We start from the raw sequence: 112,830 nt of genomic DNA on the forward strand, positions 1-112,830 counted from the left end.
AGGGTTTTTTGTCCCTCTTGATCGCTCTCTTCCAACTCCGGCCCAAGCCGGTCGCCGCTTAGGGGCCGGATTGTTCACGGTCGACACCGCAAGGACGCTCGAGGATGACATCGCCGGCCTTCGCAAGCTGCTGGCTGGTGACGGATTCGAGACTTCCCTGGTTGCCCGGATCGGTGATGTCCCAGTCGGTACGTGTTTGCTGGTCCGCCGTGAACTGGAGCTGGCGCATGAACTGACGCCATGGCTAGCCGGGCTGGCTGTCGCTCCGAAGCACCAGCACCAAGGGATCGGCACGGCACTGGTTAGGGCGACCGAAGCGCGCGCAGCATCGGCCGGCGTTGTCGAATTCTATCTTTAGGCGCGCGATTTCTATGCGGCGCTCGGCTGGATGACGGTCGAAACGTTCGAACAAGATTGCGCACCCATGTTGCTGATGTCGCGAAGGCCCAGCCTATAACCGTTGCTCGCCTCACCAGTGCGGCGGCTTGGTCACCGGCACGTCGGGCGCGGCCTGTTCCTCCAGCGCCAGGAAGCGCTCGGCCAGCGCGTCGAGCTTGCGCTGCATGCGCTCGATCACCTTCCACTGCTCGGCGATCTGGCCGGACAGTTCCTCGATGGTCTTCTCCTGCTCGGCGGCGCGGATTTCCAGCGTCGTCAGCCGGTCCTCGGGCATGGTCATTTGAAATCCTCGATCAGGCGATTGTGCAGGCTGCGGCCACGTTGGAAATTGACAAGCATGGCGGGATTTGTCGAGAGTGAACCTGCTCCGGCCAATTGCTACGGACCCAATTGGCACAGACTGGGCGTCATGCTAGGCGTTTGACCAAGCGGTAAAAAAATAACAGTGGGAACAGGCTGCATGGCGCAAGCCGCAATCGAGCTGATCGGCATCGACAAGAGCTTTGGCGCCGTGCGCGCCAACCGCGACATCAATCTGGAGATTATGCGCGGCACCATCCATGGTATCGTCGGCGAAAACGGCGCCGGCAAGTCGACGCTGATGTCGATCCTCTATGGTTTCTACCAAGCCGATTCCGGCGAGATCCGTGTCGGCGGCCAGCCGGCATCGATCAAGACACCGAATGATGCGATCGCGCTCGGCATCGGCATGGTGCATCAGCATTTCATGCTGGTCGACAATTTCTCGGTGCTGGAAAACGTCATTCTCGGCGCCGAAAGCGATGCGCTGCTGAAGAAGAGCATTGCCAAGGCGCGTTCCGAGCTGGAGCGGCTCGAGCGCGAATACGGGCTCGAAGTCGATCCCGACGCCATCATCGAGGAGTTGCCGGTCGGCCTGCAGCAACGCGTCGAAATCCTCAAGGCGCTCTATCGCGGCGCCGAGATCCTGATCCTCGATGAGCCGACAGGCGTGCTGACGCCGGCCGAGGCCGACCACCTGTTCCGCATCCTCAGGCAGCTGAAGGAGCAGGGCAAGACGATCGTGCTGATCACCCATAAGCTGCGCGAGATCATGGCGATCACCGACACGGTGTCGGTGATGCGCCAGGGCACGATGGTGGCGACACGCGAAACCAGGAAGACCACGGTCGAGGAGCTGGCCGAGCTGATGGTCGGCCGGCGCGTGCTGCTGCGCGTCGAAAAGGGCGAGGCGAAGGCCGGCGGCGTCAAGCTTGCGGTCAAGAACCTGACGGTCAAGGATTCCCGCGGCGTCACCATGGTCGACGACGTCTCCTTCGACGTCCATGCCGGCGAGATCGTCGGCATTGCCGGCGTCGCCGGCAACGGGCAGTCCGAATTGCTCGAGGCGATTTCCGGCATCAGGCATGCCGTTTCGGGCTCGGTCATGCTCGACGGCAAGCCGATCGACCTCACCGGCGCCGCCGACCCTGGCGAGCTGCGCGAGCGCGGCCTCGCCCATGTGCCGGAGGACCGCCATCATGTCGGGCTCGTGCTGGCCTTCGAGGAAAACGAGAATTCGATCCTCGGCTACCAGGACGACGCGCGCTATCTGAAGGGGCCGTTCCTTGACATCGACGCCATCCGTAACGATGCCCGGGACAAGATCGTCAAATATGACATCCGCCCGGCGGACTGCCGCCTCAAGACCGCCAATTTCTCCGGCGGCAACCAGCAGAAGATCGTGCTGGCGCGGGAAATGGAACAAGATCCCGGCGTGTTGATCGTCGGCCAGCCGACACGCGGCGTCGATGTCGGCGCCATCGAATTCATCCACAAGCGCCTCATCGCCATGCGCGACCAGGGCAAGGCGGTGCTGGTGGTTTCGGTCGAGCTCGACGAGATCCGCTCGCTGTCCGACCGCATCCTGGTGATGTTTGCCGGCCGCATCGTCGGCGAACGCGGCCCCGACGCGACCGAGGGCGAGCTCGGCCTGCTGATGGCCGGCGTCGAGCACCGGGAGGCCGCCGAGTGAGCACCCCCTATGCCAAGCTGCCGGCCTGGGCCGATTACGTGCTGATCCCGCTGATCAATCTGTTCGTCGCATTCGTCGTCGCCGGCTTCGTCGTCATATTGGTCGGCGAGAACCCGCTGCGTGCAGCCGTCATCCTGGTCGAGGGTGCCTTCGGCCGCGGCCAAGGCATCGCGTTCACGCTTTTCTATGCCACCACCTTCATCTTCAGTGGGCTTTCGGTGGCGGTTGCGGCGCATTGCGGCCTGTTCAACATCGGCGGCGAGGGCCAGGGCTATATCGCCGGTCTCGGCATCGGCATTGTTTGCCTGGCCTTCGACAGCGTGCTGCCCTGGTGGCTGACCTTCCCGATCGCCATTATCGCCGCCGCGGCGATGGGCGGGCTGTGGGCGCTGATCCCGGCCTATCTGCAGGCCAAGCGCGGCTCGCACATCGTCATCACCACCATCATGTTCAATTTCATCGCCGCCAGCGTCATGGTCTATGCGCTGGTGGGGATGCTGAAGCCGCCCGGCTCGATGGCGCCGCAGACGCGCACCTTCCTCGAAGGCGCGCAATTGCCGAAGCTCAACTGGGTCATCGAATTGTTCGGCGCCAAAATCCGTTCGGCGCCATTCAACGTCAGTTCCCTGCTGGCGCTAGCCATGGCCTTTCTGGTGTGGGTGCTGATCTGGCGCACGAAGCTCGGCTACGAGATGCGCACCTATGGCCACAGCCCGAAAGCGGCGCGTTATGCCGGCATTTCGGAGATCCGCATCATCATCATTGCGATGATGATCTCGGGCGCGCTGGCCGGCATGATGGCGCTCAACCCGACGATGGGCGACCAGCACAATGTCGCGCTCGAATTCGTTTCGGGCGCCGGTTTCGTCGGCATCGCGGTGGCACTGATGGGACGCCTGCACCCGGTCGGCATCGTGCTGGCGGCGATCCTGTTCGGCATGCTCTACCAGGGCGGCGCCGAGCTCGCCTTCGAGATGCCGGTGATCAGCCGCGACATGATCGTCATCATCCAGGGCCTCGTGATCCTGTTCGCCGGCGCGCTCGAGCATATGTTCCGGCCCTACGTCCAGGCGTTGTTCGCCTCGCTCAGCCCGAAATCGGTCGGCATGGAAGCGGTCAAGGGGAAGGGCGCCTGAGATGGATTTCTTCAACGCCATCGTACAGGTCCTGGACTCGACCATCCGCCTGTCTGTGCCCTTGCTGCTCGCCTGTCTCGCCGGCCTCTATTCGGAGCGGGCCGGCGTCTTCGACATCGGGCTCGAGGGCAAGATGCTTGTCGGCGCCTTCGCCGGTGCGGCCGCCGCCTCGGTCTTCCACTCGGCCTTAATCGGCCTCGGCATGGCCATCCTGATCTCGGTCGCCTTCGCGCTGATCCACGGCTTTGCCTCGATCACCCATCGCGGCAACCAGATCGTTTCCGGTGTCGCGATCAATTTCATTGCCGCCGGATCGACGATCATGCTCGGCCAGGCCTGGTTCCAGCAAGGCGGGCGCACGCCGGCGCTGGCCGCCGGCGAGCGGTTCGAGGCAATCACCTGGCCGGGCGCGGAGGCGCTCAGGAGCGTGCCGATCCTCGGGCCGATCTATTCGGAACTCATCTCCGGCCACTCCGTGCTGGTCTATCTCGCCTTCCTGGCCGTGCCGTTCACCTGGTGGGTGCTGTTCCGCACTCGCTTCGGCTTGCGCCTGCGCGCCGTCGGCGAGAACCCGGCCGCGGTCGACACCGCCGGCATATCAGTCGCCTGGCTGCGCTACCGGGCGCTGATCTGCACCGGCGTGCTCACCGGCATTGCCGGCGCCTATCTGTCGATGGTGCAGAATGGCGGCTTCGTGAAGGACATGACCGCCGGCAAGGGCTATATCGCGCTGGCCGCGCTGATCTTCGCCAAATGGAAACCGGTCAACGCCATGTTCGCCTGCCTGCTGTTCGGCTTCCTCGACGCCGCCTCGATCCGCCTGCAAGGCACGCCGCTGCCGCTGATCGGCAAGGTGCCGGTGCAATTCATGCAGGCGCTGCCCTATGTGCTGACCGTCATCCTGCTCGCCGGCTTCATCGGCAAGGCAATCCCGCCGCGCGCCGGCGGCGTGCCTTATGTCAAGGAACGCTGATCTATCATGGCTCATGATCTGTTCGAAGCGGCGAAAGCCGCCATGGCCAAGGCCTATGCGCCCTATTCGAAATTTCCGGTCGGCGCGGCGTTGCGCACCGAGGACGGCCGTGTCTTCACCGGCGCCAATGTCGAGATCGCGTCCTATCCGGAGGGCTGGTGCGCCGAAACCACCGCGCTCGGCCACTACGTCATGGGCGGCGGCGGCAAAATCACGGAAATCGCCGTGATCGCCGAACGCGTGGCAAAATGCTCGCCCTGCGGCGGCTGCCGGCAGCGGCTGGCGGAATTCTGCCGGCCGGAGACGAAGTTCTATCTCTGCGATGATAGCGGCGTGGTTGAGACCGTGACCATGGGCGAGTTGCTGCCATACGGGTTTGAAGGCGATGTGCTGAAATGAAGGAAGCGCTCGATCACCTCGTCGAAAGGCTGGACGGGCTGGCGCCGACCACCGCCTTGGTGCTGGGGTCAGGGCTTGGCGGGCTTGTCGACCAGGTCGAGGATGCGGTGCGCATCTCCTACGCCGACTTGCCGGGGTTTCCCCGAAGCGGCGTCAGCGGCCATGCCGGCGAGGTGGTGGCCGGGCTCTTTGCCGGCACGCCGGTGCTGATGCTGTCCGGCCGGGCGCATTATTACGAGCACGGCAACGCGGCGGCGATGCGGCCGGCACTCGAGGTGCTCGCCGGCCTCGGCATCTCCAGGCTGATCCTCACCAACGCCGCCGGTTCGGTCGATCCCGGGATGGGCCCGGGCTCGGTGATGCTGATCACCGATCACATCAATTTCTCGGGCTCCAACCCGCTGATCGGCGAACCGAGCGACCGCCGTTTCGTCGGCCTGACCGAAGCCTACGACGCCGGTCTCCGCTCCGCCATCGAGCAGGCGGCGAAGGCTACCGGTACCACGCTGCACAAGGGCGTCTATATGTGGTTCTCCGGCCCATGCTTCGAGACGCCCGCCGAGATCCGCATGGCGCGCGTCATGGGCGCCAACGCCGTCGGCATGTCGACGGTGCCGGAGGTCATTCTCGCCCGCTTCCTCGGGCTGCGCGTCGCCGCGTGTTCGGTCGTGACCAACCTTGCCGCCGGCATGACCGGAGCCGAGCTGTCGCACCAGGAGACCAAGGACATGGCACCGGTCGGCGGCGCGCGGCTGGCGACCATTCTGCAGCGTGTTTTTCAGGACGGGCTTCCGGAGCACAGGGTCGACGCCTGATGCTTCCCCAGGAAATCATCCGCCGCAAGCGCGACGGCCAGAAGCTCTCGGCTGAGGAGACAGCGTTCTTCATCGAGGGTCTGACCGCCGGCACAGTCACCGACGCGCAGGTCGGCGCCTTTGCCATGGCGGTGTTCTTCAACGGCATGAGCCGCGACGAGGCGGTGGCGCTGACTATGGCGATGCGCGATTCCGGCGATGTGCTCGACTGGTCGGATCTGCCCGGCCCGGTCACCGACAAGCATTCGACCGGCGGCGTCGGCGACAATGTCTCCTTGATGCTGGCGCCGATCGTCGCTGCCTGCGGCGCCTATGTGCCGATGATTTCCGGCAGGGGTCTGGGCCATACCGGCGGCACGCTTGACAAGATGGATGCCATCCCCGGCTATATCAGCCAGCCGGATGTTGCGCGCTTCCGCAAGACGGTGCTCGAAACCGGCTGCGCCATCATCGGCCAGACCGCCGATCTCGCACCCGCCGACGCCAGGCTCTACGCCATCCGCGATGTGACGGGAACGGTCGAATCGGTGCCGCTGATCACTGCTTCGATCCTGTCGAAGAAGCTGGCCGCCGGCCTCAATTCGCTGGTGCTTGACGTCAAGGTCGGCAACGGGGCCTTCATGGAGAAATCGCGCGACGCAACCGCACTGGCCAACAGCCTGGTCGACGTCGCCAATGGCGCCGGCCTTAAGGCCTCGGCGCTGGTCACCGGCATGAACGAGCCCCTGGCGTCCGCCGCCGGCAATGCGGTCGAGGTGCGCAACGCCGTCGATTTTCTCACCGGCCGCTTTCGCGACCGGCGGCTGGAGGACGTGACGCTGGCGCTGGCCGCCGAGATGCTGCAATCGGCAGGCCTGGTGTCGTCCAACCAGGACGGCCTGCGCCGCGCCGCCGAGACGCTGGCCGGCGGCCGCGCCGCTTCCATCTTCGCGCGCATGGTGGCGGCACTGGGCGGTCCCGTCGACTTTGTCGACAATCCGGAAAAATATCTGCCGAAAGCGGCAACGGAATTCGCGGTCAAGGCGAGCGCGAACGGCTTTGTCACCGGCATCGCGACCCGCGAGATCGGGCTTGCCGTGGTCGGGCTTGGCGGCGGGCGGACGCGGCCCGACGACAGGATCGATCACGCCGTTGGCATCACCAGGCTGTTGCCGGTCGGCGCTGAAGTGCGGGCCGGCGAAGCGCTGGCGCTGGTCCATGCCCGCAATACCGGGGATGCCGAAGCGGCCGCGGCCGCCGTGCTTTCGGCGTATACCATCGGCACTTCCAAACCGGCCACGGAGAAAACCGTCATCCGGCGGATCCTGCCCCGCGGGTAGAGCCATTCCGACGGTATCGGATGGGTTCTATCTTTCTTTGGACCACGATCTTGTCCGAAGACTGGTCCCCAACTTTTCGCAGGCGCGGACCTGCGGTTCGGGATCACGTTCTACTGAACCAGCAGCAGCTTGCCGCCTTCGACCTGGTATTTTTCGAGCCGCTGCAGAAAGCTCATGCCGATCAGGTTGGTGTGCAGCGCCCTGTCGTCGAGCACGACGGCCTCGACGCCCTCGACGGTGATCTTGCCGATCTGCAGGCGATCAATCGTCACCACGGCGGCCTTGATCGCACCATTGGCGGTGTTGACCTGATGGCTGAAGTCCGTCGAATTGAGCGAGATGCCGATCCTGCGCGCGGTCGAGGTGTTGATGGCGACGAGCGTCGCACCGGTGTCGATCATGCCGTCGACCTGGCGACCGTTCAACTTGAAGAGCGACATGAAATGCCCGCGCGCGTCCGCGGTGACGACGACCTTGCGGCCGAGCGGCTGCGGCGTTGCCGGCCTGTCCGGGACGGCGGCGAGATTCAGGTCGGTTTGTGTGTCGGCCGGCCTGGCTCCGATGGCTGATTTCAACAGCCGCTCGATTACCTGTGAATTGGACTGATACACGATCGGCAGCGATGCCGACGTTCCGGCAAACACGCCAAGGATGAGAAGCTTGCGCAGCATGGACCGGCCTTTGTGGTTGCCGATCCTTAGTCCGACATGGTGTCTGCCGCTTTAACGAATGCGGAAACCAGCCGTTTGCGTAAACAATCGGTAAACGGATCTATTTGGTGCCGTACATGCGGTCGCCGGCATCGCCGAGACCCGGCATGATGTAGCCCTTCTCATTGAGTTGGCGGTCGATCGAAGCGGTGAAGACCGGAACATCGGGATGCGCCTGGGTAAACCGCTCGAGGCCCTCTGGTGCCGCCAGCAGGCAGAGGAAGCGGATGTTTGTGGCACCGCGGCCTTTCAGCTTGTCGATCGCCGCGATCGCCGAATTGGCGGTCGCCAGCATCGGGTCGACGACGATCACCAGCCGGTCGGCGAGGTCGCCCGGCGCCTTGAAGAAATACTCGACCGCTTCCAGCGTCTCATGGTCGCGATAGAGGCCGATATGGGCGACACGCGCCGCCGGCACCAGATCGAGCAGGCCTTCGAGCAAGCCGTTGCCGGCGCGCAGCACCGAGGCGAAGACCAGTTTCTTGCCCTCCAGCGTCGGCGCCTCCATCGTTTCGATCGGCGTCTCGATGGTCGTCGTCGTCAGTTCCAGGTTGCGGGTGACCTCGTAGCCGAGCAGCAGCGAGATCTCGCGCAGCAGCCGCCGGAAGCCGGCCGTCGAGGTTTCCTTCTTGCGCATGATGGTCAGCTTGTGCTGGACAAGCGGATGGTCGACGACGGTGACGCCCTTCATGGTGTTCTCCAACTGCGCAAGTGAATGGTGAATGGTGAATAGTGAATAGTGAACTGGTTTGCGAGTCCTTGGTTGCGCGGAAAAACTCGCGGCTGACGAACCGAAGCGCCGGGTGAACCATTCACCATTCACCTGCCCTTGGCGCCGAGCCTGCCCAGCAGCGCCGCCCTGGTCTTCCTGTCGACGAAGGCTGCCTCGATGGCCGTCCTGGTGACCGCGGCGAGCGCCTTGTCGTCCATCGCAAAATGCTCGGCAGCGATGTCGTATTCGCGTTTCAGCGAGGTCCAGAAATAGGGCGGGTCATCGGAGTTGAGCGTCACCTTGCAGCCCGCTGCCCGCAAGGCGGGGAAGGGATGGTCGGCGAAGCTGTCGAAGATTTTCAGGGCGATGTTGGAGCCAGGGCAGCATTCGAGCACGACGCCTTCGTCGGCGATGCGCCGCACAAGCTCGGGGTTCTCGATGGCGCGCACGCCATGGCCGATGCGAGACGGGCGGATGTGGTCGAGTGCCGCCTCGACGCTCTCCCAGCCCATCAATTCGCCGGCATGGACGGTGATGCCGAGGCCGGCCTCGCGGGCGATCTCGAAGGCCCTGACATAATCTTCCAGGTCGCCTATCCGCTCGTCGCCGGCGACGCCGAAACCGGTGACCAGCGGATGCCCGCAGCGCGCGGCGAAACGCGCCGCCCGCTCGATCGATTCGACACCGAAATTGCGCACGCCGGTGACGATCATGCGGCCTTCGATGCCGGTCTTCGCCTTGGCGCGGGCCATGCCTTCGCCGAGCGCGTCGGTATAGGCCTTTGGCGACAGCCCGGCCTTGTTGGCATGGTCGGGCGAGGTGAAAACCTCGGAATAGATGGCGCCGTCGCGGGCGAGGCTGGTCAGGTAATGGTCGGCCAGCCGCGCATAGTCTTCTTCGGTGCGGAACAGGTCCGACGAGAAGTCGTAGGCCGCGAGGAAAGAGGTGAAGTCGCGCCAGACGAAGGAGCCGTCCTGGACGTAGCGCGAGGCATCCTTACCGTATTTCTCAGCCTGGCGGAGGACGAGTTCAGGCGCCGCTGCCCCTTCGATGTGGCAGTGCAGTTCTGCTTTCAAAGGCATTCAATTATCCCGTCAGGCTTTTTCTTATGACGCAAGTTCCTGTCGAAAAACCGTGTGACACTTTTCCGGAACCTGCTTCGAAGCGCGGCCGAACACCGCGCCTTAAACAATAGCGCCCGCACCATCGATCGGCTATGGTCCCGCCGATTTTATGGCGGATCAAAACGATGTCGGTTGAAAGAACCACTGCTGCGGGCGGCATGGAAACCTCCTATGGTTTCAAGCGGGTAGGGCCAGGCGACAAGCAGTCCCTGGTCAATGATGTTTTCCACAAGGTGGCGAACCGCTACGACCTGATGAACGACCTGATGTCGGCCGGCTTGCATCGGTTGTGGAAGGACGCCATGGTCGCCTGGCTCAATCCACCGAAGCGGCCGGGCTGGAGCGTTCTCGACGTTGCCGGCGGCACCGGCGATGTCGCCTTCCGCATCGTCGAGGCGAGCGGCAGGCACGCTCATGCAACGGTTCTCGATATCAACGGCTCGATGCTCGCCGTCGGCCGCGATCGGGCCGAGAAAAAAGGCCTGTCGGCAAATACCGATTTCGTCGAAGCCAATGCCGAGGAACTGCCTTTTGCCGACGCTACTTTCGACGCCTACACCATCGCTTTCGGCATCCGCAACGTGCCGCGCATCGATGTGGCGCTTGCCGAAGCCTATCGCGTTCTGAAGCCTGGCGGGCGCTTTCTCTGCCTTGAATTCTCCGAGGTCGAGATGCCGCTGCTCGACAAGGTCTATGAAGCATGGTCGTTCAACGCCATTCCGCGGATCGGCAAGGTGGTGACCGGCGATGACGAGCCCTATTCCTATCTGGTCGAATCGATCCGCAAGTTTCCCAATCAGCAGAATTTCGCGGCGATGATTTCGCGCGCAGGCTTCAAGCGCGCCTCATTCCGCAATTATTCCGGCGGCATCGCCGCGCTTCATTCGGGCTGGAAGCTTTGAGGCTGGCCCGCATTTTCCGACGTGCCTTGCGCCAGTTCAGGAAACCGGCAGGGCAAAGCCAGCCATGAGCAGCATCGGCGCTGGTTTCAGGCTCGTGCGGGCCGGCTGGGTGCTTGTGCGCGAGGGCGTCATCGCGGCTTTGCCCGGTGACGAGCTCTTCGGCTTGCCGAAATTCGGCTGGCGCATGGCCCGGCTGTTCACCCGCCGTCGGGCGCTTGCCTATGAGCGCGGCGACAGGCTGGCCAAGGCGGTCGTGCGGCTCGGCCCGTCCTACGTCAAGCTCGGCCAGTTCCTGGCGACACGGCCGGATGTCGTCGGCAACGATATCGCGCTTGATCTTGCCATGCTGCAGGACAAGATGCAGACGTTTCCCAAGGCCGAGGCTGTCGCCGCGATAGAGGCATCGCTCGGACGCAAGGTCGGTGAGCTCTATGCCAGTTTTGGCGAGGCCGTCGCCGCCGCCTCGATCGCCCAGGTCCATACCGCCGAAACGCTGCAGGACGGCGTCGTTAGGCGAGTGGCGGTGAAGGTCATCCGGCCGGGCGTGCGCCGCCGCTTCTTTCGCGATCTCGAAAGCTATTTCCTCGCCGCCCGGCTGCAGGAAAAGTACATCCCGTCGTCGCGCCGGCTGCGGCCGGTCGAGGTGACGGAGACGCTGGCCCAGACTACCAAGATCGAAATGGATTTGAGGCTGGAGGCAGCGGCTTTTTCGGAGCTCGGCGAGAATACCAAGGACGATCCCGGCTTCCGTGTGCCGTCGGTCGACTGGGAGCGCACCGGTCGTGACGTGCTGACCATGGAGTGGGTCGACGGTATCAAGATGAACGATATTGCCGGCCTGACCGCCGCCGGCCACGACCTGAAGGCGATTGCCGCCAACCTCGTTCAGTCGTTTCTGCGCCATACGCTGCGTGACGGTTTCTTCCACGCCGACATGCACCCGGGCAACCTGTTTATAGAAGCCGATGGCACCATCGTCGCCGTCGATCTCGGCATTGCCGGCCGGCTCGGCAAAAAGGAGCGCCGCTTCCTCGCCGAAATCCTCTACGGGTTCATCACGCGCGATTACCAGCGCGTCGCCGAGGTGCATTTCGAGGCCGGCTACGTGCCGCGCCAGCACAATGTCGCGGCCTTCGCCCAGGCGATCCGGGCGATCGGCGAACCGATCCACGGCCAGCCTGCCGAGACCATCTCGATGGCCAAGCTGCTGACGCTGCTGTTCGAAGTGACCGACCTCTTCGACATGGCGACGCGGTCCGAGCTGGTGCTGCTGCAGAAGACCATGGTCGTCGTCGAAGGCGTCGCCCGCACGCTCGACCCGGCCTTCAACATGTGGAAGACGTCGGAGCCGGTGGTGAGCGGCTGGATTGCCCGCAACCTCGGCCCGCGCGCCCTGCTGGCCGATGCGCGCGACGGTGCCAACGCGCTGCTGGCGCTGGCCCGCCAGGCACCGGACCTCGCCGCCCGCACCGAGCGGCTGTCGCGTGAGATCGACCTGATGGCCGAACACGGCCTGCGCTTCGACGAAAGGACCGCACGCGCGATCGGCAAGGCCGAGGCGCGCTACACCCGCTCCGGCCGGCTGGCGCTGTGGGTGATCGCATTGACGCTCGTGTATATCGCCTGGCGTATTTTCTAGCGCTTGTTGCAAAGTGATTGCATTGCTATCATTGCACTCAGCAAATCCGGGCAAGGTGCAATCAGATGGCCAGCATCACGATCCGCAACCTTGATGACGAGGTCAAGGACCTGCTGCGCCGACTGGCGGCGGAGAATGGCCGGTCGATGGAAGACCAGGCGCGGGTGATGATCCGCGCAGCGGTCGAAGGTCAGTTCGGTTCGGCCGGTCGCATCGACCAGATCGAGAAAACACTGCGCGAACTGACGAGTTCGCAGAGTCCAGCAGCGCCGGTGGTCGCCGTCTGCAGCCCGCGAGGCATCCTCTCCGGCAAGCGCATCCTGCTGATCATCGGCGGCGGCATCGCCGCCTACAAGGCACTCGACCTGATCCGCCGGCTGCGCGAGCGCGGTGCGGCAGTGCGGGTGGTGATGACCGCGGCGGCGCAGGAGTTCGTCACTACGCTGTCGGCCGGGGCGCTGTCGGCCGACCACGTCTTCACCGAATTGTTCGACCGGCAGGACGAGCACGACATCGGCCATATCAGGCTGTCGCGCGAGGCCGACCTTTTGGTCGTGGCGCCGGCCACCGCCGACCTGATGGCAAAGCTCGCCAATGGCCATGCCAACGACCTTGCCTCGACCGTGCTCATCGCCACCGACAAGCGAGTTTTGGTGGCGCCGGCGATGAACCCGAAAATGTGGGCGCATCCGGCGGTCCGCCGCAACCGTGCGACGCTGAGCAAGGACGGCGTCGCATTCGTCGGCCCGGCGAAGGGCGAGATGGCCGAGAGCAACGAGGTGGGCGAGGGCCGGATGGCCGAGCCGCTGGAGATCGTCGCCGCGATCGAGGCGCTGCTCGACAGCCGGCCAAAGCCGCTGGCGGGCAGGAAGATCATCGTCACCTCCGGGCCGACGCATGAACCGATCGACCCGGTCCGCTACATCGCCAACCGGTCGTCGGGCAAGCAGGGCCACGCCATCGCGGTGGCGCTGGCCAGGCTCGGTGCCGACGTGCGTCTCGTCTCCGGCCCGGTCGGCATTGCCGATCCGGCCGGCGTCGCCACGCTGCACGTCGAAACGGCCGTCGAGATGAAGGACGCCGTCGAGCAGCTGCTGCCGGCAGACGCGGCAGTGTTCGTCGCGGCTGTCGCCGACTGGCGCACTCAAAATTCGGCCGGGGAGAAGATCAAGAAGGTGGCGGGCGAGGGGCCACCGGCGCTGCAGATGGTGGAAAATCCCGATATTCTCGCCGGTGTCGGGCATCACAAAAAGCGGCCGATGCTGGTGGTCGGTTTCGCCGCCGAGACGCAGGACCTGGTCAGGAATGCCCAGGCCAAGCTTGCAAAAAAGGGCGCCGATCTTATCGTTGCCAATGATGTCTCCCATGAAGATGGTTCCCCGGGCGTGATGGGCGGCGACCGCAACAAGGTGCGGATCGTCTCGAAGGCCGGCGTCGAGGAATGGCCGGAGATGAGCAAGGACGAGGTGGCGACGCGGCTCGCGGCGCTGATCGCCGACCGGATGAAGACGGTCGTTGTCTAGTCAATCTCCCCCACGGAGATTGACAGCTTCGCCGGCTTCGTGTCGGTCGCCCCCGAAATCCGCAAGGCGGCAAGGCATCCCAGGATTCCGAGCGGGATAAACGCCAGGAACAGCCAGGCGGCGACACTTGCCGCGGCCTCACGGTTCAGGCCTTCGGAAAAGCCGCTGGCGTTGGCGACGATGCCGGTCAGTGCCGCACCAACGGCATAACCGATGCGCTGCATGGTCGGCACAGCGGCCGAGGCGATCGTCTGCTCGCCTTCCTTGGCCGATGCCACGATGACACGCGTGACGAACGGCCAGGCGATGCCGAAACCGCCGCCTTGCAGCAAGGCACAAAGCAGGATCAACGGGATAGAGCCGGCCGGCACCGTATAGGCGAAACCGGCGACGCCCGTGGCGATCATCAGCGCCCCGCCGACGATGATCAGCCGCTCGCGTTCCGGCGGCGCATTGGCGACGAGGATCGACAGGATCGACCAGGCGATCGATTCGGCGGCGATGATGTAGCCGGTGGTCAGGATCGGAATGCCGTGCAGGCTGGTCAGAAGCAGCGGACCGTAGACGGTAAAGGAGCAGGTCGCCACCGAGAACGCGGCGACCATGGTCATGCCCGCGCCAACCGGCGAGCGCCATGAGAACAGCCGCGACGGGAACAGGCGCGAGCGCGGCTTCAGTGCGTCGATATGGATAAACAGCGCCAGGCCGACCAGGCCGAGGGTGAGCAGCAGCGACGAGCGCAGCAGGGCGATGTCGACGCCGGCGGTGGCAATCAGCACGACGCTGACGGCGAGGCAGCCAAGTGCCGCAAAGGGAAAGGGCGGCGCCGAGCCGCCCGTCGCCTGCGGCCTTGTTGCTTCCGGTGTGTCGAGCACGATGAAGCTTGCCAGCGCCATCGCCGTGCCGCCGAGGGTGAAGACGCCGAAGGCCCAGCGCCAGGACAGCAATTCGGTCATGACCGCGCCGAGCACGGGGCCGCTGAAGGCGGCGACGCCCCAGATCGCCGACATGACGCCGAAAAGCTGCGGCCAGATCGCGCGGGCAAACAGCCGCTCGACCGAGACGAAGGCCAGCGACACCAGCGCGCCGCCACCGAGCCCCTCGATCAGGCGGCCGCAGAGGAACAGCGGCATCGAAGGCGCGGTGGCGCAGACCAGCGCGCCGGCGGCATAGAGCATTGCGGCGACCATCATGTTGGTACGCAGCGCGACATAGCTCACCAGCCGTCCGGCGGCCGCACCGGCAACGATGGCGCCGAGCTCGTAGATCGCCAGCGACCAGCCGACCAGTTGCACGCCGGCGAGTTCGCCGACCATGGCCGGCATGACCGTTGCCACCATGGTTTCGTTGGTGGCGTGCAGCAGGATGCCGAGGCTGATGAAGCAGAAGCGCGCCAGGTCGCCGCTCGCCCACAGCGCGCGCCAGTCGACCCTGTTTGTGCTTGTCTTGGTCATCCGGTCCCCCAGGCTTTGCTGGTCTGAAGTATTGGAGCGTTCTTCACGTCCAAATGAGTACATGCCGCAGTATGGGAGGACTTCTAGAACCTCAACCGTAGTTGAGATCAAGCGGTCTTGATCGCCGTTGACGTGGCGGATTTCAAAATTGTGCGATGGGGGACGATCACGAGGCGTTGAGATTCTGGTCAGACCGAAGACAAGCAATATTGGATCGCCGCAATCTTCGGTCACGGTAACGGCATGAACACAGTTGCCATGCCGTGATCTTCGAGCGCCGCAACTTTGAACATCAGGGCGGCCCGTCCTCTGCGGAGTGGGCCTGCCGGAATCTATGAGCCTTCGGCAGCCATTCGCAGGCCGACACCTACGCTCCCCGCCGCTCGGGAGCCATGCTGCGCCGTTATTTGAACGAGTGGATCAGGTCGAGCGAGGTGACGGCGACCGCCAGGTTGACGCCGGTCTGTGCCTGGACACTGAGCGGCTGCAGCGAAAAGGCGCTGTCGAGGCCGCCGACCAGGAGATTGGCGCCGCCACCGGTGACCACGCTGGCCTCGGCGTTCACGCCATAGTAGCTGCCGGCAAGGTCGCCTTCATCGTGGTTGCGGGTCGCCGCCAGAACCGCCCATACCAGCTGGCCCTGATGCGTCCGGCCGACATCGACGCCGAGCTTGGAAATCACCCCGGTATAGACTTCAGAGGGGCCGCCACGATGCGGACGAAAGACACAGGAGACACCCTTGTTGGAGGTGACGAGATAGGCCGTGCCGCCGTCGATGGTGCAGTCGAGCACGCCGAGCTGGAGCTTGCTGGGGCTGGCGGGAGCGGCAACGACGGTCGTGGCGAGAGCAGCGGCACAAGCGAGTTTCTTGATCATGGCAGGGTCCTTTCGAAATTGCCTTGTACAAACGGCTGAGCACGCCGAGCGTTCCGCCGAAAACTTGGCGCCAGCAAGGCGAAGCTAAACGCAGGGTTGTCGGAGTGCGGAAACGGAGGCCCGATTAACCGGCCGCTCAGCCGGCACTGGTACGGGCCAGGCCGTCCTTGGCCGGCTGGTAGGTCGGATTGAGGTGCACGGCCTCGCGGTAGGATTTCGCGGCCCTGACCTTGTCGCCGCGCCGCTCGTAGATCAACGCCTGGTTGGACCAGGCCTCAGCATTCTTGCCGTCGAGCTTGATGGCCATGTTGAAGTCGGCGAAGGCATTGTCCTCGTCGTTCATGGCAAGGTAGGAGAGGCCGCGCCCGTTGTAAGGCTCGGAGGCGTCCGGCGCCAACGAAATGGCGGTCGAGAAATCCTCGATGGCAAAGGCGTGCTGGCCCTGACTCTGGTAGATCAGGCCGCGATTGTGATAGGCGCGCGCATCGGTCGTGTCGAGCTGGATGGCTTTCTGGAAATCGTTGAAGGCTTCCTGGACCCGGCCCGCCCTGCGGTAGAGATTGCCGCGGCCGATATAGGCGGCGTCATAGTTGGAATTGATCTGGATCGAGCGATTGTAGTCGGCGAGCGCGCTCGCCTGATCGCCGAGGAAGCGCTGGATGAGCGCACGGTTCGAATAGGCCTGGTAAAAATTCGGATTGAGCTGGATGGCGGTGTTGAAGTCCTTCAGCGCCGCCTGGTACTGGCCGCCGCGGCCATAGGCCGAGCCGCGCACATTGTAGGCTTCCGGATCCTGGGGGTTGCGCTGGATCACCGCCGACAGCGAGGAGATGTTCTCGCTCGAGCCTTGCGCCTTGTCGATGTTGTTGAACTCGCCGGTCGGAACGCTCTGGCAGCTGGCAAGCGCCATCCCGGAAAGCAGGGCTGCCGTCAGGGCGAGGCCGCGCCACGCGGTTCTGCGCTCTACGGTGATTGCGTCCATGTCTGCCCTGTCCTTACTGCGCCGTCTGGTCCGTTCCCCCTCCGAACCGGCATCTCTCCCAACCGGTCCTCTCGGACCGGGTCGAACTCACAACAAAAAGGTGGCGGCGATTCCGCATCGCGCCACCTTGGATATCCTTGGAAAAGGACGAAAAATTGACGTCAGAACCGCGGCGGACGCGGAGCACCGGCACCGGCAGCACCGGCCGCGACCGGACGCGGCGTCATCGGCAGCAGGCCTTCGCGCTGGGCGCGCTTGCGGGCCAGCTTGCGGGCACGGCGCACGGCTTCCGCCTTTTCACGGGCGCGCTTCTCGGAGGGCTTTTCGTAATGTCCGCGCATCTTCATTTCGCGGAAGATGCCTTCGCGCTGCATCTTTTTCTTGAGCGCGCGAAGCGCCTGATCAACATTGTTGTCGCGGACGAGTACCTGCACGTGCAATCCTGTCTTTCGGGTTTGAAATCAACAGGCAAGCGGCCATAGCCGCAAGCCTCCGCGGCGCGTTACACCACGAATTGGGGCGGCTGATAGCAGAATCAAGGGGCTCTGTCCACAGCCGATTGAGAGGCGGTGCCGTCCGGGCGGGCACGACAGTCCCACATGGCGGCTTGATTTTTTCAATCTGTGAACTATAGTTCACGAGTGACCATCGTTGAGCAAACCGCCGAGTTCCGGGACTGGCTCAAGGGTCTAAACGATATGCGGGCGGCCGAGCGGATTGCGATCCGCGTGGCACGTATCCAGTCCGGACTGATGGGAGACGTGAAGTTCTTCGATGGCATCGGCGAGCTTCGGATAGACTACGGTCCCGGTTACCGACTGTACTTCGTCAAGCGCGGCAGCGCGCTCGTTATCCTGCTCTGCGGCGGCGACAAGTCCTCGCAGAAGCGCGATATCAGGAAGGCCATTGAAATGGCCAAGGAGATCTGAAATGCCCCACGAGACCTTGCCTTTTGATCCTGCCGAACATCTCGGCCGCGCGGAGGCCCAGGCCGAACTTCTTGCCGACGCCTTTGCCACGGGCGATACCGGCTATATCGCGAATGCTCTCGGCATAGTTGCCCGCGCGCGTGGCATGTCCAAGGTGGCGAAAGATGCCGGCGTCACCCGGGAGGCCCTGTACAAGGCACTGAGCCCCGATGGCGACCCGCGCCTGTCGACATTGCTTGGCGTGGTGAAGGCCTTAGGGGTGAAACTCACCGCCGAAAAGACCGAAGCCTGAGGCCGCCGAATCCCGAAACGAAAAAACCCGCCTCGGCGGCGGGTCGCTGGTGTGAATCACACCGTAGAGAAATTAATAGCATAGCTGCCGGCACAAAGCAAGAACAAAATTCGCCTTGGGCCAGATAGGCGCCGCTACGCCGTGGCCAGGTGGAGCTGCTCGAAACCCTCGAAGAACTCGCCGTAGTCGCAGGTTATTTCCTCGCCGGCGGCGATGTCGCGGGTCGCGGTGGCCCCGCCATATTGCGAAAAGTTGGTGTTCGGCTTGTCGGCGTGGTTCATGAAGCGGCCATTGTCGACCTCATAGACCATGAAGCCCGGCCGGTCCGGACTGGGATAGGCATATCTGTCGAGCAATTCCTTGAGGTGCGGCGGCGCCGTCTCGTATCTTTCCATCGGGATCAGCCGGTCGAAGTCCGGATCGAGCCGCCAGATCTGCGCCCCTTTCCGGATCGGCTCGGCGGCGAACACGCCGACGCCTTCGATTGCGCTTGCAGCGATATACGTCCTGATCAGCAGCATGTTTCCAACCCGTTTTCGAGGAGAAGACGGAATCGTCAAATCGCCGGGAAAAGCAAGACCGCTTTTTCCGGCATTGCGGCTGGCGGGCTGACATTGCGGCTGGCGGGCCGACGCCAACCGCGAAACGCTTCACGTGCGGGTGATCGAGACACCGCCGTCGGCGAACAGTGCCGTGCCGGTGGTGAAGCTCGATGCATCGGAAGCCAGGTAAAGCGCCGAGCGGGCGATCTCCTCTGGCTCGGCGACGCGCTTCAAGGCATGCAGGTTTTCGACGAACGCCCGCGATTCAGGTGTGTTGAATGTCGCCGAAGGCGTGTCGGTGCCGCCCGGCAGCAGCGCGTTGACCCGGACGCCCTTGGCGCCAAATTCGGCGGCCAGCACCTGCGTCAATCCGATCAGTCCGGCCTTGCTCGCGGCATAGCTGGTCATGCCGGGCATGCCGAGCGTGTGGCCGACGAAGGTCGAGGTGAAGATCAACGACCCGCCGCCGCGTTCGACCATCGCCGGCACCTGGTATTTCGCGCCGAGAAAGGCGCTGGTCAGATTGGTATCGAGCGTCTCGCGCCAGCCCTTCAGCGACAGCTCAGAAACCGGCCCCATCCTGCCGACCGAGCCGGCATTGTTGAAGGCGATGTCGAGCCCGCCGAATTTCTCGACCGCCAGGTCGACCAGGACTTTCGCGTAGGCTTCGTCGCGGACGTCGCCGGCAAGAGCGATAGCCGTGCCGTCGGCGTCTTCGATTTCGGCAACCAGCGCATCGAGTTCCGCCTGGCGGCGGGCGGCGACGACGAGCCTGGCGCCTTGCTCGGCAAAGAGCTTTGCCGTGGCGCGGCCGATGCCGGAACTGGCGCCGGTGACGATGGCGACCTTGTTGGTGAGTGCGAACATTTTCTGCATCCTTCTTTCGCGCCGGATTTTGCCGGCAATCGGGATGCTTGGTCGCAAATCGGGCCGGCGCGAGCCACCCGATACCTGCGCTGCCCTCGACAGCCCTTCTTGACGTCCGCTTGCCACCAGGCTACGGATCGTCATCCAAAACTCGCGGGTGGACGCGCCACCCATTCCAATGACCCCCCAAGACATAATGAGCAAGTTGTTGGCCCCCGGCTTCGAGGGCGACAGCGAGTTGACGTCCGCTCTTCAATCGGCATTTGGCAAAGGCTTCCCGTTAGAAAACCTCCGGCCGCTGCTGACGTCCGGCAACCTTCATACGCAGGCCGCCGCCGCGTACTTGGTGGCCGAAGCCAATTCCAAAATGAGTTACAAGATGAATTGCGTCGTCGCGGAGATCGCCGATCTGCTCGACAGTGAATCTTCGGGTATCCGGTTCGACGCGATCGAGGCGCTTCTGGGATGCACGACGCCGGCCGATGGAGCCGTTCTCGGTCGCCTCATGCTGCGGCTGGATGACGAACATGCCGGTGTGCGGTGGGGGGTCATCCAGTTCATCTGCCTTGCGGAGCGCTGGCAGCTAAGGCTTGCGGTGGAAAATGCCGCTACCCTGCGTCCGGACTCGGCTTTCAAGACACTGGTCAATGCTTATGGTCAATATAACATGCCGAGCACCAAGGACCTGCCACGGTTGCTCGCGCATCCGGATGCCGTGTTGAGGCGCTTTGCTGCGGCAGTGGCTATCAGGCCGCGCCAGGTGATCATCGAGCGCTTCGTGGCCATGGTGGAGCAGTCAGACGATGCGGAAATTCGTAAAATCGCCGCCGATTGCCGTGAGGGTTATTTGCGGCCGATCTATGCAATCGGGCCGTGCATCCTGAAGCGTGCTCCGGCTGACCCGTCAAAAGGCGAAGCTCAGAACAGCGATCAGTGAAAGCACGGCGCAAAACGGCAAGCGCCGTCGCAAACGGTGCAAGGCGACTATTGCCTGAGCAGCCAGCCGAGCCGATCGAGCGAAAATGCGTAGCTGACGGCGATCAGAAGGGCGACGGCAATGCCGGCTGTCGTGTAACCGGCCAGGTGGAATCCGGCAGCGCCGCCGAACAGGACGGCGAGTTCGAGCACCAGCCGCAAACCGCCCGGCACCGGAACCGGCGCCCGCCCCGAGCGGCTCGGATCGTTCGGCACCGCGAAGACTCCCCAGAGCGCGGCGGCAACGAACGGCAATGCCACGGCAAGGATCCAACTCCACATGCCCGCTGAGAGGCTCCAGCCCGCCATGCCGAGGCCGAGCAAAGCGGCGAGCTCCAGCAAGAAGCGCAATGTCAGGTTCCACCAGACGTTAGCCACCGCCATAATCCTCCGATCGTCAGGCGACGGATAGCGGTGGAAGGCAATTGCATCAACCTGCCCGGATGCGGCTTTTTCACCACGGCGCAAAACGGCAAGCGCCGTCGCAAACAGTGCAAGGCTGGCAGCGCCGTTTCGCTAGTGATACAGCTCGCGCGCCGGCGTTCGAGTGAATGCCCGGCCGTCATTTGCGAGGCCTGCGACGTTGAAGAAATACTCGGTATTCGCCATCGCCCGCGAGGCCATGCGCGGTCACAAGGGCTGGGAGGAACAATGGTCCTCACCGGAGCCGAAGAAGGAGTACGACGTCATCATCGTCGGCGCCGGCGGCCACGGCCTGGCCACCGCCTATTATCTCGCCACCGTGCACGGCATCACCAACGTCGCGGTATTGGAAAAAGGCTGGCTGGGCGGCGGCAATACCGGCCGCAACACCACCATCATCCGTTCCAATTATCTCTATGACGAAAGCGCCGGCATCTACGACCATGCGCTGAAGCTGTGGGACGGGCTCAGCCAGGAGCTCAACTACAACGTCATGTATTCGCCGCGCGGCGTCATGATGCTCGCCCATAACATCCATGACATCCAGGTCCTGAAGCGGCACGTCCATGCCAACCGGCTGAACGGCATCGACAATGAATGGCTGACGCCGGAGCAGGCCAAGGAATTCTGCCCGCCGCTCAACATTTCGCGCAATGCGCGCTATCCGGTGATGGGCGCCTCCCTGCAGCGCCGCGGCGGCACGGCGCGGCACGATGCCGTCGCCTGGGGCTATGCGCGCGGCGCCTCGGCGCGCGGCGTCCACATCATCCAGAATTGCGAGGTCACCGGCGTCAAACGGGCGCCGAACGGCGCGGTCACCGGTGTCGAGACGACGCGCGGCTTCATCGGTGCCAGGAAGGTCGGCGTGGTTGCCGCCGGGCACTCATCGGTGATCATGAACATGGCCGGCGTGCGCATGCCGCTGGAAAGCTATCCGCTGCAGGCGCTGGTGTCGGAGCCGGTCAAGCCGGTGGTGCCCTGCGTTGTCATGTCGAACACCGTGCATGCCTATATCTCGCAGTCCGACAAGGGCGAACTGGTCATCGGCGCCGGCACCGACCAATATGTCTCCTATTCGCAGACCGGCGGGCTGCACATTTTGCAGCATACGCTGGACGCCATCTGCGAGATGTTCCCGATCTTCACGCGCATGAAGATGCTGCGCTCATGGGGCGGCATCGTCGATGTGACGCCGGACCGTTCGCCGATCCTGGCCAAGACGCCGGTGCCCGGCCTCTATGTCAATTGCGGCTGGGGCACAGGCGGCTTCAAGGCGACGCCGGGTTCGGGCCATGTCTTTGCCCATACGATCGCCAGAGACGATCCGCACCCGATCAACGCGCCCTTCACCATCGAGCGCTTCCGCACCGGCCGCCTCATCGACGAGGCGGCGGCGGCAGCGGTGGCGCACTGAAGCCGAAATGACGCGCAAGACTCACACCATGCTTTTCGGCTTGGCCCTCGTGGGCGTCACGGTGCTCTTCATGCTGTTGGTGGTCAGGGAGATTTTGGTTCGAATAGTCGGGTATGAGGCTAACGGGGTCGATCCCGTCATGTTGGCCATGTTTGTAGTTGTGGGCGTACTTACTTTTTTCTGCGTGTGGGCGTTTGCCATACCGAAAATACTCAAAAACGCGTTTCTGAATATCGGTTCCCCAAGAACCTTCTCTGGACCACGAACGCAAGCTGATGTCGATCGAGCCAAAGTGAATTTGCGCGCGGTAGGATTGCTCGTCGAAGACCGCCCTGCCGAAGAAAATGTTGTGACCAATCGTGGCAGACATGACGGCTCTGCACATGATGGGTCGACCAAATCCAAGAAAGTCGATTGATGCTTCTCATCCGCTGCCCCTATTGCGAGGAAGAGCGTCCGGAGCTCGAATTCCGCAACGCCGGCGAGGCGCATATCGCGCGTTCCCCAAACATCGCCAGCGAGAGCGACGACGATTTTGAAAAGTTCTTTTTCATCCGTTCCAATCCCAAGGGGATCATCTATGAGCGCTGGCGGCACATGCATGGCTGCGCGCGGTTCTTCAATGCCGTGCGCGACACCGTCAGCGACAGGTTCCTGATGACCTACAAGGCGGGCGAACCGAAGCCCGTAAAGCTGCCGGGAGCCGCCAAATGAGCGCCACGTTCCGCATTGCCGGCGCCGGGCGGCTCAAACAGGCAAAGATAGCTGGCTTCAGCTTCGACGGCCGCCCCTATACCGGCATCGAGGGCGATACGTTGGCCTCGGCGCTGCTTGCAAACGGCGTCCATCTCGTCGGCCGCTCGTTCAAGTACCACCGGCCGCGCGGTTTTCTGTCGGCCGGCGCCGAAGAGCCGAACGCGCTGGTCGAGATCAAGCGCGACGCGGCACGCAAGACGCCGAACGTGCGTGCCACGGTGCAGGAGCTCTATGACGGATTGACCGCACAATCGCAGAACCGCTGGCCGTCGCTCGCTTTCGACATTGGTGCAGTCAGCAGCATTGCCTCGCCGATGCTTTCGGCCGGCTTCTACTACAAGACCTTCATGTGGCCGAAGGCTGCGTGGAAAAACCTCTACGAACCCAAGATCCGCGCCGCCGCCGGTCTTGGCGTCGCTCCTGACCAGCCGGATCCCGACCACTATTCGGCGCGCTTCGCCCATTGCGAGGTGCTGGTGCTTGGCGGCGGTGCCGCGGGCATCGCCGCGGCATTGGCCGCGGCCGAGACCGGCGCGCGCGTCATCCTTGCCGACGAGCAGGCGGAATTCGGCGGCAGCCTGCGCTTCGAGAGCGGCGCGAAGATCGAAGGCCAGGACGGTTTTTCCTGGGCGCAATCGGCTCTCGCCAAGTTGAGCGCGATGGACAATGTCCGCGTGCTGCCGCGTACCACGGCCTTCGGCTATTACGCGCAGAATTTCGTCGGGCTGGTCGAGCGCGTCAGCGACCATCTGCAGAACCCCGGCCGCGACCTGCCGCGCGAGCGGCTGTGGCAGGTTCGCGCTAAACGCGTGGTACTGGCGACCGGCGCCATCGAGCGCCACATGGTGTTTGCCGACAACGACCGGCCGGGCATCATGCTGGCGTCGGCGGCGCGCACCTATCTCAACCATTACGGCGTCGCCGTCGGCAGGAATATCGGCGTCTATACGGCGAACGATTCCGCCTATGCGGCGGCGATCGACCTGAAAAAGGCCGGCATCAACATAGCGGCGATCGTCGACCTGCGCGACAACCCGACCGGGCCGGCGATCGACGAGGCGAGGGCGCTCGGCATCGAGGTCAATTTCGGCCGCGCGGTGATCCGCGCCGGCGGCAAATTGCGGGTGTCGTCGATGACCGTGCAGCCGAAGAATGGCGGCGGCGAGCGCACCATCCCGGTTGACGCGATTCTGATGTCGGCCGGCTGGACGCCATCGGTGCATCTGTTCTCGCAATCGCGCGGCAAGGTCGCCTTCAATGACGAGACCAAGCGCTTCGTGCCCGGAATTTATGCGCAGGACTGCGTCTCGGTCGGCGCCTGCAACGGTACCGACGGGCTGTCGGCGACGATCGACGAGGCCTATGCAGCGGGCGCCAAGGCGGCCAAGGACGCCGGCAGCAGGCCGGCCAAGGGCTCCAAGCCGAAGGTCGACGCCGGCGAGAGCTGGTCGCGCGGCATGCTGGGTGCAGCACCCGGTGCCGGATCGGATACGACGGTCAAGGCCTTTGTCGACTTCCAGAACGACGTCACCGCCAAGGACATCCGCCAGGCAGTGCACGAGGGCATGCGCTCGATCGAGCACGTCAAGCGCTTCACCACCAATGGCATGGCGACCGACCAGGGCAAGACCTCCAACATGCACGGCCTGGCGATTGCCGCCGAGACGTTGGGCAAGCCGATCCCGCAGGTCGGGCTGACGACGTTCCGCGCGCCCTATACGCCGGTGACATTCGGCTCGATCGTCGGCCACGCGCGGGGTCCCCTGTTCGACCCGACCCGCAAGACGGCGATCCATCCCTGGACCGAGCGCCAGGGCGCTGTATTCGAGGATGTCGGCCAGTGGAAGCGCGCCTGGTATTTCCCGAAGCCGGGCGAGGACATACATGCCGCCGTCGACCGCGAATGCGTGACGGTGCGCAAGACGGCCGGCCTGTTTGACGCCTCGACGCTGGGCAAGATCGAGGTGGTCGGGCCGGATGCGGCCAAATTCATGGAACTGCTCTACACCAATCCATGGGAGAAGCTCGAGCCCGGCCGCTGCCGGTACGGCATCATGCTGCGCGAGGACGGCTTCATCTATGACGACGGTGTCGTCGGCAGGCTTGCACCCGACCGTTTCCATGTGACGACGACGACGGGCGGCGCGCCGCGGGTCATGAACCATATGGAAGACTATCTCCAGACCGAGTTCCCGCATCTCAACGTCTGGCTGACCTCGATCACCGAGCAGTGGGCGGTGATTGCCGTGCAGGGACCGAAGTCTCGCGACATCATTGCGCCGCTGGTCGAGGGCATCGACATGTCGGATGAGGCGCTGCCGCATATGTCGGTGCGCGAAGGCAGGATCTGCGGCGTGCCGACAAGGCTGTTTCGCATGTCGTTCAGCGGTGAGCGCGGCTTCGAGGTCAACGTGCCGGCCGATTATGGCGAGGCGGTCTGGGAAGCGCTATGGGCCGAGGGCCAGAAGCACGGAGCCTGTGCCTACGGCACCGAGTCGATGCATGTGCTGCGCGCCGAAAAGGGCTACATCATCGTCGGCCAGGATACCGACGGGACGGTGACGCCGAACGATGCCGGGCTCGACTGGGCCGTCGGCAAGAAGAAGACCGATTTCGTCGGCATTCGCGGCATGGCGCGGCCGGACCTGGTCGCCAAGGGCCGCAAGCAGCTTGTCGGCCTGAAGACCAGGGATCCCAAGGTGGTGCTGGAGGAGGGCGCGCAGATCGTCGCGGACCCGAAGCAGGCAATCCCGATGAAGATGATTGGCCATGTCACCTCGAGCTATTGGTCGCAAAATTGCGGCCGCTCGATCGCGCTGGGGCTGGTCGCTGGCGGCCGCGATCGCACGGGCGAGACGCTCTATGTGCCGATGCCGGACGGGATGATCGAGGTGGAGGTCACCGGCATGGTGTTCTTCGACGAGAAGGGGGAGCGCCTCAATGGCTAAAGCCGCTTTGAAAACCGACGCCGCCGGACCCTCAGTCGAACGCCGTCCAGCTCTCGCCGGCCAGTCGCTTTCCGCCGCCGGCGTTACACTTGCCGTGCTGCCGCCGGCCGAGCGCATATCGCTGCGCGCGCCGGAAGCCTCGATTGCGGCACTTTCGAAAGCGCTCGGCGTCGTCCTGCCGCAAAGGCCGAAAACCTCGGCGGCAAAGGCCGGACGCACGGCCTTGTGGCTCGGGCCGGACGAATGGCTGGTCATCGACGAGAGCGGAAAAGATCCGCTCGCCGACTGCGCCAGCATTTCCGTACTGCATTCGGCGGTCGGCATCTCGCACCGCAACGTCGCCATATCGGTTACCGGTCCGGCTGCCGCGGCGACGATCAATGCCGGCTGCCCGCAGGATCTGTCGCTCGACGTCTTTCCGGTCGGGGCGGCGTCGCGTACCATTCTCGGCAAGGTCGAAATCGTGCTGTTGCGCACGGCGGCCGACGCGTTCCGCGTCGAATGCTGGCGTTCCTTTTCCGATTATGTCTTTACTTTTCTGTCGGAGGCGGCGCGCGACGCGGCAGCATAGGCATGTTCGCCGCGCCCGCCCGTTCTGCGACAGCGAGCCGAGGGAGAACGCAAATGCCGCCGAACTCCGCGCCGAAGTCGCCGGTCAAGACGCCGGCCGTGCGCTCTTTCGAAGACGAGCAGCGCACTGGGACGGATATCGAAGAGGAACTCGAGGAAGGCCTCGAGGATACATTCCCGGCCAGCGATCCGGTGTCGATCACCGGAACGGCCATTCCCGGCGCACCGGCAAGACCCGGCAAGCCCAAAAGCGTGGTGGGACAGAAGCGCAAGAAGTGATCTGCGCGGGGTGACAAAAAGCAGGGCTGAGGCAGCACGATGGGCGGCCGGTAATTGCTGCCGCCCTTTCGGTTCATCACCGCGTGTTGTCGCCCGATCGGCTCAGAAGCTGCTTGGCACGATCCACGGGTCGATGCCGATGCCGAGCCTCGGGCCCTTGCTGCCGGCCTTGTGGGCCGCGGCGTCCGTCTTTTCAAGCGATCCGGTCGGCGCGCAATCAAGCTTCGCACCGGTCTTGGTATCGATGCAGGTCACTTCTTGCTTGCCTGACTGATTGCTGCCGGCAAATGCGGCGCCAGAGAGCGCCAGCAGGGCGGCGAGCGTAAGGATTGCCTTCTTCATCGTCGGTCTCCGGTTTCCAGTTATTGGATTCGTACATGTACGGCATTGCGTACAGATACGCCCAAGACTTATGGAGTTCAAGCAAAATCGTACATGTACGGAGAAATTGAGCGCAGGGATTGCAGAACGCTCGGCGCCGCAGCGCGGATCGTTCGGAGAAGATCCTGCAGATCGGGAGGAGCGCCGCTCTTCAGCAGTTGACCGGCGGCGTGAGCGGCGCAATCTCGTGCGCGGCGATGGCTTCGAGCATGATGTCGCCGATCCGTGTGATGAACGTCGTCTGGTCGCCGAACGGGTAGAACGGGAAGGTGATCAGCAGCGAGATGGCGCCGTGGCCGACCGCCCACAGCATGGTGGCGATGGCGCGTGGATCGCCTTTGAGCCTGCCGGCGGCAACGCAGGCTTCGACCCTCTCGATCAGCACTTTCATCGCCGGGTTGCCGCCTTCCATCTCGGCAAAGGTCTTGCCGGTCGGCGGCTTGACTTTTTCGGTCATGAAGACGGTGCGGTACTCGTTGGGATTTTCCAGCCCGAAGGCGGCGTATTCGACAAGCACCGCCTTGAGCGCCTCGATCGGGTCGTCGGCCGTATGATTTGCGATGCGCCTGGCCAGGGTCTCGAAGGCGTCCTCGGCCAGCGCGAACAGGATGTCCTGCTTGTCGGCGAAATAGGAATAGACCGACATCGGCGCATAGCCGACGCGCTTGGCGAGCTTGCGGATGGTGAGGCCGTCATAGCCTTCTTCCTGGACAAGCTTGTGCGCGGCGTCGACAAGTTCGGAACGCAGTTCGGCCTTTTGTTTTTCGCGGCGCTCCTGGACGCTTAGCTGCAACTTTCTACTGCCTTATGACTGATGCTGGATGCAGCATATATACGCTGTACGGCGTCGGGCAAGGGCGGTGTGAAGCAGAGGCTTGACCTCACAAAACGATGTAACCAGGCAATAAAGCCGGCAACATCGGACTGTTACAGACGAAGACTAATTCGCGGCTCTGCAAAAATTTCGTTTCGGGAGGCCGTTATGACCGGAACTGAGCTTTCGTCCGGCGTGCCGGACGTGGACCCGCTTTCTCATCGCGCCAGGATGGCGCTCAGGCGCGTCGTCATGGTCGCATGGCTGGCGATCGCGCTCGGCTTCGCCATGGAAGCTCTCATTCTGACCGTCAGATTTGCGGCAGGTGCCTACCCGGCGACGACGCAGGTTCTGATCGAACTGGCGCAAGGCGTGACCTGGTCGTTCTTCGTCTGCGCCGGCGTCAGCCTCGGCACGGCGCTCACCAAGGTGCGAGCCTCGCTCGGTGGCCTGATCGGTGCGATTTCGGCGCCACTGGCGATGGGCATCGCCAAAGGGACGCAAAAGGTTATGGTCAGCGCGCTGGACGCGGCGGCAAAGCCGGCCATCCTGTCGCTCACGACGCTCGGTGTGCTGCGGGCGATCGAATACGGGCTGCTCGGCTGGGCACTGGCGTCGCTGGCATCGAAGGAAGAACCGCGTCCGCTCCATTTCGCGCTGGCAGGCGCCCTGATAGGCGCGGTATTCGGCGGCGGCATCACGGTGCTGACCATCGAGACGGCCGCGACGAACGACGCTGCTCTCGCAATGCCGCAGGCGATCGCAACCGGCCTCAACGAGATCGTGTTCCCAATCGGTTGTTCACTGGTCGTCTACATTGCGCTGCAGGTCAGCCGTCACATGAAGTACGTCGCGGCCGAAGCCAAATAGATTTGGCACAGATAGATTTGGGCTTCTCCGCCCGACGAGAGTCAGACCGCTTCCGGCTGGCGTTCGATCAGCGTCAGCGTCAGCCAGCGCGCGGTCAGCGCCGGTTTTTTCGAGCCCTCGATCTCGATCGTCACGTCGTGCGCCGTCTGCACCCACCCCGACGGCCTGACCTTGACGTCGGCCAGCACGAAACGGGTGCGGATGCGCGAGCCGGTCTTCACCGGCGCCAGGAAGCGCAGCGAATCGAAGCCGTGATTGACGCCCATTTTGCTGTTTTCCAGCGGCGGCATGGTTTCGAAGGTCATCGCCGACAACAGCGAAAGCGACAGGAAGCCATGCGCGATGGTGCCGCCGAACGGCGTTTCGCGGCTGGCACGTTCCGGATCGCAATGGATGAACTGATGGTCGTCGGTGGCATCGGCGAACTGGTCGATCATGCGCTGGGTGACGACCCGCCATGGCGACACGCCGACTTCCTTGCCGACGTTGGCCAGAAGCACATCGAGACTGATCGGTTCCACGCTGATGTCCTCCATCTTCACCCCCGGCATTTCACTCGCCGGATGGCGTGCGTCTCATTCCTTGAACAATGTCAGCCCGTGTTGCACCGACTGCCCGCCATCGATCGGCAGGATGGCGCCGGTGACATAGCTGCCGGCCCGGCTGCACAAATAGAGCGTTGCGCCGGCAATGTCATCCGGTGCGCCGATGCGGCCGATCGGAACGTGGTTGCCGATATGTCTTGCTTGGTCCTCGGTGCCGGTGGCGAAGGCCGTCATCCGGCTCCGGAAAGGGCCAGGCGCAAAGGCGTTGACGGTGATGCGGCGGGCGGCGAACTCGATCGCCAGGATGCGCGTCAGGTGGTGAACCGCGGCCTTCGAGGCCGAGTAGGAGTAAGCGTCTTCGGCCAAAGGCTGCGTGCCCATCACCGATCCAAGATTGATCACCCGGGCCGGGTCGGCGTCGCTGGCGGCGGCTTCGAGCAGAGGCAGCAATTCGCGCGTCAGGTGGAAAACCGCGGTGACGTTGACGCCGAACACCTTGGCCCAGGCATGGTAGGGAAAGCTTTCCAGCGGCGCGCCCCAGGAGATGCCGGCATTGTTGACCAGGATATGCAGCCGCTCGGTCCGCGCCCTGACCTCGGCCACAAGCGCCGCAATGCCGGCCTCGCTGGAGACGTCGCCGGCAAAACCTTCCGCCCGGCCGGATGCGCCAAGTCCGTTCAACTCGCCGGCAACCTTGGCGCAGTCCTCGCCCTTGCGCGAGGCAATCATCACCGAGGCGCCGGCCATGACCAGAGCGGTCGCCGCCATGCGGCCGATGCCGGTCGCGGCGCCGGTGACCAGCGCCGTCTTGCCGGCGACTGAGAACAGCTCGTCCAGATAGCTCATCGAATTCCTCCGCGCAGTTCACCGCGCTTTGGTTCAAGGAAGCGGCTTCACGTCGACAAGGTTAGCCGAACTTCGATCATGCTTGCCATGGGTAAAGTAGCTGGAGTGGGGCACGCTTAGCGGCTGAATGGTTAAGCCCGAAATGCAAGGTGGTCATTCGGCCGTGACATGGGTCGGATGAATGATGCGGCCGTGCCCGTTAGCGAGCACCTTGGTAAGCGGTTCATTTCGCACGTGAACCAGTCGTCATTACTCCTCCGCCCAAGCCGCAGGCGGGTCTTGAGGAGTTGGGAGGTGGCCGAGCAGTGGGGCGGGACTGATATTCGCAGTCGTGGACGGGGACTATGCTGTCGGGGGGGAAAGCCATGGGTAAGAAACAACGCACCGTCCTGCTGGCAGCGGTGGTTGCGACTGTCTTTGGCGTCCTTTTGCTGATCCTGATCCTGCAGATGATCAGTTTTCTAGTGGACTAGACCGAAGCGAAAGGCGTGCCTTTCCGGAGGAGCTCTACCGCAGGCTTTCCAGTTCGCGGATGCGTTTGGCGCCGTCGGCTTCGAGCTGCCTTGTGACCGCGCCGATCAGGGCTTCGGCAACGACGAAAAGCGCGGCGGATGAGTCCCAGGCCGAAGGCACGGCGGTGCGCCCGGCGATGACATGGCGGGCGAAGCGGGCGATCGGCGACAGCCACTGGTCGGTAAACAGCACGATCTGCACGCCGCGCTGGTTGGCCGTCTCGGCGAAACGGACCAAGCTGTCCTGGTAGCGCCTGATGTCGAAGATCACCAGCACGTCGCGCTTGCCCATGTCGATCAGTCGGTCGCGCCAGACGCTTTCCTGCCCGCCGAGGTGAAAAACGTTGGGCTGGATGATGGCGAGGTGGGCGGCCATGTAGCGCGCCAGCGGGTCGGTGAAGCGGCCGCCGATCAGGAATGTCTTGCCGCGCCGGTCGGCTAGCTTGGCGACGATGTCGGCAAGCTGTTTGTCCGAGAGATGCCGGAATGTCTCGCGCATGTTGTCGAGGGTCGCCTCCAGCATCGGCGACACGGCGCTGCCGCCCTGCGATGGCGGATTGAGCGTGCGCGAGGCCGGCGACTGCAATTGCGCCGCCAGCTCGTCTTGCAGCGCCGACTGGAATTCCGGATAGTTCTGGAAGCCGAGCCGGGCGACGAAACGCAGGATCGTCGGCGATGATACGCCGGCCGTAGCCGAGAATTCGGCGACTGTCTTCAGCCCGATCAGCGGATAGCTGGCGATCAGCGCTTGCGCTGCGCGCCGCTCGCCGGCCGGCATGGTGCCGATACGGTCGGAGATCAGTTCGGCAATGCTCGAAACCATGCTTTTTCCCCACCCTGGCCGTGCCGTTAGCGCATTATCGAAATCGCGTTTGACAAAGCCGGCCAAACTGTATGAAATCATCCGCAGGGACGCAATGAGGCAAAATACGTAACATACGATACAGCGCTCCCCGGGGACAGCAGACAATGGAGACAGCACGGCCCGCCAGCCTTGCATCGCCTGAAACCGTAAGGGTGACGAACCCCGGCGGATCAAGCCCTTTCGTGCTGACCTGCGACCACGCCTCCAATTTCCTTCCACCGGAATTCGGAACGCTCGGCCTTGCCGCCGAGGAACTTTCCCGCCACATCGCCTGGGATCCCGGCGCCTTGCCGGTGGCGCGCCGCATGGCCGAGGCGCTCGATGCGACGCTGGTCGAGACCTGCATCTCGCGGCTCATCATCGACTGCAACCGCCCGCTCGACGCGCCGGACCTGATAGTGACGGTCAGCGCCAGCGAAAAAACCGTGGTCCCGGCCAACCAGGGACTTTCCGCCGACCAGCGGGAGGCGCGCATCGCGCTGGCGTGGCGACCGTTTCACGAGCGGATCGCAACGGTCATCGACGAGCGCCTGGCGGCCGGGCGGGAGACCAGGCTGGTCTCGATCCATTCCTTCACGCCGCTCTACAAAGGCAAAAGCCGGCCCTGGCACATCGGCATCATCCACGACGAGGATCGCCGGCTGGCGGCGCCGCTGATCGCGACACTGAAGCGGCTTGCCGGCGTCAGCGTCGGCGTCAACGAACCCTATTCGCCGGCCGACCGGGTCTATTTCACGCTGGAACGCCATGCGCGCTCGCGCGGGCTGCCCTGCGCAATGATTGAAATCCGCAACGACGAGATCGCCGGCGCGGCCGGGCAGCGGAAATGGGCGGATCTGCTCACCGGTATTTTTCTCAATCTGGAGCCCGAAGCGGCCAAGGCCTCCAGACCAAGCGCCGTCGGAAAGTAAGTTCAATCGGCCAGCTAAGAAACCAAAAGGGGACTTTAAAATGGTAGCACCGGGTTACAGCGAAGTTGACAAGAAGGAGGACCTGAAAGTTCTCCACGGAATGGGCTATGCTCAGGAACTGTCGCGAAGCATGAGCCGCTTCTCGAATTTCGCGATCTCGTTCTCGATCATCTGCATCCTCTCAGGCGGCATCAATTCCTTCGCGCAAGCGACGTCGTCCATCGGTGGCGCCGGCGCTGGCATCGGCTGGATCGTCGGGTGCATGGTTTCGGGATTTTTCGCGCTCGCCATGGCCCAGATCGCCTCTGCATTTCCGACCGCCGGCGGCCTCTATCACTGGGCATCCATCCTGGGGAACCGTTTCACTGGCTGGCTCACCGCATGGCTCAATCTGCTCGGCCTGATCACCGTGCTCGGCGCCATCAACATCGGTACTGCTTTCTTCTTCGTCGGAACGTTCGGGAGCTGGTTCGGCATTACCGGTACTCCGGGCGAGATTGTCGGATTTGTTGCCGTCATCACCGCGATCCAGGCGCTCTGTAATCACTTCGGCATCAAGCTGACCGCCATGCTGACTGACGCTTCCGGCTTCCTGATCCTTGGCGCAACAGCTGTGCTGATCATTGCCTGCCTGGTGTTTGCGCCCGCAATCGACATCACGCGGCTGTGGACCTTCACCAACTATTCGGGTGATGCCGGCGGCGGTGTCTTCCCACAGTCGGATTCCATGAGCTACCTGTTCCTGCTCTGCCTGCTGCTGCCGGTCTACACCATCACCGGATATGATGCGTCGGCGCATACTTCGGAAGAAACGCTGAAGGCAGCGCATTCCGTTCCGCGGGCGATCATTTCGTCCGTGCTCTGGTCGTCGCTTATCGGCTGGGCGATGGTCTGCGCGATCGTTCTGGCAATTCCGGACTTGGCGGCAGGCGCCAAGCAGGGCTGGAGCGTATTCTTCTCGACAATGGATGCAATCCTACCGGGCTGGCTGAAAGAACTGCTCTATCTGGCAATCCTGATCTCGCAGTTCCTCTGCGGCCTCGCCACGGTGACCTCGGCCTCGCGCATGCTGTTTGCGTTCTCTCGCGACGGCGGCATGCCGGTCGGTTCGGCCGGGCTCGCCAAAGTCAGCCCAACCTGGCGCACGCCGGTCAATGCCATCTGGACCGCTGCGATCCTCGAGATCATCTATGTCTTTCTTGCCCAGTTCATTTCGATCGGCGGCACCAACATCTACACCATCGTTGTCAATTCGACGCTGGTGTTCCTGTTCCTGTCCTTCACCATTCCGATCGCGCTCGGCATGACGGCTTTCGGAACGGCGAAATGGCCGAATCCCGGCCCATGGAATCTCGGCGCCGGCCTGTTCAAGCTGTTTTGCATCCTGTCGATCATCGGCATGGCGATCATCTTCTACATCGCCATCCAGCCGCCGAACGACAAGGTGCTCTATATCACCCTGGGCTTCATCGTGCTGACCGCGGTGCTTTGGTTCGGTTTCGAGAACCGCCGCTTCCAGGGTCCGCCCATCGGCGACCAGATCGCGAAGCGCCAGGCGGCGATCAAGGCAGCCGAGCTAGCCATAGGCGAAGCCGGCGCCTGACCCCCTCTCATGACCATGGCCGGCATCGTGCCGGCCATGGGTTTCCGTTTCCTTTTCAAAGTGACAAGCCCGAAACGACAAGCGCTGGAGTGCCAAAGGAATGGCCGGAAATTTCTCGTTCGATCAGTTGAAGCAGGCGGTCTCCGGCGGCGAGGTCGACACGGTGCTGGCCTGCATCGTCGACATGCAGGGGCGGCTCGCGGGAAAGCGGTTCCTGGCCCGCTATTTCGTCGATTCCGCGCATGACGAGACGCATGGCTGCAACTATCTCTTGGCCGCAGACATCGATATGGAACCGGTGCCCGGCTACAAGGCGGCGAGCTGGTCGAAGGGTTATGGCGATTTCGTCATGAAGCCGGACCTTGCGACGCTGCGGCGCGTTCCGTGGCTGGAGAAGACGGCGCTGGTGATCTGCGACGTGCTCGACCACCATACCCATGACGACCTGGCGCATTCGCCGCGCGCCATGCTGAAGAAGCAGGTCAAGCGGCTGCAGGATCGCGGCTATATCGGCTATTTCGCTTCCGAGCTCGAATTCTATCTGTTCAGCGAAACCTACGATTCCGCCCGCAAGAAGCACTGGCAGGGCCTCGAGACGGCATCGCCCTACATCGGCGACTACCAGATCGGCATCACCACCAAGGAAGAAGGCGTCATGCGCCGGCTGCGCAACGAGATGGAGGCGGCCGGCATCCCGATCGAGAATTCGAAGGGCGAGTGGGGGCCAGGCCAGGAGGAGATCAATGTCCGCTACGCCGAGGCGCTCGACATGGCCGACCGCCACGTCATCCTGAAGAACGGCGCCAAGGAAATCGCCGAGTCCGAAGGCAAGGCGATCTCGTTCATGGCCAAGTACAATTACGGGCTCGCCGGCAATTCCAGCCACATCCATAATTCGCTGTGGAGCGCCGACGGCAAGACGCCGTTGTTCTACGACAAAAATGCCGAGTGGACGCTGTCGACACTCGGCCAGCAATGGGCGGCCGGCCAGCTCAAATATGCCAAGGAATTCACCTGGTTCCTGGCGCCATACATCAATTCCTACAAGCGCTTCCAGGCCGGCACGTTTGCGCCGACCAAGATCATGTGGAGCGAGGACAACCGCACCGCCGGCTTCCGTCTTTGCGGCGAGGGCACCAAGGGCATCCGCATGGAATGCCGCATCGGCGGCGCCGATTTGAACCCCTATCTGGCTTTCGCCGCGCTGATCGCGGCCGGGCTCGCCGGCATCGATGAAAAGCTTGAGCTGCAGAAGCCCTTCGTCGGCGATGCCTACCAGGCCTCGCAGCTGCCTGAAATTCCACAGACATTGCGCGACGCCACCGCGACGCTGGCGGAATCGAAAATGCTGAGGCAAGCGCTCGGCGACGATGTGCTGGAACATTACGTCCACACGGCACACTGGGAACAGTTCGAGTACGACCGCCGGATTACGGACTGGGAACTGCACAGGGGGTTCGAGCGGTATTGAATAATCTGGCAACGTTGGCGCCGCTCCTCACCCTCAGCCTCTCCCGTGAAGAACGGGGGAGAGGGGGCCCGGCGCTGAGCTTGTCCCTTCTCCCCGTCAGTATACGGGAAAAGGTGCCGGCAGGCGGATGAGGGGCGGCGCTAACCAACGACATTATTGTAGAATGCGAGGACCCAAGGCATGACCGAAACGGTCAAGATAAAATCCCCCGTCGACGGTTCGATCTATGCCGAACGGCCTCTTGCCACCGACCAGGCGATCGGTGCCGCGGTCGAACGTGCCAAGGCGGCGCAGGAGAAGTGGGCTGAGACGCCGGTCATCGAGCGCGGCAAATACATGCTTGCCATGCTGGAAGCGCTGGTCGCCATGACCGACGAGATCGTGCCGGAGATCGCCTGGCAGATGGGCCGGCCGGTGCGCTATGGCGGCGAGTTCGGCGGCGTCAGGGAACGCGTCAGCTACATGGTCGAGATCGCCGAGGCGGCCCTGAAGCCGGTCATGGCCTCCAATCCGAAGGACGGCTTTCGCCGCTATGTGAAGAAGGTGCCACTCGGCGTGGTCATGGTGATCGCGCCGTGGAACTATCCCTATCTCACCGCCGTCAACACCATCGTGCCGGCGCTGATGGCGGGCAGCGCTGTCATCCTCAAGCATGCGGCACAGACATTGTTGGTCGGCGAGCGGTTTCAGCAGGCGTTTGATAAGGCCGGCCTGCCCAAGGGCCTGTTCCAGAACCTCGTCCTGAACCACGCGCAGACCGAAAGGCTGCTCGGCTCCGGCAAGATCGACCATGTCAACTTCACCGGCTCGGTCGCCGGCGGCCGCGCCATCGAGAAGGCGGCGGCGGGCACCTTCATGACGCTCGGCCTCGAACTCGGCGGCAAGGATCCGGCCTATGTGCTGCCGGACGCAAAGATGGACCATGCCGTTGCCAATCTGGTCGACGGCGCTTTCTACAATTCCGGCCAGTGCTGCTGCGGCATCGAGCGCGTCTATGTGCATGAGACGGTCTACGATGAATTCGTCGAGGGCTTCATTGCCGAGACCAGGAACTACGTCGTCGGCAATCCGCTCGACCAGGCGACCACCATGGGGCCGATGGCGCAGGCGCGCTTCGCCGACCTGATCCGCGAGCAGAAGGCCGAGGCGTTGCGCAAGGGCGCCAGGGCGCACATCGATATGAAGGTGGCCAACGACAGGCAAGGTTCGCCCTATCTGGCGCCGGAAGTGCTGACCCAGGTCGACCACCAGATGAGCGTCATGCGCGAGGAAAGCTTTGGCCCGATCGTCGGCATCATGAAGGTGCGCAACGACGAGGAGGCGATCGCGCTGATGAACGACAGCCCCTATGGGCTGACGGCCTCGATCTGGACGCGCGACATTGAGCATGCGGCGGCGATCGGCGATCGTGTCGAGACCGGCACCGTGTTCATGAACCGCTGCGACTATCTCGACCCGGCGCTGGTCTGGACCGGCGTCAAGGACACCGGCAAGGGCGCGGCACTGTCGGCCATCGGCTACGACAATCTGACCAGGCCGAAATCATACCATCTGCGCGAGGTGATCTAAGGTGGCGATCGACAGGCATGCGATCGCTGTTGAGGGGGAGTAATGGCGGATACACAACAATCGGCGCTGCCAGATGGTGAGCGTCCCGAGGGTATCGGCGGATGGCTTGTCCTGCCGATGCTCGGGTTGATGCTCACGCCGATACTGGGGTTGGTACAACTGCACAATACCGACTATCTCGGCTTCGACTGGCAGGCCTTCAGTTTTTCTCAAGGTGCGCTGCTCGTTGCCGAACTGGTGACAGCAGGCGTTCTAAGCCTTACAGCCCCGGTCCTGTTATTGTTCTTCATGTTCAAGCGCTGGGAGATATTCCCGGGCTGGTACATGATTTGGGCAGTCGCGATGCCCGTATATGCCATCCTCGACCCATGGGCTGCGCATCTGGTTTTTCGCGAGAGCTTTCCAACCTTGGCTGATGCGTTCGACAGCGAAACGATGCACGGAATTTACCGTTCCGTCTGGGCCGCAGCCATCTGGATTCCGTACATGATGCGGTCAGACCGTGTGGCCAATACCTTTGTGAATTGACGACATCCGAGAGCACGAAAGCAGTCAAGAAGGTCGAAATGACAAAACTCGTTTCCAAATGGAATTACCCGACGACCGTCCGCTTCGGCGCCGGACGCATCAAGGAGCTGCCGGAGGTGCTGGCGGCGACCGGCATCAAGCGGCCGCTGTTCGTCACCGATCCGGGACTGGCCAGGCTGCCGGTGGTGGCCTCGACGCTGAAGATCCTCGACGACGCCAAGGTGCCCTATGGCGTATTTTCCGAGGTCAAGCCGAACCCGGTGGATTCCAACCTGACCGCCGGCATTGCCGTGTTCAAGAAGGGCAAGCATGACGGCGTCATTGCCTTTGGCGGCGGCTCGGCGCTCGACCTCGGCAAGCTGATCGCCTTCCAGGCCGGGCAGACACGGCCGGTCTGGGATTTCGAGGACGTCGGCGACTGGTGGACACGCGCCGATGCCGATGCGATCGCGCCGATCATCGCCGTGCCGACCACCGCCGGCACCGGCTCGGAAGTCGGCCGCGCCGGCGTCATCACCAATGAAGCGACCCATACCAAGAAGGTCATCTTCCATCCAAAGCTCTTGCCGGCGATCGTCATTGCCGATCCGGAGCTGTCGGTCGGGATGCCGGGCTTCATCACCGCCGGCACCGGCATGGATGCGCTCGCTCACTGTCTCGAAGCCTATTGCGCGCCGGGCTATCACCCGATGGCCGACGGCATCGCCGTGGAAGGCATAAGGCTGGTCTTCGAAAACCTGCCGAAAGCCTATGCCAACGGCAAGGATCTGGTCGCCCGCGCCAACATGATGAGCGCCGCTGCCATGGGAGCGGCCGCCTTCCAGAAAGGGCTTGGAGCGATTCATTCGCTGTCGCATCCGATCGGCGCGCTCTACGATAGCCACCACGGCATGACCAACGCCGTGTTCATGCCCTACGTGCTGGCCTTCAACCGCGAGGCGATCGAGCCGCGCATCGCCCGGCTTGCCGCCTATTGCGGCATCAAGGGCGGCTTCGACGGTTTTGCCAAGGCGATCATCAAGCTGCGCAAGGAGCTCAAGGTGCCGCATGCGCTGCCCGGCCTGATCAAGGGGCTCGACATGGACAAGAAGCGCAAGGGCCTGATTGCCGACATGGCGGTGGTCGATCCGACCGCCGGCGGCAACCCGGTCAAGCTGACCAAGAAGGCGGCGCTGACGCTGCTCGAAAACGCCATCGCCGGCACCGTCTGAGACAATTTTCGCATCGGAAATCGACTTGGGAAAAGAGGCAAAGGAAAGGGGGAAAGATGAAAGGCAAGATCGAAACTAGTTAGCCGGAAAAAGAATCGCGGAGCGATTGCTACAGCCGGTTAAAAAGAGTTTACTTTTTCATACTGCGGGGCATCGCTTTCACAAAGCTTTCATCTGGCTGTCACACGAAAACGATACCGCATCGCAGGCGTCCAACGGCGTCAGTTCAACGGAGAGAACACATGTTCAAATTCACGGGAAAACTGCTTTCCCTTTCGGCCGTCGCCCTGATGGCGACCTCTGCCATCTCGTCGGCCCAGTCCATGGATGAACTGGTCGCCGCAGCCAAGGCTGAAGGCCAGCTCACCACCATCGCGCTGCCGCATGACTGGTGCGGCTACGGCGCGGTCATCGACGGCTTCAAGGCAAAATATCCGGGGATCACCGTCAACGAGCTCAACCCCGATGCCGGCTCCGGCGACGAGGTCGAGGCGATCAAGGCCAACAAGGACAACAAGGGCCCGCAAGCGCCCGACGTCATCGACGTCGGCCTGAGCTTCGGCCCGACCGCCAAGAAGGATGGCCTGATCCAGGCTTATAAAGTATCAACCTGGGACTCGATCCCGGACAGCGCCAAGGATGCCGAAGGCTTTTGGACCGGCGACTACTACGGCGTGCTTTCGTTTCTGGTGAACAAGGACCTGGTCAAGGAAGCGCCGGCCGACTGGGCCGATCTGCTGAAGCCGGAATTCGCCAATACCGTGGCGCTCGCCGGCGACCCGCGTGCTTCGAACCAGGCCATCCAGGCAGTCTATGCCGCCGGCCTTTCCGGCGGTGCGGCTGCCGGCGAAGCCGCCGGCACGGCTGGTCTCGACTTCTTCAAGAAGCTCAACGCCGCCGGCAATTTCGTGCCGGTCATCGGCAAGCCCGCGACGCTTGCTCAAGGCCAGACGCCAATCCTGGTGACCTGGGATTATAACGCGCTTGCCGGCCGTGATACGCTGAAGGGCAATCCGCCGGTCGACGTCGTCGTGCCGAAGACCGGTGTCGTCGCCGGCGTCTATGTTCAGGCGATCAGCGCCTATGCGCCGCACCCGAATGCTGCCAAGCTGTGGCTGGAATATCTCTATTCCGACGAAGGCCAGATCGGCTGGCTGAAGGGCTATTGTCACCCGATCCGCTTCAACGACCTCGCCAAGAATGGCAAGCTCCCGGCTGACGTGATGGCCAAGCTGCCGCCGGCCGAGTCCTATGCAGCCGCGGTGTTCCCGACGCTCGACGAGCAGGGCAAGGCCAAGGAAGCCATCACCAAGAACTGGGATGCCGTCGTCGGCGCCAACGTCAAGTAAGACTTGAGATCAGCCGGGCGGCTTAGATCGCCGCCCGGCATACCTCCAGGACGGTAGCCGGCGCATGACCGATATCTCGTTGTCCGATCACGCTGTTGCCGGGAAGACCGCGCCTCCTGCCGACGCCCGCAGCATGCGGCTGCCGACGCAATGGCTTGGCGTTGCGCCTTTCTTCATCTTCGCCATCATGTTCTTGATCCTGCCGACGCTCTATCTGATGCTGGGCGCATTCCGGAACGATGCCGGCGAATTCACTTTCGAAAACATAGCGGCCTTGGCGCAGCCGTCGATCGTTGCCGCCTACTGGATCTCAATCAAGGTCAGCCTCGCCTCGTCGCTGATCGGTGCTTTCGCGGGACTTGCCATTGCCATCGCCATCGTGCGCGGCGGGCTGCCGGAGTGGATACGCTCGGCGACACTGACCTTTTCCGGCGTGGCCTCCAATTTTGCCGGCGTGCCGCTGGCCTTCGCCTTTCTCGCGACGCTCGGTCGGCTCGGGCTCGCCACGGTGCTGCTCAACGTCTTGGTCGGCTTCAACATTTATGCCCATGGTTTCAACATCCTGTCGTTCTGGGGCCTGACGCTGACCTATGTCTATTTCCAGATCCCGCTGATGGTGGTGATCATCGTGCCGGCGATCGATGGGCTGAAGAAGGAATGGGGCGAAGCGGCGGCAACGCTTGGCGCGACCCAGGCGCAGTTCTGGCGCATGGTCGTCATTCCGGTGATCTGGCCAAGTTTCCTCGGCACCGTCATCCTCTTGTTCGCCAACGCCTTCGGTGCCATCGCCACCGCTTACGCTCTGACCGGCTCCTCGCTTAACATCGTCCCTATCCTGCTCTACGCGCAGATCCGCGGTGACGTGCTGCACAATGCCCATCTCGGCTACGCCATCGCCTTCGGCATGATCGTCATCACTGGGCTGGCCAATGTCTTCTACATCTGGTTCCGGACGCGCTCTGAGAGGTGGCTCAAATGAAGTCCGGCAGATTCTGGGCCTGGATCGTCTTCGCGCTGGGCGCGGCCTATTTCTTCATTCCGCTGATCGCGACCGTGGAATTCTCCATGCGCATGCGGCGCGGCGCGTATTCCTTCGATGCCTATCAGGTCGTGCTCGGCGATCCCCGCTTCCAGGCGACCTTCATCTATTCGGTGGTCGCAGCCATCTTCACCATCGTCCTTGGCGTGCTGGTGGTGGTGCCGGCGGCGTACTGGATTCGTCTGCGGCTGCCGCAGATCAGGCCCGTCGTCGAGTTCATCACGCTGCTGCCGCTGGTCATTCCGGCCATCGTTATCGTCTTCGGCTACATCAGAATGTACGGGTCGAACTCACCGCTGCCGTTCCTGGCCAGCGAGACAGGAGCCAATGCCTTGCTGGTCATCGGTTATGCGACACTGGCGCTGCCCTATATGTATCGTGCCGTCGACACCGGGCTTCGCACAATCGACGTGCGGACACTGACCGAGGCGGCGCAGATCCTCGGCGCCGGCTGGGGCACGATCATCACCCGGGTCATCCTGCCCAACGTGCTGATCGCAGTGCTGTCGGGCGCCTTCCTGACCTTCGCCATCGTCATCGGCGAATTCACCATGGCCAGCCTGCTCAACCGGCCTGCTTTCGGACCCTATCTGCAGAACGTCGGCGCCAATCGCGCCTATGAGCCGGCGGCGCTTGCCATCATCGCCTTTGCCATTACCTGGGGCTGCATGTCGCTGATCCAGATCCTGTCGCGCTTCGCGCCGCGATCGGCGAACCGTCCGAACTGACCCGAAGGAAAAAGCTATGGCCGAGCCATTCCTCTCAATCCAGCATGTGCAGAAATCCTTCGGCGCCGCCATTGTGGTGCAGGATTTCAACCTCGACGTCGAGCCGGGCGAATTCGTCTCCTTTCTCGGACCGTCGGGCTGCGGCAAGACGACGGTGCTGCGCATGGTCGCCGGTTTCGAAGAGCCATCCGCCGGCAAGATCGTCGTGGCCGGCAAGGACGTCACCCGGCTCAAGCCCAACCAGCGCAACATCGGCATGGTGTTCCAGGCCTATGCGCTGTTTCCGAACCTCACCGTGGCGCAGAATATCGGCTTCGGGCTGAAGGTCGCCGGTATGCCGAAGGCCGATGCCGACAGGCGCGTTGCCGAGATGCTCGACATCATCAAGCTGCCGCAGATGGGCGACCGCTATCCCTATCAGCTCTCCGGCGGTCAGCAGCAGCGCATCGCGCTGGCGCGGGCGATTGCGCCCAAGCCGAAGCTGCTGCTGCTCGACGAGCCGCTGTCGGCGCTCGATGCCAAGGTGCGCGTGTCGCTGCGCGAGGAAATCCGCTCGATCCAGAAGAAGCTCGGCATCACCACCATCTTCGTCACCCACGACCAGGAAGAGGCGCTGTCGATCTCCGACCGCATCGCCGTCATGTATGGCGGCAAGGCCGAGCAGGTCGGCACGCCGTTCGAGATCTACAACCGGCCGGCAACCAAATTCGTCGCCAATTTCGTCGGCACGCTGAACGTGCTCGAAGGCACGGTCACCGACGCCGCTTCGGGCAAGGTGCGCGTCAACTCGCAAGAGGTCTCGCTCAAGGGCAAGCTCAACGGCTCGAAATCCGGCGACACGCTGTCGCTGGCGTTGCGGCCCGAGGCGATCTCGCTCGGCCGACACCCCGGTCGCGATTCCAGCCTTTGGGGCGAAATCGCCGAGGTGCATTTCCTCGGCTCGGTCATCCGGGTTCGCGTCGGCATCGGCGGCAGCACGGTCTCGCTCGACACGTTCAACAATCCGGCCACACCGCCGCCGGCCGTCGGCGAAAAGGCCGAGATTTCGTTCTCGTCGGGCGACATGCTGGTGCTGCATTAGGAGAAGAGTGAATAGTGAACAGTGAATAGTAAGAATGCGCTTTACGCGCCGAAATTCCTCTGCACGCAGCCATTCACCATTCACCATTCACCATTCACCATTCACCATTCACCAGCAGCCAAAGCCGTCGTCGTTTTTGCAGTGCCAATCGCCCGGCTTCACCGCTACGATAAGGCATGGCGCTTTTTGAACTCACCCTTGTCCTGCTTCTCATCGCGGTCGCCCTGACCGCGTTGTCGCGGCGTCTGCAGATTCCCTATCCGTCATTGCTGGCGCTGGCCGGCGCCGGCATCGCCTTCCTGCCGTTTGCCCCGACCATCGAGATCGACCCGGGGCTGGCGCTCGCTCTGTTCATCGCGCCGGTTCTGCTCGACGCGGCCTATGACACGTCGCTGCGCGATCTCAACCGCTACAAGGTTTCGCTCATCCTGCTGGCGCTTGGCGCCGTCATCTTCACCACCGTGACGGTCGCGCTGGTCGGCTGGACGATGGCAGGCTTGCCCATCGCCGCCGCCATAGCGCTCGGCGCGATCGTAGCGCCGCCCGATGCGGTGGCGGCGGCGGCCGTGCTCGGACAGTTCAAGGTGCCGCACCGCATCACCGCCATCCTGGAAGGCGAGAGCCTTCTCAACGACGCCACGGCGCTGCTGATCTACAGGATGTCGGTTTCCGCAGCCGCCGGCACCATCCTGTTGAGCAGTGCCGTTCCAATGATCCTGCTGTCGACGGTCGGCAGCCTTGCCGCAGGCTATGTGCTCGGCCGGTTGTCTCTCGCCATACTCGGCCGCATCGACGACCCGGCGAGCGGCACCGTGGTGCAATTCGCCTCAACCTTCGGCGTCTGGATCCTGGCCGACAGGATAGGGCTTTCCGCCATCATCACGATCGTCGTCTACGCCATGACGATCGCACGTACATCGCCGCGCCGCATGCCGGCAAGGAATCGTGTCAGTTCCTACTCAGTCTGGGAGACGGCGGTGTTCGTGCTCAACGTGCTGGCCTTCGTTCTGATGGGCCTGCAAGCGCGGTCCATCGTCGGCCGACTTGCCGAGCAAGGACAAAGCGAGGCGTTCGTCTTTGCCCTGGCTGTGCTGGCCGTCGTCATCGTATCGCGGCTCGTCTGGGTTCTGGGCTGCGGCGCGATCCTCAGAGCGCTGGCACGTCTGGGCGACGAGGACAGGCGGAAGGACGCACCGACATTCCGCGGCGGCGTGCTCATCGGCTGGTGCGGCATGCGCGGCCTGGTGACGCTTGCGGCAGCCTTCGCCTTGCCGGCCGACTTTCCGGGCCGTGATCCGATCGTGCTCGCCGCTTTCACGGTCGTGCTCGGCACATTGGTGCTGCAAGGCGTCAGCCTGAAACCGTTGCTGCTTCTGCTCAATCTCGACCTCGACCGGACGGTCGACCGGGAGGTGGCGCAGGCGCGCGTCGCCATCATGCAGGCGGCGCTGGACGTGCTCAGCGGCAAGACATCGAGCGCGGCCGGGGCGGTGCGAGAGCAATATGCCGCCCAGCGCGCCATCGCCGAAAACCCCGAGGATGCCCAGGCGGCGACCGAGTATGACAGATTGCGTCTCTACGCCATCAAGAGCCAGCGCGATGCGCTGGAGCGTTTGCGCATCGACGGAACGATCGGCGACGAAGCCTACCACCGCCTTGAGGAAGAAATCGACTGGTCGGAACTGGCAGCATCCCCGCCCGGTCGGTTCCAGCCGCTGACCACTTAGCATCTGGCCCAAGCTCCCTCCGCCCGGCTGCACATTGCAAGGCTGTCAGCGAACGGCTACTGCCAGCAGGAAACTGAGCCGGATAAGCAATGAAGCTGGTCAGCTATAACATCCAGTACGGCTTCGGCAGCGATGGCCGCTACGACCTGGCGCGTTGTGCCAAGGTCGTGGCCGGCGCCGACATCATCGCCTTGCAGGAGGTGGAACGGCACTGGTTGCGCAGCAACGAGGACGACCAGCCGGAACTTCTTTCGCAATTTCTGCCCGACTACCATTGGGTCTACGGGCCGGCCTTCGACATGGATGCCAGCCACCGGCGTGAAGGCCGCATCGTCAACCGGCGGCGGCAATTCGGCACCATGGTTCTGTCGAAGCTTCCGATCGTCTGGTCGCGGCTGCATACGCTGCCGCTCAGGCGCACGCTGCGGCCGCTCAACACCCGCAATGCCGCACTCGAATGCATGATCCGCACCCCTGCCGGTCCGGTGCGGGTGCTGTCGTTGCATCTGGCGCATATCGCGGCCGAGGAGCGGCTGGAGCAGATCGACTATTTGCTCGCCGAGCATCGCCGTGCGCCGTCCGAGGGCGGCCCATGGAGCGGCGCCGACGACGAGCCGGCGCGCAACTGGAGCAATGGCGAACAGGAGCCAGAAAACCCCGTAGCGGCGATCTGGTTGGGCGACTTCAACATGGAGCCGGATAGCGCCGAGTACCGGCGCATTGTCGGCAGCGCGCCCTATCATCGCGGTGCCGCCTATCTCGACGGTTTTGTCGATGTCGCCGCCGTCGCAATGGAACCGACAGCGGATTTCCACACCCATGTGAAGACTATCGATGGCAGGCTGGCAAAGCGCCGGCTCGACCATTGCTTCGTCGGCGGCATGTTTGCCGGGCGCGTGCGCTCGGTCAGCGCCGATATCGGCCAAATCGCTTCCGACCATTTTCCGCTCTGGGTCGATATCGACCTAGAGACGCCGATCGTCATCGGGACGGGCGGCGGATGAACCGCCGATGAGCCTGTTTGTCTTTTTCGCGGTGCTCGCCGCCGCTTCCATGCATGCGATCTGGAACGCGCTGGTCAAGGTCCATCTCGACCGTTTCCTGTCGATCACACTGATGACGCTCGGCATGGGTGCCGCTGCGCTGGTGACGTTGCCTTTCGTCGAGGTGCCGAAGCCGGAAGTGTGGCCATACATCCTCGCCTCGGTTGTCTTCCACATGGGCTACAGGACGTTCCTGATCGGCGCCTACAAGGCCGGCGATTTCGCCCAGACCTATCCGCTGGCGCGCGGCACCGCGCCATTGCTGGCCGCTTTGGGGGGCGTTGTGGTGGTTGCCGAGATGCCGGCGCCGCTCGCCATTCTCGGCATCCTCTTGTTGTCGGCGGGCACGCTGGTGCTGTCGTTTCGCGGCGGCGCGCATCTGGAGAAATTGAACCTGCGCGCCGTCGGTTTCGCGTTGGGCACATCGATCTTCATCGCCAGCTACACGCTGTCGGACGGCAGCGGCGCGCGGCTGGCCGCCACCGCGTCGAGTTATGCCGCCTGGCTGTTCGTCTGCGATGCGCTGTGGGCGCTGGTGCTATGCGTCGTCTCTCGCGGCCCACAGGCGCTGCCGGTGCTGGCGCGCGACTGGAAGGCCGGAATCTATACCGGCGTGCTCAGCGGCGGCGCCTACTGGATCGTGATGTGGGCGATGACCAAGGCGCCGATCGCCTCGGTGGCGTCGCTGCGCGAAACATCGATCCTGTTCGCCATGATGATCTCGGTCTTCGCGCTCGGCGAGAAGATGACGGCATGGCGAGGTGCCGCGGTGCTTAGCATCGTTGCCGGCGTCGTTGCGCTGAGAATGGGATAGTCACGCGATCTCCAGATCAAACACCATCAGCCCGTCGGTGCCGCCTTCGAGCGCCGCGACCAGTTTTGCGCCGGCTCGCTGATGCGCTTCATGCTCCAGATAGGCATCGCGTGCCGCAGCGTCGCGAAAGTCGATGGTGAAGCCGTGCGTGAAGCCGCGGGCGAAGGGTTCCGGGCTGGTATTAGCGCTGAATTCGACCTTGCCCATGCCGTCGATCACGGCCCGCAACGCTTCGAGATCGGCATGGATTGCCGCGCGCTCGGCGTCGGCGGCATCGTTGCGAAATCTGACGAAGACACAGTGCCTGATCATTCTTTGTCCCTCATGCCGCTCGGTTGGTGGAAAACACCGCCGGCGGCAGCGGCTCGCGGCCAAGGATCAGATCGGCGCCTTTTTCGCCAACCATGATCGTCGGGGCATTGGTGTTGGAGGAGGGGATGCGCGGCATCACCGAGGCGTCACAGACGCGCAGGCCCTCGATACCGCGCAGCCTGAGATCTGGCGTTACCACGCTCATCGCATCGTGGCCCATGCGGCAGGTGCCGACCGGGTGGTGGTCGGTCTTGGAACTGCGGCAAGCGTAGTCGAACAGCTCGTCGCCGCTCTGCAGGTCGGGTCCCGGCAGTACCTCGCGCAGCACAAAGGGGGCCAGCGCCTTCTGCCGCATGATCTCGCGCGCCAGCCTCAACCCTTTGATCGACATGTCGCGGTCATAGGAATCGGACCAATAATTCGGATCGATCAGCGGGCGGTCGGCCGGATCGGCACTGTTCAGCCGCACGGTGCCGCGCGAGCGCGGGCGCAGGAACGCCGAGTTCAGTGTCACGCCCGGATTGTTCAGCTTCTCGACGCCGGCCTCGATGCCGGAGCCGAGGCCGAGATGCAGCTGGATATCGGGAGAGGCGGCGGTCGGATCGGCGTACCAGAAGCCGCCGGTCTCGAACAGGCTGGAGGCTACCGGGCCTTTCTTCAGGAGCAGATACTGCAGCCCGGCCCACGCCGTCCAGTGCAGCTTGGCGTAATTGTCGTAGGTGTGATCGCCGGTGCATTCGGCGATGACGAACAGGTCGAGATGATCCTGCAGGTTGGAGCCGACGCCGGGCAGATCGTGCACCGGTGTCACGCCGACCGCCTTCAGATGGTCGGCCGGGCCGATGCCCGACTGCAGCAAAAGCTTCGGCGAGCCGATGGCGCCGGACGAGACGATCACCTCGCGCTCGGCGCGCAGGATCGTTGGCTGGCCGCCCGGCCTGTCGACGATCTCGACGCCGACGGCGCGGCCCTTGTCGACGACGATGCGCGTCACCAGAACGCCGGTCCTGACGGTGAGATTCTTTCGCTCGCGGATCGGCCGGAGATAGGCGACAGAGGCGGAGGAGCGCTTCGCGTCCTTCTGCGTCAGCTGATAATAACCGACGCCCTCCTGGGCTACCCCGTTGAAGTCGGGATTGAAGGGGATGCCCATCTCCTGTCCGGCACGGAAATAGGCCTCGCAGATCGGCAGCGGCGCGATCGGGTTCGATACGCCGAGCGGGCCTTGGTCGCCGTGGAAATCGTTGGCATAACGCTGGTTGTTCTCCGCGCGCTTGAAATAGGGCAGCACGTCGCGATAGCCCCAGCCGGCAAGGCCTTCTTCCTTCTCCCAGGCGTCGTAGTCGCGGGCGTTGCCGCGCGTGTAGATCTGGGCGTTGATCGAAGAGCCGCCACCGATCACCTTGGCCTGCGTGTATCGGAAGACACGGTCCTGCATGTGCTTTTGCGGCACCGTCGACCAGCCCCAGGCGGCGATGCCCTTGGTCATCTTGGCGAAACCGGCCGGCATGTGGATCAACGGATGCCAGTCCTTGCCGCCGGCTTCGAGCAGCAGCACCTGATGCGACGGATCTTCGCTCAGCCGGTTGGCGAGTACGCACCCGGCCGGGCCGGCGCCGGCGATTATGTAGTCGGTCATGGCATCACCTGTTCATAGCCTCGGCACCGACAGCGCGCCGTCGATATTGATGACCGAGCCGGTCGAAAAGCCGAACTTGCCGCCGGCGAGCGCCGCCACGGCGGCACCGATATCTTCGCTCTCGCCCCAGCGCATCGCCGGCACCAGCCCGCCGTCGATCAGCCCGTCATATTTGGCGGTCACACCGGCGGTCATGTCGGTGCGGATGATGCCCGGGCGCACCTCGAACACGGCGATATTTTCGGCGGCGAGCCGCAGTGCCAGGTTCTTCACCCACATCGAAAGCCCAGCCTTGGAAATGCAGTAATCGGAACGTTCCGGCGAGGCCATGGCGGCGCTGACCGAAGTGATGGTGATGATCGATCTCGCACCATCGCTTGGCAGGCCGAGCATCGCTTTGGCGACGGCCTGGCTGAGGAATACGGTGCCGCGCAGATTGATGCCGAGCACCCGGTCGAAATTTTCCGGCTTGAGCTCGAGCAGATCGCCGCGCAGGACAGTGCCGATGCCGGCATTGTTGACCAGGCAGTCGATGCGGCCGAAGGCGCTTGTCGCGGCATCAATCAGCGCTGCGTGGCCGTCGAGGTCGGCGATGTCGCAGCTGACATAGGCGAATTTCGCGCCGCGCCCGGTGATGTCGGCGGCGAGCCCGTCTGCGGCTTCGTCAGCAAGGTCGGCGACCAGAATATCGAAGCCGGCGCTGGCCAGCGCCTCGGCACAGGCAAGGCCGATGCCGCGCGCGCCGCCGGTGACGATCGCTGCCGGGCGGCTCATGTTGCGAGCTCCGTCTTGCGGATATGGTCGGCGACGCGCAGCGCCTGTGCGGCGATCGACAGCGCCGGATTGACGGCGGCCGAATTCGGCAGGAAGCCGGCATCGACGACGAATAAATTGCTGTGGTCGAAGGAGCGGCAGAACGGATCGAGCGGCGAGGTCGCTGGATCGTTGCCCATCTTCACAGTGCCGCATTGGTGCGAGGGCGTGCGCTTGTCAAACGGACGCGACAGGACGATCGGATAGCCGCAGGCGCGGAAATTCTCGCGCATCACCTTGGTCAGTCCGTCGAGCGACTGCATGTTGGAGCGCCGCCACTGCATGACGATGTCCTTGCCGTCGATCATGATGCGGCTGTCGGGATCGGGCAGGTCCTCGCACATCAGATACCAGTCGACGGCGTGGCCGGCCATGAAATCGAGCGCGAATTTGGGCGCGCGCCTGACATTGGCCTTGAGGATGTTGCCGTCGATCTTGCCGAGGAGCTGGACATTGCCGAGCGGCTTGCCGCCCTTGCCGTCGGACAGATAATAATCGTTCAGCATCAGCGTCTTCTGGTAGACGGATTTGTTCCGGCGGCGTGGATCGATCGCCAGCATGGCGCTCGAATTGTGGTTCATGAAGTTGCGGCCGACCTGGTCGGAGCGGTTGGCCAGGCCTTTGCCGCCGCCTCTGCCCTGAGGGGTGGGCGAGCGCAGCAGGATGGCGGCGGAATTGACTGCGCCGGCCGATAGGATGACCAGCTTCGGCGCGACTTTCTTCAGCGCACCGTTCTGGCGGTAATGGACGGTCTCGATCGTCCTGGCGTCCGGCGATGCCTCGAGATATTCGACATGGGCGCCGGTCTCAAGCCGGATATTCTGATCGGCAAGGGCTGCTGCCAACGGCCCGGATTGCGCGTCGATCTTGCCGGTCCCGGTGTTGGGAAACGCGTCCCACGGCGTGCTGCCATCTCTCAGCCAGGCTTCGATGTCGACGCCGAGCGGCAGCGATGCCGGATGCAGGCCTAGGCTCTTCAACTCGGCGCGCGCACGCGCGATCGGCGGCTCGTCTGGTACCGGCCCGAAAGGGTAGGGCGTAGAGTGGAACGGCTCGGTCGGGTCTTCGCCGAGTGCACCGCGCACGCGAAAAAGCTGCTCGGCCCTGGAATACCAGGGTTCGAATTCCTCATAGGAAAACGGCCAGGCCGGCGAGATGCCGCCATAGTGCTCCATCTCCGAAAAGTCTTCCCTGCGGTAGCGGATCAGCACAGCGCCGTAGAATTTCGAATTGCCGCCGACATAGTAGTAATTGCCCGGGTTGAAAGGCGCTCCGCCGGCCTCGAGCCACATCTCCTTCGGCCGATAATGACCATCGACGAAGATCGCGCGGGTGTCGCGTGTGTGCGGCGTTGCCGGCAGGGCTTCGCCGCGCTCCAGCATCAGGATCGAGGCGCCACTGCCGGCAAGGCCGGAGGCGATCGTGGCGCCGCCTATGCCGGAGCCGATGATGACGATGTCGGGATTTGTCATGGCCGTTAGACGATGCGTTTCTCGGTCGCCGGATCGAAGAACACCGCCTTGGTCAGGTTGAAGGCGAGCGGCGTGACCGTGCCGGGCTGGATTTTGGCATCGGCGCGCAGCCGCGCCACCACCGCCTTGCCGCCGAGATTGGTGACCGCGAACGTATCCGAGCCGGCCGGCTCGATGACCTCGATGTGACAGTCGGCGCGGGCGATGTTCGAGGCGTTGCGTTCGGCACCCTCGGGATCGGTCAGTGCTTCCGGGCGGACGCCGAAAATGATCGGTTTTCCCTGGAATGCCGACAGGCCGGCCGGCGCATTGCCCAGCGGCAGCGAGATCGGCTGGCGCGCCTCGCGCTCCATGACGACGGAGAAGCCGCTGCCGTTGCTGCCGATCGTCGCCGGGATCAGGTTCATCGCCGGCGAGCCCATGAAGTCGGCAACAAACAGGTTGACCGGATTGTTATAGATTTCGGCTGGCGTGCCGAACTGCTGCACCTCGCCGTCGCGCATCACCGCGATCTTGGTGGCCAGCGTCATCGCCTCGATCTGGTCGTGGGTGACGTAGACGATGGTGGTGCCGGTGGTGGCGTGCAGGCGCTTGATCTCGATGCGCATGTCGACACGCAGCTTGGCGTCGAGATTGGACAAAGGCTCGTCGAACAGGAACAGCTTTGGATCGCGCACCAGCGCCCGGCCCATGGCGACGCGCTGGCGCTGGCCGCCGGAGAGCTGGCTTGGCTTGCGCTTCAGCAAATGGCCGATCTGCAGGACCTTCGCCACCTTGTCGATCGCCTTCTGGCGCTCGCCGGCCGGCACGCCGCGCATCTCCATGCCGAAGGCGATATTGCCGGCAACCGTCATGTTCGGATAGAGCGCGTAGCTCTGGAAGACCATGGCGATGTCGCGCTTGGAGGGGTGGAGATCGTTGATCGTGCGTCCGTCGACGCGGATTTCCCCTTCGGTGATGGTTTCCAGGCCGGCAATAGTGTTGAGCAGCGTGGACTTGCCGCAACCGGAAGGCCCGACCAGCACGAGGAAGCCGCCCTTTTCCAGGTCGAGGTCGATGCCTTTCAGGATCTCGACCGCTCCGAAACGCTTCTTCAGCCCGTCAATTTCCAGAAAAGCCATGCGATTATCCTTTGACGGCGCCGGCCATCAGGCCGCGCACGAAATAGCGGCCGGCGAGCACGTAGACGAGGAGCGTCGGCAGCGCGGCGATCATCGCCGCCGCCATGTTGACGTTGTATTCGACGACGCCGGTCGAGGTGTTGACGACATTGTTCAGCGCCACCGTCATCGGCATCACGTCGCCTGAGCCGGCATAGGCGGAAGCGAAGAGGAAGTCGTTCCAGATGTTGGTGAACTGGTAGATCACCGTCACCACGATGATCGGCAGCGAGTTGGGCAGCATTATGCGCCGGAAGATCTGGAAGAAGCTGGCGCCGTCGATCTGCGCCGCCTTCACCAGCTCGTTCGGAAACGCTTCGTAATAATTGCGGAAGAACAGGGTGGTGAAGCCGATGCCGTAGACGACGTGAACGAACACCAGGTTCACGGTCGGATTGCCGAAGCCGAAGGTGAGGCCGGTCGCGTTCTGCAGCTTGACGCCGAACCGGCCGAGGCTGCCGAGGATCGTTGCCATCGGCAAGAGGACGGACTGGAACGGAATGAAGCAGGCAAACAGCATCAGCCCGAACACCAGCGTCGCCCCGCGAAAGCGCCACTTCGTCAGCACATAGCCGTTGAGCGCGCCGAGCAGGGTCGAGATGATGACGGCCGGAACCACCATCTTGATCGAGTTCCAGAAATAACCCTTCATGCCGACGCAGGTGAGACCCGAGCAAACCTCGCTCCACGCCCTTATCCAAGGTGCGAAGGTCGGCTCCTGCGGCAGCGCCAGCATGTTGCCGTTCTGGATTTCGTCCATGGTCTTGAACGAGGTCACAAGCATGACGAACAGCGGCATCAGATAGAACAGCGCGAACAGCGCCAGCAGCCCGTAGATGACAATACGGTTGACCGTCCTGGCGCTGATACCGCCAGTGCTCTGGCGAGCAGGAGTGGCCACGGCGCTCATCGCGGCTTCTCCCGAAGCTCGGAATAGAGATAGGGAACGATGATCGCGGTGATGGTCATCAGCATGATCACGGCGCTGGCCGAGCCGACGGCCATCTCGTTGCGCTTGAAGGTGTACTCATACATGAAGTTGGACGGCAGCCAGGCCGAACCGCCCGGCCCGCCGCTGGTCAGCGCGACCACCAGATCGTAGGATTTGATGGCGAGATGCGCGAGGACGATCAAGGCGGACAGGAAGATCGGCCGCAGCAGCGGGATGACGATGCGACGGTAGAGCTGGAAGGTGGTGGCGCCGTCGATCTGCGCCGCCTTCAGGATCTCGCCGTCGATGCCGCGCAGGCCGGCCAGGAACATCGCCATGATGAAGCCCGACGCCTGCCAGACGCCGGCGATGACCACCGTGTAGATGACGAAATCCTTGTTCTTGATCCAGTCGAAATGGAAGCTCGTCCAGCCCCATTGGTGCAGTGTCTGCTCGAGGCCGAGGCCGGGGTCCAGAAACCATTTCCAGGCAACGCCGGTGACGATGAACGACAGTGCCATCGGGTAGAGGTAGATCGGCCGCAGCACACCTTCGCCGCGGATCTTCTGGTCGAGCAGGATCGCCAGGAACAGGCCGAGCGCCAGGCAGATGGAAATGTAGAGGAAGCCGAAAATCCCCATATTGGTGATCGACGTGTACCAGGAGGACGGCGGATCGCTTTCGAAAGTCCAGCGCCATAGCCGCTGATAGGCGCGTGGCCCGGTGATCGCATAGGAGGGAAAGGTCTTGGAATTGGTGAAGGACAGATAGATCGTCCACAGGATGAAGCCGTAGACGAAGACGATTGTGGCGGCGAAGCTCGGCGCCAGCACGAGCTTCGGCAGCGCATTCTGAAGGCGCGAGCGCACCGTGGCGCCCGGACGGGCATCGTGCTCCGGCGTCAGCGTGATACTGGTTTCAGCAACTGTGCTCATCTGTCCATTCCGTATGGCGGGTCCGGAATTCTGCTGTCTCGGGCTCTGCGGCACGAAAGCGTGCCGGTCGGCGCAACCGCAAAACCTCGCCGCAGGGGATCTCCCCGGCTTGCGCCGGGGAGATCATTCACATGGGCGGGTGCCTTACTTGGCGTCTTCGATCGCGCTGACCAGTTGGGTCACGGCCTCGTCCGAGGTCTTGATCTGGCCGTGCACGAATTTCGAGACGACATCCTTGTAGGCGTTGGCAACCGCGGGAGGCGCGCCATAGCCCTGCGCCAGCGAACCGAACAGCGTGCCGCCTTCATTGGCGGCCTTCAGGTCGGCCATGCCCTTCTTGCCGCAAGCGTCGAAGTCGGTGTCCGGCACGTCGGTGCGGGCCGGGACAGAGCCCTTGACGACGTTGAAGGCCGACTGGAAGCTCTTCGACAGCGTGGCGGTGGCCAGGGCGATCTGGGCGGCCTTGCGGTCCTCCGGAACGTTGAACATGCCGAACATGTCGGAGTTGTAGACGACGCTGCCGTCGGTGCCCGGGAAGCGGTAGCACAGGAAGTCGGTGCCCGGGACCTTCTTGGCGGCGTTGAATTCGCCCTTGGCCCAGTCACCCATCACCTGCACCAGCGCATCGCCCTTGATGACCATGGCGGTGGCGAGGTTCCAGTCCCGGCCCGAGAAGTTCGGGTCGACATAGGTGACGAGCTTGGCGAGATTGTCGAACGACTTCTTCATCGTGTCGGACTTCAGCGACTCCTCGTCGAGGTCGTTGAAGGCCTTCTTGTAGAACTCAGGCCCGCCGGTCGACAGCACGACTGAGTCGAACATTGTCGCTTCCTGCCAGTTCTGGCCGCCCAGCGCGAGCGGGATGACGCCCGCCGCCTTGGCTTTGTCCAGCAACGCAATGAAGTCGTCGAAGGTCTTGGGCTCGGTGCCGCCGATCTTGTCCATCACCGCCTTGTTGATCCATAGCCAGTTGACCGAGTGGACATTGACCGGAGCCGCGACCCACTTGCCGTCATAGACGGAGAATTTCTGCAGGGCCGCGGGAACGGACTTGTCCCAGCCTTCCTTTATCGCCGTCTCGGTCAGGTCGCCCATAACGCCGGCTGCGGCGTAATCGAGCACGGTATAGCCAAGCATCTGCGAGGCGGTCGGGTAGTTGCCCGCTGCCACCATCGCCTTCAGCGCGGTCATGGCAGCGTCGCCGCCGCCGCCGGCCACCGGCACGTCCTTCCAGGCAAAGCCTTCCTTGGCCAGATCCTGCTTGAGCACGTTCAGAGCGGCAGCTTCGCCGCCCGACGTCCACCAATGCAGCATCTGGACTTCCTTGACGTCCTCGGCATGGGCCGCGAACGCAACGCCCGATGCGAGAGCCGTCCCGATAAGCAGTTTGCGCAACATGTACTTCCTCCCTTGTTGAACTTACACGACCGGCGGATGCCCGCCGGGTTCTTCCCAACTCAGCCGACCCACCATCCGGTGCGCTGGCCGCGATGAAACTGGATTGTCTTTTCCTCGGTATAATCCTCGACGGCGCGCTTGCCGAGTTCGCGTCCGAGACCGGACTGCTTGTAGCCGCCGAAAGGCAGCTCGGGGTAACCCTCCATGAACGTGTTCACCCAAACGGTTCCCGAACGCACATTCCGCGCCACCGACATGCAGGTATCGATGCTGGCGCTCCACACGCCCGCCGACAGACCATAGGGCGTGTTGTTGGCGATGTGCAACGCCCTTTCAATCGATTCAAAAGTCAGCACCGAGAGCACCGGACCGAACACTTCCTCGCGTGCAATGGCCATGTCTTCGGTGACATCGCGAACGATGGTCGGATCAAGATACTGGCCGGCGCTCGAAGCAAGCTGATTGCCGCCGCTACAGATCCGGCCGCCGCCGTTTTCCGCTGCCGTCACGTAGCCGGTGACCTTGGCCATATGGTCGGCGGAGATCATCGCGCCGACCTTGGTGCGGTCGTCGAGCGGGTCGCCGACAACCACCTTGGCGGTGAGGGCATTGACGGCGCCGAGGAACTCGTCGGCGATCGCCTCATGGACGATCAGCCGGCTGCCGGCATTGCAGCATTCGCCGGCATTGAAAAAGCCGCCGAACACCGCTGCGTCGGCGGCGGCCTCGAGGTCGGCATCGGGAAAGACGATCTGGCCGTTCTTGCCGCCGAGCTCCATCGCGACTTTCTTCAGCGAGTTGGCGGCAGACGCCATGGTCATCTTGCCGACGCGGGTGGAGCCGGTGAACGACACCATCTCGACCAGCGGATGGCTGACCATCGGTGCGCCGACATCGGCGCCCAACCCGGCAAGGATGTTGACGACGCCATCCGGCAGGCCGGCCTGCATCAGGATCTCGCCGAGCACAAAGGTCGAGGCCGAGGTCATCTCGCTCGGCTTGACCACCGCCGTGCAGCCGGCGGCGAGCGCGAAGGGCAGCTTCTGGCTGACGATAAGGAACGGGAAATTCCACGGCGTGATGATGGAGACGACGCCGATCGGTTCGCGCAACACGACGCCGAGCATGGCATCGCCGAGATTGGCGTAGCTTTCGCCGTGAAGCGTGCGGGCAAGTGCCGCGGCATAACGCCAGATATCGACGGCGCCGCCGATCTCGCCGCGCGCCTGCGCAATCGGCTTGCCGGATTCCAGTGCGTCGAGCCGGGCAATCTCGTCCAGCCGCGCCTCGATCAGGTCAGCAGCCTTGAGCAGGATCGCGGCGCGCTCGGCGGCCTTCATGCGCGGCCACGGGCCGGTCTCGAAGGCCCTGTGCGCGGCCTGTACCGCAGCCTCCACGTCCGCCGCGCCGGCTTGTGCATAGCGCGAGACGGTGAAGCCGTGGCCAGGGCTGCTGCGCTCCAGCGTGCGGCCGTCCTGGGCGTCGACGAACCTGCCGCCGATCAGCAGCCGGTAGCTTTTCGGCGCTGCGGCTGCCTCGGCGGGCATGGCGATGTTGAGAGGTGCGTTCATGTGCGTTTCAGGTCCTAAGATCTTGAGAACGCCGGTTTCTGCTTGGCGTTGAAAGCATCGACGCCGGTCCTGAGATCGCTTGTCAGCGCGATGAAGCCGCTGGCCAGCGCTTCGGTCGCGGCAGCACTCTCTTCGCCCTCCGCGATGGCAATCATCAGCTTGGCGGCTTCGGTCGCGAGCGGGCCGCGCTCGGCGATCTTGCCGGCCCAGGCCTTGGCTTCAGCGAACGCCTTACCGGTCTCGACCACCCGGTCGACAATCCCCAGAGCAAGAGCCTCGGTAGCCAGAAACACTTCGCCGCCGAGCGCCATCCGCCGCACTGCCTGCGCGCCGAAGCGGCGCACGGCGCGCTGGGTGCCGGACCAGCCGGGAACGACGCCGATCGAGGTTTCGGGGAACCCCAGCTTCACCTGTGTTTCCGCCACGCGGAAGTCTGCAGCGGCCGCCAGTTCCAGCCCGCCGCCCAGCGCATGGCCGGCAAGCACGGCGATGGTCGGCTGCCGCAGCCGCGCCAGCCGGTCGAAGACGCGATGGCCGTAGCGCACCCATTGCACCTGGAAATCGGCGGCGCTCATTTCCGCCCAAGCCTCGACATCGCCGCCGGCGCAAAAGCCCTTGCCTTCGCCGCAGATCAGCACGACGCGGACGCCGGTTGCTGTCTCGGCCTCGTCGAGTGCCGCTTCCAGCGCCCGCAGCATCGGAATATCGAGCGCGTTGAATTTCTCCGGCCGGCGCAGTGTGACAATGCCGATGGGGCCGTCGGTTTCAAAGATTACCAGACGCTCAGCCATGTGCGCCTCCAAGCGATGCGCCGCCATTGAGCGACAGGCCGATCGGCCGGTCCCGGTAGAGCGCATCCGGCGTCACTTTCAGGTCGTTGGCGACGGCGAGCGGGATCTCGGCCTGCGCCAGCACATCGCGCTCGAGGTCGATGCCCGGCGCCAACTCGGTCACCATCAGCCCCGCAGGCGTCAGCTTCATCACGCAGCGCTCGGTGACATAGGTGATATCCTGTCCCTGCGCGACGGCACGCTTGCCCGAGAAGGAGATATGCTCGACCTCGCCGACGACCTTCTTGACCTTGCCCTCCTGGTCGATGCGGATGCCGCCACCGGCAAGCGACAACTTGGCGCCGGCATTGAAGAAACCGGAAAAGACGATCTTCTTCGCCCGCGCGGTGATGTCGACGAAGCCGCCGGCGCCGGCGGTGACATGGGGCCGCGCCGAAAGCTTCGAGACATTGACCGAGCCGTGCCGGTCGATCTGCAGGAAGGACAGCAGCGAGGCGTCGAAGCCGCCGGCCTGGAAATAGATGAACTGGTGCGGCGAAGGCATGAAGGCATCGGCGTTCGACGAGCAGCCGAACTTGAAATCGAGCAGCGGCACGCCGCCGACCGCGCCCTGTTCGATGACCCAGGTGACCTTGCCGTGCTGGCCTTCCTCGAGCAGGATGCGCGGCACATTGGCCGAGATGCCGAAGCCGATATTGACCGCCATGCCGTCGGCAAGCTCCATGGCGACGCGGCGCGCAATGACCTTCTGGACGTTCATCTCGGCGTTGCGAAAGCTCGACAGCGGCCGGAAGATCTCGCCGGAGATGGCAGGATCATAGGGCGTCAGCGTCGTCTGCAACTGGTCGGGCGCCACCACGATATGGTCGACCAGCACGCCGGGCACGCGCACATCGTGCGGCTTCAGCGTGCCGTTCTCGACGATGCGCTTGACCTGCGCGATGACGATGCCGCCATTGTTGCGGGCGGCCAGCGCCTGTTCGAGGCCGCCGAGATAGGCACCCTCATGCTCATAGGTAAGGTTGCCGCGCTCGTCGGCCGTGGTGGCGCGAATGATCGCGACCTGAGGTACGATCGAGCGGAAATAGAGCCACTCCTCGCCATCGAACTGCTGCACCGAAACGATCGGCTCGCTGGCGGCCGCGTTCATGGCGCAACCCTGATGGCGCGGGTCGGCAAAGGTATCGAGCCCGATCTTGGTCAGCACGCCGGGACGCTTGGCGGCGGCTTCGCGGTGCATGTCGAACAGGATGCCGGACGGCACGTTGTAGGCGGCGACCATATTGTCGCCGATCATCTTCCAGATCTGCGGCGGTTCGGAAGATGACGGCCCGGATGGATAGGAGCCGCACAACGTGCGCTTCAACAGGCCGGGCTTGGCTAGATGGTCGATGCCCTTGATGCCGTACATGTCACCGGCGGCGATCGGGTGCAGCGTCGTGATGTCCCTAGGATGGCCTTCGGCGTCGAAGCGCTCGCCGATCGCGGCAAGCACCGCATCCGGGCAGCCGAGGCCGCTCGACGACGACACGGAAACGACCACGCCATCTTTGATCAGGCCGGCAGCCTCAGCCGCGGAAACGAGTTTGCTCACGCTGCGCTCCCGAGCTTCGGGTCGATGGCAACGGCCTTGCCGGACCTGGCCGACTGCAATGCCGCTTCGGCTGATGTCAGCGACCAGACGCCGTCCTCGCCGGTGGCGGAAGGCTGGCCCTCGCCGCGGATCGCCGCGTGGTATTGGCGCAGCGAACGGGCATAGAGGTCTTCGCGGTCGAAGCTCAATTCCTCTTCGTCTTGTGCCGTGCGAAGCAACACAGAGCCGAGCGGCTTCTGCGTCATCACGTCCTTGGCGATCAGCGAGCCTTCGCTGCCATGCACCTCGAAGCCGGTGCCGGCGAATTTGGTGGTGAAGCCCTCATGCGATTGGGCAATGATCCCCGATCCGAAGCGCCAGAGGCACATGGCGCCGTCTTCCAGCCCGCCGGCGGCCATGCCGGCCGACTGCGTGAATGCCGAGATCTCGACGGGATCGTCGCCGAGCACGAAGCGCAGCGTGTCGGCATCGTGGACGGTGATGTCGAGCACCACGCCGCCGCCGGCGTCCGGCCTGGTGATGCGCCAGCCCTGCAGGTTTTCCGGCAGATAGACGGAGTGGAACACGCGCGCGGCGATCGGCCTGCCGATGCGGCCGGCAGCGATCGCTTCGCGCATCGCCCGATGCGAGCCGGCATTGCGCAGGTGGTGATTGGTGCCGAGCACGACGCCGGCGGCCCTGGCCGCCGCGACCATCTTGCGCGCGTCGGCGCTGGTCAGCGCCAGTGGTTTTTCGCAAAGCACATGCTTTCCCGCCTCGATGGCGGCGAGTGCCTGTTCGAGATGCAATTCGTTGGTGGTCGAGATGTAGACGGCGTCGATGTCGGAGCCGAGCAATTCATCAATCGTCGCGACCGCCGCCGGAATGCGGTTTTCCAGAGCATAGGCGGTAGCCCGCTCCGGGCTGGAGCTCATCACCGCGGCGATCTCGCCGTCCGGCTGCGCGCGGATGGCGCCGATCATGAACTGTCTTGCGATCGTGCTGGCGCCGATCAGCCCCCAACTGACGGTCATGCCGCGTCTCCCATTCCTGCGCAGCCATGCTCCTTGCGATCGGGGCCGCAGCTTTCCCTGACCACGAGGTTGACGGCGCCGATATGATCCTCGGCGCGCGTGGTGCGCGATTGGATCATCTTCAGCACGACATGGGCGGCGCGCTCGCCGAGGCCGGCGGTGTTCACCGCGACGCTGGTCAGCGCCGGCATATAGTGCTCGGCCTCGGCGACGTCGTCGAAGCCGACGACGGCAAAGTCCGCGCCGGGTTCCAGGCCGCGCTTGCGCAGCGCCAGCAAGACGCCGAAGGCGACCGCATCGTTGAAGCAAAGGGCCGCGGTCGGCGGCGCGGCCATGGCAAGTGCGGTTTCCAGGCAGGCAATACCGCCCTTGCGGCTGGTTTCGCCCTCGAAGACCAGCCTGTCGGCCGGTTCGATGCCGAGCGCTTCACAGGCCGCGCGAAAGCCGCCCAGGCGCTCGTGATAGACGACAAGGTCGGACGAGCCGCCGAAGAAGGCCAGCCGGCGATGGCCCTTGCCGATCAGATGGGCGGTGGCAAGATAGGCGCCGCGATGATTGTCGGGCGTGATCACCGGGATACGGCTTTCGGGAAGCCGGCGCATGACGAAGACGACCGGAACGCCTGCGGTCTCAAGGCGACGGAACGCGCCAGGCGTGGTGCCGCGCGCCGGCGACACGACGAGCCCGGCGACACCCTGCTCCATCAGCGATTTCAGAACCTCTTCCTGGCGCACCGGGTTTTCAGCCGTATTGGCGATGAAAGGCACGACGCCGGCCGACTGGAAGACGCGCTCCATGCCGACCGCGAGCTCGGCGAAAAACGGATTGGTGAGATCGTTGATGACCATGCCGATGACGTTGGAATGGGCCTTGCGCAGATTGGCGGCGCCGCGGTTGTAGACATAGCCGACGTCCTCGATCGCCTTGCGCACCTTGAGCGCGGTTTCGGGCCGGATCAGCCCGCTGCCTTGCAGCACCAGCGATACCGTCGATTTGGACACGCCCGCCTCACGGGCGATGTCGAGTATCGTTGCCTTGGCCCGGCTGGCCATCCAGATCTGTCCTCCCGGTGGTTTCTTGTGCGATTTTATTGGAACGATCTAATCCATGCGGTGCATTTGAGTCAATCGCGTTTTTGCGAAGCCGGGAAAAATGCGGCTCGGTGGCGCAATCCTCTGGCAAGCAGGGCTTTTGGCTGCTGCGATGCAGCAATTTTCGCTGCACGAGGCAGGGGGCAAAATATTCTTGATTTGTTGGAACGTTCCATTTAATAGGCATTGGTAGGGGAGAGAGCCATGGACATCACCTTGCCCGGGGAAGGCGCCGGCCGTGTCCGCTACCGGCTTGTCGGCCAGCCGGTGCAGCCTGTGGCCGGCGCTCGCTTCTCGCGCATCGCCTACGCCGCCGCCCATGTCGTTGCCGATCCCCTCGCCATGACGGATCCGTGGTCGAGGCCCGCGGTCGACTGGGACAAGACGATGGCGTTTCGCCGTCACCTCTGGCGGCTTGGCTTCCGTGTCGCCGAAGCGATGGACACCTCTCAGCGCGGCATGGGTTTCGACTGGGCGAATGCCAAGGAATTGATCCGCCGCTCGATCGCCGAGGCGCGCAGCGTCGAAGGCGCCGATCTTGCGTCGGGCGCCGGCACCGACCATCTGGCGCCGGGGGGGGCCAGCAGGCTAGATGATGTCATCGCGGCCTATGAAGAACAGCTCGGCTTCATCGAAGGGCTTGGCGGCAAGGCGATCATGATGGCCAGCCGGGCGCTGGCGGCGGTCGCCAAAGGCCCCGACGACTATATCGGCGTCTACGACCGCATCCTGTCCCAGGCCTCCGGCAAGGTCATCCTGCACTGGCTGGGCGACATGTTCGACCCGGCGCTGAAAGGCTACTGGGGCAGCAGCGACTTCGAAACTGCGCTGGAGACGGTGGTCGCGATCATCGAACGCCATGCCGGCAAGGTCGAAGGCATAAAGATATCGCTGCTCGATGCCGGCAAGGAGATTGCGCTCAGGGATCGGCTGCCCGAGGGCGTGCTGATGTTCACCGGCGACGATTTCAATTACCCCGAGCTGATCGCCGGCGACGGCGACAGACATTCGCACGCGCTGCTCGGCATTTTCGATGCCATCGCGCCGGTCGCCAATGCGGCGCTGGCAAAGCTGGCCGACGGCGACCGCGCGGGCTACGACGCGCTGATGGCTCCGACAGTGCCGCTGTCGCGCAAGATCTTCGAGGCGCCGACCGAATACTACAAGGCCGGCATCGTCTTCATGGCATGGCTGAACGGCCATCAGGAGCATTTTTCGATGGTCGGCGGCATGCAATCGGCGCGCGGCATCCGTCACTATGCCGATGTCTTTCGCCTTGCCGACCAGGCAGGGTTGCTGGCCGACCCCGAGCTTGCCATTGCCAGAATGACAAGCCTCTGCACGGTAGCGGGCGTCTGATCGCGAGCGCTACAGCGTCCGATCCAAAGGTTGCTTCGGGTGGCTTTGCGATTTGCCTTGTCTGGGCAAATCTGTATGCGGTATGCGTCCGGCAACAGAGAAGCCGATCCGGCGCTCCGCCGGCCAACTGGCATAGCTGCCGTTCTGCATTGGGGTAAGCTGATGACCTTCGACCTTCAGGGCAAGCGCGTTTTCGTGGCCGGACATCGCGGCATGGTCGGCTCGGCCATCTTGCGCCGATTGGCCGACGAGGATTGCGAGGTTATGACCGCCTCGCGCGCCGAGCTCGATCTTCTCGACCAGGCCGGCGTGCGGCGCTGGATGGCCGACCGCAAGCCGGATGCAGTGGTGATGGCGGCGGCCAAGGTCGGCGGTATCCTGGCCAACAACAGGCTTCCCGTCGATTTCCTGCAGGACAATCTCGTCATGCAGAACAATGTCATCGACAGCGCCTTCCGCAACGAGGTGCAGAAGCTGCTGTTTCTCGGTTCATCCTGCATCTATCCCAAATTCGCGGCGCAGCCGATCTCCGAGGACGCCTTGCTGACCGGGCCGCTCGAACCCACCAACGAATGGTATGCGATCGCCAAGATCGCCGGGCTGAAACTGTGCCAGGCCTATCGGCGCCAGTACGGCGTCGACTACATCTCGGCGATGCCGACCAATCTCTACGGTCCGGGCGACAATTTCGACCTCAATTCCAGCCATGTCGTGCCCGCTCTGATGCGCAAGGCGCACGAGGCCAGGCGCGCCGGCCGCAAGAGCCTGGAGGTGTGGGGATCGGGCACGCCGATGCGCGAATTCCTGCATGTCGACGACGCCGCCGACGCGCTGGTCTGGTTGCTGAAGAATTATTCGGGCGACAGCCACATCAATGTCGGCTCGGGGGAAGACATCACCATTGCCGATCTTGCCCGCACCATCGTGTCGGTCGCTGGCGCCGATGCCGCAATAACATTCGATGCGACGAAGCCGGACGGCACGCCGCGCAAGCTGATGGACGTGTCGCGTCTGTTCGCCACCGGCTGGCGCCCGCGCTACTCGCTGCGCAGCGGGTTGGAACAGACCTATGCCTGGTTTCTGGAGCACGTCGAGACCGGCGATCTGCGCCTCGGTGCGGCCTGAGGCCGGTATTGGCCGGGAACCTCAGTCGACGAAAAATACCGACGGCCAATTGAGGGATTATTTGGATGGTGGGCGTGACAGGGATTGAACCTGTGACCCCTGCAATGTCAATGCAGTGCTCTCCCGCTGAGCTACACGCCCATCCGAAGCCGCGCATACACCATTTTTGGTTCGGCACGTCAATAGCGGGAAAAGGGAAAGAACGCCTGGCTTGCGGCGTCGGTCAAGACGCGACAAAAAGCGCGTCAGGCGGCCTGCAGCATCTTTTCGACCTCGTTGACGAGGTCGCGCAGGTGGAACGGCTTCGATAGCACCTTGGCGTCTTTCGGCGCCTTGGAATCAGGGTTCAGCGCGACGGCGGCGAAGCCGGTGATGAACATCACCTTGAGGTCGGGATCGATCTCCGTGGCGCGTCGGGCGAGCTCGATGCCATCCATCTCGGGCATGACGATGTCGGTCAAAAGCAGCGAAAAAGGTTCCTCGCGCAGCCGCTCATAGGCGCTGGCGCCATTGTCGAAATCGCTGACCTGATAACCGGCGCGCTCCAGCGCCTTGACGAGGAACCGGCGCATGTCGTCGTCGTCTTCCGCCAGCAGAATGCGTGCCATGTTGTCCCGTCCGAATCACCCAACCGACAATGCCGTGCGGCAAGCCCGTTAACCATGCTGTATATGAGGAGGTGACGGTAAACATCAAGTGAACGTTGGCCGCACAATCCTGATTTGGCTGGCGCTTCGGCGGCTGGACATGCGGGCGGCGAGGTGGCACTTTCCCATCATGATGCATTGGTATTCCCGGGTTCGTCCAAATTGAAAACGGCAGCCGAGGATTTTTCGGTCGTTCCACCCTTCGAAATCCGATCGGGCGCCGAACAGCGCGTTCCCTTCCTCTTCAACTCGCCGCATAGCGGCCGCTACTATCCGGACCGGTTCATGGCTATGGCCAAGCTGGACCGCAACGCCATCCGCCGCTCTGAGGACTGCTATGTCGAGGAATTGTTCGGCGGCGCCGTCGCGCTCGGGGCGCCGATGCTGGCGGCAAACTTCCCGCGCGCCTATCTCGACGTCAATCGGGAGCCGTGGGAACTCGACCCGCGCATGTTCGCCGAACCGGTGCCGTCATTCTGCAACATCCGCTCGGCGCGGGTGGCCGGCGGGCTCGGCACCGTGCCCAAGCTGGTCGGCGAGGGGCTCGACATCTATTCCGGCCGCTTGCCGCTGGCGGAAGCTGTGGCGCGCATCGAAGCGGTCTACAAGCCCTATCACGAGACGCTGAAACGGCTTTTGACCAGAACCCATGCGCGCTTCGGCTACGCCGTGCTGATTGACTGCCACTCGATGCCGGCAAGCATAAGGGTCGGCGACAGCGGATTGCGGCCGGACTTCATCGTCGGCGACCGCTTTGGCATTTCCGCCGCGGCGGCGTTGACCGAGACGGCGATCGGCCTGCTCACCGGCATGGGCTACAGCGTCGCCCACAACAAGCCTTATGCCGGAGGCTTCATTACCGAGCACTATGGCCGCCCCGTGCGCCATCTGCATGCGCTGCAGATCGAGGTCAATCGCGGGCTCTACATGAATGAGCGGACGTTCCAGAAATCGGCTGGTTTCGACGCCCTGGCCGACGATCTGGCGCGGTTTTCGGCCGAACTGATGGCGATGCCCGATCACAATTTCATGGATCTGCCGCTGGCCGCCGAATAGCCGCGGAATCGCGGTACTCGCCGCTCATGCGGCAGCGTAAAAAAAGACCGCATCGTTTGCACGACACGGTCGAAGTCTAGGGAGGAAACGCCCAAGGAGGGCATGGACAGGAACCCCTGTCCGAGAACAAACGTATTGTGCGCTGCACAAATGTCAAGGCGCGTTCCGGCTTTTTTAATTCACTGTGAAGTGGAAACTGCATTTCCATGACGGCGGCGTTGCATTCGAGCAACAGTTGGCACCATGCGAAAGGCTCCGAACGCCCTTGTTTCGGCATAAATCCGTAGGCAAACGGGTATCTCCAAACATGCTGGAGCGGGAGAATCAGTTGGACATCAACATCGAGTTCATGCGGCGCATTGCGCGTGCCGCCGCAGCCGAGACCTTGCCGCGCTTCCGCAGCCAGGGCGCGGTCACCAACAAGGAGCGCGGCAGCTTCGACCCGGTCACCGAGGCCGACCGCGAGGCCGAGCGCGCCATCCGGGCGCTGATATCAGCGCAATACCCCGATCACGGCATTCTCGGCGAGGAACATGGCAGCGAAAACATCTCCAGCCGGCATGTCTGGGTGATCGATCCGATCGATGGAACGCGCGCCTTCATTTCCGGCCTGCCGGTATGGGGCACGCTGGTCGGGCTGACGGTCGACGGCGATGCCGTCGCCGGCATGATGTCGCAGCCCTTCACCGGCGAGTTGTTCTACGCCAATGCCTCCGGCTCGCATTATGAAGGTCCCGGTGGCCCCCGAAAACTCGCTACGCGCAAGACGACGAATCTCGCCGAGGCGACGCTGTTCACCACCACGCCGGCGCTGTTCAAGGGAGACGCGCGCCTGCGCTACGACCTGTTCGAGCAACAGGTCCAGCTCGCCCGTTACGGCACCGACTGCTATGCCTTCGCGATGGTGGCGGCGGGCAGCGTCGATATCGTTGCCGATCCCGGATTGAAACCGTACGACATCGTCGCGCTGATCCCGATCATCGAGAAGGCAGGCGGCGTTGTCACCACCTTCGAAGGCGGCCCGGCGGAAAACGGCGGCGACATCCTGGCGGCGGCGACACCGGAGCTGCACGCAGCCGCGATGGCGGCGCTGCGCGGCTGAGCATCCGGTGCACCCACGCGTCTGTTTTGCGCAAATCCGACGGAACCGCGGTACGGTCCTAAAGCAAATCGCGTCGCGTTTGAGTGAACTCATGTGACGCGCTTGTTTTATGCATGTTATCGCAAAACCGCTGCGCGACATGCATTAGCTGTCGGCAGGCCAAGCGTCCGAGAGACGCAGGCCCCACAAAATGAGCACGAAAGAGATGAGGCCGGTCGGCGCGGACGAATACGCCACACCTTTGATCACAGCTTCCTGAAAGGCACTTCCGTGGAAGGCTCCGGCCGCCAACGGCATAGTCTCGTTGCCGGCCGCCCAGGCGCTGGCGATCACGTAGGCGGCCAGGATCGCCAAAGCCGAATAGATCAGCAGCCAGAAAGCAATCCGCGACGTCGCCGCGCCGAGATTGAGCCTAGACCATGTGAGGCCTAGACCCAGCAAGAGAACGCCCTCCAGGGCGCTGAGCGTGTGCGCGGACAGTCCGAGCCGCGGTGCGGCGAGATACGGTATTGCAAACCCTTCGAATGACGAAAACAGCAGCAGCGCGACGCCAATCTGCAGTAGCCGATGCCCCTGACGTGACAGCGTATTCGATGCGTTCATGGTCGTTTTTCTCCCGGCGAATGGCCTCCATTCTCTTTGGCAGCAACCTAGCGCTCGATGCCTTAACGGGAATAAGGGGGCACGCTGCGTCGGACAAGCGACCCGTGCGGGCTTTGTTGGCGGGCGCCGGCGAAGCGGTCAAACAGAGTCGCCGGTTCCGGGGATGAAGGCATCGAATGCCGCAAGCAACTGCTCGCGATAGAGGTCGGCTTCCTGGAGAATCTCATGGCGGGCGCCGTCGATCATCACTAGCGAGCCGACGCGCAGACGTCTCGCATAGGCTTCGACTGCCCTGGTCGAGACGACCTGGTCGGCGCCGGCGGCGATAATCAGCAAGGGCACCTGGATCTTGGCCATGAAATCCGGGTCGCTGACGATCAAGGATGCCTCGGTGGCCGCCTTCAGCCAGCGGATCGTCGGTCCGCCGAGCGCCAGCTGCGGATAGGTTTCGTAGATCAGCGTGTTGCGCCGATAGCGTTCCGGGTCGCTGGTCAGCTTGTTTATGGCGAAGGGCACCGATTCCTTGGGCCGCGGCCCCCATGCGGCATAGAGCCGGCCAAGGCCGAGAAGGCAGAACAGCGAACAGAGGCGGCGGACGGTTTTTACCGAAACCGGCAGGTCCGGCACGGTGAAGAACGGTGCGATCAGCACCATGCGGCGCACGCGGTTCGCCATCGAGGGCGCGGCGAGCAGCGCAATCACCGCGCCGGCCGAGTGGGCCAGTATGTAGTAGGGTCCTCGGCAATCGGGCAGCACGATCTCCTCGAAGAACTGCTCCAGATCGCCGGTGTAATCGAAGAAGCTCCGGACGAAGCCGCGCTGTCGGTCGCCGATCAGCCGGTCGGAAGCGCCCTGTCCGCGCCAGTCGAGGGTTGCCACGCCAAAGCCCCGGTCGGCAAGGTTGCGAATGGTCTCGAAATACTTCTCGATGCACTCGTTGCGGCCGGTCAGGACGACGACGGTGCCCTTCATCGGGCGGGCAACCGCGGCAAACAGCCCATAGCGGATCTTCTTGCCGTCGCGCGTGGTGAAGAAGCCGCCGGCCGCGTTTTCCGGCAGCGGATTGCCCGGAGTTTCCTGGAAGAGAGGGGGCTGGTGGAGAAGATCGGTCATGCGGTTTTTGGTTGGTGTCGGTGCCGGCGTGGGCGCAAGTCAGGCATAAACGCCCATGCGCCAAAAGCAAAGGAATTCGGGACGCCGGGGAGGTCGACCGCCAGGCAGCGAACAAGTAAGGCCGGAAGCAGCCTTGGCGTGCTTCCGGCCTCTGTCGACCGGGAGGAAGGGACGTTACACCCGGTTCGGCCTCGTCGTGTCGCCTTTTCCGGCGACCTGTTCGTGATCTCGAGAACAGTTTTAGTGCCGCCCGGCTGAACGCTCGCCGAAGCCACGGTTCATCTGCCGTTCATCGGCATCGGGACGTGGGCCGGGGACCGGTCCCGTTCGGACGCGGGAAAATCTTGAAATGCCGTCGCCGGCTTCCCAAATTTGGCATGCGGTCGCCAATGTCGGGGCCGCTGGCCCATCCGGAACGCCGTCACGGGTTTCGCACCGGCCATACGCAACCTTGTTGCTCAACAGGAGAACACACTATGCGTCACGTTGATTTTTCCCCGCTCTACCGTTCGACCGTCGGTTTTGACCGGTTGTTCACCATGCTCGATTCGCTTGCGCAGCCGGAAGGCCAGACGTATCCGCCTTACAACATCGAGCGCACGGGCGAGGATGCCTATCGCATCTCGATGGCTGTGGCCGGCTTCTCGGAAGATGAGATTTCGATCGAAGCTCACCGCAATGTGCTGACCGTCAAGGGTGAGCGCAAGGAGGAAGGCAATGGCGAAGGCTCCGAACTGCTCTATCGCGGTATCGCCAGCCGAGCCTTCGAGCGCCGCTTCCAGCTTGCCGATCACGTCGAGGTTGTCGGCGCCGCGCTGAAGAACGGCCTGCTCTTCGTCGACCTCAAGCGCAACATCCCCGAAGAGCTGAAGCCGCGCAAGATCGCGATCACCTCGGCTCCGGCCAAGGCCAAGCAGATCGAGGCCAAGACTGCCGCCTAAGCCAGGCAGCTAAACTCCGGGACGCCAACTCCCCGGGAAGAAAGGGCGGTGCAGCAATGCGCCGCTCTTTTTGCTGGTGGGCAAGGCTTGCTATCCGGCGAGCAGGTAGCCGAAACGGTCGACCTCGTCGGGCGTGGTCGCGAAGCTGGTGACAAACCGATAGAGCGCTTCGTCTTCGCCAATGTAGCCGTCGTAGCCGAGCGGCCTGTGCCAGTCGTGGAAGGCCGCCCCTGCCGCTTGCATTCTTTCGGCCTCGGCCTTTTTCATGACTGCGAAGACCTCGTTCGCCTGCGGCAGCCAGGCCAGCCGGGCCGAAGGGGAATCTTCTATCGCCGCGGCAAGCCGTGCCGCCATCGCATTGGCGTGCCGTGCTGTGTCGAGCCACAGCCCACCCCTGAAATAAGCATCGAATTGCGCGGCGATGAAGCGCGATTTCGAGAACAGCTGGGCCGCGCGCTTACGCAAAAAGGCCAATTCCTTGGCTCGCTCGAGGTCGAACAGCACGATCGCCTCGGCGCACCAACAGCCATTCTTGGTGCCGCCGAAGGAGAGGATGTCAACGCCATGCTTCCAGGTCATTTCGGCCGGCGTCGTTTCCAGCGCGACGAGCGCATTGGCAAAGCGGGCCCCATCCATGTGCAGCGGCAGTCCATGCTGCTTTGCGATCGCCGAAATCCTGGCGATTTCGTTCAGTGTGTAGACGGTGCCGACTTCGGTCGACTGGGTGATCGAAACGGCAACCGGCCGCCCGGAATGGACGTTTTCGGGTGCGAAACGGTCCACCGCCCGTTCCAGATTGCCGGCATCGATCCTGCCGAGTGCGCCTTCGACTGTACAAAGCCGCGAACCGCCGGTGAAATATTCCGGTGCACCGCATTCGTCCTCGATGATGTGCGATTCGCGATGGCAGAAGGAAATGCCGCCTGGCTTGTTATAGGTAGTCAGCGACAGCGAATTGGCAGCGGTGCCGGTGGCGACGAAAAACACCGCGACTTCGCATTCGAAGATCTCATTGAAGCGCCGGTAAACTGCCTTGTCGAGGACGCCGTCGCCATAGGCGGTGGAGAAGCCGTCGGCATGGGCCGACAGGCCGGCAGCGATACGGGGATGGGCGCCTGCCCAATTGTCGGAAGCGAAAATCATGCGTCTGCCTATGCTGGGGAAATCGGTGCGAGCTTGGCCGCTTTCGCATGCCGGCCGCAAGTGGCAGATACCGAAAATCCGCTAAAGCCAGCGAAACGCATGAGCGTAGATGCAGCGACTGAAGGTTACGCTGACACTGCGTTCCGCGCAATTTTCTGTCGCGAAAGCTTCAAGAATTTTTTGAATCGGTCTTGTGTGCATCCAAAATTTCTGTCATAAAAATTTAGGACAGTAGTGCTGTCTTATTTTGTCGCACAAAACTGGCCGCATTGGCATATGATTGCGCCTCTGCGGCCATTGCCGCGAGCGACAGCTAGACAGTCTGGCTCCGGCCTGTACGAATACCATATGCGAACCATGCGGAAAGCCGCACGGTCGGCAAGAATTTCGCAAGACGTGCCGCAGATTGAAAGGGGAGCCACGCGCTTCCCGACGGAAACCAGCGCCCGAAGGGGACGGAACGGAGGACAGGACGATGACGGATATGACGCCATCTGCGACGAAGGCCGCGCAGACGACAGCGGCAGCCGTCAAAAATCCGTCCCCGACCAATATTGGGCGAACCAACACCGGCTATGCTGCGCACGGCCTCTATGATCCGCGCAACGAGCATGATGCCTGCGGCGTCGGCTTCATCGTCAACATGAAGGGCGTGAAGTCGCACCAGATCGTCGAGGACGGCCTTGCCGTGCTCGAAAACCTGACGCATCGCGGCGCGGTCGGCGCCGATCCGCTGATGGGCGACGGCGCCGGCGTGCTGGTGCAGCTGCCGGACCGCTTCTTCCGCGAGGAGATGGCCAAGCAAGGGGTCGAACTGCCGAAGCCCGGCCACTACGCCGTCGGCCACGTGTTCATGCCGCGCGACCCGGAGCTGCAGGCGCATATCGAAGGCATCATCGCCGAGGTGGCGCAGCTCGAGGGCCAGCCGCTGCTCGGCTTTCGCGACGTGCCAGTCGACAATTCATCGCTGTCGAAGGCGCCCGACATCGCCGCTTCCGAGCCGGTGCACCGGCAGGTGTTCCTGGGCCGCGGCGCCGAGATCGAGAACGACGACGATTACGAGCGGCGGCTCTACATCCTGCGCAAGGTCATCTCCGGTCGCATCCATGAGGAGACCAAAGGCGTCGATAACGGCTTCTATGTCGTCTCGATGTCGTCGCGGACCATCGTCTACAAGGGCATGTTCCTGGCCTATCAGGTCGGCGCCTACTACAAGGACCTCACCGACCCGCGTTTCGAGACGGCGCTGATCCTTGTCCACCAGCGCTTCTCGACCAACACGTTCCCGTCGTGGAAGCTGGCGCATCCCTACCGCATGGTCGCCCACAATGGCGAGATCAACACCCTGCGCGGCAACGTCAACTGGATGGCGGCGCGGCAGGCTTCGGTCGATTCCGAACTGTTCGGCAACGACATCTCGAAGCTGTGGCCGATCTCCTATGAAGGGCAGTCCGACACCGCCTGCTTCGACAACGCGCTCGAATTCCTGACGCAGGGCGGCTATTCGCTCGCCCACGCCATGATGATGCTGATCCCGGAAGCCTGGGCCGGCAACAAGCTGATGGGTCAGGACCGCAAGGCCTTCTACGAGTATCACGCAGCGCTGATGGAGCCGTGGGACGGGCCAGCGGCGGTTGCCTTCACCGACGGCCGCCAGATCGGTGCCACGCTCGACCGCAACGGGCTGCGGCCGGCGCGCTACATCGTCACCGATGACGACCGCGTCATCATGGCTTCGGAAGCCGGCGTGCTGCCAGTGCCGGAGGAAAGGATCGTCAAGAAGTGGCGGCTGCAGCCCGGCCGCATGCTGCTGATCGACCTGGACAAGGGCCGCATCGTTTCCGACGAGGAGATCAAGTCGGAGATCGCGACCAGGCATCCCTACAAGAGCTGGCTCGCCAACACACAGCTCATCCTCGAGGATCTGAACCCGGTCGAGCCGCGCGCCCTGCGCAGGGATGTCTCACTGCTCGACCGCCAGCAGGCGTTTGGCTACACCCAGGAGGACACCAAGCTGTTGATGTCGCCGATGGCGACCACCGGCCAGGAAGCCGTCGGCTCGATGGGTACCGACACGCCGATTTCGGCAATGTCGGACAGATCGAAGCTGCTCTACACCTATTTTAAGCAGAACTTCGCACAGGTCACCAATCCGCCGATCGACCCGATCCGCGAGGAGCTGGTGATGAGCCTGGTGTCCTTCATCGGGCCGCGGCCCAACATCTTCGATCTTGTCGGCAATTCGCGCCGCAAGCGGCTCGAAGTGCGCCAACCGATCCTGACGAACGGCGATCTGGAGAAGCTGCGCTCCGTCGGCCACACCGAAGACCGTTTCGACACCAAGACGATCGACATCACTTACGGTTCGAATGAAGGCGCGGCCGGCATGCAGGGCGCCATCGACCGGCTGTGCGAGCGCGCCGAGGCGGCGGTCGCCGGCGGCTACAACATCATCATCCTTTCGGACCGTCAGCTCGGGCCGGATCGCATTGCCATTCCGGCGCTGCTGGCAACGGCGGCCGTGCACCATCATTTGATCCGCAAGGGATTGCGCACCTCGGTTGGGCTCGTCGTGGAATCCGGCGAGCCGCGCGAGGTGCATCATTTCTGCTGTCTCGCCGGCTACGGCGCCGAGGCGATCAATCCCTATCTCGCTTTCGACACGCTGCTCGACATGCACAAGCGTGGCGAATTGCCAGCGGAGGTCGATGCCTACGAGGTCGTCTCCCGCTACATCAAGTCGATCGGCAAGGGCATCCTCAAGGTGATGTCCAAGATGGGCATCTCGACCTACCAGTCCTATTGCGGCGCGCAGATCTTCGACGCCATCGGGCTCAAGTCGGATTTCGTGCAGAAGTACTTCACCGGCACGGCGACGCTGATCGAAGGCGTCGGGCTGGACGAGATCGCCGCCGAAACGGTCAGCCGCCACACCGACGGCTTCGGCAACGACCCGGTGCTGCGCAACAGCCTCGAGGTCGGCGGCGAATACATGTTCCGCATGCGCGGCGAGGCCCATATCTGGTCGCCCGACGCAGTGGCGACCTTGCAGCACGCCGTGCGCCAAGGCTCGTGGGAGACGTTCAAGGACTATTCCGCCCAGATCGACAGCGAGACGGCGCAGGCGCAGACCATTCGCGGCCTGTTCAAGATCAAGCTTGCGCAAGAGACCGGGCGCAAGAAGGTCAAGCTCGACGAGGTGATGCCGGCGGCCGATATCGTCAAGCGCTTCTCGACCGGGGCGATGTCCTTCGGCTCGATCTCAAGGGAAGCGCACACGACGCTGGCGCGCGCCATGAACGCCATCGGCGGCAAGTCGAACACCGGCGAGGGCGGCGAAGAGGCCGATCGCTATCTGCCACTGCCGGGCGGCGGCAAGAACCCCGAACGCTCGGCGATCAAGCAGGTCGCCTCGGGACGCTTTGGCGTCACGGCGGAGTATCTTGTCAATTCCGACATGATGCAGATCAAGGTCGCGCAAGGGGCGAAGCCAGGCGAGGGCGGCCAGCTGCCGGGTCACAAGGTCGATGCGACCATAGCAAAGGTCAGGCACTCGACGCCGGGCGTCGGCCTGATCTCGCCGCCGCCGCATCACGACATCTATTCGATCGAGGATCTGGCGCAGCTCATCTACGACCTGAAGAACGTCAATCCGGCGGCCGACGTATCGGTCAAGCTGGTCTCGGAAGTCGGCGTCGGCACGGTTGCGGCCGGCGTCGCCAAGGCGCGTGCCGACCACATCACCATATCAGGCTATGACGGCGGCACCGGTGCCTCGCCGCTGACCTCGCTCAAGCATGCCGGCAGCCCGTGGGAGATGGGCCTTGCCGAGACGCACCAGACGCTGGTGCTCAACGGCCTCAGGTCGCGCGTCGCGCTGCAGGTCGATGGCGGCCTGCGCACCGGGCGTGACGTCATTATCGGCGCACTGCTCGGCGCCGACGAGTTCGGCTTTTCGACCGCGCCGTTGATCGCGGCCGGCTGCATCATGATGCGCAAGTGCCATCTCAACACCTGCCCCGTCGGCGTCGCGACACAGGACCCGGTGCTGCGCAAGCGCTTCAAGGGCACGCCCGAGCACGTCATCAACTTCTTCTTCTATGTGGCGGAAGAGGTGCGGGCGCTGCTTGCCGAGATGGGCTACACCCATCTCGACCAGATCATCGGCGACACCGACCTTCTGGAAAAGCGCGAGCTGATCCAGCACTGGAAGGCACGCGGGCTCGACTTCAGCAAGATGTTCTACAAGCCCGATGCGCCGCACGAGGCGGTGCACTGGACCGAGCGGCAGAAGCATCCGATCGACGACGTGCTCGACCGCAAGCTGATCGAACTCGCAAAGCCGGCGCTCGAAGCCAGGCAGCCGGTCAGTATCGAACTGCCGATCCGCAACGTCGACCGTTCGACCGGCGCCATGCTGTCGGGCGAGGTGGCAAAGCGCTTCAAGCACAAGGGCCTGCGCGAGGACACGATCTCGGTCAAGCTCACCGGCACGGCCGGCCAGTCCTTTGGCGCCTTCCTGGCGCGCGGTGTCTCGTTCGAACTGGTGGGCGCCGCCAACGACTATGTCGGCAAGGGCCTGTCGGGTGGCCGCATTGTCATCCGCCCGCCGGAGAACACGAAAATCGTTGCTGCCGAATCCATTATTGTCGGCAATACCGTGCTCTACGGCGCAACCGAGGGCGAGGCCTATTTCTGCGGCGTTGCCGGCGAGCGTTTTGCCGTGCGCAATTCGGGTGTCGCCGCCGTCGTTGAAGGCGTCGGCGACCATGGTTGCGAATACATGACTGGCGGTATCGTCGTCGTCATCGGCCAGACCGGCCGCAACTTCGCCGCCGGCATGTCGGGCGGCGTCGCCTATGTGCTCGACGAGGCGGGTGATTTCGCCGAACGCTGCAACATGGCGATGGTCGAGCTGGAGCCGGTTCCGGAAGAGGACGACCTGATGGAAAAGCTGCTCCACCATGGCGGCGATCTCGACCATAAGGGCCGTGTCGACGTATCCGGCGATATGACCAGCCATGACGAGGAGCGGCTCTACCAGCTGATCTCCAACCACGTCCACTACACCGGCTCGGTACGAGGTCGCGAAATCCTCGACGACTGGGCGACTTTCCGGCCGAAATTCCGGAAGATCATGCCGGTCGAATACCGCCGCGCGCTGATCGAGATGGAGCGGATGCGCATGAACGTGGCGGCGGAATAGATTTGGAAATTGCCGGGAGGCCATGCGTCCCGGCAACCATCTTCATCAACAATCCTGACCTCGGACTGAAGGTTGCCACAGCTGCCTTATGAGGTTAACGGGTGCGTCGCCAGGCGTGCCTTCCGGACAGCAGGGACTGGACTATGGGCAAGGTAACAGGGTTTCTCGAGATCGACCGGCAGGTGCACAAGTACCAGCCGGCTTCCGACCGCATCCGGCATTTCCGCGAGTTCACGCTGCCGATGTCGGACAAGGAGGTCGAGAAACAGGCCGCGCGGTGCATGGATTGCGGCATTCCTTATTGCCATGGACCGACCGGCTGCCCGATCCACAACCAGATCCCGGACTGGAACGACCTCGTCTACAATGGCGACTGGGAAAACGCGATCCGCAACCTGCATTCGACCAACAATTTTCCGGAATTTACCGGCCGCATCTGCCCCGCACCTTGCGAGGAAGCCTGCACGCTGAACCTCGAGGATATTCCGGTCGCCATCAAGACCATCGAGCAGGCCATTGCCGACAAAGCCTATGAAACCGGCCATATCCGGCCCTATCCGCCGGAACGGAAGACCGGCAAGCGCGTCGCGATCATCGGCTCGGGGCCGGCAGGCATGGCGGCTGCCCAGCAACTCGGCCGCGCCGGCCATGACGTTCACGTCTATGAGCGCGAGAGCCGGCCGGGCGGGCTGATGCGCTACGGCATCCCCGATTTCAAGATCGAGAAGCATTATATCGACCGGCGCATCGAGCAGATGCAGGGCGAAGGTGTCAGCTTCCATTGCGGCGTCAATGTCGGCGTCGACAAGCCGGTCGCCGAACTGCTCGCCGAATATGACGCCGTGCTCTATTGCGGCGGCTCCGAAACGCCGCGCCCGGCCAACATCCCGGGCGACGATCTCGACGGCGTGCACGACGCCATGCCGTATCTGGTGCAGCAGAACAAGCGTATCGGCGGCGAGCCGATCCAGTCGGTGGCATGGCCGTCGCGCCCGATCGTCGCCGGCGGCCAGCACGTCGTCGTCGTCGGCGGCGGCGACACTGCCTCAGACTGCGTCGGCACCGCCTTCCGCCAGGGCGCGGTACGCGTCACCCAGCTCGACATCCGGCCGCAGCCGCCGGAAAAGGAGGACAAGCTGTCGGTCTGGCCCTACTGGGCGACCAAGATGCGCACGTCATCGTCGCAGGCCGAAGGCGCCGAGCGCGAATTCCAGGTGGCGACGCTTGAATTCATCGGCGAAGACGGCCAGCTGACCGGGGTCAAATGCTGCGAGGTCGACGAAAAGCGCAAGCCGATCGCGGGCACGGAATTCGTCATCCGCGCCGATCTCGCGTTCATCGCCATCGGCTTTGCCGGGCCAGCCGCTCGCGGGCCGATCTCGGAACTCGACGGGCAGATGAAGATCGTCACCGACAGCCGCCGTTCGAAGAATGTCGAGGCCAATGACCGGGACTACAGGACCAGCGTCGAAAGGCTCTATGCGGCGGGCGACGTGCGGCGCGGCCAGTCGCTGGTCGTCTGGGCGATCCGCGAGGGTCGCCAGGCGGCGCGCGCCATCGACGAGGCGCTGATGGGATCGAGCGTGCTGCCGCGCTGAGCCCGTTCCGAAGAGGTTCTGTTTACTGGCGGATCGCCGTCGTCGTATCGGATGCGGCCGCCGTCGCAGGCTGTGTCTTGGGCGGCCAGGAGAAATCGTCGGCGCGGCCCGGTGAGGCGTCGGGCGCCTTGCCCTCGACGATCAGCCTTTCGCCCGGCAAATTCTTGTCAGCTTTTGCCGGCGGGGCGGCGCCGAGAAGTTCCGAGCCGCCGTCCAGCGCCGGATCGCTGAGCAGCATCGGCACGGTGCGATCGACAGCTATCGGTGCCGCGGCAGGTGCCGGCGCCTCGACGGGAGCGCCGGCCGGGGCAGAAGCCGTCACCACGCTTCCTGGCGCGGCCAGCCCCAGGATCTTCATCAGCGGCTTTTCGGTATAGAAGGCGAGCTTGCGCTTGCCGGCCTTCGACATGTTGATGCCGTCGTCGGAGCGCAGGCGCACCGATTGGCCGTTGATGTCCGGTCCGCTGGTGATGAAGGCGCCGTTCTCGTCGACGAACCCGTCCCAGACGTCGACGAATTCGCCGCCGTGGCTTTCGGCGGACGAGCGGAAGATGTCGTTGAAGGCCAGCATGTCGGAGGTCATTTTCGAGACCCGGAAGGCCGGCATGCCGACCCACAGATACGGCACCTTGGTTGCGGCGATGGCCTTGCCGAACGCATCGGTCCGGCGCTCGTATTCCTTGGTCCAGTTTTCGGATCGCGGCTGCTCGCGTACATCGCCGACGCGCATCTGCTGCCGGTCGTTGGATCCGAGCATGACGACGACGGCTGCCGGTTTTTCGGCAGCGATCAGCGACTTGACCTGTTCTGGCCAGTTGTAGACATCGTCACGCACGAAGCCGGACGATCCGTTGGCACGGACGACGATCCTGACGCCAGTGTTTTCGGCAAAGGCGGCGTCGAGCCCCTCAGCCAGCCCAGACGCCATGAAATCGCCGACCACCAGAACGACGCGTGCATCCGGCGCCTTCTCGACTACTGGGGTTGTCGGCTCGGCCGGCGGCGGCCGGCTAACTGACCGGGGCTTTCTCAGCTTGGGCCTGGGCTTTGTTCTCTGGAATTCTCTCTGGAATTCGGGCGGCGGCTGCTCAAACCGCTCGCTTCTGCGCGGAAACAACAGGTCGCGCAGCGACCAGCCACGACTTTCCGGCTCCTGCGCCATGGCCGCGGTATGAAAGGCACTGGCGCCGCCGACCGCCAGAACGGCGATCGCCAGAACGAGGATCGGCACGCGACGAACGATTAACCGGATGCGCGCAGCCGAAACCAATCACCCTCTCCATCCCGCAACCGGCTCTAGTTCTGCCTGAGCCATTTGAGCACTTCCTTGCTCGGATACCCGTCCTGGGTCAAGCCAGCCTTTGCTTGGAAGGCCATGATGGCGGTTTTCGATCCGTCACCGATCTTGCCGTCGAACTTGCCGTCGTAATAGCCGTGCTCGGAAAGTCGCTTCTGAAGCTCCTGCCTTTCCTCGAAGGAGAGCTTGGTAAACGGTCGCTTCCAGTCCTGCACAAGCCCGCCATAGCCGGCAATTTCGTCGGCAAGAAGGCCCACGGCGAGCGCATATTTGTCGGCATTGTTGTAACGCTTGATGACCGAGAAATTCTTGATCATCAGGAAAGCCGGCCCGCCGCTGCCGCCGGGCAGCTTCAACGTCGCCTTGTCCGCACCGTTCTTGAACGGCTTGCCGTTGGCACGGCTGACCCCCAGCGCCTGCCATTGCGACAGCGACTTTGAGCCTCCGGGCAGCTTCTTGCCGTCCGGAAGGCTGACCTCATAACCCCAGGTCTTGCCTGCCTGCCAGCCGTTCTTCCTCAGCAAATTGGCGGCTGTCGCCAGTGCGTCGGGAATCGAATTCCAGATGTCGCGCTTGCCGTTGCCGTCCATATCGACCGCATAGGACTGGTAGCTGGTGGGGATGAACTGGGTATGGCCCATCGCGCCGGCCCATGAGCCGCTGAGATGGCTTTCGTCGATGTCGCCGGTCTGCAGGATCTTCAGCGCCGCGATCAGCTGGGTGCGGGCAAATTTCGCTCGCTTCGGATCGGCATAACCAAGCGTCGCCAGCGAGCGCACGACATTGCGCATGATATCATCGCGCTTGAGAGTTTCGCCGTAGTTCGATTCCATAGACCAGATGGCCAGCAGGATGTAGCGGTCGACGCCGTATCTTGCCTCGATCCTGTCCAGCCAAGGCTTCCATTTCCTTGCCATCTGCTGGCCGACGGCGACCGACTGGTCATGGACGCGGTTGTCGAAATAATCCCAGGCGGGTGCGGTGAATTCGGGTTGAGTACGGGCCTTTTCCAGTACCACCGGGTCAGCATCGTTGATGCCCTTGAATGCCTGGTCGTAGACGGAGCCGGAAACGCCGCTCGCCACGGCGGTAGCACGGAAGCTGGCGACCCATTGGCGGAAGCCGGCATCGGCAAAAGCCGGCCCGCTGGGCATGAGCAAAGCAAGCGAGAGGCTGGCGGCCGTCAGGACGCTGGTGAAGCGCCTTGCGGCGTTGCGAACGGACATCTTTTCCTCCTTCTTCATCTCAGGAAGACTATTCATCGCCGAACCCGGTTAGCATTTGGTTTACCATAGGTGCCGTGCGGGGTGAAAAGATGCGTCAATGCTTTACCAGCTGAGATTTATGACCCGCCGTTCAGTAATCCTCGATTTCGGCATGAAAATGTCTCGAATCGGGATTGCCGAACAGGCATGCAAATGGATAATTGGCACATGAAGAGAGTTCGCAAGGCAGTGTTCCCGGTTGCCGGTCTCGGCACGCGCTTTCTCCCTGCTACCAAGGCCATTCCCAAGGAAATGCTGACGGTCGTCGACAGGCCGGTCATCCAGTATGTGGTCGATGAGGCGCGCGATGCCGGGATCGAGCATTTCATCTTCGTGACCGGCCGCAACAAGGCGGTCATCGAGGATCACTTCGATGTCCAGTTCGAGCTCTACGACACGCTTGCGCAGCGCGGCAAGGACGACCAGCTCGCCCGCCTGCAGCGGCTGCAACCGGCGCCGGGGCAGACCAGCTTCACCCGCCAGCAGGTACCGCTCGGCCTTGGCCACGCCGTCTGGTGCGCGCGCGAGCTCGTCGGCGACGAGCCCTTTGCGCTGCTATTGCCCGACATGATCATGCAGTCGGAAAAAAGCTGCATGAAGGACATGGTCGAGCTTTACGCCGAGACCGGCAACAACATCGTCGCCGTGCAGGAATGCGATCCGGCCGAGGCGCACAAATACGGCATTGTCGGCCGCGGCGAGGACGCGCATCACGGTTTCCGCATCACCGGCATGGTGGAAAAGCCGAAGACCGGCACGGAGCCGTCGAACCTCTACATCAACGGGCGCTATATCCTGCAGCCGGAGATATTCAAGATACTCGAAGGTCAGGAAAAAGGCGCCGGCAACGAGATCCAGCTCACCGATGCAATGCTGAAGCTGCAGAAGCAACAGCCCTTCTACGGCTACCACTACCGCGGGCGGACGTTCGACTGCGGCTCGCCCGAAGGCTTCGTCGAGGCCAACGTTGCCTTCGCACTGTGGCGCAGAGACATGAATGCCAGCATGGCCGGTGTCATTCGCACGCTTCTCGACGAACTCGCGCCGTCAGAACGCCGCGGCATAGCCTTGTAGTTTCAACACCGGTTGCCGCGCTGATCGGCTAAAGCGCGCCGCGTTCGACCGGCCTCATGCGACGCGCTTCAGGTTTCTTGTTTTAGGCAAGTCGTTATCGCAAAACCGCTGCACACTTTTGCGCGACATGCATTTAGCGCTGCAACTTCAAGCCGACGAAGATACTGTTGGCCGTGTAGTCGCGCCCAATCAGGTTGCTGGTCAGTTTTTCCGTCCTGGCGCGGGTGGTGAGCCCGGTGTAGCGGTTCAGCCACCACGTCAGCCCAGCCTCGGCGCTCAGCGTCAAATCATGATCGTCGGAGCCGGTATAGTCGCGCCATTCGAGGCCGACAGCGGCATTTCCGGTCAGGTTGGCGCGGATCTGCCGCTCGCCGGTGAGGCTGCCGGAATAGAGCATATCGCCGCTTTCGCCCGCATTCGTCGTGTTCTCAGCGGTCGTCTGTGCGGTGAGCCCGATCGTGGTGCCGCGTTCCGGCGACCATTTGAGATCGGCATTGACCGTCGCGCCCGAAATAGCCGGCAGGGCATCGTCGTCGATAGCTTCGCGCAGCCAGCCGACCGAGAACTCGCCGGTAAGCTTCTCGCGGAGATCGAGCTCGACGCCGGCCCGTGCGCCAAGCCTGGTCGAGGAGCGCTGGAAGCCGTTTGGATCGACGCGCAAATCATAAGCGCGCCGGCCGATCTCGATTTCGGTGAACGGGGTGATGGCAGGCGAGATCTCGTAACCGGTACGCAAAATGGCCGTGTAGAGCGTCGAGTCGCGGCCCTTCTGCGACAGCGATCCGCCCGACGAAAGCTTGGCGTCGCCAAAGATGTCGTGCTCGACCGCGCCGGTCAGCGCGAAGCGCATCTTGCCGGCATCCTTCTCGACGGCGAGACTGCCGTTCACGGTCTGGCGCACCGGCTGGCCAACGGCGCCGACGACCGCGTCCGGCGCCGAGGCCGATTCGGGCACGGCCTCATAGCCCAGCTTGGCGATGGCGCGCAGATCATTGTCGAGATCGATGTTGAGTGTGCCGTCGACGCGGCCTTGCGCCTCGTGAATGTCATAGCCGGACAAGGTTTCGCGGAAGATGCCATAGCCCTCAACCGTCGCCGAATTCTCCCGCCAGTCGGAGACGGCGTTGAAGCGCAGAGTCGTTTCCGACAGCAAGGCCGGCTTGCCGAGGCTGCTCGAATCGGCGTTTGTCGAAGACGTCAGGCCTTGCTCGAGCGTCGGCCGGATTACGAAAGAGCCGAGCTTGATGCCGGTGGCGGCGAACGGGTCGTCCTCGTTCTTTTTGTTCTGGCCTTCGATGGCTTCGGTGCGCTCGGCGCCGGGGTCGAGCCTGAGCCTCTCGGCGGAATCGATGGTGACGGCACGGCGGTTGACCGTATCCTGCTCGTCTATAGCGGCGGTATCGGTGTCATCGGTCGCCGCCGCGGCTGCAGTCGCGGCTCTCTTGCGCTTCTGGCTGTCAGCGGTCTCGTCTTCGGCGTTGGCCGCATTGGCGGCGCGTGGCGTCGCGCTTGGCCGCCGTCGGGGTGGCGGAGCAGGGTTGTCGGGAAATGGGTCGCCGCTGGCCGCTGGTTGATCGAAAGTGCCGCCGGTTGTGGCCGCCTCGCCCGTGCCGTCGTCAGGCAACGCCCCTTGGCTGGCCGGGCGATAGGTAGGCAGCGGCGTATTGTCGTTGGCGGTTGCAGCAGCCTGCGCGGCTTGGGTTCCGGCTATGCTCGATTGCCTGATCTTGTACTGCTGGTCGTCCAGGATTGTCGATTCCGAAACCTCGCCGCGCAGCTCGGTTTCCTGGGCGCAAAGCAGTGCCGGCCGCGACAACGCAAAGACACTGGTTGCCAGCAGCAAAGCGCAGACCGCCTTGCCCTTTCGTCCCATTTTGTTTTGAGGCTGAAACCCGGACATCGGCACCACTGCTTGCGCGGCGCACGCGCGCCATACTTACGAAACCGTAAATGGGGATGGTTAACGGAGCGTTGAGGCATGGCCCGCCAGGAGGTTCGGGACGGCAATTCCGTTGGACAGGCGCGCGCCGAAGCGCTAATCGCATCGTCCATGGACGTGAAATCCCCAGACAGGAAGCGGCATGACGGGCAGGCCGCGATTGCCTCGGCGCTGAGAACCGTGGCGACGGAGCAGGCCGGCGTCGCGGCACTGGCAGACGCTCTCGAAAACGGGCTGGCCGAGCCGTTCGCACGAGCCGTCGGCATGGTGTCGCAGATCGATGGCCGCGTCATCGTCACCGGGGTCGGCAAAAGCGGCCATATCGGCTCGAAGATCGCCGCAACGCTCGCCTCGACCGGCACGCCGGCCTTCTTCGTTCACCCTGCCGAAGCCAATCACGGCGACCTCGGCATGATCGCCAGGAACGACGCCATCATCGCGCTGTCGTGGTCGGGCGAAAGCCTCGAGCTCAAGGGCATCATCGCCTATTCGAGGCGCTTCTCGATCCCGCTGGTCGCGGTCACCGCGGGCGAAAAATCGGCGCTGGCGCGCGCGGCCGACGTGGTGCTTCTGCTGCCGCGAGCACCGGAAGCCTGTCCGCACGGGCTTGCGCCGACGACCTCGACGCTGCTGCAAATGGTGATGGGCGATGCGCTGGCCATAGCGCTGCTCGAGGCACGCGGCTTCACCCCGGACCATTTCCGCACGTTCCATCCCGGCGGCCAGCTCGGAGCCAACCTGACGCAGATCCGCGAGATCATGCATGTCGGCGACAGGCTGCCGCTGGTATCGTCAGGTACCGGCATGCGCGAGGCAATCCTCGAATTGTCGCGCAAGGGGTTTGGCTGCGTGGCCGTGACTGCCGCGGACGGCAAGCTGATCGGCATCATCACCGATGGCGACATCAGGCGCCATATCGGCAGCGATCTCCTGGCAATGAGCGTCGATCAGGTGATGACCAGAGAGCCGAAAATGGCCGCGCCCGACACGCTTGTTGCGACGGCGCTGCAGACGATCAACGACTCGGCTATCACCAGCCTGATGGTGGTCGAAGGCAGGCGGCCGATCGGGCTCGTCCATCTGCACGACCTGCTGCGCATCGGTGCTGCCTAGCGGGTTTCTAGACCGCCTCGACCGTCAGTTCCAGGTCGGTATCAGCGGCGCCCGTCACGCGCACCTGCGTGCCGGCCGGCAGGTCAGGGCCGGAGACGCGCCACAACGTGTCGCCCAGCTTTATGCGGCCGCGCCCGTCCTTGATCGGCTCGGCAAGGGTCGCCGTCCGGCCGACCATCTGTGCGCCGCGACGGTTGAGCAGGGGCTGGTCGGTTTCATCATGGCGCCCGCCCACCAGCCGCTTGCCGACATAGGCCGAGACCAGCGACAGCGCGAGGAAGGCGAGGACCTGGACTTGCCAGGTCCAGAAACCGGCATCCCAGATGAGCAGTGAGACGACGCCTATCAACAGCGCGGCAATGCCGATCCACAGCATGAAAATGCCCGGCGCGATGACCTCCATTACCAGCAGGACGAAGCCGAGGACCATCCAGCTCCACGGGCCGAGTTCGGAAACAATGCGGCCGAGCATGGCTGTGGCCTCAGGTTTCGCTCGGGCGAACGACCGGCGGGCGGGCGGCCTGTCGTGCGGCACCGGCGGTGCCTTCGCTTCGGAAAACTTCTTTGGCGATTTCGCCAATTCCGCCGAGCGTGCCGATCAGCGATGAGGCTTCCATCGGCATCAGCACGAGCTTGCTGTTTGTCGCTGAGCCGATCCTGGTCAGCGCTTCGGTGTATTTCAGCGCGACGAAGTAGTTGAGCGCCTGCACGTCGCCTTTGGAAATCGCCTCCGACACCACCTGCGTGGCGCGTGCTTCAGCCTCGGCCGAGCGCTCGCGCGCCTCGGCATCGCGGAAGGCGGCTTCCTTGCGGCCTTCGGCCTCCAGGATCTGCGATTGCTTGAGGCCTTCGGCGGCGAGGATCTGCGCGCGCTTATTGCGCTCGGCCATCATCTGTCGGCCCATCGATTCGACGAGATTGGCCGGCGGGTTGATGTCCTTGATCTCGACACGAGTGATCTTGATGCCCCAGGGATGCGCCGCCTCGTCAACGACGCGCAGCAGGCGCTCGTTGATGGCGTCGCGGTTCGACAAAAGTTCGTCGAGGTCCATCGAGCCCATCACGGTGCGGATGTTGGTCATCGTGAGATTGAGAATCGCATTCTGCAGGCCGGAGACCTGGTAGGCGGCCTGCGCCGCGTTGAGCACCTGATAGAAGGCGATGCCATCGACGGCAACGGTGGCATTGTCGCGGGTGATGATCTCCTGCGTCGGTACGTCGAGCACCTGCTCCATCATGTTCATCTTGGCGCCGACACGGTCGACGAAAGGCACGATCAGGTTGAGGCCCGGGTTCAATGTCTTGGTGTAACGGCCAAAACGTTCGACGGTATAATTATAGCCTTGCGGAATTGTTCGGATGCCCTTGATAAGCACCAGCACGACAAGGGCGACAAGAACAAGAAGCGCGATATCAAAACCACTGAAACCCATTTGGCTCTCCCCTCAAAGGCCGGCCATGTTGGATATTCCACGCGACCGATTCCCATCAAACACTTAAGTGTGTTTCAGCAATGTTACAATCAGGTGATCACGGATTGCGGGTGCATAGACGGGTGATCTGTTCAGGCCCAGCCGGACAGCTCGCGCCGCACCATCGCCTCGATCACCGCCATGCCCTCGGCACTGTCGTTGAGGCAAGGGATGTGTGCGAACTTTTCGCCGCCGGCATGATGGAAGGTCTCGGACGCTTCCCTGCCGATCTCGTCCAGCGTCTCGATGCAGTCGACGGAAAATCCTGGATTGACGATGGCGACCGATTTCACGCCTTCGCGCCCTAGTCTTTCGACCGTCTTGTCGGTGTAGGGCTGCAGCCACTCCTGCGCGCCGAAGCGCGACTGGAAGGTGGTAATCAGCTTGTTTTCATCCCAGCCGAGCTTTTCGCGCAGCAGTCGGGTCGTCTCGAGGCAATGGGCCTGGTAGGGGTCGCCCTTGTCGGAATAGGGTTTCGGAATGCCGTGATAGGAAGCGATGACAATTTCCGGTTCGAAGTCGAGGCTCGCCAGATGCTTTTCGATCGAACGGGCGAGCGCCTCGATATAGGCCGACTCGTTGTAATAGGGTGGCACGCTGCGAATGGCCGGGGCGCGGCGCATCTTCATCAGCGCGCGAAACAGCTGGTCGTTGGCAGTCGCAGTCGTCGTCGCCGAATATTGCGGATAGAGCGGGAAAGACAGGATGCGGTCGCAGCCTTGCTCGACCAGTCTCTCGGCCACGCTCTCGGTCGAAGGGTTGCCGTAGCGCATCGCCCAGTCGACGACGATATTGGGTAGCTCGCCGAGCGCGAGCCCGAGCTTCTCGGCCTGGGCGCGGGTGTAGGTTCGCAGCGGCGACTCGTTGCGCTCCCGGTTCCATATCCTGGCATAGTTGGCCCCTGATTTCTTCGGCCGGGTGGTGAGGACCACGCCGTAGAGGATCGGATACCAGATCGCCTTGTTGAGCTCGATGACGCGCGGATCGGACAGGAACTCCCGGAGGTAGCGCCACATCGGCTTGAAGCCGGTGCCGTCCGGGGTGCCGAGATTGATCAGCATGACACCGACCTTGCCGGTCCTGACCAGAGGGCGCCCTGCCGACGGCGAGGCGGCAGTCTTCTCGGCTTTGATTTCAGCAGGGTTGGCAAGCGTCATGAGGTTCTCCAACACCGCGAACCAACGGTGCCGCGGCGAAAGTAGCGATGCCGCGCCGGTTTTCAAATGCTGCGTCTGGCCGCACCTTATCCCAGAAATGCAACACCCGCCCGGTCTGCCGGGCGGGTGCATTGCGTTCCTGCGGCCGGATTACTTCGAGGCCGCCGGGATCGTCAAGGTTGCGCCGACCGGAAGGCGGCGTGGCTCGTAGGCTTTGTTGGCATCGGAGATTATTTTCCATTTGGTGCCGTCGCCATAAGCCTTCACCGCGAGATCCCAATAGGTATCGCCGGCGACGATTACATGGCTGCTTTCGGCCGGTGCCGGCTCAGCCGGAGCAGGGGTCGCCGGAGCCGGTGTGGCCGGAGCCGCAGGTGCCGCCGGCCGGGCCGGCTCGGCGGGTGCGGGTGCCGGCGCTGTTTCAGCCGGGACGGCCGGCGGCGTCTTGGAAATGTCGCCGGAGCCGGCCGGCATTTCGGGCATTGCCGGCTCAACGGGCTTTGCCGGCGCAGCCTCAGCAGGTTTTGGCGGTTCGGCAGGGTTGGCAGGTTCTGCGGCCGGGGCCACGGTCGCGGCGATCTCGGTGATGCGGCCGTCGAGCTTCGGCGTATAGGGCCGGTGCGCGCCCAGGTAGTCGGCGACGACCTGTTCCAGCCCCGGGCCGTAATCATAGGCGTTCTTGGCCTTCTCGGCGAACACCTTGTAGCCGTCGCCGCCCTGGCGGACATAGTTGTTGGTGGCGACCAGGTAATCCTTGTCCGGCTTAATCGGCGTCCAGGCGCCGCCTTCCATGACCTCGACCGATTTGACGCGTGCGTTAGGCGGCGCCGATTTGTCGAACGCATATTTCAGGCCGGCAACCTGCGGGAAGCGCCCGGCGCCGTCCTCGACCTGGCTGAGGCCGCTTTCGAGGCCGGCAACCAAATCCTTGCCGGAGATCTGGAAGGTCGCCAGCGTGTTCTGAAACGGCAGGACGGTGAGAACCTCGCCCATGGTGACGGTGCCCTGGTCGATGGAGGCGCGCAAGCCGCCGCCATTCGAGATGACGATCTCGACACCTTGGCCCTTGACCCGGTCGAGGACGGCGTCGGAGACCAGATTGCCCATCTCGCATTCGCGGGCGCGGCAGTTTTCGCGACTGCCGTCGATCGCCTTGGTGGTCTCGGCGACTTCCTTGTTCTTCAAGGCCTCGATCGGCGCGCCGAGTTCCTTGATGCGGGCAAGCACGGCGGGGTCGGGCGTGATCGATTTGTCGAGATGGATGGGATCGCCGCTGGCCTCCTTGACGACGCCGTTGTCGTCGAACACGACCTTGAACTCGCCGAGATATTTCGAATAGGACGCCGCCTGCACGACCGGCACTTTGTAGCCGTCCGGATTGTCGACCATCGTCGGATAAGGGCCTTCCGCCTTGGGGTCGGTGTTGGACAGCAGCGAATGGCTGTGGCCGCCGACCACCACGTCGACGCCCGGGATCTTGGCGATCACGTCGCGCTCGCGCTTGTAGCCGATATGGGTCACCGCGATGATCTTGTTGACGCCCTCTCGCTTCAGTTTCTCGACCTCGGCGGTGATCGACTTGACGTCGTCTTCAATGGCGATGTTCGGGCCAGGGGTGGCAAGCTCCGGCGTGTCGTTGGTGACCGCGCCGACGATCCCGATCTTCTGGCCGCCGACCTCGACCACGATCGACGGCTTGACGCGGTCGCCGAGCTTGGATTGCGCACTGGCCTTCACATTGGCGCCGAGCACCGGAAACTGGATCATGTCGAGAAACGGCGCCAGCGCCGACTCGCCATCGTCGAACTCATGGTTGCCGAGAGCCTCGGCATCGAATTTCATCTGGTTGAGGAATTCGCCTTCGGTCTTGCCTTTGTAGGTCGTGTAGAAGAGCGAGCCCTGGAAATTGTCGCCGGCGCTGAGCAGCAGCACGTTCTGGCCTTCCAGCTTCTTGCGCTCCTGCGCGATCGCGGTGACCAGGCGGGCGGCGCCGCCGACGCATTCGCCCTTGGTCTCCTCCTCGGCCGAGCAGGTCGATTCGTACTTGTTGTTGCTCTCGATGCGGCTATGCCAGTCGTTGATGTGCAGGATGTTGAGCGTGTAGTCGGCAAAGGATACCCCTGCCGACAGGCCAAGCGCCGATGCCGACAGCGCGGCGATGGCAGCAATCTTCTTCATTCTCGTCTCCCGGATAACTTGAGTACAGCGCCGCGCGTCATTTGGGACGCGCAAAGGACGCTGTACCAATTTTTATTTTGCGCATGATCCTTTCCGAAAATCGACTCCGATTTTCGGGGTCATGCGCAGAGGCGTTTAACGCTCTTGTTTGACTGGGATGTAACAGCCCTCTTGGGCTATGTTCACATCGCGTTTCAGTCGATGCAAGCAGAAATCGGCATCAGCTTTGCCGGCGTAAAAAGAAGACGGCGGCTTGAAGCCGCCGCCCTTGTGCAAAGTAAATTCGGAATCGGATTTCAGGTGCGCCTGGTCAGCACAAAATTCTGCCCGCTCGCGCTGGTGCAATTGAGCTGGCTGGTGGAGACCATCAGGCAGTTGAAGCTGATCGGCGTCTGGCGGATCAGCGACGTGCCATGGATCTCGACCGAGGTGCCGCCGGTCATGGTGTAGCTGCCATCGGCAAGCTTCTGGCCGGTGTCGGTTGCGACGGTCGCGAAGCTGCCGCCCTTGAAGGTCGACAAGCCCGTGCCCTGCGCGTCGATCCAGGAGCCTTCAACCCCCTTGGCCGTGATCACCGGCGGCTCGCCTGGGCCGGTTGTCGTGCAGGCCGCCAACGCGACCGTAGCGGCCGCGGCAATGCCAGCCGAAAGCAGTCTTTGCGCAATCGTCATCTTCAAGATCCTCTCCTCTCGCATCGGCCCGAAAATCGATCCGATTTTCGGAAAGCACGATGCGCACATTCAAAGTGCTAGAGCGTACTTTGTGCGTCCAAATGGACGCACGTGGCTCTAGGCCGCCCCTCTTCAATCGCCCGATTTCCGGGCGATTGCAAGCTGGCCGAGTGTCGAGGCAACGCTGCTATCGAACGAGGATGTTGCGGAATTGCCACGGGTCTTTGGTATCGAGATCCTCGGGAAACAGACCAGGCCGATTGTCGAGCGGTGTCCAGTCGGTATAATAGCTCCTGACCGGCCCGAGATAGGGGCCCTGCACGTCGAGGCAGCGCTTGTAATCCATCTCGTCGGCCTCGACGATGCCGGCCTCGGGATTTTCCAGCGCCCAGACCATGCCGGCCAGCACCGCCGACGTGACCTGCATGCCGGTGGCGTTCTGATAGGGCGCCAGCTTGCGCGCCTCGGCCAGCGACAGCTGCGAGCCGTACCAGTAGGCGTTCTTGGCGTGGCCGTAGAGCAGCACGCCGAGTTCGTCGACGCCATCGACCAGTTCATTTTCGTCGAGCACGTGATGCACGGGCTGAGCCTTGCCGGCGACACCGAACATCTCGTGCAGCGACAGCACTGCGTCGTTGCAGGGATGATAGGCGTAATGGCAGGTCGGCCGGTATTGCACCTTGCCCTTCTTGCCGCGCAGCGTGAAAAAATCGGCAATCGAGATCGCTTCGTTGTGTGTCACCAGGAAACCGTATTGCGGGCCGGGCGTCGGACACCACGTGCGCACGCGTGTATTGGCGCCGGGCTGCTCCAGATAGATCGCGGCCTTCGAACCGTTCTTGTGGCTTTTGGCGTTCTTCGGCATCCACGCCTCATGCGTGCCCCAGCCGAGCTCGGCCGGCTGCAGCCCTTCCGAAATGAAGCCTTCGACCGACCAGGTGTTCCAGAACACGTTCATCGGCTTGGGCTTCTTGGTGCGCTGGGTGTCGCGCTCGGCGATATGGATGCCCTTGACGCCGGCCTTCTTCATCAGCCTGGCCCAGCCTTCGCGATCGTGCTGCGCGGGTTCCGAGAAGTCGAGGCCAAGATCTGTGGCGAGATTGACCAGTGCCTGCTTGACGAACCACGAGACCATGCCCGGATTGGCGCCGCAGCACGAGATCGCCGTGGTGCCGCCCGGGTTCTTCGCGATTTCAGTACGTACGGTCTCGCGCAGCGCATAGTTGGTGCGTGAGGCGTTGTCGGCCTTCTCGTCGAAATAAAAGCCGAGCCAGGGTTCGACCACCGTGTCGATATAGAGGACGCCAAGCTTGCGGCAGAGCTTCATCAGCTCAAGCGAGGAAGTGTCGACCGACAGGTTGACGCAAAAGCCCTGGCCGCCGCCATTGGTCAAAAGTGGTGTCAGCAGCTTCTTGTAGTTCTTTTTGGTCACCGCATCCTGCATGAAAGTGATGCCGCGCTCGTCGAGCAATTTACGGTCGGTGTCGCGCGGGTCGATGACCGTCATGCGCGACTTGTCGAATTTGAAATGGCGCTCGATCAGCGGCAGCGTTCCCCGTCCGATCGAGCCGAAGCCGATCATCACTACAGGGCCGGTGATCTCACCGTAAACGGGCCAGTTTTCATTCGCCATTTATCGATTACTCCCTCAAAAAACGCTTCGGAACAGCGGCTTGGCCGCGGCGCGACAAACCATAGATCATTGTCACAATAAAGCGAAAAGCGGACGGCCGGCCTCACGCCGCGCCATCCCGGCTACGGCTCGACTAGTCTTGCGAATGCAGGCTCGAAGAGGTCACGTGCCTCGGAGACCGGCAGTTCCAGCAGATCGTCGGCGCAGGCCTGGATGGCATGCGGCAGGGTCTGGAGCCCGAAAACCAGAACCTGCTTGTCGCCCTCACGCCAGAGGCTGACCGCTAGATATTCGCCGATGAGATCGTCCATGCCGCATTCGGCTTCGTGATCGATATCGGTCTGATCGATCGGTTTCTTGCGCCGCTGCTTGACGAAGGAGGCCAGGGAAGGACCGGGCTTGCCATCCACCGTATCCGAGAAAATGTCCTGAAGGCCAAGCAGGACGCCGCGCCGCACATCCATGATGTAGGCGTCCGAATAGTTGGTCGGATGCGCTCCGCCGCAGAAGATGCTGCCGGACTCCCGCCAGCTCATCAGCCGCGGAGTCAGCGACGTCACTTCGAATGTGCTGTCCTCATAGCCGCCGAGCGTGCCGCCGTTCATACCGTCAATTGGCCCGCCTTCGTCGAAACCGGCATATTGCGCCGCCACGCAGCCCAGTGCGCCGATGTTTGCGCGCCAGTGCCTCTCTTGCAGCAGAGCATTCGCGGCCTCGATCGGAACGTCGCCGGACAGTTCGACAATGCGCGGCGTGGCAAACCTGGTGCGGGGGTCGACGACATAGCGGTAGGTTGCGTCCGGCCAACCAGTCGTCTTGCCGTTATCGAGCTGAGTGTCCATCCGCAGATAGTCATAAGGGGACGTTTCCATAGTGAGCGGCGTGTCATTGGCGAAGAACTTCATGAAGCTGAAATCGTAGAGATCGAGCGGGGTGCTGGGCTCGTTCCCGGTCACTTGCCGACTTGCGACCCGTTCCAATCTGAGCGGCAGCGCCTTCTTTCCGTTCCAGCTGCCTTCAAGGGTCTTGCCGTTACTGGATGAGGCCAGGCGCCACACGGCGGCAATCGGCGCGGCCTTTCCGTCATCGCAATTGTCGGTGCCGCATGCCTCCTCCTCGGCCAGTTCGAACTTGCTGCCCCTTTGAGACCGGGCCTGCAGCGGGATGTCAACGCCCTTCGAGCGGTAGAAATAGCGGCCGGCCAGCGGGCCGCCGGGCGCCGCGGGGTCGCCGGTGAATTCGACGACGATATCGGCCTTTCCAAGCTTGCCGGCATAAGTCACCGGCTCCGCCTCGGCTGCTGTCGACAGTACCAGGATCGCGGCCATGAACGTGACCGGCCTGCTAAGATGCTGGATCATTGTTCCCCCCAGCGATCATTTTCAGTGTTCCCACCAGCCGGTCACGGTCGGCGGTCATCCCCTTGTAGTCGAGTTGTGCCTCGTCCAGCGCCAGAAGTTGTTCGGCCAAGGACGCCGCGAGCGCCGCGCGGTCGGGGTGGCGTTCCAGCACGGCGAGCGGGTCGAGATGGATGCGGATGGTGAAGAGTACGTCGCCCGAAACGGGGAGCTTTCTCAGCGTCTGCCGCTCGACGCGGATAAAGGCATGGGCGTCGATGTCGCCATCCGGGAATCTCGACGGGCGACTGCTGGCGCGGTCGATGCGTTCGAGGTTGGAGAGCGGATGGTAGAGCGCGTCGCCCGCCTGGATCGACCAGTTGTAGCGCTCGACGGCTTGGCCCTGGAGGCCGTCGAACATGCGGTTGATGAGATCGGCCGGGCGTGTGCCCGGGCCGAAACCCGGTACCGGCGCGTGGATCTGCTGCAGCGGCTTGCCGAATTTTTCGATCAGCGACCATGACGACGGGAAGCAGAGCGAGCCGGCCGCCAGACGCCAGCCGCTCTCGTCGCGACGCATCAGGATCAAATCCTCCTGGACGAGCAACGAGGCCGCGACAAGCGGCGCATCGCTGAAAGAAGCTGAGGTGCCTGAGCCCTCGAGATTGTCGATGCCGCCGATCACCTCGATCGCATTGTCGGTACGCCTGTGGGTCTCAGGAAAGTTCGCCGCCAGATGCGCACCGAGCAGATCGAGCACTTCGCGCTGGGCGTCGCGCGTTGTTTGCTCCTCGACAAAAACCTTGCCGGGAATTTCCGCGTAAAGCCGGCGTTTTTCGGCAAGATAGGGCAGCAGATATTCGTCGACCTCGATCCAGCTATCGAGATTGAGCGGCTTCAGCCCGATGGTGAAGAGTTTCGACGAGCCGTCATAGGGTGTGTGGGTCGGGGGGCGGAAACTCATGCTTCTTTGTAGGCTTCCAGCGCGGCGGCGGCCATTCTCGCCGTGAATTCGGTGATTTCGTAATCGGCGGCACCTGCCTTGGCGAAGGGATCGTCCGCCAGTCTGGCATCGAGCTCCTCGCGTGGACCGCGCGCGATGATGATGCCGCCGGTCCTTGGCCGCTTTGGCCCGGAGGCGACAAAGATACCTTCCGCGTAGCAGGCCTTCAGCCATTCGACATGCGCTTGCTGCAGGCGGTCGATCTCGGTCAGCGGCACCTTGTAGTTCAGCGAAACCACGAACATTGTTGTCTCCAGATGCTTCAGCCCAGCCGCGCCGGGATCAATCCGCGCAGCGAGTTGCCGACGAACAGCGCCTTGGCCGATTTCAGTTCGTTCCACGTGTAGACCGCTTCACCGGCGCGGCCTTGATCCAGCAGTTCGCCGCGCAGGACGCCAGGCAGCAGGCCGCAATCGAGCCGCGGCGTGGCCAGCACGCCGTCACCGAAATCGGCAAAGACATTGGTGATCGTGCCCTCGCAGATTTCGCCGCGCTCATTGGCGAGCAGCACCTCGTCGGCGCGGCTGGCGAGATATTCGGCGCGGGCGCGCGTATAGGTTTGTCGGCGGCTGGTCTTGTGGCGCAGCAGCATGTCGCTCGAATCAAGCCGCACCCGTGCCAGTTGAAGTGTCCAGACCTTGTCTGCGGCGAGCGGCTCGTAAGGCTGCGCCGAAACCGCGACTTCGCCCTTGCGCGACAGGACGAGGCGAGTGCGCAACGCGATCTGCTGGCGGCCGACCGCATTCATCAGCGCTTCGCCGACCCTTTGCGGATCGCAGGCGAAACCGAGTTCGCTTGCCGAGCCGTAAAGCCGCGCGAGATGGCGGTCGAAACGGACGAAACCCGAGCCGGGTTCCCAGCGCATTGTTTCGATCAGTTCGAAATCGGCAGTGTTCCCGTCGCGAAACGGGCTTTCAGCAGACACTCCTGGTACTCCTCTTCGGCTGTCGAATCGAAGACGACGCCACCGCCGACATTGTAGACCGCCTCGCCATTGGCAAAGAGCGAGATGGTGCGGATCGCCACCGAAAAGCGCATCCGGCCGCCAGGCGCGATCCAGCCTATGGCGCCGCAATAGACATCGCGCGGGCCACTTTCCAGCTCGCGCAGGATCTCCATGGCGCGGATCTTCGGTGCGCCGGTAATCGAGCCGCAGGGGAACAGCGCGGCGAAAATCTGGCGGATGGCGAGGCCGGGCAGGAGTTTCGCCCGCACGCGGCTCACCATCTGGTGGACGGTCGGGTAGCTCTCGATGCGGAAAAGCTCCGGCACATCGAGCGTGCCAACCTCGCTGATCAGTGAAATGTCATTGCGCAGGAGATCGACAATCATCCGGTTCTCGGCCTGGTTCTTCTCGTCGTTGCGCAAGAACGCTTTCAGGCGATCGTCCTCGGCTTTTGTTGCCCCGCGCGGCGCGGTGCCCTTCATCGGATGCGTCTCGATCATGCCTTCCGCGTCCACCTCGAAGAACAGTTCGGGCGAACGCGACAAGACGATCGGATCGCCGAGCGCGACCAGCGCCCCATACTTCACCGGCTGGCGTTCGGTCAGCGCGTTGAAGGCGACCAGCGGGTCGCCCGACCACTGCGCATGGACCGGAAAGGTCAGATTGCCCTGGTAGCAGTCGCCCTTGCGGATGTGGTCATGCAGCCTGGCAAAGCGTTTGGCGTAGTCGTCCGAAGACCAGGCTGCCTTGGCGTCGAAGATTGGGCCGTTGCTGGCCGGCGGATCGCCTGGCGCGACCGTCTGCTCGACCGGCGCATCGAACACGCCGAGGCAAAAAAGCGGGGCGCGGCGGCCGGCCGGCAGCAGCGGAACGAGCTTGGGTTCGAGCAGGTAACCGGCCTCGTAGGAGAAATAACCGGCCAGCCATTTGCCGCCGTCATGTGCAGCCTGCGCGGCTTCCAGCGCCGGCAAAAAATCCGCCTCGCCATGCGCTGCGATTAACTCGGCCGGCCGGTCGAAAACGAGCTGCCGCGCGGTCTCGTCGTTCCTGAAAATTGCAAAGGGCAGGGGCAGGGACATAAGGCTCGGATGCTGCGGTCACCAGCGATCGATCTATATGGGGGCTCGACCGTGCGCAATCGAGGGAACGGCGTCCCAAGACGCAAAGGCGCGGCGGCAAAAACAAAAGCGGCGCCCGAGAGCGCCGCCTTGTTCCCGATGCCGCCTTGCGATGGATCAGGTGTTGCTGGCTTCTCCCGCGGTCGGGAAGCGGCGCGCAAATTCCTTTTCGTCGCCGGCGGCAAGCAGTTTCGCCTGCTCGATCCAGCGTTCACGTTCGATACGGCCGTCGAAATTCAACGTCGCCTCGATCCGCTTGACATCGTCGGGCGTCCAGGCGGCGATCTGGGCATAGGTCGTGACCCCAAGCCCTTTGAGCAGCCGCTCGTTGGTCGGGCCGATGCCGATCAGGCGACGCAGATCGTTGGCGTTGCCTGGGGCAATAGCTGTTGCCTTGCCGGTCGCGGCTTTCTTTGCAGATGGCGCAGCCTTGCTTGCCGCCGGCGCGGTCGTCGGCGCGGCGCTCGCTTTCGATGCAGGCGGTTTCGGCGTTGCCGTTTTCGCGGCACTTGCGCGTGGCGCGGTCGCGGCCTTCGCCGTTGCAGATTTCTTCGGCGCCGGTTTGGCCGGTGCGGATGTCGAAATCAGCGTTGACGGCGCCTGCATCGCCGCCTTGGTCGCACCGGCCTTGGCGGCTGGCGCCTTGGCTGTTGCCGCCTTCGCGGTTGGCGCCTGGGTGGTTTTCGCCTCGCCCAGCCGGCGTTCGAGATCGGCGCGGGCGCGGCCGCATGCATCCAACTCACCGGTCAGACGGTCGCTATCGGCCCGCAATCTGTCGCGTTCGCTGCGCGTGCGGTTTAGATCGCCGCGCAAACTGTCGAGTTCGCCACGCAGGCGTCCCCAAATGAACCAGCCAACCAACACACCTACCAGGAACGCCAGGAGCATGTAGAAAAAAGTGCCCATTGTCTTTCTCTCTCCAGTCCGATCCGTCCGCCCTGGCCTGTAGAGCCATGACCTCGGCGAAGGACCATTCGATGGTGGTTCCGCAATTTGCAGAACAGCCGGCTTCGATCGAGCTGTCGGCGACCGGTTTGCCCCTGGCCAACAACCGTTGTCGCATCCGCCGACACGCCATGGCCGGTCGGGATTTTCCGACCGGATCCATTCGTGCCCGGCTGAGCTTGAGGGCGGACGCTATCATACAGCTTACGGGAATCTAACGGAAAACTTCCATGGAAAGTTATTTAAGAACAAATAACCAAGACAAGAATAGACCATCGCCAATATGCGTTGCTGCTAAACTGTTCTGGAAAACCCGGTCATCCGGTGTTGCGCATCGCCCAGTGTTGCGCATCACTTGTCCAGTGTTTCCAGCTCGTCGATCAGTCCGCTGATCACGCCAAGCCCGATCTGCCAGAAGGCAGGGTCGGCCGCGTCGAGGCCGAACGGCGCTAGAAGCTCGGAATGATGCTTGGTGCCGCCGGCGCGCAGCATGGCAAAATATTTCTCCTGAAAGCCGCGCTCGGCGTTCTGGTAGACCGCGTAGAGCGAGTTCACCAGGCAATCGCCGAATGCGTAGGCATAGACGTAGAAAGGCGAGTGGATGAAGTGCGGGATATAGGTCCAGAAAACCTCGTACCCTTCGCGCAGCTTGATCGCCGGCCCGAGGCTTTCCGCCTGCACTTCCAACCAGAACTGGCCGAGCTTGTCCGAGGTCAGTTCGCCGCTCCTGCGCTCGGCATGCACCTTGCGCTCGAACTCGTAGAAGGCGATCTGGCGCACGACCGTGTTGATCATGTCCTCGACCTTCTGGGCGAGCATGGCCTTGCGTTCGCGCTTGTCGGTGGTCTGCTCGAGCAGCGAGCGGAAGGTCAGCATTTCGCCAAACACCGATGCGGTTTCGGCCAGCGTCAGCGGCGTCGATGCCATCAGGGCGCCCTGGCCGCCGGCCAGCACCTGGTGCACGCCGTGGCCGAGTTCGTGCGCCAGCGTCATCACATCGCGCGGCTTGCCCATGTAGTTGAGCAGCACATAGGGATGCGCCGAAGGCACGGTCGGATGGGCGAAGGCGCCAGGCGACTTGCCGGGTCTCACCGGTGCATCGATCCAGTTGCGGTCGAAGAAAGTTCTGGCGATCTCCGCCATGTCGGGCGAAAAGCGCTGGTAGGCGGAAAGCACGGTGTTCTTGGCCTCGTCCCAGCCGATGACCGCCTGTGGGGTCTCGGGCAATGGCGCATTGCGGTCCCAGTGGTTCATCACCTCCATGCCGAGCCAGCGCGCCTTCATCGCGTAATAGCGATGCGACAGGCGTGGATAGGCGTCGCGAACCGCGGCGGCGAGCGCATCCACCACGCTGCGTTCGACGCGGTTGGCGAGATGGCGGGAATCGGCAATGTCCTCGAAGCCGCGCCAGCGGTCGGAGATCTCCTTGTCCTTGGCCAGCGTGTTGGTGACCAGTGTAAAGACGCGCAGATTCTTGCGGAAGGTCGTGGCCAGCGCCTCGGACGCCCGGCGGCGCACCTCGCCGTCGGCGTCCTGCAGGCGATTGAGCGCCGGCTCAAGCGTCAGCTCCTCGCCGTCGACGTCGAAACGCAAATCGGTCATCGTCTCGTCGAACAGGCGGTTCCAGGCCCCGCGCCCGGTGATCGATTTTTCATGGAAGAGCTGCTCTATGCGGTCTTCGAGCTGATAGGGCTTATCCTTGCGCAGATCGAGCACCCAGGGCCGGTAATGGGCGAAGGCCGGATCGGCGGCGAGTGCGGTTTCGATCGCACCATCGTCGATGAGATTCAGCTCGAGCGCGAAAAACAGCAGGTGCGCGCTGGCATCGGTCATCTTTTCCTGGATGTCGCCATAGAGCTTGGCGCGCTGCGGATCCGACGTGTTGCCGGCATAGACAAGCCCGGCATAGGAGACGATGCGGCCGATCAGCTCCTCCAGCACTTCATAGACCTGAAGCGCCTCGCCAAGCCTGCCGGCGCCGCCACGCCCGGCCTCGGCGGCGAGCGTGCCTTTCCAACGGCTCTCGAAGGCGATGGCATCGGCGGCGGCCTTGGCGATGTCGCGCTTCAACTCGGGCGCCTCCATGCCCGAATAGAGATCGGCTAGATTCCATTCCGGCAGGTCGCCAAGCTCCGCCACGCCCTGACCGGGCGCCGCCGCCAGCTTTCGAGCAAAAACCATGCGCATTGCCGATCCTTCCAGACACAAAAATTCGAGGAAACGAGAAGCCGGTCAAATCCTAAGGAATTCATTCACCGGGTTTTTTGAAAGCTTATTTAGAACCCTGTGCCAAGATGATCCATAGGGCGCATTCTCGGGCGGGCACGGTCGGATCAGTCATGGCAGCTTCCATACTCATAGTCGATGACGATCCCGTGCAGCGCAGGCTGCTCGAGGCGGCGGTGACGAAATTCGGCCACACCGCGATCGTCGCCGATGGCGGCGAGGCCGGTCTCGATCTCGTCGACGGACCCAATGCGCGCGACGTGTCGGTGATCATCCTCGACCTGATGATGCCGGGCCTCGATGGCATCGGCGTGCTGAAGGCGATGCGCGAGCGCGGCATCCACATTCCCGTCATCGTGCAGACCGCGCAGGGCGGCATCGAAACCGTCGTTTCGGCAATGCGTCACGGCGCCTTCGATTTCGTCGTCAAGCCGGCCTCTCCCGACAGGCTGCAGGCGTCGATCGGCAACGCCCTCAAGGTCGAAGCGCTCGAAGGCGAAGTGAAGCGCTCGTCACGGCAGCGCGGCGGCCATCTGACGTTCAAGGACATGATCACCCACAGTCCGGCGATGGATCGGGTGATCCGGCTCGGCAGCAAGGCGGCGGCGTCCAACATTCCGATCCTGATCGAAGGTGAATCCGGCGTCGGCAAGGAACTGGTGGCGCGCGCCATCCAGGGCAGCGGCGACCGCCGCTCGAAACCCTTCGTCACCGTCAATTGCGGCGCCATCCCCGACAATCTGGTCGAATCGATCCTGTTCGGGCACGAGAAGGGCTCGTTCACCGGCGCCACCGAAAAACATACCGGCAAATTCGTCGAAGCGCACACCGGCACGCTGTTCCTTGACGAGATCGGCGACCTGCCGCTCGACGTGCAGGTCAAGCTGTTGCGCGCCGTACAGGACGGCGAGGTCGATCCGGTTGGCGGCCGCTCGACCGTCAGGGTCGACATCAGGCTGATCTCGGCAACCCATCGCAACCTGCTGCAGCAGGTCAAGGACGGCAAGTTCCGCGAGGACCTGTTCTACCGGCTGAACGTCTATCCGATCTTCGTGCCGCCATTACGCGACCGTCGCGGCGACATCCCCTATCTGGTCGAGCACTTCATGGAGAAGGTGGCGCCCGCCGATCCGCGCCACCGCCTGCGGGGCATCTCGGCTGCGGCGCTTGCCATGCTGCAGGCCTATGACTGGCCGGGCAACATAAGGCAGCTCGAAAATGCCGTCTTCCGGGCTTCGGTGCTTGCCGACGGCGACATGCTGACTGAAGAAGAGTTCCCGCAGATCCGGGCGCAGGTCGAGGGCACGGTCAATCTCGATGCGGGTATCGCCTTGCCCAATTCAGTGGGGCCAGCTTCAGGGTGGCCAGCTTCTGGAGTGGCTTCGGGCAGCCAGCCGCGTGATAACGTCCCGGCCGCCGTCGGCGTCGCCGCGGCCGAGCCCGATGCACCGGCCAGGCCTCGTTTCGGCACGCTGCGGGCGCTCGACGAGCGCGGCAATGTGCGTGCGCTGGCCGACGTCGAACTCGAAATGATCAAGCTCGCCATCGATCACTATAACGGCCAGATGAGCGAAGTCGCCCGCCGCCTCGGCATCGGCCGGTCGACGCTCTACCGCAAGCTCAAGGAATACGGCATCGACCCGGAAACCGGCCGCGTCGAACGGCTCGCTTCCTGAGTCACAGGGCCAAGCCGGTTCTCATCCGGACATCATTCCACGCAACTGCGCCTCGAAATGATGTGTTCGCCACAGTGTTCACGTATTAAGGCGGACGGTAACAGATCGTGTTTCGAGCTGGCGCCAAAACATGATCTAAACCAGCGGTTTACCAAGATATCCTGCGCAATATTTTTGGCGGGATATCGCCACCGTGTTACCGCATTTCGGCTTCAATAAGCGATGATTAACCATTAGGATCGATATTCGGATGCACACACCACGCATCCGTTTGGTCAAATCCGGGGACAAAACGGCAGCCTGCAAGGCCTTTTGATTTGAACAGAATCGAACGACACGAAAACGGGCGGCATTATCACATGAGCGTCTGGCCGAGATGGCTGGCAGCGGTGATTGTTGCCGTCGGGTTCCTTGCAGCGGCGGCAACCGGCGCCAGCGCCGAGACACGTTCGCTGAAGCTCTATCATCTCCACACGCATGAAAAGGCGGAGATCGTCTACAAGCGCAACGGCCGCTACGACCAGGCGGGCTTGCGAAAGATCAACATCATCCTGCGCGACTGGCGTCGCAACGAGCCGACCAAGATGGATCCGCGCCTGCTGGACCTGGTCTGGGAGGCCTATCGGGAGAGCGGCGCCACCGACTACATACAGGTCGTCTGCGGCTATCGTTCGCCGGCCACGAATTCGATGCTGCGCAGCCGCAGCAGGGGCGTCGCCGAAAAAAGCCAGCACATGCTCGGCAGGGCGATGGATTTCTATATTCCCGGCGTGCCGCTGAAGAAGCTGCGCGACGTCGGCCTCAGGATGCAGGGCGGCGGCGTCGGCTACTATCCCAGCTCCGGCTCGCCCTTCGTGCATATGGATGTCGGCAATGTACGCCACTGGCCCGGCATCAGCCGCCAGGAACTGGCGCGCGTGTTCCCCAACGGCAAGACGCTGCATGTGCCGAGCGACGGCAAGCCGCTGCCTGGCTATCAACAGGCGCTCGCCTCCTACAAAGCCCGCAAGGGGGCCGGCGCGCCGGCCATCGAACTCGCCAGCGCAAGCGGCGGTGCCAAAAAATCCCGTGGGTTCTTGGCAGCCCTCTTCGGCGGTGGCGACGACGAGGCGGACGACAGCGCCGACGTGGCGATGGCCGAGCCGGCGCCAAAGCCCCGTAACGTGAAGCCGGCGCCGTCCGCCAAGAGCAGCAACCTGCCTGGCATTGCCATCGTCGCGCCTCAGGATGCCAAGCGCGCCGAGATTCCGGAAGTCGCCGATGCTCCGGCGCCTGCGCCTGAACCGGAGAACGACACGCCGGAGACGATCATCGCGGCATTGCCTGCCCGCAGCATCCCGCTACCGGATTTTGCTCCGCGCCCGAAGACGGACGTCGGCGGCCAGCCGCCTGAGAACGTTCCGTTCGGCGTGGCGGATGCGGCTGGATCGACTGAACAGGCGGTGGCGACCGCGCAAGCGCCGGCAAGTGTGGCGCCGGCAAATGTTCCGTTCGGTATAGCAGACCCGTCTGCTGCGGCCGGCCCGGTGCAGGTCGCTGCAAACAACGTTCCCGTGCCGAGCTGGCGGCCCGATCATTCGCTGCCGGCCGATCTTTCGCCTGCTAGTCTTGCGCCGCAGGACAAGCAAGTGTTGCTGGCGCTGGCGAGTGCGGCCGAGCGGAGCAACACCGCCACCGACGCATTCTCGGTGTTGCCGTCGGCGCGGCCCGACAGTTCCCAGCCCGACGAGGTCAAGGCCGTTCTGGAAAGGGTCAGCGCGACCGACGAATACAAGGTCGCGTCGCTTTCCGAGCAAGCATCGGTGTTCGAGGAACCGGCGAGCGACGACGGGGCATCGAGCGACGGGGCATCGCCGCGCGAGGCCATCGTTGCCCGCCCGGCCGGCTCCGATCCGGCCGCCGTCATCGGTGCAGGCGTGAAGACCACACGCAAGGAACCCAGGGCCACCGCCCGCGACCTGAAGCCCGGCCCCAAGCCGGTGGTGGTCGCCGCCGCGCCGCAGGCCGCCCGGTGGGCGCTGCACAGCGGTGAGTATGTCGCAACTGTTTCAGATGCGACAACGGCGCCGCGCTACGCCTACGACTTCGTCCGTACGGCACCGAGCGAGGTCTATACGATAGGCTTCCAGCCGGGCAACGAGATGGCCGACGCAAACCGGTTCACCGGCAAAGCCGTCAAGTTCATGTCGGTTGCCCGCTTCAAGACCGAGTAGGCCGCGCTGGGCACCTCGCGCGGCCTCCACCGCCGGCACTGGCTTCCTTCATCCAGAGATGCTAACCACTGGTCGGCATTCTCCCGCTTCGTCTAATGGTAGGACAGCGCCCTTTGAAGGCGTGAATCGTGGTTCGAGCCCATGAGCGGGAACCAGCCCGGCGAACCAGATCGGCGGCGGCTTTTGATGCAGAAGATGCTAGCGCCCGAGCTTGCTTGCCGCGCGCGCCAAGGCTTCGATCTCGTCCCATTTGCCGGCCTTGACCAGATCGTCCGGCGCCACCCAGGAACCGCCGACGCAGATGACGTTGGGCAGGCTGAGGTAGTCCGCGGCATTCTTGCCGGTGATACCGCCGGTCGGGCAGAATTTCACGTCGGCAAGCGGCGAGGCGAAAGCCTTGAGCGAAGCGATGCCGCCCGACTGTTCGGCCGGGAAGAATTTCAGAAAGCGCAGGCCGGCTTCGCGGGCGGCCATGACCTCTCCCGGCGTGATGGCGCCGGGCAGCAACGGCACGTCGCTGTCCTTGGCTGCCGCGAGAAGCTCGCGGGTGATGCCGGGGCTGACGATGAACTTCGAACCGGCGGCCGCCGCCTCGCCGAACTGGCGGGCGTCCAGGATGGTGCCGGCGCCGACGACGGCGTCTTCAACCTCGCCCGCCACCCGGCGGATCGCCTCCAGCGCGTCGGCGGTGCGCAGCGTGATCTCGATCGCCGGCAGGCCGCCGCGGGCCAGCGCCCGGGCCAGCGGCACCGCGTCGGCGGGATTGGCGATCTTCAGCACCGGTATGACCGGCTGGCCGTTGAGGAGCGACAGGAGCTTTTCGGTCGTGCTGGGCATTCGTCGTCTCTCCTCTGTTGATCAAGTCGACCGGTTAGCAGAAGGAGGTTTTTCTGTCCACGAAACGCGGCGTGTCGCGATGTCACGCGTGGTGTTCGAAACCTTCCGCGATCAGACCGCTCCCGGCTCTGCCTTGATCCGGCTGTCGTGAGCGTCTAGTGGCTTGGTGATGACACTTCCCAGCCAAGCCTTCCGCGTTGCCGCGCTTTACCGCTTCGCCCGGCTCGACACCTTCGAGGCGCTGCGCGCGCCGCTCGCCGCCTTCTGCTGTGCGCGCGGCATCAAAGGCACGCTGCTGTTGGCGCGTGAGGGCATCAACGCCACGGTCGCCGGCAGTGAAACGGCAATCGCCGCGCTCATCGATCATCTCGAATCCATCGACGGTCTCGCCGGCCTCGAGATCAAATACAGCAGCGCCGCAACGATGCCGTTCCACCGCATGAAGGTGCGGTTGAAGCGCGAGATCGTCACCATGGGCGTGGACAATATCGATCCGGCGGCAGGTGCAGGCACCTATGTTGCGCCGGCCGACTGGAATGCACTGATCTCGGATACGGGTACCATCGTCATCGACACGCGCAATGCCTACGAGGTGTCGCTCGGCACCTTCAAGGGCGCTGTCGATCCCGCCACCAACAGCTTCCGCGAATTCCCGGCCTGGGTCGAGCAGCATCGGCGCGAGCTCGACGGGCGCAAGGTCGCCATGTTCTGCACCGGCGGCATTCGCTGCGAGAAAGCGACAGCCTATGTGAAGTCGCTCGGTTTGGAGGATGTGTTCCACCTCAAGGGCGGCATTCTGAAATATCTCGAGGATGTGCCCGCCGAACAGAGCCTCTGGCAAGGCGAATGCTTCGTCTTCGACGAGCGCGTTTCGGTATCGCACGGGCTGGTCGAAGGCGAGGCCGAACTCTGCCGCGCCTGCCGGCATCCGCTAGCCGCGGAAGACCGGCTGTCGCCGCAATATGCCACCGGCGTTTCATGCCCGCATTGCTTCGATGCCCGCTCGGACGAAGATCGCGCCCGCTACGCCGAGCGCCAGCACCAGGTCGAGCTGGCGCAAGCACGCGGCGACCGCCACATCGGAAGTTAGCTTCACGTTAAGCAACTTCACGTCAAGCAACAGAGAAACGATCGATGACCCACAGCCATGTCCCGTCGTTCTGCCGGCGCGCGACCTCGGTGGTGATGGTGCCGTCAGGAAGCCGGGTCGAGGTCAGCGCCAGGTCGCCATTGACGACAGCCGGGCGCTGATCTCCGGACTGAAATTTTCGGCCGGTTGCGGTGATCTCCGCGAACAGCCCCCGGATGGCTTCGCGGCCGAACGTCAGCTGTCCGCCACCGCTGTCGATGACGGCATGCTGCTCGAAAAGCGCGGCCATGCCGTCAATGTCTCCGACCCATTGCCGTGAAATCAACAGGCGCTCCAGTTCCTGGGGGTCGCGTGCCGGCTGGCGGTCTGTCTCATCGGTCATGCCAGGCTCCTCTCAAGCGACATGCCGCGACATTAGTCGAAGTCGGGGGCGGTTTCGACACGTCCGATGTCCAGAGCGTCGCGCGTTTTTTGACGCGGATGGAGGCTGCAGCATTATAATTTCCGCGTGAAATCCCAGCAGATGTCGGTGCGAAGTCATGCGTGGCAGCGGGCAAAAGGATGCGCCGCGTCATTGTAATGTCAAACTGCGGGACCTAGGTCTTCGACGTGCAAACCTGCCCGCGCACCTTCGGCCGGGCCAATTCTGGAGGCATTGATGTTCGATCCCAAGAAGCTCCTCGACGATCTGCTCGGCTCGCAAGTTCCCGGCACCGGATCGACTGTCCGCGACAAGGCGGGGCAGGCGGTGCAGATGGCCAAGGACAATCCGCTTGCCGCCGGCGCGCTGGCCGCGGTGCTGCTCGGAACCGGCCCAGGCCGCCAGGTCACCGGTGCGGCGGTGAAGCTTGGTGGGTTGGCTGCGATCGGCGGCCTCGCCTACAAGGCCTACCAGAACTACAAGAACGGCAACGCGCCGGCCGAGACGCAAGCTGCAGGCGAACCGGAATTGCTGCCGCCGCCGGCCGATACCGCCTTCCATCCGTCGCAAGCGCCGCAGGGCGAAGACGAATTCACGCTGACGCTGGTCAGGGCGATGATCTCGGCGGCGAAGGCCGACGGTCACGTCGATGACGAAGAGCGGCAGAAGATCGCCGGCAAGCTCAGCCTCGCCGGCGTCGGCGCCGAAGCGGAGAAATTCCTGATGTCGGAACTGGAGGCGCCGCTCGATCTGGATGTGCTGATCGCCGGGGCCAAGACCGATGCGCAAAAGCTGGAACTCTACACCGCCTCGCGTCTTGCCATCGATCCGGACACGCGGGCCGAACGCGGCTATCTCGACCTGCTTGCCGGCCGTCTCGGCTTGCCGGATGCGCTGGTCGACCATGTCGAGGCGACGGTGACGGCGGCGAAGGTGCCGGCAGCGGGCAGCACGGCCAAGCCGGTCGCAGGCTCGCGCTGGTAGCTCGAAGAGGAAGCCTCGGAGCTCGGCGCCGTTGGCGTTAGCTTCTCGTTAATCCGGTGAGCGCATGATTTCAGTCAGTCGGATCGGTTTTCCTCCTCCCATGCCCGGTTCGGATCAGGGGCGGTCGCCAACGGCCGCCCTTTTTGTGAGCACAGGCTTTGGGCCGGCTTGCCATGGTTCCCGTCATTTGCGATGCCTCATCCCTTTCAGGGAGTACAGCCATGACCGACTATAAAACCGCCATCGTCACCGGCGCCGGCACGGGCATCGGCAAAAGCGTCGCCACGGCGCTGCTCAAGGCCGGCTGGAATACGGTCTTCTGCGGTCGCCGCAAGCCGGTGCTGGAGGATGCGATCGCCGCGGCCGGGCCGACGCAGGCCAAGGCATTGGCCTTCGCCTGCGACATCAGCAAGGCCGATCAGGTCGACGATCTGTTCGAGACGGTGGCTGCGGCTTTCGGGCGCGTCGACCTGCTCTTCAACAATGCCGGCACGAGCTACAAATCGACATTGATCGACGACATCCCGGTCGACGTGTGGAACGACATCGTCGGGGTCAATCTCACCGGCTCGTTCCTGTGTGCTCGCGCCGCGTTCGGCGCCATGCGCAGGCAGCAGCCGATGGGCGGCCGCATCATCAACAACGGCTCGGTATCGGCCTATGCGCCACGGCCGGGCTCGGTGCCCTATACGGCGACCAAGCACGCCATCACCGGGCTGACCAGGACGCTGGCGCTGGACGGCAGGCCCTTCGACATTGCTTGCGGCCAGATCGACATCGGCAACGCGCTGACCGACATGGCGCAGGCGATGACGGTCGGCGTGCCGCAAGCCAACGGCACCATTGCCGCCGAAGCGGTGATGGATGTCGAGCGCGTCGCCGATGCCGTCCTCCATATGGCCAGCCTGCCGCTCGACGCGAACGTGCTGTTCATGACCGTGATGGCGACGAAGATGCCGTTTGTCGGGCGAGGGTAGGCAACCGGTCCAGGTTGTATACATGTCGTTGTCCCAAAACCGCTGCGCACTTTGGGCGACATGCACTAGACTAGGCCGTAAACTCATAAATGCGGAATGACCGGGATAGGTGGAAAGCGGGCTTGGGATTTGTGGAAAGCGGTCATGGCACATGTCATGCTTGAATTGCAGTCATAGAGAATGGTTCATGCATGAATTGGGAACAGGTAGCATCGGATTTCGCTTGGGACGGCTCCTGGCGAGACATCTACGTTCTGAACACGTCTGAGGCAGATTGGCAGGTCGTCTGGGACATCCTCCTCGAATGGACCCCGCCTGCTAGTTTCAGTGTCTCCGGCAAGATCGAGTCGATGCCATTGGGCGTCGAAGCGGCCCTGGAAAGCGAAACAGGCAGCTTACTGTCTTTTTACGTCGGGCCAATCCAGCTTGCATGTCACTTCTTCAGCGCTGTCGAAATTGAGTTCGACTTCGATCCAAGGCAAGTCAGCGGAAAAACCGAGGTTGAGAAGCTTGACCGCTTTATGCGATTGCTCGGTGACGCTACTGGGAAGCAGATAATTCTTACGCAGGAAAATGATCAAGAGGCTATCATCGCCCGCTACTCTCCCGATCTTGAGAGTGTGGTCTGGACGGCACTTTCATAGCCAAATGTCTGCCTCCGCAGCGGACTTGATCAAAGATTTGCCTGAAGGTGCGATGCTGCTCGCCGACAAGGGCTACGATGCCAACGCATTGCGCACTGCCATCACCGACCAGAACACTTGGGCCAATATCCCGCCCAAAGCCCATCGCAAGGCCCCGATCTGCTTCAGCCCTTCCTATACAAAGCCCGTAACCTGATCGAGCGCTTCTTCAACAAAGCCAAACAGTTCAGTCGCATCGCGACGCGCTACGACAAGCTGGCTGAGAACTTTCTTGCCGCCCTAAAACTCGTCGCAATCCGCATCTGGCCACGTAGCTATGAGTCTACGTCCTAGGGCCGGGTGACCGGAAGCGGCACGCCGGGTAAATATAGCGAAATCGGGCGGATTTCGTAGACGGCGGTCGGATTGACGCGGCGAAGGTCGCGCGCAATGTCGATGGCGGCGTCACGGTTGGCGCAGTCGACGACATAGAGCCCCAGCAATTGTTCCTTGGTCTCGGCGAAGGGGCCGTCGATAACCATTCCGGTGCCTGGCCCGCGCAAGGTGCAGGCGTCTTGTGTCGCGCCGAGCCGGGCCGCCGGCCCAAGGGTGCCTTGCCGGTAGAGCCGATCGTTGATCTGGAGAAGATCGGTCATCAGCGCCGCATCCTGCTCAGGCGTCAGTGCCGTAATCGCTTCTTCCTCGTGATAGGCAAGAATGGCATAGAACATCTGGCGTCTCCTTTCGTCGTCCTCACTTCGCCAGGAACGCCTCGATCCGCTCCAGCGCGCGCAGGATGTTCTCCTCGGAATTGGCGTAGGACAGCCTGACATAGCCTTCGCCGAGAATGCCGAAATCGGGGCCGCCGATCAGCGCCACGCCGGCATCCTCGAGCAGCGCCGAGGCGAGCTTCTTGGCCTTCCAGCCGGTCTTGGAAACATTGGGGAAGGCATAGAAGGCGCCTTTCGGCGTAATGCAGGAAACGCCGGGCAAGGCATTCAACCCCTCGACCACGACCTTCCTGCGGCGGTCGAAGGCGCGCATCATCTTGTCGACGTCGTCCTGCGGGCCGTCGATGGCGGCTATGCCGGCATACTGGCTCGGCGCGTTGACGCAGGACCAGCAATTGACCGCCAGCTTGCGCACCTTGTCGTAGAGATGCGCGCCCTTGTCGCCATTCGGCCAGATCGACCAGCCCATGCGCCAACCGGTCATCGCCCAGGTCTTCGACCAGCCGTTGAGCACGATCAGCCGGTCGCGGATTTCGGGGAAGGCGAGCAGCGAGCAGTGCGTCTCGCCGTCATAGGTCATCACGTCGTAGATCTCGTCGGAGAGGATGGCAACGTCCGGGTGCGCTTGCAGCCCCCTGACCAGCTTTTCGATCTCGGCGCGAGGCGTGACGCCGCCGGTCGGATTGGCGGGCGAGTTGAGGATCAGCAGCCTGGTCTTCGGGGTGATCAGCGCCAAGGTCTCCGCAGCCGAAAAGGCAAAGCCGTTCTCCTCGCGCATCGGCACCGGGATGGGGGCAGCACCGGTGAACTCGATCATCGAGCGGTAGATCGGAAAGCCGGGATCGGGATAGAGAATTTCGGCGCCCGGCTCGCCGAACATCAGGATGGCCGCGAACATGGTCGGCTTGCCGCCGGGCAGGATCATCACCGCTTCCGGCGAGACTTCGACGCCGGTGGTGGCCAGCGTGCGGCGTACCACCGCTTCGCGCGTCGCCAGCAGGCCGTTGGCCGGCGTATAGCCGTGATGGCCGTCGCGCAGCGCCTTGATCGCGGCCTCGACGATGTGCTGCGGCGTCTTGAAGTCGGGCTGGCCGATGCCGAGATTGACAATGTCGCGGCCCTGATGGGCAAGTGCCGTGGCACGCGCCAGCACTGCGAACGCATTTTCCTCGCCGAGGCGGTCGAAGGCCGAAATCGTGTGGAGCATTTTTCCCGTCCGTGTGGTTCTTTCAGCGAGCGTGCGTTTTTGTGAGCGTCCGCCCGCAAAAGTCAAACGGATTGGAGTTTTCGGTGTCGGAAAATCTCAAGAATTGGCAACCGCGCCCGCGGCCCGAACGCAAGGTGCTGGAGGGGCGAACTGTCAGGCTGGAGCCGCTTAACGCCGAAAAACACGGTGACGGTTTGTTCGAGGCCTCGTCGGTGGCCGATGCCGGCGATCGCTTCGCCTGGCTGCCAGACTACCCGCCGGAGAGCCGTGCCGCCTTCCAGCCGTGGCTGGACAAGGCAGAAGCCAGCGAGGACCCGCTGTTCTTCACGGTCATCGACAAGGCCAGCGGCAAGGTTGCCGGGCGCCAGACGCTGATGCGCATCGACGCCGCCTACGGCGTCATCGAGATCGGCAACATATATTGGGGTCCGCTGATCTCGCGAAAGCCGGCGGCGACGGAAGCGCAGTTCCTGTTCATGAAGTACGTCTTCGACGAGCTTGGCTACCGCCGCTACGAATGGAAATGCAACAACCGCAACGAGCCGTCGAAGCGCGCGGCGGAACGTTTCGGCTTCAAGTTCGAGGGCATTTTCCGTCAGCATCTTGTGGTCAAGGGCGAAAACCGCGATACCGCGTGGTATTCGATCATCGACAGGGAATGGCCAGATCTGCGCAGAGCCTATGAGGCGTGGCTCGATCCGGCTAATTTCGACAGCGATGGCCAGCAAAGGCGGCGGCTCGAGGATTTTCGCGCTGAGTTCGGCGCCTGACCATGATCCCGAAAAGTGGACGCCGGTTTTCGGATAAGATCATGGTCAAACAAGAAGACAGAGCCTCCATCCCGAGTCTGCCGGGATGGATCAGGCTCTAGCAGGGGCTATAGATGGCGCATACCCACGACCACGCTTCGCAGGGCCACGACCACAGTCACGGTGCCGGGCATGTGCACGGCTCGACCGACAAGAAGCGCGTGCTGATCGCGGCCTGCCTGACCGCCGGCTTCATGGTCGTCGAAACGCTTGGCGGTCTCTTGACGGGATCGCTGGCGCTGCTGGCGGATGCCGGCCACATGCTTGCCGATTGCATTGCGCTCGGCCTTGCCTGGTATGCCTTCCATCTCGCGGGCCGGCCGGCAACCGTGCGCCTCACCTATGGTTTCGGCCGGGTCAAGACACTGGTCGCCTATACCAACGGCATCGCCATCTTCGCCATTGCGCTGTGGATCGTCTACGAGGCCTGGGGGCGTTTGCTGACGCCTGAGCCCGTGCTCGGCGGGCCGATGCTGGTCGTTGCCATCGCCGGCCTTGCGATCAATATCGGCTCTTTCTTCGTGCTGCATGGCGGCGACCGCGGCAGCCTGAACATGCGCGGCGCCATCCTGCATGTGCTCGGCGACCTGCTCGGCTCGGCCGCGGCGATCGTGGCGGCGCTGGTGATCCTGGCGACGGGCTGGACGCCCATCGATCCGATCCTGTCGGTGCTTGTCGCGCTGCTGATCCTGTCCACGGCCTGGTCGCTGATGCGCGAAGCCGCCCACGTCCTGCTCGAAGGCGTGCCGGCAAGCCTCGACCGCGACCTGATCGCCAGGGACATCGAGGCGACAATCAAGGGCGTGCGCGAGGTGCATCACATGCATGTCTGGTCGATCGACGGTTCCAGCAACATGGCGACGTTGCATGCCTGCCTCAATGACGGCGTCGACGCGCATATGGCGGTCAGCGCGATCAAGAAGCGGCTTGCGGCGGAACATGGCATAGCCCATGCCACGGTCGAACCGGAATTCGGCCGATGTGCCGACAGCCATGAGCATGATGACGAGCACGATCACGCGCATGATGCGGCACCGCACCGCGGCCATTATCACTGACTTCGGGAGTTCTGGGCATTGGCAACGATCGACATGAACTCTCGCCACCCTGGCGCCGCGTGATGGACCGCGACACCCGCAATGCGGCAATCGGCGCCGCTTGGGTTTTGCTGCTGTTCGGCATCGCAGCCTATTATCTTCCAACAGTGATGCTGGCGGTCGGCAGGGTCTCGACGGTGCTTGCCGGTGTCGTCGCGGCGATCTTCATGGTGGCAATCTTCGTTGTGTTCTGGCTGCGTAGCCGCAGCCAGCGCAAAAAGGGAAAGTGACATGCGCATTCTGATTACCGGCGCGGCAGGCATGGTCGGCCGCAAACTCATCGCCAGGTTGGCCAAGGACGGGACGCTCGGCGGCCGCAAGATCGCCGCGCTCGATCTTCACGATATCGTGCCGCCGCAAGCGCCGGTGCTCGAAGGTGTCAGCATTACCCTCCACACCGGCGACCTTGCCGCACCGGGAGCGACCGCAAATCTGGTCGCGCCGCGCCCCGACGTGATCTTCCATCTCGCCGGCGTGGTGTCGGGTGAGGCGGAGGCCAATTTCGATCTCGGCTATCGCGTCAATCTCGACGGCACCAGGGCGCTGTTCGATGCCATCCGCTTGGCCGCCTATACGCCACGCGTCGTCTTCACCTCGTCGATCGCCGTGTTCGGCGCACCGTTTCCCGACATCATTCCGGACGAGTTCCACCCGACGCCGCTGACCTCCTACGGCACGCAGAAGCTGATCGGCGAGGCGCTGCTTGCCGACTATACGCGCCGCGGTTTCTTCGACGGCATCGGTATCAGGCTGCCGACCATCTGCGTCAGGCCGGGAAAGCCGAACAAGGCGGCCTCAGGGTTCTTCTCCGGTATCATCCGCGAGCCGCTGAGCGGCCATGAAGCGATCCTGCCGGTGCCGCGCTCGGTCATACACACACACGCCAGCCCGCGTTCGGCGGTGAATTTCCTGATCCATGCGGCTCAGATCGACGGTACCGCCGTCGGCCCACGCCGCAACCTGACGATGCCGGGCGTCGCCGTCAGCGTCGGCGAACAGATCGAAGCGCTGGAACGGGTCGCCGGCGCCAAGGCGGTGAAACTGATCCGCGAGGAGCCCGACGAGACGATCTGGGCGATCGTCAAGGGCTGGCCGACGCGCTTCGAGGCGCGGCGCTCGAGGGAGCTTGGCTTTGCCGCCGAAACGAGCTTCGACGAGATCATCCGCGTCCATATCGAAGACGAGTTGGGCGGCAATATCCCTAGTTAAAGCGCCCCGATCGGACGCAACGAGGTCAGGCGCCAGTCAGGCTGGCCGAAAGCAGCAGCAGGCCGAACAGGAAGACGAAGGCGGCGCCGCCGATCTCGACGAAGGAATGG

106 protein-coding genes, 2 tRNA genes and 1 pseudogene (1 of these 109 only partly in view) are annotated in these 112,830 nt (G+C 63.4%); 54 read left to right on the plus strand and 55 right to left on the minus strand.

Going from position 1 to position 112,830, the window contains the following annotated elements:
• Positions 1-358 (plus strand): GNAT family N-acetyltransferase (locus NKI41_RS08360; RefSeq protein WP_352682436.1); only part of this gene is annotated, 358 nt, incomplete at its 5' end.
• Between the two features lie 111 nt (positions 359-469).
• Here the strand turns inward: NKI41_RS08360 and NKI41_RS08365 are convergent.
• Positions 470-679: a SlyX family protein gene (locus NKI41_RS08365; RefSeq protein WP_031211352.1), complete on the minus strand. Its 210-nt coding sequence runs from the start codon at positions 677-679 to the stop codon at positions 470-472.
• A gap of 180 nt (positions 680-859) precedes the next feature.
• Here NKI41_RS08365 and NKI41_RS08370 point away from each other — a divergent pair, with 180 nt between their 5' ends.
• From NKI41_RS08370 to deoA, 6 genes are read left to right on the plus strand one after another with little or no spacing between them, the layout of a single operon-like run.
• Positions 860-2,392: an ABC transporter ATP-binding protein gene (locus tag NKI41_RS08370; RefSeq protein WP_352682437.1), complete on the plus strand. Its 1,533-nt coding sequence runs from the start codon at positions 860-862 to the stop codon at positions 2,390-2,392.
• The gene (locus tag NKI41_RS08375) at positions 2,389-3,528 is read left to right on the plus strand and encodes an ABC transporter permease (protein ID WP_352539396.1); all 1,140 of its coding nucleotides are present in this window, start codon (positions 2,389-2,391) and stop codon (positions 3,526-3,528) included. Before NKI41_RS08370 ends, NKI41_RS08375 begins: the two co-directional genes overlap by 4 nt.
• 1 nt (position 3,529) lies before the next feature.
• Positions 3,530-4,501, plus strand: coding sequence for an ABC transporter permease (locus tag NKI41_RS08380; RefSeq protein ID WP_352682440.1), 972 nt, complete (start codon positions 3,530-3,532; stop codon positions 4,499-4,501).
• Between the two features lie 6 nt (positions 4,502-4,507).
• Positions 4,508-4,900: a cytidine deaminase gene (gene cdd / locus NKI41_RS08385; RefSeq protein WP_023675315.1), complete on the plus strand. Its 393-nt coding sequence runs from the start codon at positions 4,508-4,510 to the stop codon at positions 4,898-4,900.
• Positions 4,897-5,715, plus strand: coding sequence for a purine-nucleoside phosphorylase (locus tag NKI41_RS08390; RefSeq protein ID WP_352448279.1), 819 nt, complete (start codon positions 4,897-4,899; stop codon positions 5,713-5,715). The genes cdd and NKI41_RS08390 overlap by 4 nt, the downstream gene beginning before the upstream one ends.
• On the plus strand, positions 5,715-7,034 hold the full coding sequence (gene deoA, locus NKI41_RS08395; RefSeq protein ID WP_352469474.1) for a thymidine phosphorylase: 1,320 nt from the start codon (positions 5,715-5,717) through the stop codon (positions 7,032-7,034). Before NKI41_RS08390 ends, deoA begins: the two co-directional genes overlap by 1 nt.
• 110 nt (positions 7,035-7,144) lie before the next feature.
• Here the strand turns inward: deoA and NKI41_RS08400 are convergent, their stop codons facing one another.
• From NKI41_RS08400 to NKI41_RS08410, 3 genes are all read right to left on the minus strand, one after another.
• Positions 7,145-7,705, minus strand: coding sequence for a TIGR02281 family clan AA aspartic protease (locus NKI41_RS08400; RefSeq protein WP_352469475.1), 561 nt, complete (start codon positions 7,703-7,705; stop codon positions 7,145-7,147).
• 100 nt (positions 7,706-7,805) lie between these two features.
• Entirely contained in the window at positions 7,806-8,435 is a 630-nt protein-coding gene (upp, locus tag NKI41_RS08405) for a uracil phosphoribosyltransferase (protein ID WP_023675320.1), read from the minus strand.
• Between the two features lie 128 nt (positions 8,436-8,563).
• Positions 8,564-9,538, minus strand: coding sequence for an adenosine deaminase (locus NKI41_RS08410; RefSeq protein WP_352682444.1), 975 nt, complete (start codon positions 9,536-9,538; stop codon positions 8,564-8,566).
• Positions 9,539-9,705: 167 nt separating this feature from the next.
• On the opposite strand from NKI41_RS08410, the gene ubiE reads away from it, so the two are divergent.
• The 3 genes from ubiE to coaBC all read left to right on the plus strand — a co-directional run bounded on the left by ubiE (position 9,706) and on the right by coaBC (position 13,644).
• Positions 9,706-10,482, plus strand: coding sequence for a bifunctional demethylmenaquinone methyltransferase/2-methoxy-6-polyprenyl-1,4-benzoquinol methylase UbiE (ubiE, locus tag NKI41_RS08415; RefSeq protein ID WP_352682447.1), 777 nt, complete (start codon positions 9,706-9,708; stop codon positions 10,480-10,482).
• Between the two features lie 64 nt (positions 10,483-10,546).
• Positions 10,547-12,121, plus strand: a complete 1,575-nt coding sequence (ubiB, locus tag NKI41_RS08420) for a 2-polyprenylphenol 6-hydroxylase (RefSeq protein WP_352682449.1) — start codon at positions 10,547-10,549, stop codon at positions 12,119-12,121.
• A 65-nt stretch (positions 12,122-12,186) separates the two neighbouring features.
• Entirely contained in the window at positions 12,187-13,644 is a 1,458-nt protein-coding gene (coaBC, locus tag NKI41_RS08425; RefSeq protein WP_352682451.1) for a bifunctional phosphopantothenoylcysteine decarboxylase/phosphopantothenate--cysteine ligase CoaBC, read from the plus strand.
• Here the strand turns inward: coaBC and NKI41_RS08430 are convergent.
• The 4 genes from NKI41_RS08430 to rpsU form a co-directional block, all read right to left on the minus strand.
• Positions 13,641-15,098: an MFS transporter gene (locus NKI41_RS08430; RefSeq protein WP_352682453.1), complete on the minus strand. Its 1,458-nt coding sequence runs from the start codon at positions 15,096-15,098 to the stop codon at positions 13,641-13,643. The two genes, coaBC and NKI41_RS08430, sit on opposite strands and share 4 nt — an antisense overlap.
• Positions 15,099-15,501: 403 nt before the next feature.
• The gene (locus NKI41_RS08435) at positions 15,502-15,975 is read right to left on the minus strand and encodes a DUF992 domain-containing protein (protein WP_352682455.1); all 474 of its coding nucleotides are present in this window, start codon (positions 15,973-15,975) and stop codon (positions 15,502-15,504) included.
• 136 nt (positions 15,976-16,111) lie between these two features.
• Positions 16,112-16,957 (minus strand): tetratricopeptide repeat protein, encoded by an 846-nt coding sequence (locus NKI41_RS08440; protein WP_352469482.1) that lies wholly within the window; start codon positions 16,955-16,957, stop codon positions 16,112-16,114.
• Between the two features lie 161 nt (positions 16,958-17,118).
• A complete protein-coding gene (rpsU, locus tag NKI41_RS08445; RefSeq protein WP_023675331.1) occupies positions 17,119-17,391 on the minus strand; it encodes a 30S ribosomal protein S21 in 273 nt (90 codons plus the stop codon).
• Between the two features lie 207 nt (positions 17,392-17,598).
• On the opposite strand from rpsU, the gene NKI41_RS08450 reads away from it, so the two are divergent.
• Together NKI41_RS08450 and NKI41_RS08455 are read left to right on the plus strand one after the other, a co-directional pair.
• Positions 17,599-17,886 (plus strand): type II toxin-antitoxin system RelE/ParE family toxin, encoded by a 288-nt coding sequence (locus NKI41_RS08450; protein WP_352448269.1) that lies wholly within the window; start codon positions 17,599-17,601, stop codon positions 17,884-17,886.
• Between the two features lies 1 nt (position 17,887).
• Positions 17,888-18,178, plus strand: coding sequence for an addiction module antidote protein (locus NKI41_RS08455; protein WP_352448268.1), 291 nt, complete (start codon positions 17,888-17,890; stop codon positions 18,176-18,178).
• Positions 18,179-18,312: 134 nt separating this feature from the next.
• Here the strand turns inward: NKI41_RS08455 and NKI41_RS08460 are convergent, their stop codons facing one another.
• Together NKI41_RS08460 and NKI41_RS08465 are read right to left on the minus strand one after the other, a co-directional pair.
• Positions 18,313-18,699, minus strand: a complete 387-nt coding sequence (locus NKI41_RS08460; protein WP_352682458.1) for an SET domain-containing protein — start codon at positions 18,697-18,699, stop codon at positions 18,313-18,315.
• Between the two features lie 129 nt (positions 18,700-18,828).
• Positions 18,829-19,587, minus strand: a complete 759-nt coding sequence (locus tag NKI41_RS08465; RefSeq protein ID WP_352682460.1) for an SDR family oxidoreductase — start codon at positions 19,585-19,587, stop codon at positions 18,829-18,831.
• 196 nt (positions 19,588-19,783) lie between these two features.
• Between NKI41_RS08465 and NKI41_RS08470 the strand changes: the two genes are divergently transcribed.
• Positions 19,784-20,524 (plus strand): hypothetical protein, encoded by a 741-nt coding sequence (locus NKI41_RS08470; protein ID WP_352682462.1) that lies wholly within the window; start codon positions 19,784-19,786, stop codon positions 20,522-20,524.
• Between the two features lie 47 nt (positions 20,525-20,571).
• On the opposite strand, the gene NKI41_RS08475 is transcribed toward NKI41_RS08470, so the two are convergent.
• Positions 20,572-20,940 carry a YrdB family protein gene (locus NKI41_RS08475; RefSeq protein WP_352682464.1) on the minus strand — a complete coding sequence of 123 codons (369 nt, stop codon included), beginning with the start codon at positions 20,938-20,940 and terminating at the stop codon, positions 20,572-20,574.
• 205 nt (positions 20,941-21,145) lie between these two features.
• Between NKI41_RS08475 and NKI41_RS08480 the strand changes: the two genes are divergently transcribed.
• Genes NKI41_RS08480 through NKI41_RS08505 form a run of 6 tightly spaced genes read left to right on the plus strand, consistent with a single transcriptional unit; the run spans position 21,146 to position 26,952 of the window.
• Positions 21,146-22,399, plus strand: a complete 1,254-nt coding sequence (locus tag NKI41_RS08480; RefSeq protein ID WP_352469485.1) for a sarcosine oxidase subunit beta — start codon at positions 21,146-21,148, stop codon at positions 22,397-22,399.
• Positions 22,400-22,406: 7 nt separating this feature from the next.
• The gene (locus tag NKI41_RS08485) at positions 22,407-22,817 is read left to right on the plus strand and encodes a hypothetical protein (protein WP_352469486.1); all 411 of its coding nucleotides are present in this window, start codon (positions 22,407-22,409) and stop codon (positions 22,815-22,817) included.
• Positions 22,817-23,113, plus strand: coding sequence for a sarcosine oxidase subunit delta (locus NKI41_RS08490; RefSeq protein ID WP_023675338.1), 297 nt, complete (start codon positions 22,817-22,819; stop codon positions 23,111-23,113). Before NKI41_RS08485 ends, NKI41_RS08490 begins: the two co-directional genes overlap by 1 nt.
• The gene (locus tag NKI41_RS08495) at positions 23,110-26,103 is read left to right on the plus strand and encodes a sarcosine oxidase subunit alpha (protein WP_352682466.1); all 2,994 of its coding nucleotides are present in this window, start codon (positions 23,110-23,112) and stop codon (positions 26,101-26,103) included. The genes NKI41_RS08490 and NKI41_RS08495 overlap by 4 nt, the downstream gene beginning before the upstream one ends.
• Complete coding sequence (locus NKI41_RS08500) at positions 26,096-26,674, plus strand: sarcosine oxidase subunit gamma (protein ID WP_352539384.1); 579 nt, start codon at positions 26,096-26,098, stop codon at positions 26,672-26,674. The genes NKI41_RS08495 and NKI41_RS08500 overlap by 8 nt, the downstream gene beginning before the upstream one ends.
• A gap of 53 nt (positions 26,675-26,727) precedes the next feature.
• The gene (locus NKI41_RS08505; RefSeq protein WP_023675341.1) at positions 26,728-26,952 is read left to right on the plus strand and encodes a hypothetical protein; all 225 of its coding nucleotides are present in this window, start codon (positions 26,728-26,730) and stop codon (positions 26,950-26,952) included.
• A 102-nt stretch (positions 26,953-27,054) separates the two neighbouring features.
• Here NKI41_RS08505 and NKI41_RS08510 read toward each other — a convergent pair whose 3' ends face one another.
• Together NKI41_RS08510 and NKI41_RS08515 are read right to left on the minus strand one after the other, a co-directional pair.
• A complete protein-coding gene (locus NKI41_RS08510) occupies positions 27,055-27,294 on the minus strand; it encodes a DUF680 domain-containing protein (protein WP_352682468.1) in 240 nt (79 codons plus the stop codon).
• A 190-nt stretch (positions 27,295-27,484) separates the two neighbouring features.
• Entirely contained in the window at positions 27,485-28,126 is a 642-nt protein-coding gene (locus NKI41_RS08515) for a TetR/AcrR family transcriptional regulator (protein WP_352469491.1), read from the minus strand.
• Positions 28,127-28,315: 189 nt separating this feature from the next.
• Here NKI41_RS08515 and NKI41_RS08520 point away from each other — a divergent pair, with 189 nt between their 5' ends.
• Positions 28,316-29,017 (plus strand): hypothetical protein, encoded by a 702-nt coding sequence (locus NKI41_RS08520; protein WP_352682470.1) that lies wholly within the window; start codon positions 28,316-28,318, stop codon positions 29,015-29,017.
• A 41-nt stretch (positions 29,018-29,058) separates the two neighbouring features.
• Here the strand turns inward: NKI41_RS08520 and NKI41_RS08525 are convergent, their stop codons facing one another.
• The 3 genes from NKI41_RS08525 to NKI41_RS08535 all read right to left on the minus strand — a co-directional run bounded on the left by NKI41_RS08525 (position 29,059) and on the right by NKI41_RS08535 (position 31,743).
• Positions 29,059-29,553 (minus strand): MaoC family dehydratase, encoded by a 495-nt coding sequence (locus NKI41_RS08525; protein WP_031211357.1) that lies wholly within the window; start codon positions 29,551-29,553, stop codon positions 29,059-29,061.
• Positions 29,554-29,592: 39 nt separating this feature from the next.
• Complete coding sequence (locus NKI41_RS08530) at positions 29,593-30,408, minus strand: SDR family oxidoreductase (RefSeq protein WP_352682471.1); 816 nt, start codon at positions 30,406-30,408, stop codon at positions 29,593-29,595.
• 507 nt (positions 30,409-30,915) lie between these two features.
• A complete protein-coding gene (locus tag NKI41_RS08535) occupies positions 30,916-31,743 on the minus strand; it encodes a MurR/RpiR family transcriptional regulator (RefSeq protein ID WP_352682473.1) in 828 nt (275 codons plus the stop codon).
• A 146-nt stretch (positions 31,744-31,889) separates the two neighbouring features.
• Here NKI41_RS08535 and NKI41_RS08540 point away from each other — a divergent pair, with 146 nt between their 5' ends.
• The 13 genes from NKI41_RS08540 (at position 31,890) to NKI41_RS08600 (ending at position 46,859) form a co-directional block, all read left to right on the plus strand.
• Positions 31,890-32,696 carry an N-formylglutamate amidohydrolase gene (locus tag NKI41_RS08540; protein WP_352682475.1) on the plus strand — a complete coding sequence of 269 codons (807 nt, stop codon included), beginning with the start codon at positions 31,890-31,892 and terminating at the stop codon, positions 32,694-32,696.
• A 40-nt stretch (positions 32,697-32,736) separates the two neighbouring features.
• The gene (locus tag NKI41_RS08545) at positions 32,737-34,299 is read left to right on the plus strand and encodes an amino acid permease (RefSeq protein WP_352682477.1); all 1,563 of its coding nucleotides are present in this window, start codon (positions 32,737-32,739) and stop codon (positions 34,297-34,299) included.
• Positions 34,300-34,399: 100 nt separating this feature from the next.
• Positions 34,400-35,770 (plus strand): glutamine synthetase family protein, encoded by a 1,371-nt coding sequence (locus NKI41_RS08550; RefSeq protein ID WP_352682479.1) that lies wholly within the window; start codon positions 34,400-34,402, stop codon positions 35,768-35,770.
• Positions 35,771-35,950: 180 nt separating this feature from the next.
• Positions 35,951-37,339 carry an aldehyde dehydrogenase family protein gene (locus NKI41_RS08555; RefSeq protein WP_352682481.1) on the plus strand — a complete coding sequence of 463 codons (1,389 nt, stop codon included), beginning with the start codon at positions 35,951-35,953 and terminating at the stop codon, positions 37,337-37,339.
• Between the two features lie 42 nt (positions 37,340-37,381).
• On the plus strand, positions 37,382-37,867 hold the full coding sequence (locus tag NKI41_RS08560; protein WP_352682483.1) for a DUF2569 domain-containing protein: 486 nt from the start codon (positions 37,382-37,384) through the stop codon (positions 37,865-37,867).
• Positions 37,868-37,905: 38 nt separating this feature from the next.
• Positions 37,906-39,078, plus strand: a complete 1,173-nt coding sequence (locus NKI41_RS08565) for an iron-containing alcohol dehydrogenase (protein WP_352469501.1) — start codon at positions 37,906-37,908, stop codon at positions 39,076-39,078.
• Between the two features lie 242 nt (positions 39,079-39,320).
• Positions 39,321-40,427, plus strand: a complete 1,107-nt coding sequence (locus NKI41_RS08570; protein ID WP_352469502.1) for an ABC transporter substrate-binding protein — start codon at positions 39,321-39,323, stop codon at positions 40,425-40,427.
• Between the two features lie 64 nt (positions 40,428-40,491).
• On the plus strand, positions 40,492-41,406 hold the full coding sequence (locus NKI41_RS08575) for an ABC transporter permease (RefSeq protein WP_023675356.1): 915 nt from the start codon (positions 40,492-40,494) through the stop codon (positions 41,404-41,406).
• Positions 41,403-42,194 carry an ABC transporter permease gene (locus NKI41_RS08580; RefSeq protein ID WP_352454042.1) on the plus strand — a complete coding sequence of 264 codons (792 nt, stop codon included), beginning with the start codon at positions 41,403-41,405 and terminating at the stop codon, positions 42,192-42,194. The genes NKI41_RS08575 and NKI41_RS08580 overlap by 4 nt, the downstream gene beginning before the upstream one ends.
• A gap of 16 nt (positions 42,195-42,210) precedes the next feature.
• Positions 42,211-43,275, plus strand: coding sequence for an ABC transporter ATP-binding protein (locus NKI41_RS08585; RefSeq protein ID WP_352682486.1), 1,065 nt, complete (start codon positions 42,211-42,213; stop codon positions 43,273-43,275).
• Between the two features lie 176 nt (positions 43,276-43,451).
• Positions 43,452-45,002, plus strand: coding sequence for a cation:proton antiporter (locus NKI41_RS08590; RefSeq protein ID WP_352539373.1), 1,551 nt, complete (start codon positions 43,452-43,454; stop codon positions 45,000-45,002).
• Between the two features lie 89 nt (positions 45,003-45,091).
• Positions 45,092-46,006 carry an endonuclease/exonuclease/phosphatase family protein gene (locus NKI41_RS08595; RefSeq protein ID WP_352612932.1) on the plus strand — a complete coding sequence of 305 codons (915 nt, stop codon included), beginning with the start codon at positions 45,092-45,094 and terminating at the stop codon, positions 46,004-46,006.
• Between the two features lie 7 nt (positions 46,007-46,013).
• The gene (locus tag NKI41_RS08600) at positions 46,014-46,859 is read left to right on the plus strand and encodes an EamA family transporter (protein WP_352539371.1); all 846 of its coding nucleotides are present in this window, start codon (positions 46,014-46,016) and stop codon (positions 46,857-46,859) included.
• On the opposite strand, the gene NKI41_RS08605 is transcribed toward NKI41_RS08600, so the two are convergent.
• From NKI41_RS08605 to NKI41_RS08665, 13 genes are all read right to left on the minus strand, one after another.
• On the minus strand, positions 46,860-47,171 hold the full coding sequence (locus NKI41_RS08605; protein WP_352682488.1) for a Dabb family protein: 312 nt from the start codon (positions 47,169-47,171) through the stop codon (positions 46,860-46,862).
• A gap of 10 nt (positions 47,172-47,181) precedes the next feature.
• Positions 47,182-48,810 (minus strand): GMC family oxidoreductase, encoded by a 1,629-nt coding sequence (locus NKI41_RS08610; RefSeq protein WP_352682490.1) that lies wholly within the window; start codon positions 48,808-48,810, stop codon positions 47,182-47,184.
• A 12-nt stretch (positions 48,811-48,822) separates the two neighbouring features.
• Positions 48,823-49,584, minus strand: coding sequence for a 3-ketoacyl-ACP reductase (locus NKI41_RS08615; RefSeq protein WP_352469507.1), 762 nt, complete (start codon positions 49,582-49,584; stop codon positions 48,823-48,825).
• Complete coding sequence (locus NKI41_RS08620) at positions 49,581-51,095, minus strand: GMC oxidoreductase (protein WP_352682492.1); 1,515 nt, start codon at positions 51,093-51,095, stop codon at positions 49,581-49,583. The genes NKI41_RS08615 and NKI41_RS08620 overlap by 4 nt, the downstream gene beginning before the upstream one ends.
• A gap of 5 nt (positions 51,096-51,100) precedes the next feature.
• Positions 51,101-52,216 carry an ABC transporter ATP-binding protein gene (locus tag NKI41_RS08625; protein WP_023675366.1) on the minus strand — a complete coding sequence of 372 codons (1,116 nt, stop codon included), beginning with the start codon at positions 52,214-52,216 and terminating at the stop codon, positions 51,101-51,103.
• Between the two features lie 4 nt (positions 52,217-52,220).
• The gene (locus NKI41_RS08630; RefSeq protein WP_023675367.1) at positions 52,221-53,165 is read right to left on the minus strand and encodes a carbohydrate ABC transporter permease; all 945 of its coding nucleotides are present in this window, start codon (positions 53,163-53,165) and stop codon (positions 52,221-52,223) included.
• On the minus strand, positions 53,162-54,121 hold the full coding sequence (locus NKI41_RS08635) for a carbohydrate ABC transporter permease (protein WP_352469510.1): 960 nt from the start codon (positions 54,119-54,121) through the stop codon (positions 53,162-53,164). Before NKI41_RS08635 ends, NKI41_RS08630 begins: the two co-directional genes overlap by 4 nt.
• 144 nt (positions 54,122-54,265) lie before the next feature.
• A complete protein-coding gene (locus tag NKI41_RS08640; protein WP_031194023.1) occupies positions 54,266-55,519 on the minus strand; it encodes an ABC transporter substrate-binding protein in 1,254 nt (417 codons plus the stop codon).
• 59 nt (positions 55,520-55,578) lie between these two features.
• Complete coding sequence (locus NKI41_RS08645; RefSeq protein ID WP_352682494.1) at positions 55,579-57,090, minus strand: aldehyde dehydrogenase family protein; 1,512 nt, start codon at positions 57,088-57,090, stop codon at positions 55,579-55,581.
• Between the two features lie 14 nt (positions 57,091-57,104).
• Positions 57,105-57,881: an enoyl-CoA hydratase/isomerase family protein gene (locus NKI41_RS08650; protein WP_352469513.1), complete on the minus strand. Its 777-nt coding sequence runs from the start codon at positions 57,879-57,881 to the stop codon at positions 57,105-57,107.
• Positions 57,874-59,475 (minus strand): acyl CoA:acetate/3-ketoacid CoA transferase, encoded by a 1,602-nt coding sequence (locus NKI41_RS08655; RefSeq protein ID WP_352682496.1) that lies wholly within the window; start codon positions 59,473-59,475, stop codon positions 57,874-57,876. Before NKI41_RS08655 ends, NKI41_RS08650 begins: the two co-directional genes overlap by 8 nt.
• A complete protein-coding gene (locus NKI41_RS08660; RefSeq protein WP_352539366.1) occupies positions 59,472-60,488 on the minus strand; it encodes a Gfo/Idh/MocA family protein in 1,017 nt (338 codons plus the stop codon). Before NKI41_RS08660 ends, NKI41_RS08655 begins: the two co-directional genes overlap by 4 nt.
• On the minus strand, positions 60,485-61,540 hold the full coding sequence (locus tag NKI41_RS08665; protein ID WP_352620362.1) for a LacI family DNA-binding transcriptional regulator: 1,056 nt from the start codon (positions 61,538-61,540) through the stop codon (positions 60,485-60,487). Before NKI41_RS08665 ends, NKI41_RS08660 begins: the two co-directional genes overlap by 4 nt.
• A 243-nt stretch (positions 61,541-61,783) precedes the next feature.
• Between NKI41_RS08665 and NKI41_RS08670 the strand changes: the two genes are divergently transcribed.
• A complete protein-coding gene (locus tag NKI41_RS08670; protein WP_352682498.1) occupies positions 61,784-62,938 on the plus strand; it encodes a dihydrodipicolinate synthase family protein in 1,155 nt (384 codons plus the stop codon).
• 162 nt (positions 62,939-63,100) lie between these two features.
• Positions 63,101-64,063 carry a GDP-L-fucose synthase gene (gene fcl / locus NKI41_RS08675; protein ID WP_352682500.1) on the plus strand — a complete coding sequence of 321 codons (963 nt, stop codon included), beginning with the start codon at positions 63,101-63,103 and terminating at the stop codon, positions 64,061-64,063.
• A 66-nt stretch (positions 64,064-64,129) separates the two neighbouring features.
• Here fcl and NKI41_RS08680 read toward each other — a convergent pair.
• Both NKI41_RS08680 and cpdR read right to left on the minus strand, forming a co-directional pair.
• A tRNA-Val gene (locus NKI41_RS08680) sits at positions 64,130-64,204 on the minus strand.
• A 104-nt stretch (positions 64,205-64,308) separates the two neighbouring features.
• Positions 64,309-64,671, minus strand: a complete 363-nt coding sequence (gene cpdR / locus NKI41_RS08685) for a cell cycle two-component system response regulator CpdR (RefSeq protein WP_006199474.1) — start codon at positions 64,669-64,671, stop codon at positions 64,309-64,311.
• A 153-nt stretch (positions 64,672-64,824) separates the two neighbouring features.
• On the opposite strand from cpdR, the gene NKI41_RS08690 reads away from it, so the two are divergent.
• Together NKI41_RS08690 and hisN are read left to right on the plus strand one after the other, a co-directional pair.
• Positions 64,825-65,766, plus strand: coding sequence for an N-formylglutamate amidohydrolase (locus tag NKI41_RS08690; RefSeq protein ID WP_352682502.1), 942 nt, complete (start codon positions 64,825-64,827; stop codon positions 65,764-65,766).
• Positions 65,767-66,094: 328 nt separating this feature from the next.
• Complete coding sequence (hisN, locus tag NKI41_RS08695) at positions 66,095-66,868, plus strand: histidinol-phosphatase (RefSeq protein ID WP_352682504.1); 774 nt, start codon at positions 66,095-66,097, stop codon at positions 66,866-66,868.
• 144 nt (positions 66,869-67,012) lie between these two features.
• On the opposite strand, the gene NKI41_RS08700 is transcribed toward hisN, so the two are convergent.
• Complete coding sequence (locus NKI41_RS08700) at positions 67,013-67,471, minus strand: styrene oxide isomerase (protein ID WP_352682506.1); 459 nt, start codon at positions 67,469-67,471, stop codon at positions 67,013-67,015.
• Between the two features lie 138 nt (positions 67,472-67,609).
• On the minus strand, positions 67,610-68,584 hold the full coding sequence (locus NKI41_RS08705; RefSeq protein WP_352682508.1) for an alpha/beta fold hydrolase: 975 nt from the start codon (positions 68,582-68,584) through the stop codon (positions 67,610-67,612).
• A 476-nt stretch (positions 68,585-69,060) separates the two neighbouring features.
• Between NKI41_RS08705 and NKI41_RS08710 the strand changes: the two genes are divergently transcribed.
• Positions 69,061-69,525 (plus strand): Hsp20 family protein, encoded by a 465-nt coding sequence (locus NKI41_RS08710; RefSeq protein WP_023675381.1) that lies wholly within the window; start codon positions 69,061-69,063, stop codon positions 69,523-69,525.
• A gap of 90 nt (positions 69,526-69,615) precedes the next feature.
• Here NKI41_RS08710 and NKI41_RS08715 read toward each other — a convergent pair whose 3' ends face one another.
• Entirely contained in the window at positions 69,616-70,668 is a 1,053-nt protein-coding gene (locus tag NKI41_RS08715; RefSeq protein ID WP_352612903.1) for a threonine aldolase family protein, read from the minus strand.
• 475 nt (positions 70,669-71,143) lie between these two features.
• On the opposite strand from NKI41_RS08715, the gene gltB reads away from it, so the two are divergent.
• On the plus strand, positions 71,144-75,874 hold the full coding sequence (gltB, locus tag NKI41_RS08720; protein WP_352612901.1) for a glutamate synthase large subunit: 4,731 nt from the start codon (positions 71,144-71,146) through the stop codon (positions 75,872-75,874).
• Positions 75,875-76,017: 143 nt separating this feature from the next.
• Positions 76,018-77,472, plus strand: coding sequence for a glutamate synthase subunit beta (locus NKI41_RS08725; protein ID WP_352469525.1), 1,455 nt, complete (start codon positions 76,018-76,020; stop codon positions 77,470-77,472).
• Between the two features lie 22 nt (positions 77,473-77,494).
• Here the strand turns inward: NKI41_RS08725 and NKI41_RS08730 are convergent, their stop codons facing one another.
• Together NKI41_RS08730 and NKI41_RS08735 are read right to left on the minus strand one after the other, a co-directional pair.
• A complete protein-coding gene (locus NKI41_RS08730; protein WP_352469526.1) occupies positions 77,495-78,742 on the minus strand; it encodes an SGNH/GDSL hydrolase family protein in 1,248 nt (415 codons plus the stop codon).
• Between the two features lie 26 nt (positions 78,743-78,768).
• Entirely contained in the window at positions 78,769-79,995 is a 1,227-nt protein-coding gene (locus NKI41_RS08735) for a lytic murein transglycosylase (protein ID WP_352564889.1), read from the minus strand.
• A 207-nt stretch (positions 79,996-80,202) separates the two neighbouring features.
• On the opposite strand from NKI41_RS08735, the gene galU reads away from it, so the two are divergent.
• On the plus strand, positions 80,203-81,108 hold the full coding sequence (gene galU, locus NKI41_RS08740) for a UTP--glucose-1-phosphate uridylyltransferase GalU (RefSeq protein ID WP_352469528.1): 906 nt from the start codon (positions 80,203-80,205) through the stop codon (positions 81,106-81,108).
• A 133-nt stretch (positions 81,109-81,241) separates the two neighbouring features.
• Here the strand turns inward: galU and NKI41_RS08745 are convergent, their stop codons facing one another.
• A complete protein-coding gene (locus NKI41_RS08745; RefSeq protein ID WP_502901197.1) occupies positions 81,242-82,981 on the minus strand; it encodes an outer membrane beta-barrel protein in 1,740 nt (579 codons plus the stop codon).
• A gap of 177 nt (positions 82,982-83,158) precedes the next feature.
• Between NKI41_RS08745 and NKI41_RS08750 the strand changes: the two genes are divergently transcribed.
• Positions 83,159-84,160 carry a KpsF/GutQ family sugar-phosphate isomerase gene (locus NKI41_RS08750; protein WP_023675389.1) on the plus strand — a complete coding sequence of 334 codons (1,002 nt, stop codon included), beginning with the start codon at positions 83,159-83,161 and terminating at the stop codon, positions 84,158-84,160.
• Positions 84,161-84,167: 7 nt separating this feature from the next.
• On the opposite strand, the gene NKI41_RS08755 is transcribed toward NKI41_RS08750, so the two are convergent.
• From NKI41_RS08755 to NKI41_RS08815, 13 genes are all read right to left on the minus strand, one after another.
• Positions 84,168-84,632 (minus strand): NfeD family protein, encoded by a 465-nt coding sequence (locus NKI41_RS08755; RefSeq protein ID WP_352682513.1) that lies wholly within the window; start codon positions 84,630-84,632, stop codon positions 84,168-84,170.
• Between the two features lie 10 nt (positions 84,633-84,642).
• The gene (locus tag NKI41_RS08760; RefSeq protein WP_352539357.1) at positions 84,643-85,593 is read right to left on the minus strand and encodes an SPFH domain-containing protein; all 951 of its coding nucleotides are present in this window, start codon (positions 85,591-85,593) and stop codon (positions 84,643-84,645) included.
• Between the two features lie 131 nt (positions 85,594-85,724).
• On the minus strand, positions 85,725-86,789 hold the full coding sequence (hemH, locus tag NKI41_RS08765) for a ferrochelatase (RefSeq protein WP_352682515.1): 1,065 nt from the start codon (positions 86,787-86,789) through the stop codon (positions 85,725-85,727).
• Between the two features lie 150 nt (positions 86,790-86,939).
• The gene (locus NKI41_RS08770) at positions 86,940-88,967 is read right to left on the minus strand and encodes a 5'-nucleotidase C-terminal domain-containing protein (RefSeq protein ID WP_352682517.1); all 2,028 of its coding nucleotides are present in this window, start codon (positions 88,965-88,967) and stop codon (positions 86,940-86,942) included.
• A gap of 296 nt (positions 88,968-89,263) precedes the next feature.
• On the minus strand, positions 89,264-89,638 hold the full coding sequence (gene omp10, locus NKI41_RS08775) for an outer membrane lipoprotein Omp10 (RefSeq protein ID WP_023720183.1): 375 nt from the start codon (positions 89,636-89,638) through the stop codon (positions 89,264-89,266).
• 187 nt (positions 89,639-89,825) lie between these two features.
• Positions 89,826-91,271 carry a homospermidine synthase gene (locus tag NKI41_RS08780; protein WP_352448220.1) on the minus strand — a complete coding sequence of 482 codons (1,446 nt, stop codon included), beginning with the start codon at positions 91,269-91,271 and terminating at the stop codon, positions 89,826-89,828.
• A 122-nt stretch (positions 91,272-91,393) separates the two neighbouring features.
• A complete protein-coding gene (locus NKI41_RS08785) occupies positions 91,394-92,632 on the minus strand; it encodes a hypothetical protein (protein ID WP_352682519.1) in 1,239 nt (412 codons plus the stop codon).
• Positions 92,616-93,572 (minus strand): heme-dependent oxidative N-demethylase family protein, encoded by a 957-nt coding sequence (locus tag NKI41_RS08790; protein WP_352469535.1) that lies wholly within the window; start codon positions 93,570-93,572, stop codon positions 92,616-92,618. Before NKI41_RS08790 ends, NKI41_RS08785 begins: the two co-directional genes overlap by 17 nt.
• On the minus strand, positions 93,569-93,856 hold the full coding sequence (locus tag NKI41_RS08795; RefSeq protein ID WP_352682521.1) for a YciI family protein: 288 nt from the start codon (positions 93,854-93,856) through the stop codon (positions 93,569-93,571). The genes NKI41_RS08790 and NKI41_RS08795 overlap by 4 nt, the downstream gene beginning before the upstream one ends.
• A gap of 17 nt (positions 93,857-93,873) precedes the next feature.
• Entirely contained in the window at positions 93,874-94,536 is a 663-nt protein-coding gene (locus tag NKI41_RS08800; RefSeq protein WP_352682523.1) for an aminotransferase class IV family protein, read from the minus strand.
• On the minus strand, positions 94,485-95,636 hold the full coding sequence (locus tag NKI41_RS08805; RefSeq protein ID WP_352682525.1) for an aminodeoxychorismate synthase component I: 1,152 nt from the start codon (positions 95,634-95,636) through the stop codon (positions 94,485-94,487). The genes NKI41_RS08800 and NKI41_RS08805 overlap by 52 nt, the downstream gene beginning before the upstream one ends.
• A 156-nt stretch (positions 95,637-95,792) precedes the next feature.
• Positions 95,793-96,581 carry a helix-hairpin-helix domain-containing protein gene (locus tag NKI41_RS08810; protein ID WP_352682527.1) on the minus strand — a complete coding sequence of 263 codons (789 nt, stop codon included), beginning with the start codon at positions 96,579-96,581 and terminating at the stop codon, positions 95,793-95,795.
• 390 nt (positions 96,582-96,971) lie between these two features.
• On the minus strand, positions 96,972-98,807 hold the full coding sequence (locus NKI41_RS08815; RefSeq protein WP_352682529.1) for a M3 family oligoendopeptidase: 1,836 nt from the start codon (positions 98,805-98,807) through the stop codon (positions 96,972-96,974).
• A 152-nt stretch (positions 98,808-98,959) separates the two neighbouring features.
• On the opposite strand from NKI41_RS08815, the gene NKI41_RS08820 reads away from it, so the two are divergent.
• The 3 genes from NKI41_RS08820 (at position 98,960) to NKI41_RS08830 (ending at position 102,890) form a co-directional block, all read left to right on the plus strand.
• Entirely contained in the window at positions 98,960-100,522 is a 1,563-nt protein-coding gene (locus tag NKI41_RS08820; protein WP_352682531.1) for a sigma-54-dependent transcriptional regulator, read from the plus strand.
• Positions 100,523-100,881: 359 nt separating this feature from the next.
• The gene (gene mepK, locus NKI41_RS08825) at positions 100,882-102,735 is read left to right on the plus strand and encodes a peptidoglycan L,D-endopeptidase MepK (RefSeq protein WP_352682533.1); all 1,854 of its coding nucleotides are present in this window, start codon (positions 100,882-100,884) and stop codon (positions 102,733-102,735) included.
• Positions 102,736-102,816: 81 nt separating this feature from the next.
• A tRNA-Gln gene (locus NKI41_RS08830) sits at positions 102,817-102,890 on the plus strand.
• 43 nt (positions 102,891-102,933) lie between these two features.
• Here NKI41_RS08830 and NKI41_RS08835 read toward each other — a convergent pair.
• Complete coding sequence (locus NKI41_RS08835; protein ID WP_352469543.1) at positions 102,934-103,572, minus strand: 2-dehydro-3-deoxy-phosphogluconate aldolase; 639 nt, start codon at positions 103,570-103,572, stop codon at positions 102,934-102,936.
• A 169-nt stretch (positions 103,573-103,741) separates the two neighbouring features.
• On the opposite strand from NKI41_RS08835, the gene trhO reads away from it, so the two are divergent.
• Positions 103,742-104,662: an oxygen-dependent tRNA uridine(34) hydroxylase TrhO gene (gene trhO, locus NKI41_RS08840; protein WP_502901198.1), complete on the plus strand. Its 921-nt coding sequence runs from the start codon at positions 103,742-103,744 to the stop codon at positions 104,660-104,662.
• Positions 104,663-104,684: 22 nt separating this feature from the next.
• On the opposite strand, the gene NKI41_RS08845 is transcribed toward trhO, so the two are convergent.
• Positions 104,685-105,044: a YybH family protein gene (locus tag NKI41_RS08845; RefSeq protein ID WP_352539344.1), complete on the minus strand. Its 360-nt coding sequence runs from the start codon at positions 105,042-105,044 to the stop codon at positions 104,685-104,687.
• 276 nt (positions 105,045-105,320) lie between these two features.
• Between NKI41_RS08845 and NKI41_RS08850 the strand changes: the two genes are divergently transcribed.
• From NKI41_RS08850 to NKI41_RS08865, 4 genes and pseudogenes are all read left to right on the plus strand, one after another.
• A complete protein-coding gene (locus NKI41_RS08850) occupies positions 105,321-106,067 on the plus strand; it encodes a tellurite resistance TerB family protein (RefSeq protein WP_352488764.1) in 747 nt (248 codons plus the stop codon).
• Positions 106,068-106,288: 221 nt separating this feature from the next.
• Entirely contained in the window at positions 106,289-107,044 is a 756-nt protein-coding gene (locus tag NKI41_RS08855; protein WP_352469547.1) for an SDR family oxidoreductase, read from the plus strand.
• A 191-nt stretch (positions 107,045-107,235) separates the two neighbouring features.
• Entirely contained in the window at positions 107,236-107,688 is a 453-nt protein-coding gene (locus NKI41_RS08860) for a hypothetical protein (protein ID WP_352682537.1), read from the plus strand.
• 25 nt (positions 107,689-107,713) lie between these two features.
• Positions 107,714-108,021: pseudogene (locus NKI41_RS08865) on the plus strand (transposase); the annotation flags it as partial.
• Here the strand turns inward: NKI41_RS08865 and NKI41_RS08870 are convergent.
• Positions 108,018-108,398, minus strand: a complete 381-nt coding sequence (locus NKI41_RS08870; RefSeq protein WP_254816974.1) for a YciI family protein — start codon at positions 108,396-108,398, stop codon at positions 108,018-108,020. The pseudogene NKI41_RS08865 and the gene NKI41_RS08870 sit on opposite strands and share 4 nt — an antisense overlap.
• Before the next feature lie 22 nt (positions 108,399-108,420).
• Entirely contained in the window at positions 108,421-109,605 is a 1,185-nt protein-coding gene (locus NKI41_RS08875; RefSeq protein WP_352488769.1) for a pyridoxal phosphate-dependent aminotransferase, read from the minus strand.
• Positions 109,606-109,688: 83 nt separating this feature from the next.
• On the opposite strand from NKI41_RS08875, the gene NKI41_RS08880 reads away from it, so the two are divergent.
• The 4 genes from NKI41_RS08880 (at position 109,689) to denD (ending at position 112,720) form a co-directional block, all read left to right on the plus strand.
• Positions 109,689-110,375: a GNAT family N-acetyltransferase gene (locus NKI41_RS08880; RefSeq protein ID WP_352469551.1), complete on the plus strand. Its 687-nt coding sequence runs from the start codon at positions 109,689-109,691 to the stop codon at positions 110,373-110,375.
• A gap of 113 nt (positions 110,376-110,488) precedes the next feature.
• Positions 110,489-111,472 carry a cation diffusion facilitator family transporter gene (locus tag NKI41_RS08885; protein ID WP_352682539.1) on the plus strand — a complete coding sequence of 328 codons (984 nt, stop codon included), beginning with the start codon at positions 110,489-110,491 and terminating at the stop codon, positions 111,470-111,472.
• 62 nt (positions 111,473-111,534) lie between these two features.
• Positions 111,535-111,741 (plus strand): hypothetical protein, encoded by a 207-nt coding sequence (locus NKI41_RS08890; protein WP_352539338.1) that lies wholly within the window; start codon positions 111,535-111,537, stop codon positions 111,739-111,741.
• A 1-nt stretch (position 111,742) separates the two neighbouring features.
• Positions 111,743-112,720 (plus strand): D-erythronate dehydrogenase, encoded by a 978-nt coding sequence (gene denD / locus NKI41_RS08895; RefSeq protein ID WP_352682541.1) that lies wholly within the window; start codon positions 111,743-111,745, stop codon positions 112,718-112,720.
• 25 nt (positions 112,721-112,745) lie between these two features.
• Here denD and NKI41_RS08900 read toward each other — a convergent pair whose 3' ends face one another.
• Positions 112,746-112,830: the end of a nickel/cobalt transporter gene (locus tag NKI41_RS08900; protein ID WP_352682650.1), read on the minus strand. 1,061 nt of this gene lie beyond the right edge of the window; only the last 85 of its 1,146 coding nucleotides appear in the window; its start codon lies beyond the right edge, outside the window; it ends in the stop codon at positions 112,746-112,748.

Source organism: Mesorhizobium sp. M0601, from assembly GCF_040320845.1.
In the GTDB taxonomy this organism is placed as follows: domain Bacteria; phylum Pseudomonadota; class Alphaproteobacteria; order Rhizobiales; family Rhizobiaceae; genus Mesorhizobium.

Excerpts from the sequence above, each read along its gene's own strand:
- NKI41_RS08365 (WP_031211352.1), bottom strand. The coding sequence starts at position 679 with ATGACCATGCCCGAGGACCGGCTGACGACGCTGGAAATCCGCGCCGCC.
- NKI41_RS08370 (WP_352682437.1), top strand. The coding sequence starts at position 860 with ATGGCGCAAGCCGCAATCGAGCTGATCGGCATCGACAAGAGCTTTGGC.
- NKI41_RS08380 (WP_352682440.1), top strand. The coding sequence starts at position 3,530 with ATGGATTTCTTCAACGCCATCGTACAGGTCCTGGACTCGACCATCCGC.
- cdd (WP_023675315.1), top strand. The coding sequence starts at position 4,508 with ATGGCTCATGATCTGTTCGAAGCGGCGAAAGCCGCCATGGCCAAGGCC.
- NKI41_RS08390 (WP_352448279.1), top strand. The coding sequence starts at position 4,897 with ATGAAGGAAGCGCTCGATCACCTCGTCGAAAGGCTGGACGGGCTGGCG.
- deoA (WP_352469474.1), top strand. The coding sequence starts at position 5,715 with ATGCTTCCCCAGGAAATCATCCGCCGCAAGCGCGACGGCCAGAAGCTC.
- NKI41_RS08400 (WP_352469475.1), bottom strand. The coding sequence starts at position 7,705 with ATGCTGCGCAAGCTTCTCATCCTTGGCGTGTTTGCCGGAACGTCGGCA.
- upp (WP_023675320.1), bottom strand. The coding sequence starts at position 8,435 with ATGAAGGGCGTCACCGTCGTCGACCATCCGCTTGTCCAGCACAAGCTG.
- NKI41_RS08410 (WP_352682444.1), bottom strand. The coding sequence starts at position 9,538 with ATGCCTTTGAAAGCAGAACTGCACTGCCACATCGAAGGGGCAGCGGCG.
- ubiE (WP_352682447.1), top strand. The coding sequence starts at position 9,706 with ATGTCGGTTGAAAGAACCACTGCTGCGGGCGGCATGGAAACCTCCTAT.
- ubiB (WP_352682449.1), top strand. The coding sequence starts at position 10,547 with ATGAGCAGCATCGGCGCTGGTTTCAGGCTCGTGCGGGCCGGCTGGGTG.
- coaBC (WP_352682451.1), top strand. The coding sequence starts at position 12,187 with ATGGCCAGCATCACGATCCGCAACCTTGATGACGAGGTCAAGGACCTG.
- NKI41_RS08430 (WP_352682453.1), bottom strand. The coding sequence starts at position 15,098 with ATGACCAAGACAAGCACAAACAGGGTCGACTGGCGCGCGCTGTGGGCG.
- NKI41_RS08435 (WP_352682455.1), bottom strand. The coding sequence starts at position 15,975 with ATGATCAAGAAACTCGCTTGTGCCGCTGCTCTCGCCACGACCGTCGTT.
- NKI41_RS08440 (WP_352469482.1), bottom strand. The coding sequence starts at position 16,957 with ATGGACGCAATCACCGTAGAGCGCAGAACCGCGTGGCGCGGCCTCGCC.
- NKI41_RS08455 (WP_352448268.1), top strand. The coding sequence starts at position 17,888 with ATGCCCCACGAGACCTTGCCTTTTGATCCTGCCGAACATCTCGGCCGC.
- NKI41_RS08460 (WP_352682458.1), bottom strand. The coding sequence starts at position 18,699 with ATGCTGCTGATCAGGACGTATATCGCTGCAAGCGCAATCGAAGGCGTC.
- NKI41_RS08465 (WP_352682460.1), bottom strand. The coding sequence starts at position 19,587 with ATGTTCGCACTCACCAACAAGGTCGCCATCGTCACCGGCGCCAGTTCC.
- NKI41_RS08470 (WP_352682462.1), top strand. The coding sequence starts at position 19,784 with ATGAGCAAGTTGTTGGCCCCCGGCTTCGAGGGCGACAGCGAGTTGACG.
- NKI41_RS08485 (WP_352469486.1), top strand. The coding sequence starts at position 22,407 with ATGACGCGCAAGACTCACACCATGCTTTTCGGCTTGGCCCTCGTGGGC.
- NKI41_RS08490 (WP_023675338.1), top strand. The coding sequence starts at position 22,817 with ATGCTTCTCATCCGCTGCCCCTATTGCGAGGAAGAGCGTCCGGAGCTC.
- NKI41_RS08495 (WP_352682466.1), top strand. The coding sequence starts at position 23,110 with ATGAGCGCCACGTTCCGCATTGCCGGCGCCGGGCGGCTCAAACAGGCA.
- NKI41_RS08500 (WP_352539384.1), top strand. The coding sequence starts at position 26,096 with ATGGCTAAAGCCGCTTTGAAAACCGACGCCGCCGGACCCTCAGTCGAA.
- NKI41_RS08505 (WP_023675341.1), top strand. The coding sequence starts at position 26,728 with ATGCCGCCGAACTCCGCGCCGAAGTCGCCGGTCAAGACGCCGGCCGTG.
- NKI41_RS08510 (WP_352682468.1), bottom strand. The coding sequence starts at position 27,294 with ATGAAGAAGGCAATCCTTACGCTCGCCGCCCTGCTGGCGCTCTCTGGC.
- NKI41_RS08520 (WP_352682470.1), top strand. The coding sequence starts at position 28,316 with ATGACCGGAACTGAGCTTTCGTCCGGCGTGCCGGACGTGGACCCGCTT.
- NKI41_RS08525 (WP_031211357.1), bottom strand. The coding sequence starts at position 29,553 with ATGGAGGACATCAGCGTGGAACCGATCAGTCTCGATGTGCTTCTGGCC.
- NKI41_RS08530 (WP_352682471.1), bottom strand. The coding sequence starts at position 30,408 with ATGAGCTATCTGGACGAGCTGTTCTCAGTCGCCGGCAAGACGGCGCTG.
- NKI41_RS08535 (WP_352682473.1), bottom strand. The coding sequence starts at position 31,743 with ATGGTTTCGAGCATTGCCGAACTGATCTCCGACCGTATCGGCACCATG.
- NKI41_RS08540 (WP_352682475.1), top strand. The coding sequence starts at position 31,890 with ATGGAGACAGCACGGCCCGCCAGCCTTGCATCGCCTGAAACCGTAAGG.
- NKI41_RS08545 (WP_352682477.1), top strand. The coding sequence starts at position 32,737 with ATGGTAGCACCGGGTTACAGCGAAGTTGACAAGAAGGAGGACCTGAAA.
- NKI41_RS08550 (WP_352682479.1), top strand. The coding sequence starts at position 34,400 with ATGGCCGGAAATTTCTCGTTCGATCAGTTGAAGCAGGCGGTCTCCGGC.
- NKI41_RS08555 (WP_352682481.1), top strand. The coding sequence starts at position 35,951 with ATGACCGAAACGGTCAAGATAAAATCCCCCGTCGACGGTTCGATCTAT.
- NKI41_RS08560 (WP_352682483.1), top strand. The coding sequence starts at position 37,382 with ATGGCGGATACACAACAATCGGCGCTGCCAGATGGTGAGCGTCCCGAG.
- NKI41_RS08565 (WP_352469501.1), top strand. The coding sequence starts at position 37,906 with ATGACAAAACTCGTTTCCAAATGGAATTACCCGACGACCGTCCGCTTC.
- NKI41_RS08570 (WP_352469502.1), top strand. The coding sequence starts at position 39,321 with ATGTTCAAATTCACGGGAAAACTGCTTTCCCTTTCGGCCGTCGCCCTG.
- NKI41_RS08575 (WP_023675356.1), top strand. The coding sequence starts at position 40,492 with ATGACCGATATCTCGTTGTCCGATCACGCTGTTGCCGGGAAGACCGCG.
- NKI41_RS08580 (WP_352454042.1), top strand. The coding sequence starts at position 41,403 with ATGAAGTCCGGCAGATTCTGGGCCTGGATCGTCTTCGCGCTGGGCGCG.
- NKI41_RS08585 (WP_352682486.1), top strand. The coding sequence starts at position 42,211 with ATGGCCGAGCCATTCCTCTCAATCCAGCATGTGCAGAAATCCTTCGGC.
- NKI41_RS08590 (WP_352539373.1), top strand. The coding sequence starts at position 43,452 with ATGGCGCTTTTTGAACTCACCCTTGTCCTGCTTCTCATCGCGGTCGCC.
- NKI41_RS08595 (WP_352612932.1), top strand. The coding sequence starts at position 45,092 with ATGAAGCTGGTCAGCTATAACATCCAGTACGGCTTCGGCAGCGATGGC.
- NKI41_RS08600 (WP_352539371.1), top strand. The coding sequence starts at position 46,014 with ATGAGCCTGTTTGTCTTTTTCGCGGTGCTCGCCGCCGCTTCCATGCAT.
- NKI41_RS08605 (WP_352682488.1), bottom strand. The coding sequence starts at position 47,171 with ATGATCAGGCACTGTGTCTTCGTCAGATTTCGCAACGATGCCGCCGAC.
- NKI41_RS08610 (WP_352682490.1), bottom strand. The coding sequence starts at position 48,810 with ATGACCGACTACATAATCGCCGGCGCCGGCCCGGCCGGGTGCGTACTC.
- NKI41_RS08615 (WP_352469507.1), bottom strand. The coding sequence starts at position 49,584 with ATGAGCCGCCCGGCAGCGATCGTCACCGGCGGCGCGCGCGGCATCGGC.
- NKI41_RS08620 (WP_352682492.1), bottom strand. The coding sequence starts at position 51,095 with ATGACAAATCCCGACATCGTCATCATCGGCTCCGGCATAGGCGGCGCC.
- NKI41_RS08625 (WP_023675366.1), bottom strand. The coding sequence starts at position 52,216 with ATGGCTTTTCTGGAAATTGACGGGCTGAAGAAGCGTTTCGGAGCGGTC.
- NKI41_RS08630 (WP_023675367.1), bottom strand. The coding sequence starts at position 53,165 with ATGAGCGCCGTGGCCACTCCTGCTCGCCAGAGCACTGGCGGTATCAGC.
- NKI41_RS08635 (WP_352469510.1), bottom strand. The coding sequence starts at position 54,121 with ATGAGCACAGTTGCTGAAACCAGTATCACGCTGACGCCGGAGCACGAT.
- NKI41_RS08640 (WP_031194023.1), bottom strand. The coding sequence starts at position 55,519 with ATGTTGCGCAAACTGCTTATCGGGACGGCTCTCGCATCGGGCGTTGCG.
- NKI41_RS08645 (WP_352682494.1), bottom strand. The coding sequence starts at position 57,090 with ATGAACGCACCTCTCAACATCGCCATGCCCGCCGAGGCAGCCGCAGCG.
- NKI41_RS08650 (WP_352469513.1), bottom strand. The coding sequence starts at position 57,881 with ATGGCTGAGCGTCTGGTAATCTTTGAAACCGACGGCCCCATCGGCATT.
- NKI41_RS08660 (WP_352539366.1), bottom strand. The coding sequence starts at position 60,488 with ATGACCGTCAGTTGGGGGCTGATCGGCGCCAGCACGATCGCAAGACAG.
- NKI41_RS08665 (WP_352620362.1), bottom strand. The coding sequence starts at position 61,540 with ATGGCCAGCCGGGCCAAGGCAACGATACTCGACATCGCCCGTGAGGCG.
- NKI41_RS08670 (WP_352682498.1), top strand. The coding sequence starts at position 61,784 with ATGGACATCACCTTGCCCGGGGAAGGCGCCGGCCGTGTCCGCTACCGG.
- fcl (WP_352682500.1), top strand. The coding sequence starts at position 63,101 with ATGACCTTCGACCTTCAGGGCAAGCGCGTTTTCGTGGCCGGACATCGC.
- cpdR (WP_006199474.1), bottom strand. The coding sequence starts at position 64,671 with ATGGCACGCATTCTGCTGGCGGAAGACGACGACGACATGCGCCGGTTC.
- NKI41_RS08700 (WP_352682506.1), bottom strand. The coding sequence starts at position 67,471 with ATGAACGCATCGAATACGCTGTCACGTCAGGGGCATCGGCTACTGCAG.
- NKI41_RS08705 (WP_352682508.1), bottom strand. The coding sequence starts at position 68,584 with ATGACCGATCTTCTCCACCAGCCCCCTCTCTTCCAGGAAACTCCGGGC.
- NKI41_RS08710 (WP_023675381.1), top strand. The coding sequence starts at position 69,061 with ATGCGTCACGTTGATTTTTCCCCGCTCTACCGTTCGACCGTCGGTTTT.
- NKI41_RS08715 (WP_352612903.1), bottom strand. The coding sequence starts at position 70,668 with ATGATTTTCGCTTCCGACAATTGGGCAGGCGCCCATCCCCGTATCGCT.
- gltB (WP_352612901.1), top strand. The coding sequence starts at position 71,144 with ATGACGGATATGACGCCATCTGCGACGAAGGCCGCGCAGACGACAGCG.
- NKI41_RS08725 (WP_352469525.1), top strand. The coding sequence starts at position 76,018 with ATGGGCAAGGTAACAGGGTTTCTCGAGATCGACCGGCAGGTGCACAAG.
- NKI41_RS08735 (WP_352564889.1), bottom strand. The coding sequence starts at position 79,995 with ATGTCCGTTCGCAACGCCGCAAGGCGCTTCACCAGCGTCCTGACGGCC.
- galU (WP_352469528.1), top strand. The coding sequence starts at position 80,203 with ATGAAGAGAGTTCGCAAGGCAGTGTTCCCGGTTGCCGGTCTCGGCACG.
- NKI41_RS08745 (WP_502901197.1), bottom strand. The coding sequence starts at position 82,981 with ATGGGACGAAAGGGCAAGGCGGTCTGCGCTTTGCTGCTGGCAACCAGT.
- NKI41_RS08750 (WP_023675389.1), top strand. The coding sequence starts at position 83,159 with ATGGACGTGAAATCCCCAGACAGGAAGCGGCATGACGGGCAGGCCGCG.
- NKI41_RS08755 (WP_352682513.1), bottom strand. The coding sequence starts at position 84,632 with ATGCTCGGCCGCATTGTTTCCGAACTCGGCCCGTGGAGCTGGATGGTC.
- NKI41_RS08760 (WP_352539357.1), bottom strand. The coding sequence starts at position 85,593 with ATGGGTTTCAGTGGTTTTGATATCGCGCTTCTTGTTCTTGTCGCCCTT.
- hemH (WP_352682515.1), bottom strand. The coding sequence starts at position 86,789 with ATGACGCTTGCCAACCCTGCTGAAATCAAAGCCGAGAAGACTGCCGCC.
- NKI41_RS08770 (WP_352682517.1), bottom strand. The coding sequence starts at position 88,967 with ATGAAGAAGATTGCTGCCATCGCCGCGCTGTCGGCATCGGCGCTTGGC.
- omp10 (WP_023720183.1), bottom strand. The coding sequence starts at position 89,638 with ATGACGATTGCGCAAAGACTGCTTTCGGCTGGCATTGCCGCGGCCGCT.
- NKI41_RS08780 (WP_352448220.1), bottom strand. The coding sequence starts at position 91,271 with ATGGCGAATGAAAACTGGCCCGTTTACGGTGAGATCACCGGCCCTGTA.
- NKI41_RS08785 (WP_352682519.1), bottom strand. The coding sequence starts at position 92,632 with ATGATCCAGCATCTTAGCAGGCCGGTCACGTTCATGGCCGCGATCCTG.
- NKI41_RS08790 (WP_352469535.1), bottom strand. The coding sequence starts at position 93,572 with ATGAGTTTCCGCCCCCCGACCCACACACCCTATGACGGCTCGTCGAAA.
- NKI41_RS08795 (WP_352682521.1), bottom strand. The coding sequence starts at position 93,856 with ATGTTCGTGGTTTCGCTGAACTACAAGGTGCCGCTGACCGAGATCGAC.
- NKI41_RS08805 (WP_352682525.1), bottom strand. The coding sequence starts at position 95,636 with ATGTCCCTGCCCCTGCCCTTTGCAATTTTCAGGAACGACGAGACCGCG.
- NKI41_RS08810 (WP_352682527.1), bottom strand. The coding sequence starts at position 96,581 with ATGGGCACTTTTTTCTACATGCTCCTGGCGTTCCTGGTAGGTGTGTTG.
- NKI41_RS08815 (WP_352682529.1), bottom strand. The coding sequence starts at position 98,807 with ATGCGCATGGTTTTTGCTCGAAAGCTGGCGGCGGCGCCCGGTCAGGGC.
- NKI41_RS08820 (WP_352682531.1), top strand. The coding sequence starts at position 98,960 with ATGGCAGCTTCCATACTCATAGTCGATGACGATCCCGTGCAGCGCAGG.
- mepK (WP_352682533.1), top strand. The coding sequence starts at position 100,882 with ATGAGCGTCTGGCCGAGATGGCTGGCAGCGGTGATTGTTGCCGTCGGG.
- NKI41_RS08835 (WP_352469543.1), bottom strand. The coding sequence starts at position 103,572 with ATGCCCAGCACGACCGAAAAGCTCCTGTCGCTCCTCAACGGCCAGCCG.
- trhO (WP_502901198.1), top strand. The coding sequence starts at position 103,742 with ATGACACTTCCCAGCCAAGCCTTCCGCGTTGCCGCGCTTTACCGCTTC.
- NKI41_RS08845 (WP_352539344.1), bottom strand. The coding sequence starts at position 105,044 with ATGACCGATGAGACAGACCGCCAGCCGGCACGCGACCCCCAGGAACTG.
- NKI41_RS08850 (WP_352488764.1), top strand. The coding sequence starts at position 105,321 with ATGTTCGATCCCAAGAAGCTCCTCGACGATCTGCTCGGCTCGCAAGTT.
- NKI41_RS08855 (WP_352469547.1), top strand. The coding sequence starts at position 106,289 with ATGACCGACTATAAAACCGCCATCGTCACCGGCGCCGGCACGGGCATC.
- NKI41_RS08860 (WP_352682537.1), top strand. The coding sequence starts at position 107,236 with ATGAATTGGGAACAGGTAGCATCGGATTTCGCTTGGGACGGCTCCTGG.
- NKI41_RS08870 (WP_254816974.1), bottom strand. The coding sequence starts at position 108,398 with ATGTTCTATGCCATTCTTGCCTATCACGAGGAAGAAGCGATTACGGCA.
- NKI41_RS08875 (WP_352488769.1), bottom strand. The coding sequence starts at position 109,605 with ATGCTCCACACGATTTCGGCCTTCGACCGCCTCGGCGAGGAAAATGCG.
- NKI41_RS08885 (WP_352682539.1), top strand. The coding sequence starts at position 110,489 with ATGGCGCATACCCACGACCACGCTTCGCAGGGCCACGACCACAGTCAC.
- NKI41_RS08890 (WP_352539338.1), top strand. The coding sequence starts at position 111,535 with ATGGACCGCGACACCCGCAATGCGGCAATCGGCGCCGCTTGGGTTTTG.
- denD (WP_352682541.1), top strand. The coding sequence starts at position 111,743 with ATGCGCATTCTGATTACCGGCGCGGCAGGCATGGTCGGCCGCAAACTC.